Below are 101,607 nucleotides of genomic sequence, written 5' to 3'. Positions count from 1 at the left end.
CCTCAGGGCCTCAGGGCCTCAGGGCCTCAGGGCCTCAGGGCCTCAGGGCCTCAGGCGAGCACATCACGCATGAGTCCGGCACGCGCGCACGATCCTGATGAAGAGAATCTTTACGCACATCCAGGTCCCCTTCACTCGACTTCCGACGCCACAGCGTTCGGGACCGGCGCTCCCCTCGCCCCTGAATAGCGGAAGGCCCGCACATGCGACTGCATGTGCGGGCCTTCGCCTCTCAGAGGACCGGATCAGCTGAAGGAGCCGAAGTCGTAGTCCTCGAGCGGGATCGCAGCACCCGTGTCGGATCCGAGCGGCGGGTAGAAGTCGCTGTAGGAGTTGGTGAACAGCTCCTGCTTCGCCTCTTCCGTCGGCTCGACGATCATGTCCCGGTACTTGTGCATACCGGTGCCTGCAGGGATGAGCTTACCGAGGATGACATTCTCCTTGAGACCCAGGAGCGGGTCGGAGCGTCCCTCGAGTGCCGCTTCAGTCAGCACGCGGGTCGTCTCCTGGAAGGATGCCGCAGACAGCCACGATTCGGTCGCGAGCGACGCCTTCGTGATGCCCATCAGCTCATCGCGCGCGGAAGCCGGCTGGCCGCCTTCCTGCACGACGCGCTTGTTCTCCTCCTGGTAGCGACCGCGGTCCACCAGCTCGCCCGGGAGCAGCTTGGTGTCACCCGACTCGATGACCGTCACGCGACGGAGCATCTGCCGGACGATGACCTCGATGTGCTTGTCGTGGATGCCCACACCCTGGGACCGGTACACCTTCTGCACCTCGTCGACGAGGAACCGTTCGGCCTCGCGGCGACCGCGGATGCGGAGCACCTGCTTGGGATCGATGGCGCCTTCGACGAGCTGCGAACCGGCGTCGACCCGCTGGCCGTCCTCCACGAGGAGGCGGTTGCGGCGTCCCACCGCGTGCTCGATCTCTTCGCTTCCGTCGTCCGGTGTGATGATGACGAACCGCGTCTTGCGCGAATCGTCGATCTTCACACGGCCAGCAGCCTCCGCGATCGGGGCGAAGCCCTTCGGTGTCCGCGCTTCGAAGAGCTCGGTCACACGGGGCAGGCCCTGCGTGATGTCACCGCCGCCGGCTGCGACACCACCGGTGTGGAACGTGCGCATCGTCAGCTGTGTGCCGGGCTCACCGATCGACTGCGCCGCAACGGTGCCGATGGCCTCGCCGATGTCGACGAGCTTGCCCGTCGCCATCGAACGGCCGTAGTGCATCGCGGAGATCTGCACGTCCGAGTCCGCGGTGAGAACGGAGTGGACCTTGAGGTCCTCGACGCCGTTCGCCACGAGGAGATCGATGACGTCGACGGTCACATCCGTCTTGGCCGGCACGATCACCTCACCGTCCGCACCCATGACGTCCGCGACCGTGAGACGGCCGTAGACGCTGGTCTCGACGTATTCGTGCGGCTCGAGGGTCCCGTCGAAGGAGCGCTGTGCGATCGGCAGGGTGATGCCCTTGGCCGAATCGGTGTCCTCCGCCCGGACGATGACGTCCTGCGACACGTCGACGAGTCGACGGGTCAGGTAGCCGGAGTCAGCCGTTCGCAGCGCGGTGTCCGCGAGCCCCTTGCGCGCGCCGTGCGACGCAATGAAGTACTCGAGGACGGACAGTCCTTCGCGATAGTTCGACTTGATGGGGCGCGGGATGATCTCACCCTTGGGGTTCGTCACGAGCCCGCGCATGCCCGCCAGCTGGCGGACCTGCATCCAGTTGCCCGATGCGCCCGAATTCACGAGACGCAGAACGGAGTTCTCCTCGGGGAAGTTCTGCTCCATCGCATCGGACACCTTGTCCGTCGCTTCGGTCCAGATCTTCACGAGCTCCGCACGACGCTCCTCATGGGTGAGTGCACCGATCTCGTACTGCTCCTCGACGCGGTCGACGAGCTCCTCCGCACCGTCCAGCAGATCCTTCTTCGCCTCCGGCGCCACGATGTCGGACATCGCGACGGTGATGCCGGACCGGGTGGCCCAGTAGAAGCCGTCGGCCTTGAAGTTGTCGAGGGTCTGAGCGACCTCGACCTTCGGGTACTGGTCCGCCAGGCGGTTGACGATCGCGGACAGCAGCTTCTTGTCCACGGTGCGGTTCACGTACTCGTAGGATTCCGGCAGCACCGTGTTGAAGAGTGCTCGTCCGAGCGTCGTCGTGATGAGTGCCGGCTGACCGGTCTCCCACCCCTCCTGCAGCTCGACGTCCCTGCTCGGCACCAGGTCGTCGATCCGGACGCGGATCTTGGCGCCGAGGTCGAGCTCGCCCAGATCGAACGCCATGATCGCTTCGCTGATGTCCTTGAACTCGCGTCCCTCACCGATCGCACCGGAGCGCTCGCTCGTGAGGTGGAAGATGCCGACGATCATGTCCTGCGAAGGCATGGTCACGGGCTTGCCGTCGGACGGCTTCAGGATGTTGTTCGCGGACAGCATGAGGACACGAGCCTCTGCCTGCGCCTCAGTGGACAGCGGCAGGTGCACGGCCATCTGGTCACCGTCGAAGTCCGCGTTGAAAGCGGAGCAGACGAGCGGGTGGATCTGAATGGCCTTGCCCTCGACTAGCTGCGGTTCGAACGCCTGGATGCCCAGTCGGTGCAGCGTGGGTGCGCGGTTGAGCAGCACCGGGTGCTCCGTGATGACCTCTTCGAGCACGTCCCACACCTGGCCGTGCTGACGCTCGACCATCCGCTTCGCGGACTTGATGTTCTGAGCGTGGTTGAGGTCGACCAGGCGCTTCATCACGAACGGCTTGAAGAGCTCCAGCGCCATCGTCTTCGGCAGGCCGCACTGGTGCAGCTGCAGCGTGGGGCCCACGACGATGACAGAACGACCGGAGTAATCGACGCGCTTGCCCAGGAGGTTCTGACGGAACCGTCCCTGCTTGCCCTTGAGCATGTCGGACAGCGACTTGAGCGGACGGTTGCCCGGTCCGGTGACCGGACGACCACGCCGACCGTTGTCGAACAGCGAGTCGACCGACTCCTGCAGCATCCGCTTCTCGTTGTTCACGATGATCTCGGGTGCACCGAGATCGAGGAGCCGCTTGAGGCGGTTGTTCCGGTTGATGACACGGCGGTACAGGTCATTCAGGTCGGAGGTCGCGAAGCGGCCACCGTCCAGCTGCACCATGGGGCGCAGGTCCGGCGGGATCACCGGGACGGCGTCCAGGACCATGCCTTCCGGCGAGTTGTCCGTCGTGAGGAACGCGTTGACGACCTTGAGGCGCTTGAGCGCCCGAGTCTTCCGCTGTCCCTTGCCGGTCTTGATGAGCTCGCGGAGCATCTCCGCTTCTGCTTCGAGGTCGAAGTCCTTGAGTCGCTGCTGGATGGCAGCGGCACCCATGGAGCCGGAGAAGTAGAGGCCGAAGCGGGCAACCATGTCGCGGTACAGCGACTCGTCGCCTTCCAGGTCGGAGACCTTGAGGCCCTTGAACCGGTCCCAGACCTTCTCGATCCGGTCGATCTCGCGGTCCGCCGCCTTCCGGAGGTTGCCCATCTCCTTTTCGGCCTGCGTTTCGATCTTCCGCTTCGCAGCGGCCGTCGCACCGTCGGCTTCGAGGGCCTTGAGGTCCTCTTCGAGCTTCTTGGCACGGCGATCCACGTCGGAGTCCCGGCGGTTCTCGACCCGCTTCTTCTCCACGTCGATCTGGTTCTGCAGAGTCGGTAGGTCGCGGTGACGCGAGTCCTCGTCCACGGACGTGATCATGTAGGCCGCGAAGTAGATGACCTTCTCGAGGTCCTTCGGAGCGAGGTCGAGCAGGTAGCCCAAGCGCGACGGGACGCCCTTGAAGTACCAGATGTGGGTGACCGGAGCGGCGAGCTCGATGTGGCCCATCCGCTCACGGCGCACCTTGGCGCGAGTCACCTCTACGCCGCAGCGCTCGCAGATGATGCCCTTGAAGCGGACGCGCTTGTACTTCCCGCACGCGCACTCCCAGTCCCGTGTGGGTCCGAAGATGCGCTCGCAGAAGAGGCCGTCCTTCTCGGGCTTGAGGGTGCGGTAGTTGATGGTCTCTGGCTTCTTGACCTCACCGTGCGACCATCGGCGGATGTCGTCGGCCGTGGCGAGGCCGATGCGCAGTTCATCAAAGAAATTGACGTCAGGCACGTGAATCCTTCTCTGTTGTCGCGGCGATCCCGGGGATCACCGCATGTTCGTTCGGTGGGTCAGACTTCTTCGACGGTGTTCGCTTCGTGGCGAGACAGGTTGATGCCCAGTTCCTCCGCGGCGCGGAAGACCTCCTCATCGGAATCGCGCATCTCCACGTGCATGCCATCGGACGAAAGCACCTCGATGTCCAAGCAGAGCGACTGCATCTCCTTGATGAGGACCTTGAAGGATTCCGGGATTCCCGGGTCCGGCAGGTTCTCACCCTTGACGATCGCTTCGTAGACCTTCACGCGACCGGGGATGTCGTCCGACTTGATGGTGAGGAGTTCCTGGAGCGTGTAGGCCGCACCGTATGCTTCGAGCGCCCACACCTCCATCTCACCGAAGCGCTGACCACCGAACTGTGCCTTACCTCCCAGCGGCTGCTGGGTGATCATGGAGTACGGTCCGGTCGATCGTGCGTGGATCTTGTCGTCCACGAGGTGGTGCAGCTTGAGCATGTACATGTAGCCCACGGAGACGGGGTACGGGAACGGCTCACCCGAGCGGCCGTCGAACAGACGGGCCTTGCCCGACGCGTCGACGAGGCGTTCGCCGTCCTGGTTGGGCTTCGCGGCCTCGAGGAGGCCCCGCAGCTCTTCCCAGTGGGCGCCGTCGAACACGGGGGTCGCGACAGTGGTGCCCGGCTCCGCCTCGTCGACGAAGCCGTGCATCTTCTCCGCCCACTCCGGGGTGCCCTCGAGCTTCCAGCCCTGCTTGGAGATCCATCCCATGTGGACTTCCATGACCTGGCCGATGTTCATACGGCGAGGCACACCGTGCGGGTTGAGGATGATGTCGACCGGCGTGCCGTCCTCGAGGAACGGCATGTCCTCGACGGGCAGGATCCGGGAGATGACACCCTTGTTGCCGTGGCGGCCGGCCATCTTGTCGCCGATCGTGATCTTGCGTCGCTGGGCGACGTAGACGCGGACCAGCTGGTTGACGCCGGGCGCCAGTTCGTCGTCCTCGTCGCGGTCGAAGACCTTGACGGAGATGACTGTGCCGGATTCGCCGTGCGGGACCTTGAGAGAGGTGTCGCGGACTTCGCGCGACTTCTCACCGAAGATCGCACGCAGCAGGCGCTCCTCCGGAGTGAGCTCGGTTTCACCCTTCGGCGTCACCTTGCCCACCAGGATGTCGCCGTCGGTGACTTCAGCACCGATGCGGATGATGCCGCGCTCGTCCAGGTCCGCCAGTGCGTCCGGAGCGATGTTCGGGATGTCCCGGGTGATCTCCTCCGCGCCCAGCTTGGTGTCGCGTGCGTCGACTTCGTGCTCTTCGATGTGGATCGAGGAGAGGACGTCGTCCTGCACCATGCGCTGGGACAGGATGATGGCGTCCTCGAAGTTGTAGCCCTCCCAGGACATGAAGGCGACGAGCAGGTTCTTGCCCAGCGCCATCTCGCCGTCTTCCGTCGACGGGCCGTCACCCAGCACGGACCCGACCTCCACGCGATCGCCTTCGTCGACGACGATGCGCTGGTTGTAGGACGTGCCGTGGTTGGACCGGCGGAACTTCTCCGCCTTGTACACCTGCTGCGTGCCGTCGTCATTCATGACGGTCACGTAGTCGGCGGACACCTCCGTCACAACGCCGGAGTTGTCAGCGGTGATGACGTCGCCCGCGTCGACGGCCGCGCGGTACTCCATGCCCGTGCCCACGTAAGGGGCTTCGGCACGGACCAGCGGGACGGCCTGGCGCTGCATGTTCGCACCCATGAGGGCGCGGTTGGCGTCATCGTGCTCGAGGAAGGGGATGAGCGCGGTCGCGACGGAGACCATCTGGCGCGCGGACACGTCCATGAAGTCGATGTCTGCGACCGGGATCAGCTCCGCTTCACCGGATCCGCCCTTCGGACGGGCGAGGACGAGGTCCTCGACGAACTTCGAGTCGTCGCCCAGCGGCGCGTTCGCCTGCGCGATCGTGTAGTCGAGCTCGTCGTCGGCGGTGAGGTACATCGTCTCGTCGGAGACGACGCCGTCCTTGACCTTGCGGTAGGGCGTCTCGATGAAGCCGAACGGGTTGATCCGCGCGTAGGAGGCGAGCGAGCCGATGAGGCCGATGTTCGGGCCTTCCGGAGTCTCGATCGGGCACATGCGTCCGTAGTGCGACGGGTGGACGTCGCGGACTTCCATGCCTGCACGGTCGCGCGACAGACCGCCGGGGCCCAGCGCGGACAGGCGACGCTTGTGCGTGAGGCCTGCCAGCGGGTTGTTCTGGTCCATGAACTGCGAGAGCTGGCTGGTGCCGAAGAACTCCTTGATCGCAGCGACGACCGGGCGGATGTTGATGAGCGACTGCGGCGTGATCGCTTCGACGTCCTGGGTCGTCATGCGCTCGCGCACGACTCGCTCCATCCGTGACAGGCCGGTGCGGACCTGGTTCTCGATGAGCTCGCCCACTGCGCGGATGCGGCGGTTGCCGAAGTGGTCGATGTCGTCGTCCGCGACGCGGAGGTCGATCGCCTCGCCGTCGCGCACACCCGGCATCGTCTCATCGCCGGCGTGCAGCGCGACGATGTAGCGGATCGTCGCGACGACGTCGTCCGTGCTGAGGACGGAGTCCGACAGCGGCGCGTCAATGCCCAGCTTGCGGTTGATCTTGTAGCGACCGACCTTGTCGAGGTTGTAGCGCTTGGGGTTGAAGTACAGGTTGTTGAGCAGCGTGCGCGCTGCCTCTGTCGTCGCGGGCTCCGCGGGGCGCAGCTTGCGGTAGATGTCGAGCAGCGCTTCGTCCTGCGTCTGGACCGTGTCCTTCGCCATGGTCTCGCGCATCGACTCGTACTGGCCGAATTCCTCGAGGATCTTCGATTCGCTCCAGCCCAGCGCCTTCAGCAGGACCGTGACGGACTGCTTGCGCTTGCGGTCGAGGCGGACGCCCACCTGATCGCGCTTGTCGATCTCGAATTCGAGCCATGCACCGCGCGACGGGATGATCTTCGCGGTGAAGATGTCCTTGTCGGAGGTGCGGTCGGGCGTCGTCTCGAAGTACGCGCCCGGCGAGCGGACGAGCTGGGAGACGACCACGCGCTCCGTGCCGTTGATGACGAAGGTGCCCTGAGGGGTCATGAGTGGGAAGTCACCCATGAACACCGTCTGAGACTTGATCTCGCCCGTGTTGTTGTTCATGAACTCCGCGGTGACGAACAGGGGCGCGGAGTATGTCATGTCCCGCTCCTTGCACTCGTCGACGGAGTACTTGGGCGGTTCGAAGCGGTGCTCCCGGAACGACAGGGACATCGCTCCCGCGAAGTCCTCGATCGGGGAGATCTCCTCGAAGATCTCTTCGAGCCCCGAGACGGTGGCGACGGATTCGTCGCCGGTCTCCGTGGCCTCGATGACGCGGTCCTGCCAGCGGTCGTTCCCGATCAGCCAGTCGAAGCTGTCGGTCTGAAGGCTGAGGAGGTCAGGGACTTCAAGGGGTTCGCGAATCTTCGCGAAGGAGATGCGCTGCGGGTGGGGAGCGGTCGTGGTGTGTTCGTCGGCAGCAGCCAATGGGATCCTTCCGGGTGAAACCTGATGTCTCCGGTTCGGCCTGCCCGCCCGTTTCCGACGTCGACGTGCACGGGATCCGTACACAGGGACATGGGATTCGAGCTCCGTTTGGCCCACCGCTATATGAAGGCAACACGAAGGCAGAGCAATGCAAAAAATCAGTCTACTCGCGCGTCCCCCAATGCGCAAACTGCGTGTGGTAGGCTCCCCCTTTCCCCAGGAACGCACAGGCTGCTGCTCCGCCTGCTGCGCCACGGTCCGGGCACGGTCACCGCCAGGATGAGACGATGCCGACATGGCTGTGTTCACACTCGTCACCGATCCCGTCCGCCTCACGTCGGTCCTCGTCGTCGGCTCATCGCGCGCGCTGCTGGTCGACACCGGCTCCGGGCCTGACCAGGCGGTGCGCATCCTCGCCGCTTTAAGACAGATCACGGATCTGCCGCTCGTCGTCGCGAACACCCACGATCACTGGGACCACTTCTTCGGGAACGCGACGCTCGCCGAGGCCGGAGTCACCGAATTCCTTGCGTCGCACGCATTCGTGCGGGACTCCCCCGGCTCCGCATGGCTGCAGCATGCGGAGGCCTCGGAGCACGCGTTCGACCTCCCGGACCCCACAGCGCTCGCAGTCGACGTGCGCGCGGTCGAGGACGGTGAGCGCCTCTCTCTGAGCGGGCTGCAGAACGGTGACGGGGACGGCCCCGCAGACTCCGCCGTCGAGGCCGGCGACGCGGTGGAATTCTTCGTCGTGTCGGGCCACACGGACACGGACCTCGCGATCCGGGTGGGTCCGGTCATGATCGTGGGTGATCTGCTCGAGGAGGGCGCGCCTCCCCAGGTGGGCATCGATTCGACCCCCGTCGCGTGGGTCAGGTCTCTGGAGCGCCTGCTGGAGGTGCCCGGTGTGGACGTCTTCGTCCCCGGGCACGGGCGCCCGGTCGGCAGGGGCTTCGCGGAAGCGCAGCGCACGGATCTCGCCGCGTTCGCGGCCTCCGAGGATGCGGACGACACGGATGACCAGGATGCGCTGCCTGCGCGCTTCGCGGCGGACGCGGTACCGGCCGACGAGTCCGGCGCACCCGACGAATCACACGCTGCGACGGACGCGGTGTTCGGAGTGCGCGTCACCCGCATCGTGTGAGATCCCCGGACCATGTGAGACCTCCGGGCCACCCCGAGCGAGCGCGACTCCCCCACCGACGACGAACACCGAACCGGTGACACTGAGCCCCTGAATGCACGAACCCCCGTTCCCACACTGTGGGGACGGGGGTTCGAGCGTGTGAGGAACCGTGTGCAGCACGCCGCGCACGGCGGCTCACACGGCAGTCATCACTTGAGGGTGACGGTTGCGCCGGCGCCCTCGAGAGCTTCCTTGGCCTTGTCGGCAGCTTCCTTGGACACGCCTTCGACGACGGCCTTCGGAGCGGAGTCGACGAGGTCCTTGGCTTCCTTCAGTCCGAGCGATGTGAGTCCACGGACCTCCTTGATGACCGGGACCTTCTTGTCTCCCGCAGCCTCGAGGATCACGTCGAACTCGGTCTGCTCTTCAGCGGCCTCGGGTGCGGCACCGCCGGCGGCCGGAGCCGCAGCAGCTGCGACCGGAGCCGCTGCCTCGACCTCGAAGGTCTCCTCGAACTGCTTGACGAAGTCCGACAGTTCGATGAGCGAGAGCTCCTTGAACGCGTCGATGAGCTCTTCAGTGGTGAGCTTAGCCATAGTGGCTGTTCCTTCCATTCGCGACCGGTAGGGGTGAACCGGCCAGTGGGGGTGTTCGGTGTGTCTGACTCAGGCGTCGTCGGCCGGTGCCTCAGCGGCACCGTCGTTCTTCTCGCGCAGAGCGTCGACAGTTCGCACGGTCTTGACCAGCGGAGCGGTGAACAGGTAAGCGGCCTGGTACAGGCCTGCCTTCATGACACCGGCTGCCTTCGCAAGCAGCACCTCGCGGGATTCCAGATCGGCGAGCTTGGTGATGTCCTCAGCTGTCAGCGCGGAGCCCTCGAGGACTCCGGCCTTGATGATGAGCTGAGGATTCGCCTTGGCGAAGTCACGCAGCGCCTTCGCGGCCTCGGAGGGTTCGCCCTTGATGAACGCGATCGCCGTGGGTCCGGCGAGCTGTCCTTCGAAGGCTTCGATCCCTGCTTCTTTGGCAGCGATGGCGGTGAGAGTGTTCTTCACCACGGCGTAGGTGGCGTGCTCACCGAGAGACCTGCGCAGATCCTTCATCTGCGCAACGGTGAGCCCGCGGTACTCGGTCAGCACGGCGGCGTTCGAGGACTCAAGCTCCTGCTTGATCTCTGCGACCGCGGCTGCCTTGTCGGGCCTCGCCATGGCATTCCTTTCGTTGATGTCGGTGCGTCCACACTCAACAGAAAAAGCGCCCCACGCCAGGCGCGGGACGCTCACGATACGATGCGCACGAATGCGCAACGTGGAAGTCCTCACCTGCGTGGGCCACTCAGTCTCGCTGAGTCTTCGTCTGCGAGCGCATCATCCTGAAGGCTGAGGCACCGCAGAGACCGACGGTCTTGGGCAAGCATCAACGATACGGAGGCGGGGGCCCCGTGTCAAAGCGGCTCCCGAGGCGGTTGACCGCGCCTCCCCTCGCACCTTCGATGCGCTCCTTGCGGATCAGCTCGACGAGGTCCTCCCCCGACCCGGCGCCGTGCGGAGACTCCACCGTGGGCCGGCTCGACCGTAGGCCCGCACATCGGGTGCGTCTACGGCGCAGGGCGACGCACGAGTGGAGGGACGCCACCGACTACGCTGACGGGGTGCAGGATATCCAGGACTTCGTCATCAGCCTCGTGGGCTCCCCGTGGCTCTACCCGGTCTTCGGATTCTTCATCGCAGTGTCCGCGGCGATCCCGCCGATCCCGTCCAGTGCACTCATCGTCGCACTGGGCGCAGTGAATGCGCACTCCGGTGCTCCCGACCTGCTCCTGCTGCTCGCCGCCGGGACCGCCGGGTCGATCGTCGGCGACCACGTGATGTACCTGCTGGGCAGGCGCAGCGGATTCACACAGTGGCCCCTCCTGCGGTCGGCGGCGAACCAGCGCCGGATCGGGAAGCTGTCGCGTCGGCTTGCCGAGCGCGGACTCTTCTTCGCAGTCCTCGCCCGCTTCATCCCGCTCGGCCGGACACTCATCGCCCTGGTCTCCGGTGATCAGCGATGGGACATCCGTCGATGGTTGGGCCTCACCACAGCCGCCGGCGCCATCTGGGCGGCGTACTCGATCGGCTTCGGGTGGCTCACCGCTCGCTGGATCCCCCTGCCCATGTGGGCGGCGGTCGCGATCGCGGTGGGCGGCTCGTTCGTGCTCGGTGCCGTCGTGTCCCGGATCGCCGACCGGGTCGCGCTCGGCAACGGCGACTGACACCCGGCAACGGTGGCTGACACTCTGCGCCGCCGCCGGTACCCCGCGAGATCGTCAGAGAGCCATCGCGGCCCCGGACACGAAGAAGGGCGGGAGCCCCGTGGGGTTCCCGCCCTTCGTACCGCTCAGACCCACTCACCGGTCACAGGGACCGGGACGTGTCAGCGACGAGGTGCGATCAGACGCGCAGCGTGCCCGCGTCCACCGGGACGCCGGGGCCGTTCGTCGACGACAGCGTCGCCTTCGAGATGTAGCGGCCCTTCGAGGAGGACGGCTTGAGGCGGTTGACCTCATCGATCGCAGCCTTGAAGTTCTCCTCCAGCTGTTCCTGGGAGAACGACGCCTTGCCGATGATGAAGTGCAGGTTCGAGTGCTTGTCGACGCGGAACTCGATCTTGCCGCCCTTGATGTCCGTCACAGCCTTCGCGACGTCCATCGTGACCGTGCCGGTCTTGGGGTTCGGCATGAGCCCGCGGGGACCCAGAACCTTGCCCAGGCGCCCGACCTTGCCCATCATGTCAGGTGTCGCGACCGCCGCGTCGAAGTCGGTGAAGCCACCGGCCACCTTCTCCAGCAGGTCATCGGAACCGACGAAGTCGGCACCTGCTTCGCGGGCTGCCTCCGCACGGTCACCCGCGGCGAAGACGAGGACCTTGGCCGTCTTGCCGGTGCCGTGGGGCAGATTGACGGTGCCGCGCACCATCTGGTCGGCCTTCCGGGGATCGACACCCAGGCGCAGGGCGACCTCGAGGGTGCCGTCGAACTTCGACACCGAGGTCTCCTTGGCCAGGGCGATCGCCTGTGCCGGTTCGTACTGTGTGTCCGCAGCGATCTTCTCTGCGGCGGCCCTGTAGGCCCGTGAGCGCTTAGCCATCTGCTTCTTCTCCTAGCAGTCGTGGTGCGGGTCGCGCGGACCCTTCCACTGTGATGATGAGATCCGGGGATCTCAGTTGTCGGTGGTGATGCCCATCGACCGTGCGGTGCCGGCGACGATCTTGGCGGCCGCTTCGACGCTGTTCGCGTTGAGGTCGGTCATCTTCGTCTCTGCGATCTCGCGCACCTGGTCGGCGGAGAGGTGTCCCACCTTGTCCGTGTGCGGGGTCGCGGACCCGGACTTCACGCCCGCGGCCTTCTTGATGAGCTCCGCAGCAGGCGGCGTCTTCGTGATGAACGTGAACGAACGGTCCTCGTAGACGGTGATCTCCACGGGGATGACGTTGCCACGCTGGGATTCTGTCGCAGCGTTGTACGCCTTGCAGAACTCCATGATGTTGACGCCGTGCTGACCAAGCGCGGGGCCGATCGGGGGTGCCGGGTTAGCGGCGCCCGCCTGGATCTGCAGCTTGATCAGACCGGCGACCTTCTTCTTGGGAGGCATGTTCGGTCCTTACTCTTCTCTTCCGTCACCCGCACGACGCTCGTGCGGGTCGGGTTTCGACACGCCCCTCCGATGCGGGGGCGGGTCAAACTCCACCAGTATTCCACGACTGAACGTCCGGAGGCGAATCCCTGAGAGGAACCGCACACCGGACGTTCGGTCGATGTCTGTCTGCGGCGAAGCCGCGGTGTCCGCGGCCGGTGACCGCGAAGACGTGGGGACTCCGGGCAGGAGTCTCAGATCTTGGCCACCTGGTCGAACCCGAGCTCGACGGGGACGTCCCGCTCGAAGATCGACAGGAGCACGGTGAGCTTCTGGTTCTCCGGGCGGATCTCCTGGATGGTCGCGGGGTGGCCCTCGAACGACCCTTCCTTCACGAGCACGGACTCGCCCACCTCGAATTCGACGACGTACGAGGAGTCGTCGGAACCGCTCGCGGCGACAGTGCCGGTCTCCTGCGCGATCTTCGCCTGCTGCTCTTCGAACACCGGGCGGAGCATCTCGAAGACCTCGTCCACCGTGAGGGGGACCGGGTCGTAGGCGTTGCCCACGAAGCCCGTGACGCCCGGGGTGTGGCGCACCGCGCCCCAGCTCTCGTCGGTGAGCTCCATGCGAACCAGCACGTAGCCGGGGACGCGCACGCGCCGCACCTGCTTGCGCTGGCCGTTCTTGATCTCGACCACGTCCTCCATCGGGACCTGGACCTCGAAGATGAACTCCTCCATGTTGAGGCTCACCGTGCGCGACTCGATGTTCGCCTTCACACGGTTCTCGTAGCCCGCATAGGAGTGGATGACGTACCAGTCGCCATCCTGCATGCGCAGGTCGGACTTGAAGTCCTCGATCGCCTCTTCGAGCGGATCGGCCTGTGCTTCGTCCGTCTCCGCGGCCTCAGCCGGGGACGCGTCGTCCGAAGCGGCTTCAGCAGTCGCTGCGCCTTCCGAACCGGCGTCGTCCGAACCGGCCTCCGCCGATGCGACCTCACCGGCGGTCACGGCCTCCGCCTCGGGCTCGGTCGGGGCACCCGCCCCATCGAGCTCGGGGTTCAGCTCTTCCGGTGTTGTCTCCGACACGTGGTGTCTCCTCGTTCGATGCGTGGTGGGCGGTCAGGATGTAGTGGGCTGGGGCGTCAGAACGGGGTCGTCCCGGCGAAGACCCAGCCGGCGAGCTGTCCGAAGAGGAAGTCGAGTCCCGTGACCAGCAGCATCATGATCGCAACGAAGCCGAGCACGACGAGCGTGTAGTTGATGAGCTCTTTGCGGGTCGGGGTGACGACCTTCTTCAGTTCCGCGATGATCTCGCGGAGGAAACGGAGGATCCTGCCGAAGAGCCCGAGCCTCTTCTTCCCCTCTGCGGCGGCGGAAGTATCAGCCACGCGACCCTCTCTCATTCCTCGACGTCCGTCACTGACCCGGTCGGGTCAGTCTGACTGAGCAGGGGTGACAGGACTCGAACCTGCAACCTACGGTTTTGGAGACCGTTGCGCTACCACTTGCGCCACACCCCTTCGGCGATGAGCTACTCACCGCCGAGGATCGAGCATACATGTTCCGCCGCGCCCACGTCGAACCGCGCGGCTCCCTCCGGTCCCAGGTCGGAGTCTCCACCGTCGCCTGCCCGCCGTCGTGCTCTCACGAGCCCTCATCGGGCTCCGCATCCGGTTCGGCATCCGGTTCCGCATCCGGTTCGGGGTCGACGACGACGAGCGGCGCGGGCTCCATGAACGGGGTCCAGGCGGAGAATTCGACGTCCGCGTCCATCCCCACGCTGATGTACTGCACGTCGACGGGCTCCCCCGTCGTCCTGTCGATCCGGAGGATGCTGAGCTCCGCCGTCATCTTGAGGGGGCCGGGGGTGAGTGCGTCTGCGAGTGCCCCGCCGGTCGTCGACCCGACCGTGCGCACGCCCTGCCCGTAGCGTTCGGGCTCCACCCGGCGGTGCCAGTGCCCGTGCAGACCGTAGTCCGCGCAGCCGGCCGCCAGTGCGGGTTCCGCGAGGCGCGGGTCGTGGAGGACGAGCAGGCCCGCGTCGGCTCTGCAGGCGTCCACGGCGACACGCTTGGTGAACTCCTCCGTCGTCTCACCGGTCTCCAGGACGTCGCCGGAGGGGAAGACGGTCCGTCGGGGATCGGACGCACCGAACAGGCGGAGGCCCGCGACCTCCACGGGCTCTCCCTCCAGGATCGTCCAGCCCAGGTCGCGCGCACGTGCGACGGTGTCCCGGGAATCGTGGTTGCCCTTGACGAACACGGTGGGGACGTCCGCCGGGAGCGCTTGGTCGACGGAGTCGACGCAGACGTTCTCCGCGTCCGTCCCGGTCATCGTGATGTCCCCGCCGTCGATGTGGAGGTCCGCGTCCGTCCACCGCACGACGTCCCCGATGACGCGCGACATGCCCGTCTGGCAGTGGATGTCGCTCGTCCAGACGACAGTGGCGAGGTCGGCGTCGCCCGCGCGTCCCAGTCCGCTCAGCGGGCCGGGCCCCACGCGCGTGCTGAGGGGGCGCTGTGACCAGTTCGCTGCGAGGTTCTGCCGCACGCTGCCGTAGAATTCGTCGTTCTCCTGCACCATGTCCGTCGCCGCCTGAGCGGCCTCGTCGACCACACCGGAGAAGCGGCCGGTGACCTCTGCCCCGGCCAGCGGCGTGCCGATGAAGACGGGATCGGATTCGATCGTGCGCTGCGGTTCGAACGGGACCGCGAAGGCGCCTCCGAGGACCGCCAGGCCCACGGTGGCCGCGCCGGCCTGCAGGCGCACCTGCTTCCGGGGCCGAGGCCGCCTCCCCTGCCGCAGGACGTCCCACCGGGAGACGCCCCAGACGGCACGGCCGGCCACGATGAGCGCGAAGAGGGTGAGGCTGCCGACCACCGCGCGCAGCGCGATGTCCTGTCCGATCGCGACGACGACGGTCCGCGTATGGACGCCGGGTTCGGAGAAGAGCGCGGCGTACGCGGCGACGTCGCCGCCCAGTGCGTCGACCGTCGCACCCCCGACCCCGGATTCGACGGGGATCTCGCCCACCGTGATGTGGACGCCCAGCCCGAACGGGATGAGACCGTCCGCGGGGACGACGACGCTGCCGAGCGGCCCCAGGTCCACGTCGATCGCCCCGTCGCCGGTCACCGCGTAGTCCGCTTCGTGCGGACCGAACGTCGACTCCGCGGACGCACCGAGCACCGCCCACGGCGTGACGAGGACGAGGCAGCACAGGAGCACGACGGCCGACCGCAGGGCGGTGGCGAGCCGGGGGCGCCGTCCGGATGCGGTGCGCAGCCAGCGCACCGCGCGGCGTCCACGAGCCCGCAGCCCACCTGTCAGCGGCGCAGTGCGGCGGTCTGCGGAAATCACAGGGTGAGGCCGACGAGGTTCGGTTCGGGGACCAGCGTGATGCCGAACGTCTTCTCCACTCCCGTCCGGATGTGCCGGGCGAGCCCCACCACGTCAGAGGCGGCCGCGTGCCCGCGGTTCGTGAGCGCGAGTGTGTGCTTCGTCGACAGGGATGCCCGGCCGGCTCCGAGGGCGAAGCCGCGGGTGAAGCCCGCCTGCTCGATGAGCCACGCGGCGGACGTCTTCACGACGTCCGGGTCCGGCTCCCCCGTCGCGTGGTCGACGACCGGGTAGGCGGGTGCGCCGTCCGGCAGCACGGCGTCGGCCGTCACGCGGCCGGCGGGTCCGTCCACGAGCGACAGGATCGGGTTGGTGAAGAAGCTGCCCGCTGACCACGAATCGTGATCCGCGGGATCGAGCACCATCCCCTTCGACGCCCGCAGGTCCACGACCGCGGCGCGCACGGCGTCCACCGGCACACGGTCGCCCAGGTCGACGGACAGCGCCTGCGCCAGCTGGCGGTAGCGGACCGCAGCGGTCGCGGCTCCCGCCCCCGCCCGCGAGTCCCGTGCCGCCTCCAGCTCGAAGGTCACGGCGAGGACGACGTAGCGGACCGCACCGACCCGGGCGGCAGAACGCTTGAGGAGCGACGTGCGGTACCCGAAGCGCAGGTCCTCCGGGGTGAGGACCTGCTCCTCGCCTGTAGCACGGTCCAGCACGTGGGCGTCGACGAGGCAGTCGGCGACTTCGGCGCCGTACGCGCCGACGTTCTGGACCGGTGTCGCACCGACGGAGCCGGGGATGCCGGACAGCGCTTCCAGCCCGGACAGCCCGCGGGCCACGGTCGCGGCGACGAATGTGTCCCAGTCCTCTCCGGCTTCGACCGTCACCCGCACCCGTCCGTGGTCGTCCGGGTCCTCCCACTGGGTCCCTGTCGTCCGGATGAGGCAGGTGGGTCCCTCGAATCCGTCGTCCGCGATGAGCAGGTTCGACCCGCCCGCGACGAACAGGACGTCCGGGACGGGCAGCGGTGAGGCGGGGTCGACGGTCAGCGGGTGCGCACGGACGAAGGCGATCAGATCCGCGCGGGTGCGCGCCTCCTGCGGATCGGCGACCGGTCCGCCCACGCGCAGTGTCGTGAGGTCCGCGAACCTCACGCCAGGCGGACCTTCACCTGGGTCCGGCCCAGGACTGCTTCGTCGTCGGAGGTCACCGCGAGGTCCAGGCGGACGATGCCCGTGTCCGTGTCGACCGCACCGACCGTGGCGGTGAGCGCCAGTTCTGCGGTGGGTGTCGAGGGCACGCCGGTTTCCGCGTCCGGGACGACGACCATCGAGGTGAAGCGCGTGCGGGCGTCGACGACGGAGCCGGGGTCACCCGTCCAGTCGGTGACGCGGGCCAGCACGGAGCCCATCGTGAGCATCCCGTGCGCGATGACGTTCGGCAGGCCGACCTCCTTCGCGTAGCGCTCGTTCCAGTGGATGTGGTTCTGGTCGCCGGAGGCCGCGGCGTAGGCGATGAGGTCTGCACGGGACACGGGGATCGTCGTGTCGATGACCGTCTGGCCGACGTCGACGGAAGCCAGCGCGGGGCGTGCGGTGGTGTCGCTCATGTCTGCTCTCCTCACTTCTCGCCGCGGACGACGATCGTGGACGTGACGGTGACGACGGCATCGCCCGAAGCGGCGTCGGTGAGTTCCGTCCGGGTCGTGATCATCGCGTTGCCGCCCGCTTCCCGCAGCCCGTCGACGTGCGTGGTCGCCGCCAGGCGGTCCCCCGCGACGATCGGGCGGGTGTAGGTGAACTGCTCCTGGCCGTGGACGACGCGGGAGTAGTCGATTCCTGCATCCGGGTTCGCGATGTAGAGGGCTTCGCAGCGCTGGGAGGGGATCACCGCGAACGTCGTGGGGGCGACGACGTCCGCGTAGCCCAGTTCCTTCGCCGCATCCGTATCGAAGTGCGCCGGGTGCGCGGCGCCGACGGAGCGTGCGAATTCCGCGATCGCCTCCCTGCCCACGTCGAAGGGCGTCTCGAGGGAGTACTGGGCTCCCTGCAGGTCTGCGTTGACTGACACGTGTGGCCTCCTCGCTTCCGGTGCCGCGGGTCTGTCCGCCGCGCCTGGATCGTCCGGTCGGTGGCCAGTCTAGCGACGACGGCGGACTCGTCGCGTCACGCGCACTCGACGTGTTCGGTCGCCCAGCGCTGCGGGTGGTGGCGCTCCCGGTGGAGGGCCTCCTGCCGCTTCCATCCCTCCCACCAGGAATCGTCGCCGTCGCGAGCGAGGATGCGGGCCCGCCGCACCTCTTCCGGCCCGTCGAGCCACAGCACCCTGTCGGCGAGTCCCGCCGTGAGCGGGGTGACGCTGCCGCATCCTTCGACGACGAGCGGGGCCTCGGGGCGGACGCTGTCCTCCGCACCCCACTCAGAGGCGTGCCAGTCCCAGCGCCGCCAGTGCGCGCCCCTGCCGGCCGCTCGCTCCGTGAGGACCCGCTCGAGCGTCGCGGTGCCGTGTGCCAGACCGTCCCACCCGGCGTAGAGGTCGTCCATGTGCACGAGGCGGGCTCCCAGTCTGTCCGCGAGGTGCGCCGCGTGCGTCGTCTTCCCCGCGCCCGAGGTCCCGTCCACGAGCACGAGCACACCCACCCCGGTCATGTGCCCACCTCGGTCATCCGTCCACCGGTCGTCCGCATCCGCCCACCGGTCACCCGCACCTGCCCACCCCGCTCATCCGCCCGCGCCGACGAGCCGGTAGGAGCCCGTCGCCATCGCCAGACCGACCGCGCCCACCGCGACCGCGAGCGCGATCACGACGGCGGCCGCGTCGCGCCGGCCCAGGTGCGAGGCACGCGCCCAGGTCCGGTCGGCCGTGCCGAACGCACGTGCCTCCATCGCCGTCGCGAGCATCGTTCCGCGCCGCACCGCGGTCACCACGAGCGCGAAGGCGAGTGTGACCCAGCCGGTGAGGGAGCGGGGGTCTCCGAGGCCTCGGGCGCGGCGGGCGCGTGCGAGCGAGCGGTGGTCCGCGGCGAGGACCCCCGCGAGGCGGACGGCGGCGAGCGCACCCAGCACGAAGCGGGCGGGCAGGCGGGCGATCTGTGCGAGTGCGTCGGCCAACCGGGTGGGGTCGATCCCGACGAGCGCGACGAGGGTGGGGACACCGATCGCGAGCACGCGGACGGTGATCGCGACGGCCAGTTCGATCGAGTTGTCGCTCACGACGACGAGCCACCAGGACAGGTGGATCCTGCCGCCGGGCTCCGCGTAGAGGAGCATGCTGAGGCCGCTCAGCGGTGCGGCGAGCAGCAGCGGCCACGTGCGGCGCAGGATCGTCGCGGGTGTGATGCCCATGCCCGTGAAGAGGATCAGCCAGACGATCAGTGCGGTGGCTCCGCTCACGATGTCGATGCTCGTGAGCAGCGGCAGAGAGGACAGCGCTGCGGCCGCGCAGAGGGCGAGCGGGTTGAGGGAGGCGAGCGGGTCACGACGGGTCGCGGCGGCGCTCACGGGTCCACCCGCTTCTCCAGGTGGAGGCGACTGTCGCCCAGCACGCGCACGTAGTCGTCGTCGTGGGTGACGGACACGGCCGCACCGCCGGCGTCGACGTGGGCCGCCACGAGCGCGGCGAGCTCCGTCCATGTCGTCCTGTCCTGCCCGAACGTCGGCTCGTCGAGGACGAGGACCCGCGGGGCGGTCGCGAGCGCGGTCGCGACGGACAGCCTGCGCTGCTCCCCTCCGGACAGCGTGTAGGGGTGCGCGTTCGCGAGGTGGGTGAGTCGCAGCCTCTCGAGGAGGTCGTCGACGATCGTCGCGACGTCGCGGCGGGCCCGCCGTGGGCCGACTGCGAGCTCCTCGCGCACGCTGCGGGCGACGAACTGGTGCTCCGGACGCTGGAAGACGGTGCCGACCCTCGTGAGCAGCTGCCTCGACCTCCACCGGTGCGGGTGGGGCGACGACGTGCCGCGTGCCAAGGCCTCCGCCGCGGTGACGGCCCCCGCCCACGGCGCGGTGAGACCCGCGAGCGCGAACGCGAGCGTCGTCTTCCCCGCCCCGTTGGGTCCGGTGACGACGAGCGACTCACCGGCGCCCAGTGCGAGGTCGATGCCCTCCTGGACGAGACCGCCGCCGAGGCGCCCCGGCCTTCCCTGTCCCACGGCCAGTCCCGCTGCGGTGAGGAGCCTGCCGCCGTGTGTGGGGGTCGGGGTGGAGCGGACGACCTCGGGGCGGGAGCCGGGCACCCAGACGCCTGCGGCCTCGAGCGCGGTGCCGTGCCGGGAGAACACCGTCTCCGGGACACCGTCCGCGACGATCCCCCCGGCGGATTCCAGGACGACCACACGGTCGACGTGCTCCACCCACGCGTCCACCCGGTGGTCGACGACGACGAGGGTCGTGGACGTGCGGGCGACGGCGCGGCGGACCTCGGCGGCGCCCGCGTGGTCGAGGTTCGCGGTGGGCTCGTCGAGCAGCAGGAGGCCCGGCCGCATCGCGAGCACGCCCGCGATCGCGAGTCTCTGCCGCTCACCGCCGGACAGGTGCGCCGTCGACCGGTCGAGCGGGTAGCGGAGGCCGACCGCGTCGAGCGACTCCGCGACCCGGGACCAGATCTCGTCCCGCGGGACGGCGAGGTTCTCCGCACCGAACGCGACGTCGTCGCCCAGCACCGGCAGGATCGTGTTCGCCTCCGGGTCCTGCAGGACCAGCCCGGCACGACCCCGCTGGTGTGCGGCCGGCGCCCCGTCGAGCGTGAGACTGCCCGTCTCCACACCCTCCTCCTCGCCGCCGAGGATGCCCGCCAGTCCGCTCAGCAGCGTCGACTTGCCGGCCCCGAACGGCCCCAGCAGGAGCACCTTCTCCCCCGGTTCGATGACGAAATCGACCCCGGTGACCGCAGGGTCCCTCCGCGACGCGTGGCGCCAGCCCCAGCCGGAGGCGACGACGCGGGCCGGGCGGGTGAGGCGTGTGGAGTCCGTGTGCGCGTTCGTGCCGGCCGTGAGCGTCACGCGAGCCCCCGTACCTCGCGACCCGCGGCGAACCGGTCGAGTGCGCCGGTGCGGGCGAGCGCGCGGGTGAGCAGCCAGCCGAGGACACCGGCGAGGACGGCCCCGGACACGACGACGCAGACGAGATAGATGAGGAGGAACTGTGCGCTCATCTCGATGTTGCCCGACGTGAACAGCTCCAGCGTCCACGCAGCGACCGCCGCGCCGATGCCCGCGAGCACCGCCGTCACCGGCCCGAACCGGCGGTAGCGGGTGAGGAGGAATACCAGCTCTGCGCCCAGCCCCTGGGCGATGCCGGCGTAGACCGCCTCGACCGCCCACTGGCTGCCCAGCAGCATCGACACGACTGCGGCGAGCAGCTCGACGAAGAGCGCCGCGCCCGGCTTGCGGATGACGAGGCCGCCCAGCACGCCGCCCAGCAGCCAGATGCCGGCCGCGAGCCCGCCGAAGCCGGGGGTGAGCGCATCGAGCGCCATGAAGCCTGCGTACCCCGCGAAGTTCCAGAACGTGAAGAGGAGGCCGATGACGACGCCCAGGACCGCTGCGATGACGATGTCGAGCGTCCGCCACCGGTGGCGGGTGGACGGGGCCGGGTGGAACGGTGTCTGCGCAGGTGCGCCTGCGGAGGAGGATGGATGTGTCACTGCGGGGTGCCTTTCGCTCGACGAACGGCACGGGTGGTGAAGAAGAGTCTCCCTTGCGCCGGCATTACCCGGTTCAGGTTCGACGGTCGAGGGCTCGATGCCCTCCTCTCAGCCTGGATCCGCCAAGCTCCCGTGTGCAGACCATCCTAGCCGACGCCTCGGGCTCTTCGACGACTGCTTCCAGGTCTACTGGCCGGTCGGCTGCTCGCGTCGTCCGGAGCGCTCGGAAGGGCCGTCTCGCAGGAGCTTCGCCGCCTCACGTTCCAGCAGCAGGAGCGCGGCACGCTCCGTCTGCGCGAGCACGTCGAGCGGCTCCCCGTCGAAATGGTGGAGTTCGGTGTGGACCTCCCCGCGGATGCTGACCGCCAGCCAGGTCGTGCCGGGCTCCTGCCCCTCCTGCGGTCCGGGACCACCCGCCCCGGATGCGGCGATGGACGTGTCGGCACCCAGCAGCGCGGCGACGCTGCGCGCCATGACCTCCACCGCCCGCTCGGAGATCACCGGGCCCTCCGGGACATCGAGCACACGGTGCTTCACCTGACTCCCGTAGCAGACGACCGCACCCGCGAACCACTCCGAGGAGTCCGGGGCGGCCGCCAGCTGGTTGGCGATCTTCCCTCCCGTGAGCGATTCCGCCACCGCGACCGTGAACCCGCGCTCCCCCAGTGCGCGCGCCAGACGCGCGGCGATCTCCGCCGCCTCGTCCTCCCGCACCTCGTGCTTCTTCATGCTGAGCCCTCCGTCCTGCCGGTCACCGCCACCAGGTGTCGCGGACGGTGACCGGTCCCCGCCGCTTGTGGCGTGAGCGGAGGTAGAGGTCCTCGATGGTTCCGGCGACCGCCTCCGGGACTGCCCGCCCCTCGAGGTAGTCGTCGAGGTCGTCGTACCGGATGCCCAACTGGTCCTCGTCGGACAGGCCCGGCTGGTCGTCCAGGAGATCCGCGGTGGGCTGCTTCGCCCAGAGCCGCTCACTCGCGCCCAGGTGCTGGAGCACCCTGCGGACCTGACGCTTGTCGAGGGTGAAGAGCGGCAGGATGTCCGCGCCCCCGTCACCGAACTTCGTGAAGTAGCCGACCGTCGATTCCGACGCCTGATCCGTCCCGATCACCAGCCCGCGGGAATCGCCGGCGACGGCGTAGTGGGCTATCATCCGCAGACGCGCCTTGACGTTGCCGCGGTGGAAATCGGGCAGCTGCCCGCCCACCCCCTCCGCGTACGCGTCGTCGAACCCCTCCACACTCGGGGCGATGTCGATCTCGTGCGTGCGGTCCGGGCCGATGAAGGCGAGCGCGGCCCGGGTGTCGTCCTCATCGCCCTGCACGCGGTGCGGCAGGCGCAGAGCGACGAATTCGACGTCGTACCCGTCGGCCCGCAGGTGCGCAGCAGCCATCTGCGCGAGCCTGCCCGCAAGCGTCGAGTCGACACCGCCGGAGATCCCGAGCACCAGGGATCGCGCCTGCGCTGCCCGCACATAGTCGGCGAGGAACAGCACGCGGTCCTCGACCTCCCGAGCAGGGTCGATGCGAGGGACGACGCCCATCTCCTGAATGATCCGTGCCTGCAGTTCGCGCATGCCCTCACTCTAGGCGCGGCCCGGAAGTGCGCCAAGGGGCCTTGTTGACGTCCGGCGGCTCAGTCCTCATCGGCGTCTGCGACGGTGAACTCCGCAGCGGCGACGCTCAGCCGGTCGGATCCGTAGGTCTCGATCAGCACGTCCTCGTCCTCGTAGGCGGCCAGACGCACCCAACCGGGCTGTGCGGCCAGGGCGGTGTGCACCGCGCGGACGTCACGGTGCGCACCCGGGATGGGATGGCGCCAGTGCGCCGCGACCACGACCCCGTCGTCCGCCAGCTGCCGCGCCGCACTGTCCAGGAATCCAGCGAACTGGTGATCCGTGAGGTAGTAGCCGAGTTCACTCAGCACGACGAGGTCGAAGGTCCCCTCCGGCCAGTCGTCCGCACCCGCGCGTCGGAAGTCCACGTGCGGCTCCTGCACCCTGTCGCGTGCGGAGTCGAGCGCCGCCTGCACGACGTCGGTGGCCACGAGAGCGTCGCAGCGCTGCGCGAGCATGCCCGTGAGCACTCCCACCGAGCAGCCCGGCTCGAAGCCGCGGCGGTAGCGGCGGTCGGGCAGGATCGCGAGCGTGAGCGCGTACTTGCGCTCCTCGTACCACCGGCCCGTCACGGACCACGGGTCGTCGCTGTCCGCGTAGACCGCATCGAACCCGTCGTGCACGAACACGATCTGCGGGTGCGCGAGCATGAGTGCGCGGGCCGCTTCAGGGACGACCACCTGCGGGCCCTCGTCCCCACGGTCAGCCGGCACGCCGAGGTCCAGGGTGATCTGGGACCGGAACGCCGCGACCGCACGGGTGCGCGCCTTCCCGACTTCCGGAGGCGCATCCAGCGCGCGTGCGCGATCCCAGTCGAGGTGCGGGCGCTGCGCGCCCGGCCGGCAGTGGTGCCACAGCCAGACGGGGTACTCGACGAGCGTCGCGGTGGGGACCCGTCCGACGGCGGACAGTGCGGCCCGCCCGGCGGCATCGTGGTCCGGGTGCCCGTCAGCGCGGACAGGGGCCGCCACGATCGCCCCCGGCGCCCGGGCCGCGAGCTGCTCCACGATGCGGTCGGCGAGCACGTCCTCGTGGGCGGGGACGTCACCGTCGGGAAGACCGAGCCGCACGACGCGCAGGGGCGAGGCGGCCTCGGCGGCGGCCTGCGGGATGAATGCGGCGAGCGCCGCGTCCGTCTCCGCGGCGCGGATCCTCCCCAGCCGGTCCGGGTCGACGTGGGGGTGGGAGGCGGTGCCGTCCGTCACGGCCAGCACGATGACGGGCACCCCTGCCCGCACAGCGGTGCCGATGAGTGCGCCGGCGCCCAGCACCTCGTCATCGGGGTGGGGTGCGACGACCAGCAGTGCGGGAGACGCGGCGTCGATCGTCCAGGATTCGAGTCCCGCGGCGCAGTCGGCCAGGTCCTCCACCGAGGTTCGCGGCGGGTCCTCCGCCGTGAAGCGCCGCTCAGCCATCTGCGGGCACTCCCCGTTCGTCAGCTCCGCCGCGATCAGTGGGGCCTTCGCCGCGTGGGGACGGCGGAGGGTCGAGGCCGATGAGTCGGTCCCAGGCCGCGGCGCCGAACCCACCGGATCCGTCCTCGGGTGCGATCTGCGCTTCGTCCGCTTCCGCGTGGGACTGTCGGATGTAGACGGCGAGGTCCGCGACGCGCTGCGCGTGCTGACCGTCCGCGCAGAGAGGACCCGCGCCGGTCGCGCGCCCCGTCCTCTCGATCACCGCGGATGCGGCCCGGTCGATGCGTGTCCGCACGAGCAGGGCGCGGCGCTGCACCAGGCCCTCGGCGTCGTCCGGGTCCGCGTCCACCTCCCGGGCCGTGGCGGTGAGGAGCGCCCACGCGGAGGCGAGCTCCGCGACGACAGCACCGGCGTGCGCGCGCAGGAACGGGGACGCTCCCGGCTTCGCGGCCCGCTCCAGTAGCGGTGCGGCGACCGCGCGCGCCCCTCCGAACCAGCACGCGGCGACCCCCATCCCGCCGTGCCAGAACCCCGGCCTCTCGAGGTAGTCGGCGTGCGAGCCGAGCCGCAGGGCCGGCACCCGGTCGAAGGACACCCAGCCGGAATCGCTGGCGGCCATCCCGACTGCGGGCCACGTGTCCGGGAGGGCCCGCACCCCGGGCCGGGTGAGGTCGACGGCGAAGAACCCGGTGCCGCCTGCTTCTGCCGCTGTCACGAGGGCGTGCGTGCACAGCGAGGCGCCGGAGCACCACGGCTTCGTCCCGTCGAGGACCCAGCCGTCCGGGGTGCGGAGCGCCCGCACCTGCGGCGACGGCGGCTCCGCAGCCCACACACCCCAGTGGGAACCGGGCCGCACGAGGTCCGGCTCGCCGAGGTCGGTCGTGATCGCCGCCGCATCGAGGTGGGCCTCCGCGAGGCGCCCTTCGACGATGTCGTCCTGCGTGAGTGCCGCGAGGAGCCGCCACCGCTCCAGGGTCGCGCCGCGACCCGGCAGTGCGGGGGCGAGCGCGGACAGTGCGGCGCCCCGCTGCCCGCGACTGTCCTGCGAGTCCCCGTCGTGCGGTCGCGCGTCGCCTGCCCGCTCGTCGTCTGCCCGTCCGTCGCCTGCCCGTCCGTCGTGCGACTGCCTCGTGTCACGCGCACTCACGGCACCACCTCCAGAGCGGCGCGCAGATCCGCCGCGACCCCGGCGGGAGCGCGTCCCGTGAGACGGGCAGAGGTCTCGACCCTCACGTCGAGCGCCCAGACGACGCTCAGCCCCGCGTCCTCCGCACGGCGGACGAGGTCGGCGTCCTCCCCCGAGGCGAGGGTCCGGAAGCCGTCGAGCATCCGGTAGGCGGACGCGGTGAAGGAGAGGTTCGCGCCGTGGACGTGCGTGTGCGAGGCGACCCCGAGCCGCTGCTCGTACTGCGTCCGCCATGCGCCGTGCGACCTGTGCGGCTCGTCGTCCGCGCGCAGAGTGATCGTCCCGGAGACGACGTCCGCGCCGCGGAGCCGATGCGCTTCCTGCCGGACGAACCAGTCGAGGGGGACGACGGTGTCCGCGTCCGTCGTCGCGCACCAGTCGGGACGAGGGCGTGTCCGCAGGGCGTGGATGAAGCCGGCCCGTCGCGCCGCACCCACGCTGAGCGCCGCAACGGTCACGACCTCCGCGCCGTGGCGGGCAGCGATCGCCTCAGTGTCGTCCGTGCAGCTGTCCGCGACGACGATGAGGCGCACGGCGATCCCCGCGTGAGCGGCTGCGGCAGCGAGTGACTCGAGGGTGTCCCCGATGAGCCGCTCCTCGTCGTGTGTCGGCACCACGACCGTGCACGTCCCCCACTCACGGGCCGTGTCGCGCTCACGACTCGTCCCGCCCCTGCTGCTCGTCCCGCCTCCGGTCATGCGCAGTGCCTCCCTCGGTGTCGGCTCCGCCGGTGTCGGCTCCGCGACGAGCGGCTCCGCCCGCGCGGCAACTCTCCTCATTCAAACATGGAACCTTGACTTCTGGGAGGCGTCTCCGCGCTCTTGCCCCCGGGCGAGGAATAGTGGACACAGTGGCGCGGTTCACGGGACATGACGAGAGGACCGCACCTGTGACCGCTTCCCTGCCCCCTGCCGACCGCCCCGCCGTGTACGTCATCCACGACAATCCGGAGTGGCTCCCACCGTTCGCGGACGCGCTGCGAGAGGAGGGCGTGCCCTTCGTCGAATGGCTGCTGCCGGGCACCGCGATCGACCTGACGGAGGAACCACCGGCCGGGCTCTTCTGGTCCCGCCTGTCCGCTTCCGCCCACACCCGCACAGACCCGCACGTGAAGGAATACGGCCGCGCCGTGCTCGCGTGGCTCGAAGCGGCCGGTCGCACCGTCGTCAACGGGTCGGCGGTCTACGAGCTCGAGGTGAGCAAGGTCCGCCAGCACCGCGCGCTCACCAAGCGCGGCTTCGACACTCCCAGGACGGCCGCCGTGTTCGGAGCGGACGCCCTCGAGGAGATCGCACGGACGTTCGTCCCTCCCTTCATCACGAAGCACAACCAGGGTGGCAAGGGCCTGGGCGTCCGCCGGTTCGACAGTCACGCGGAGTTCGCGACCGTGGCACACGAATTCGCCCCGGGCGGGGAGAACGCTCCGGTCGACGGCATCACGCTCGTCCAGGAGTACGTGCAGCCGGTGCAGCGGTTCGTCACGCGGGCGGAGTTCATCGGTGGGCGCTTCCACTACGCGGTGCGTGTCGATGTGTCCGCCGGCTCCTTCGAGCTGTGCCCCGCCGATGCCTGCGCGGTCCCGGGAGCAGCCGCCGCAGACCCGTTCTCCCGCCGGGACGACATCACGGCGGAGACCCCTCTGGTGCGCGACCTCGAGCTGCTGCTCGCGGAGCAGGGGATCCTCATCGCCGGGGTCGAGTTCATCGACACGGCGGACGGCCGGCAGGTCGTCTACGACATCAACACGAACACCAACTACAACCCGGCGGTGGAAGCGGCGGAGCGGGCTGCGGGCCGTGAACCCGCCACGCACAGGATCGCCCGGCTGCTGAAGGGGATGCTCGCGGAGCAGGACGCCGCATTCCCCCGGCCGGAGGTTCTGTCACGTGTGTGAATGACACGTGTGTGAATGACGAGAAGGGCCGTTCCATGCTCTGCATGGAACGGCCCTTCTTCAGACTGTAGCGGGAGGGAGTCTCGATCTCCCGACCTCACGATTATGAGTCGTGCGCTCTAACCGCCTGAGCTACCCCGCCGTGCGCGAACCGCATCGAGTCCACGAGAGCCCCAAAAGGGAATCGAACCCTTGACCTTTTCCTTACCATGGAAACGCTCTGCCGACTGAGCTATTGGGGCAACGAGCAGTTACTTTACACATCCGCCCCACCGTTTGCAAAGCCGGATTCCGGGAGTGTGACGCACCCCTCAGGACGCCTTCGCCCGTGCGGCCACGACGGCGTCGACGAGGTCGTCCTCCGTCCCGCCGTAGAGCGTCGCGGCCCACACGGTGTCGCGCAGCACGTACGGCTTCCCGTCGACGGTGAGCCACCGCAGCGGGTTGTCGTTCCGGTCGTCGTGGAGGCACTTGGCGCAGGCGGGGACGGTGAGCGAACCCGCCCGACCCGCAACGGACACGTCGATCTCCTTCTTCGCGGGTCCGTGGCGCGGGTCGAGGCTGCACAGGGGCTCCGGTGCCTTCGCGGCTCGCCCCTTCCGCGCGCCCCGCCCGCCGGTCCGCCTGCCCGAGCCCGTCTGCGCCTCCGCGTGCGTGACCGCCGTTTCCGCGATGCCCATGAGCACCATGGCGCCGGCGAGGTCGTCCTCGCGCGACTCCTCGTCGTCCGCGAGCCGTCGGGCCAGACCGTAGGCGTCCAGCCCGTGCTCGACGAGGTCCGCGGTCTCACGGTCCAGCGTCCCCGTCTGCAGCTCCTGGAGGCGTTCGACGACGTCCAGCGCGTCCTCGCCCAGCGCGCGGCGCATCGCCTGCCGGTCCGCCGCCGCAGCCGCGATCGCGACCGCCTTGGGGATCCGGTACCGCTTGCGCTTCGCTCCCCGCGGGACGAGGAACCACAGCGCCGCCGCGATGATCGCGATGGTCGCGACTGCGACGACGAGCGTGCGCAGGGGTGAGGAGGACACCTGCCAGCTGAGCCAGCGCAGGGTGTCGTTGCCAGACGATGCGTAGCGGACCTCCTGCGGGTCCGCGAGCCTCTCCAGGCCGGTCCGCATCCGCACGAGGACCGACCGCTCCTGCGCCCCGTTCTCCCCCAGCGCGGAGAACTGCATCCGGAGTAGGCGAGCACGGTCCTCGTCCGCGGCGACAGCCTCCGCGGTGGGTCCCACCTTGGATTCGCCCACGACGAGGACGACGTATTCGTCCCCGGGCAGCAGTTCGGCGAGGATCTGCGCCATCGTGGTGGTCTGCTGGTAGTCGAGCTCGCCGTCGAACACGATGTAGGTCTGCACGGCCGCGTCGTCCTGCAGCTGCCGCAGTTCGTCGAACGCGCTGCCGTAGACGTCCGCGGACGCGTCGTCGGCGACGAGGGGCTCCTCCTGGAGCTGCTCCACGAGCCGGTCGGCCTTCCCCAGCAGGGATTCGTCGCCGTCGCCTTCCGCGGCGGACGCCTGGACCGCCACCGCCGCCGAGGCCCCGCTCACCGTCCGTGCACCGCCACCGTCCCGGACGGCACCGCCGTCCACCACGGCCCGGTCGTCGACGACGGGCCCGCCCGTCCGCTCCAGGACGGTCGCCGAGGCCGGACCGGCACTCAGCCCGCCGCACACCGCGCCCAGCGCGAGGGCCGCCACGGCGACCGTCCTCACCGACTGCCGCATGACCGTTCGTCGTCTCATCGCCCGCCCCTCTTCCGTCCGCGTGCGCGGCGCCCGTGCTCCTGTGCCCGTCCACGCTCCTGTGGCCGTCGTCGCTCCCGCGAATCTCCTCGCCGACCCCCGGCGCGCCCCTTCGGGTGCTGCTCACGGGCCGTGGGATCCGTCCGGTCGGTGACCAGTCTGCGGAAGACGATGCCGACGATGAGGACTGCGAGCGTCGCTCCGCCCGCTCCCAGGAGCGTCCGCGTCCAGGTCCGCATCACCCACGCGTCGGTCCCCGGCGCAGGCATGAAGCTCTCGTCCGCTCCGTCGCCGGTCGACGACGCGGAGGCAGGGTCCGCCGGCACCCACGTCGTCTTCGCAGCCCAGCGCAGCTCTGCGATGGCCTTGTCCACCACTGTGTCGTCGGGGCCGGGCTGAGGACGGTCGGCCCTGTCCGCGGAGTAGTCCTCCTCGAGGCCCCCGGTCACGATCGACGCCGAATGCTTGCTGAGGAGGACCGCGATCGTCCCGTCCGGCAGCGCCTCCTCCACGCGGTCCTCCAGCCGCACGGTGTCGAGCACACCGGAGCTCGCCGCGACGAGCGCGATGACACGCACGTCGCGGCCGGTGTCCTCCGCGACGGATTCCGCGACCTCGCCCACGGCGGACACGTCCTGACCGACCAGTGCCAGACCGGTCCACTGATCGACGTACGGGGCGTCCTCGGAGGCGGCGACCGCCTCGGCGATGATCTGCCGCTGGGCCGCCTGCGGGTCGGAGACCGGGGAACCGGGCGCACCGGGCTCCGCGGTGTAGACCTTCTCCATCTGCCCGGCATCGTGCACGCCGCCCACGATGCCGGCGGACAGCGCCAGGGCCGCGGTGACCGCCAGGAGCGCGGTCCGTGCCCATGGGGAAGCGCCCGCGCGCGTCGACGGCGTCTGCGTGCGCCCCGTCTCCACGGCCCGCGCGATCCGCACGGCGCCGGCAGCAGGCTCCCACTGCGCAGGCATCGCCGCGATCGCCTCGCTGAGAGGGCCGAACGCGCCGTAGCCGCTGGCCGCCCACGGGGACGACGCTCGGGTCCAGTACGGCTTCCCCCGGTCGATGCCGGACAGGCTGAGGTAGGACGGTGCGCGCCCCTTCTCCAGACGTTCGGCCGCCAGGTCGGACACCGGGACGACCAGCTGCGCGCCCAGGACGTCGACGCTCTCCTGCCTGTCCGCCGGCAGATCCGGCCGGAAGAAGCACAGCGTCCGGTCGCGGCCGTCGTGCTCCTCCTCGAGCGCGGTCCAGCCCGCCCACACGAGCGGTGAGTCCGTGGCGCCGGGGTCCGGCAGTCGGCCGACCGCCGTCTCGAGCGACGATTCCAGCCGCTTCGCCCGGGTGAGACTCCGATGCGCCCGCACCGCGCGGTCCTTCAGGGAGGCGAGCGCGGCGGCTTCGTGCGCACGGTCGATCCGGGTGCCGAAGAGCCTGGCGAGCGGCCCCGATGTGCGCGGCAGGAGCACCAGCCAGGACAGCACCAGGAGGACCGCACCGACCGCAGCGGCGGCGAGGAACGCCGCCGTCATGATCTGTGTGCCGGTCTCCCCCAGCTGCATCGACAGGGCGCGGTAGCGCACGCCCGTCCACCCCACCGGCGCCGTCTCCTCCGGCAGCAGCTCCGGCAGTGGGGAGTCGGCCGCGACCGCCCGCAGCGCGTACGAGAGCTCTGCCGCGGTCTGCTCCGTGTTCACATACGGCGGGCCCAGCGGGTAGACCGCCGCGAGCTCCCTCTGCAGGTGCCCGTCCGCGTACACGCTGGAGGTGACCGACGACCCCCGCGCCAGCAGGTAGACGGTCTTCCCGTGCGGGTCCGCCTCTGCGATCCGGGTGAGGCCGCGCTGCAGGCCGGCGTCGATGTCCGGCAGGTCCAGCCCCCTGTCATAGGGGTACGAGAAGTGCGGGAGGACTGCGATCCGCACCGTCCACCCGTCGTCCTCGAGCGCCTCGATCCGCGGATCGATCATCGCGCGCTGCCGGTCGTCCCAGCTCCCCACCGCTTCCGGGGCGACCGCGACGACGTCGTCGGCCCAGCCGCCCGCCACGGTCTCCAGGTAGGCGGCGACCCGTTCGCGGTAGGTGTCACGGACGTCCTCCCCGGCGGCGGGCGACTCTCCTGACTGCGCGGGCGCCTCCTCCGCCTCGGCGACGGGGTCCGGCTGCGCTGTCGTGACGGCGGCCGCCGCGGGCGCAGCGGCCACGACCGCGGGACCGGCGCCGAGGCCGCACACGGCGACCATCAGCCCCGCCGCGACCAGCGCGGCCGGCAGCGGCCGGTGGGCGGGAAGCGGACGGGCGGTCATACCGCGTCGTACTTCGCCGCGATGTAACCCTGGAGTGTTGCGGGCAGGTTCGTGATGACGCCGTGCACCCCGGCGCCCAGGAGCCTCTCCCAGGACGCCGGTTCGTCGACCGTCCACACGAACATCCCGTAGCCGGCGTCGAGGAACCGGTCGACGACGTGCCGGCGCGTGAAGAACCCGCGGACCGACGGGTTGTAGGCGAGCGCCTGGAGCTCGTCGACGACCCTCATGTCGTCCTCCCGGGGCGTCGTCCGCAGCAGGCAGCGCTCGACGAGCGGAGCGATGTCGCGCAGGTGCGCGAGGGTGGGGACGGAGAAGCTCTGGACGACGACGCGGTCCGCCATCCCCTCGTCGATGATGGAACCCGCGACGGAGGCCACGGCACCCGGCGACCACTCCCCCTTGAGTTCGAGCAGCAGGCGACCGCCCTTCGTCGACACGTCCTTGAGGAGGGTGTCGAGCTTCGGCAGCCGCTGCCCCGCGAAGCCGGGCCCCGCCCACGATCCCGCGTCCAGTCGCGACAGGGCGTCGTCGTCGAGCCTGCTCACAGCACCGGACCCGTCGGTCGTCCGGTCGACCGACTGGTCGTGGATGACGGTGGGGGTGCCGTCACCGCTCACGTGCAGGTCGACCTCGATCCAGTCCGCGCCGATCATGCGGGCGGCGTCGACCGCGGCGAGCGTGTTCTCGGGCGCCGCGCCGGAATAACCGCGGTGCGCGATGACCCAGGGCCGGTCTGTCACGAGCGGGACACCGTCGATGTCCTCGTGAGCGAACGCCGCGGACCGCACGCGGTCGGCCCACGTGCTGGTGAGCGGACCGGCGCTCACCGCGTCGGTCCCAGCGGATTCGTGCCCGGCGGACTCGTGCGCGGTCCACTCGTGCCCCGCGGGGCTGTTCGGGCCGTCTCCCGCAGGCGCGGGGCCGGGTCCTGCGGGGTCGTGGTTCCCACGGGTGTTCGTCACAGCGTCTGCGCCTCTCCTCGGACCGCCTGCGCCAACCGCGTGTAGCCGTTGACGGTGATGCTGCGCCACAGAGCCGCCGCAACAGCGGGATCGTCGACGCCCAGCCGGTCGATGTCCTCGGCGGGCAGGAAGTCCAGCGTCGTGTCACTCGTCGCGATCATGTCGAAGGGCTGGCCGCCGTCCGGATTCAGGGCGAACTCCCCAAAGGTGGTGCCCGCCCGCAGCACCGCGAGCAGCCCGCCGTCCGCACTGTACGTGCGCACCTCACCGGCCCGCATGAAGCGGATCCCGTCGAAGTCGTCGCCGATCGCCCGCACCGCTTCGCCCGGACGGTACCGCTGGTTGACGAGGAGCTCGAGGATGACCCTCCGGTGCTCGGGCTCCAGCGAATCGAGCATGGGCGCGTGCGTGTACTCGGGGTCGTAGAAGCACGACTCGTCCCCGAACTGCTCGAGCACCAAGCGCTCAGCCCAGGCCAGCGCCGCGTACCGGAACGCGAACGTCCGGATGCCCATGGTCTCGACATGGTCGGCCAGGAGCCCGTCCACGTCGACCGCAGACAGCGCGATGCCTGCCTCCGCCATCGCGTCGGCCAGTCGGTGCAGGCTGTCGATCGTCACAGTGGAGAGCTCGTCGACCTTCGTGAAGTCGAGGATGACGCAGAGCGGTTCGTCCAGGTCGCCGATGAGCCGTGCGACGGCTTCGAAGCCGCTGAACTGGAGATCACCCACCAGTTCGATGAGGTGGGCGCGGTCGCCGTGCTCCGCCAGCACCGCATCCGCCTCCGCAGGGCGACGAACGGTGGAGTGCGCGATGTCGACGGTCGCGTGGGAGCGGATCGAGGACCTGCCGACCGTCGCGGCGCGCACGAAGTGGAGGCCCAGGTCCGCGGACATCTCCTCGTGGACGATGATGCCGCGCGCGCTGTTGCCGTGCTCGTCCAGCGGCGGCGAGAACGTCGCGATCCCCAACTGGCCGGGCAGGACGGAGATGATCCCGCCGCCCACCCCACTCTTCGCGGGCAGCCCGACGGTCGCGACCCAGTCGCCCGAGTCGTCGTACATCCCGCACGTCGTCATGACGGACAGCACCCGCTCGACGACTGCCTCCGTGAAGACGCGCTCCCCCGTGACGGGGTTGACGCCCAGGTTCGCGAGGGTCGCCGCCATGACGGACAGATCCGCGGCCGTGACCGTCACCGCGCACTGCCTCGTGTAGTCCTTGAACGCGGGGGCCGGGTCACCGTCGATGATCCCCCACGAGGACAGGAACCATGCGAGCCCGCGGTTGTGCGCCCCCTCCCGCAGGTCCTGCTCGAGGATGTCCTGGTCGAGGGACAGAGGGCGTCCCGCACAGGCCGACATCGTCGCGAGGATCCGGTCGAACACCGTCTGGCCCTCATCCGGCTTCACGAGGGAGGCAGCGGCGATCGCGCCGATGTTGATGAGCGGGTTCTTGGGGCGGCCGCTGCCGGACTCCGACGAGATGTCGTTGTAGGCGCTGCCGGACGGCTCCACGTCGATCTTCGAGTCGACCGCGTCGAAGCCCGAATCCATGAGCGCCAGCCCGTAGACGAACACCTTCGAGATGGACTGGATGGAGAAGGAGACGTCCGCGTCCCCCACACGGTAGGTGTGGCCGTCCGCCGTCGTCATCGCGATCCCCATCCTCGTGGGGTCGGCGTCGTAGAGGACCAGGGCGTCGGCCTCCGGTTCCGGTGCTGCGGCCGTACGGTGGCGCGACAGGCGGGCATCGGCGAAGGGGTCGGCGCTGCTGACGGTCTCGTGGAGGCTCAGCAGGTAGGACTGGACGGGAGAGCGCATGCGCTCAGATTACTGTCCCGGAGCCCCGCGTGCTGACCGAACGTGTGTCCGTCCTGTCACCCCACGATCAGGTCCGTCGAAAGCACGGGCACATGACGAAGGCCCGCCCCTCAGCGCTTCCGCTGTGGAACGGGCCTCGTTGCGACGTGGCAGATGTAGGATTCGAACCTACGAAGGCTGTGCCGGCTGATTTACAGTCAGCTCCCTTTGGCCGCTCGGGCAATCTGCCGTCGCGCTCGAAAGAGCACCTGATAGAGAATACACACTGATCGGCACCGGCGCTAATCGGACGACGCCCAGCGCTGGACTAGCATGGGCGCGACATGCGGCCACGCGCCGCAGGCCCCTCACGTCGCCCACCACAGGAGGCATTCATGGCTTCGGAATCCAGCTTCGACATCGTCAGCAAGGTCGACCGCCAGGAAGCGGACAACGCACTCAACCAGGCAGCGAAGGAGATCGCCTCCCGCTACGACTTCAAGGGCTCCGGCGCCGCCATCGAATGGAAGGGCGAAGGCATCCAGCTGCGCGCCGACGGGGACGACAGGGTGGCAGCAGCGCTCGACGTCTTCCAGTCGAAGCTCGTCCGCCGCGGCATCTCCCTCAAGTCGCTCGACGCGGGAGAGCCGTACCCGTCCGGCAAGGAGCATCGGATCGACGCCTCGCTCAAGGAGGGCATCGACAAGGAGAACGCCAAGGAGATCTCGAAGATCATCCGGGACGAGGGGCCCAAGGGAGTGAAGGCCCAGATCCAGGGCGACGAGCTGCGCGTGAGCTCGAAGAAGCGCGACGCCCTCCAGAGCGTCATCGCCCTGCTCAAGGGCAAGGACCTCGCCGTCGACCTCCAGTTCATCAATTACCGCTGAGCCTCGACGACCGTCGATCGCCGCCGCACGGGACGTGACGTGGGCCACACGAGAGTCCCGCATCCCGGGCATTCGGTAACGAAACGGTAACGGTAATGTGACGGTGGGACACCAGTTCCACCGTGAGCAGACCACCCGCGCACACGGCCCCCGCATCCCCCCGCCACGGTTGAGGATGCGGGGGTCGATGCGTGGGCCCGATCGACCGTGATCACAGGCCGCTTTGCCCCCTGTCCTGCGATTTCCGCCCGGTTGAGATCAGATCTCAGGTCGCTAGGTTGGAGTTGTGACTCACGCAGACACAGCAACCTCATCCGATCCGACACCCGCAGTCCCCAAGCAGTCCCCCGCGGCTCCCCACACCACGGACACGGAGCGCATCGAGCTCCGCACCCCCGCTGTCGCAGACGGCAAGCACATGTGGACGCTCGCCCGCGATTCGAAGGTCCTCGACCTCAACACCTCGTACGCCTACCTCCTGTGGGCTCGCGACTTCTCACGCACCTCCGTCCTCGCCACACTGGACGGCACACCCGCCGGCTTCGTCACCGGATACATGCGACCGGATGCCCCGGACACGCTCATGATCTGGCAGGTCGCCGTCGACGAGGCGAGCCGAGGCCACGGGCTGGCAGGCCGGATGCTCGACGAGCTCGCCCAGCGCACCGGCGCGGCACGACTCGAGACCACGATCACCGCGGACAACGAGGCGTCCCAGCGCCTCTTCACCTCGTTCGCAGCCCGTCATGGAGCGGACTGCACCCATAGCCCGCTGTTCGTCCCCGAGGACTACCCGGACGGACACGACACGGAGCACCTCTACGAGATCGCACCGCTCACCTGAGCGCAGATCATCCCCTGCGGTACCCACCGCACCACACGCCTCGGGCGATGCGGGCTGCAACCCCGTACACGTCCGGACCGTTCGGTCCAGCAGCCGAGAAGCGGCTCCCGTTCGGTCGAATCCCAAGGGTCGAAGACCCCAGGAAGGTGAGAACCACCATGACCGACATCTTCTATTCCCTCGAATCCGAGGTCCGCAGCTATTCACGCAGCTGGCCGGTGGAGTTCGTCCAGGCCTCCGGCGCGACGCAGACCGACGCGTCCGGCACCCGGTACCTCGACTTCTTCTCCGGCGCGGGTGCCCTCAACTACGGGCACAACAACCCTGTCGTCATGGAGCCGCTCGTCGAGTACCTGCAGTCCGGTGCGGTCCTCCACTCGATGGACATGATGACTCCCGCGAAGCGCGAGTTCCTCGAGACGTTCAAGGACGTCATCCTCGAGCCGCGCGAACTGCCGTACAAGGTCATGTTCCCCGGCCCCACGGGCACCAACACGGTCGAGGCGGCGCTCAAGCTCGCACGCAAGCACACGGGCCGTCAGCACATCCTGTCGTTCACGAACGCGTTCCACGGCATGACGCTTGGTTCGCTGTCCGTGACCGGCAACTCGATGAAGCGCCAGGGTGCGGGCATCCCCCTCACGAACTCGTCGAAGATCCCGTACGACGACTACTTCGACGGTGAGACGGCCGACTTCATGTGGCTGGAGCGGGTCCTCGAGGACTCCGGCTCCGGTGTCGACAAGCCTGCGGCGATCATCGTCGAGACGGTGCAGGGCGAGGGCGGGCTGCGCGCAGCACGCAACGCCTGGCTGCGCCGCCTGTCGGAGCTCTGCACGGAGCACGACATCCTCCTCGTCGTCGACGACGTGCAGGCCGGCTGCGGTCGGACGGGCTCGTTCTTCAGCTTCGAGGACGCGGGGATCGTCCCGGACATCGTCTGCCTGTCGAAGTCCATCTCCGGCTCCGGCCTGCCGATGGCACTCACCCTGTTCCGCCCGGAGCTCGACATCTGGTCGCCGGGCGAGCACAACGGCACGTTCCGCGGCAACAACCCCGCATTCGTCACCGCGACCGCCGCACTCAAGGAGTTCTGGGCGGACAGCGCGTTCCAGGAGCAGCTGGCATCGCGGATCAATCAGCTCCACGGTCGCCTCGAGTCGATCGCGCTGTCGACGAGTGGTGCGGGCGTGCGCGGTCGCGGGTTCCTGTCGGGCCTCGTGTTCGACGACAAGGAGGCCGCAGGCAAGATCGCGTCGGAGTCGTTCCGCACGGGTCTCCTCGTGGAGACGTCCGGTCCGGACGACGAGGTCGTCAAGATCATGCCACCGCTCACCGTGACGACCGAGGAGCTGGACCGCGGTCTGGACCTCCTCGAGGCCGCCATCCGCACCGTCACCGGCCCTGCCGTTGACCGCGGCACCGATGCCGAGGCCGCAGCCACCCCTGCGAACACCGCCTCCTGAGGCATCCGGTAGCCTCACCGCATCACCCCCATCCGTCCCTTACCCCCAGGAGTGATCCATGTACGTCGTGAACATCGACGACCTCAACGGCACCGAGCGCGACATCGTCAGCGACAACTGGCGCAGCCGTCGCATGGTGCTGGCCCGTGAGGGCGTCGGCTTCTCGTTCCACGAGACGACCCTCTTCGCAGGCACGACCTCGACGTTCCACTACCAGAACCACATCGAGGCCGTCTACTGCGTGGGCGGGTCCGGCACCATCACGAACGAGGAGACGGGCGAGGTGCACGAGCTGCGTGACGGCACGATGTATCTCCTCGACAAGCACGACAAGCACACGGTGCGGACGGAGCACGAGATGCGCATGGTGTGCGTCTTCAACCCGCCGGTGACCGGTCGTGAGGTCCACGACGAGAACGGGGTCTACCCCGCGCTCAACGAGGACGGCACCCCCATCTCCTGACGGATCCCCGATCCGTGCAGACGACGAGGCGGCCGCACCCCTTTCCCGGGTGCGGCCGCCTCGTCGTTCATGCTTCTCCAGACTCCGACGCATGAGTTCTGCCGGGGCGCGTCGTCGCCGTCGATGTCGCGGGCGCTCTGGCGATCTGGTCGATGGTCGTGGCCCCTACCGCCCCGTCACTGCCTCCGCGAGTGCTCCAGCATCTCGTGGCGCGTGGCGATCTTCATGCGCTCGCGACCCTGGGGCTCGCCCAGGGCCCGCTCTGCGGATTCGAGTCGGTGGAACCCGTCCCAGTCCGCGAAGTCGACACCGCGGGACTCCAGCAGCGCGATGATCGCGTCCTCCGACGGCTCCTCCGGCTCGGGGAGACGGCCGGCGTTGCGGTCCTCGATGAGGTGCGTGATCGTCTCCAGCGCGTCCCCCTTCGTGTGGCCGATGAGCCCCACGGGCCCCCGCTTGATCCAGCCGGTGGCGTAGAGACCGTCGATGACGGGGGTGTCTGCGGCCGCAGCCTGCGAATCGCCCGCGTGCACGCGTCCCTCGACGTTCGTGATGACGCCCTTCGACGCGTCGAAGGGGATCTGCGACAGCGGTGAGCCGAAGTAGCCCACGGCGCGGTAGACAGCGTCCAGGTCCCAGTCGTGCATCGTGCCGGTGCCCACGACCCCCCCGTTGCCGTCGAGCTGCTGGCGCTCCGTCCGCAGCCCGGTGACCCCGGAGTCCTCGTCGCCCAGGATCTCGACGGGCGAGTGGAGGAAGTGGAAGTGGAGCCTGCGCGATGCGCCCGTGGGTTCGCGCAGGGTGAAGTCGGTGAGGGTCTTCGTGACCTGCTTCGTCTGGTTGCTGCTGTGGATCGCCGCCATCGACGCCTCGTCGAACTCGTAGTCCTCCGGGTACACGACGATGTCGACGTCCTTGACAAGACCCACTTCGCGCAGCTCCAGCGGCGTGAACTTCGTCTGCGCGGGACCGCGGCGACCGAACACGTGGACGTCCGTCACCTTCGAGTCCCTCAGCCCCTCGTACACGTGGTGGGGGATCTCCGTGCTCAGCATGTCGTCCGCCTGCTTGGCCAGCACGCGGGCCACGTCGAGGGCGACGTTGCCGTTTCCGATCACCGCGACGCGTTCGGAGTCCAGCGGCCACTCCTGCGACACGTCCGGATGCGCGTCGTACCAGTTGACGAAATCCGCGGCGCCGTACGACCGCGGCAGGTCGACCCCCGGCAGGTCCAGACGCGCATCGTCGAACGAGCCGGTGGAGAAGATGATCGCGTCGTAGTGGTGCCTCAGGTCCTCGAGCGTGATGTCCGTCCCGAAGTCAACGTTCGCGAGCAGTCGCACGTCGCCGCGGTCCAGCACCTTGATGAGCGCGTTCTGGATGCCCTTGATGCGCGGGTGGTCCGGGGCGACGCCGTAGCGGACGAGCCCGAACGGTGCGGGCAGCCGCTCGAAGAGATCGATGCTCAGTTCGAAGTCGCGTTCCGCCTTCGTGAGAAGGTCAGCTGCATAGATTCCCGCCGGACCGGCGCCGACGATCGCCACACGAAGAGCTCGACTCACGTTTCACACACCTTCCGCGGGTGGCCTGGTCTGCGGCCACCACGACTGACGAGTACCGACCGTCCATCTTAGTGCTGCCTCACCTCATCGCGCCGCGACCCCGCTCACACCCGGACCGGTTGTTCGGGAACTCACAGGCATCACTAGAGTGGGCCTGTGACCCAGAACTCCGACGCCTCCGGGCTGCCCGCCGATCAGACGGCCCGACGCCGTGCCGGTCTGGCGAACGGCACCGCCGCCTACCTGCTCTGGGGCTTCCTCCCCCTCTACTTCTCCGCGCTCGCGCCCGCAGGGAGCCTTGAGATCCTCGCGCACCGGATCGTGTGGTGCCTGGTCTTCTGCGCCCTGCTGCTCGGGCTCACGCGGGGCTACCCGCTGGTGTGGCGCATCCTCACCAGCCCGCGCACCACGTGGCTGCTGGTCGCCGCGAGCATCCTCGTGTGCATCAACTGGCTGGGATTCCTGCTGGGTGTGGAGCTGGGCCGCGTCGTCGAGGTGTCCCTGGGCTACTACATCAACCCGCTCATCACGATCCTGCTGGGCGTCGTCTTCCTGAGGGAGAAACTCCGGCCGCTCCAGTGGGCGGCGGTGGGCGTCGCGTTCGTCGCCGTGCTGGTCATATCGATCGGCTACGGCGCCGTGCCCTGGCTGGGCCTGCTCGTCGCGTTCACGTTCGCGGGCTACGGGCTCGTGAAGAACAAGGTGGGCGGCACCGTGGGCGCGCTGGGCGGGCTGAGCATCGAGACCCTGGTCCTCACGGCACCCGCCGCCGCCTTCATCGGCTGGACGCTCAGCACCGAAGCGGACACGTTCACCCAGCAGGGCTCGTGGCACCTCGTCCTCATGCTCCTCCTGGGACCGGCCACCGCGGTTCCGCTCCTGCTGTTCAGCGCCGCGACGCGGCGGATCCCGCTCAGCTGGGTGGGGATGCTCCAGTTCATCACCCCGACGATGCAGTTCATCACGGGCGTCTGGCTGCTGGGCGAAGAGATGTCACCGGCCCGCTGGGCAGGGTTCCTCATCATCTGGATCGCGTGCTCGCTCTTCATCACGGACATGGTCCGCGTGTCACGCAGACGCTGACCGGACCGGCACGCACGCGCGGTCAGCGGTGCGCACTCCCACTCAGGAGGTGCGCTCGACCACCTGGTGTGCGAACGCCTCGAGCCCGTCGCGGACCTCACCGGCGGGCAGCGCATCCAGCGCGTCGATCGCGTCGTCCGACCAGCGCCGCGCTTCTGCACGCGCCTGTCCGGTGACCGGGTGGGCTGCGAGCGCGGAGCGCGCCGCCTCCAGCGCCTCATCAGAGGTGAGGTCGGCCTCCAGCAGGGCCACGACCTCGGCGGCGGTGCTGTCCCCGGCGTCCGCGGCACGGCGGGCGAAGAGGACGGGCAGGGTCGGCACGCCCTCCCGCAGGTCCGTCCCCGGCTGCTTGCCGGACGTCTCCGCGTCGGATGTGAGGTCGATGATGTCGTCCGCCAGCTGGAAGGCGACACCCACCTTCTCCCCGTAGTCGCGCAGCGGCTCGATGAACGTGGCGGGCGCGCCGGAGAAGCGCAGCCCGAACTCACCGGCGGCTGCGATGAGCGACCCCGTCTTGTCCGACAGCACCTGGATGTAGTGCGCGATCGGGTCGTCCTCCGGCAGCGGGCCGGCGAACTCCGACAGCTGCCCCAGGACCAGACGCTCGAACGTCGTCGCCTGCAGGCGCACCGCCTCCGGGCCCAGGCGGGCCGACAGCAGCGAGGCGCGGGCGAAGAGGAGGTCACCGGTGAGGATCGCGACGGAGTTGCCCCACACCTCGTGCGCGCTGGGCGCACCGCGGCGCACGGGCGCATCGTCCATGACGTCGTCGTGGTACAGCGTCGCCAGGTGGATGAGTTCAACTGCGGCGGCCGCGTCGATCACGTCGGAGTGGCCGCCGTCGCCCAGCTCCGCGGCGAGCAGGACCAGCATCGGTCGCACCCGCTTCCCTCCGGCCCGCATGAGGTGGTGGGATGCTTCGTGCGGGAGGCGCTCCGCCTGGGCGGCAGCCTCGCTCAGCCGCTCCTCGACGAGGTCCAGGCGGGTCGTCAGGTCCGTCGCCAGGGCAGAGTCCGCAGCGGCGAAGGGGCCCGCCTGCGGATGCGACAGGGTGCCCGCGGTATCGGCAGTCATCGGGTCGTTCATCATCCTCTTGGTCTCAGACGTCGCAGACAGTATCGCATCCACCGGCCTCAGTCGTTCGTCGTCGCGGGGACGGCGCGGATGAGAGCGGCGATGACGCGATCCATGGCGTCCGCGTCCTGTCCTCCACGATGGATGTTGCCCAGCAGCCTCACAGCGAAGGTCATGAGCGCGTCGACACCCATACCGTACTTGATCCCGAGCCCCATGAGCTCCGGCCTGCCGATCAGATCTGCGAACACCCTGCCCAGGGTGAAGTAGCCGCCGAACCGATCGCGGACGATCTGCGGGTACTCCTGCAGGGCGGCCCTGCGGCGGTGCTCGGGCATCCGGTGGTGCGTGACGATGACCTCCGCGGCGATGCGGGCGCTCTCCAGCGCGTAGTCGATCCCCTCACCGTTGAACGGGCTCACCATCCCCGCGGAGTCGCCCACGAGCATGAGCCCGTCACGGAAGTGCGGTGTGCGGTTGAACGCCATCGGCAGCGCGGCGGAGCGGACGCGCTCCAGCTGGGTCGATTCGTCGATCTCCCATTCGTGGCCCATCACCGTCAGCCACTCGTCGAGCACCTTCCGATAGTTGACGGTGCCGAACTGAGGCGAGGTGTCGAGGATGCCCAGCCCCACGTTCACGGTGCCGTCGCCCAGCGGGAACAGCCACCCGTAGCCGGGCATGGGGTCGCCGCCGGACTCTCGCAGCTCCAGCCAGCTCTCCAGGTAGTCGTCGGTGTGCCGCGGCGACGAGTGGTAGGTGCGCACGGCCACGCCCATGGGCCGGTCGTCGCGCTTCTGCACCCCCTGCGCCACGGAGATGCGTGAGGAGACGCCATCGCACGCGACCGTGAGCGGGGCCCGGAAGTGCGCGTCCGGTCCCACCTTGCGCCCGCGGTGGTCGGTGCCGGTCGCCCGCACGCCTTCGAGCCAGCCGTCGGACCCGACGATCGGGTCCGTCGCCGCGACCTGCTCGTACAGGCGGGCACCGGCGCGCTGCGCGTGGCGGGCGAGTGTCTCGTCGAGGCCCATCCGGGTCTTCGTGAGGCCGTAGTCGGGGAAGCCACCCCCGCCGGGCCAGTCGATCTCCATGCGGTGGCCGCCGCCGATGAGGCGCAGCCCCCGGTTCCGGTGCCAGCCGTCCTCCGGACGCATCGGCACGCCCAGGTGGCCGAGCTCGCGGACCGCCCGCGGTGTGAGTGCGTCCCCGCAGACCTTGTCGCGGGGGAACGACGACTTCTCCAGCACGACGACGTCCAGGCCCGCCCCCGCGAGGTGCGCGGCCGTGGCGGAACCGGCCGGCCCCGCACCCACGACGACGACATCCGCGTCGATGACCTCTGGGCTCACGCGCCCACCGGCTTGAGTCCGCGGTGGATCGCCACGATCCCGCCGGTCAGGTTGCGGTACTGGACACGGTCGAAGCCGGCGGCAGCGATGATGCGGGCGAGTTCGTCCTGCCCGGGCCACGCGCGGATCGATTCCGCGAGGTACTCGTACGACTCCGGGTTCGAACTGATGAGGCGTGCCACCGGCGGGAAGGCGCGCATGAGGTATTCGCGGTAGACGACGTCGAACGGCCCGTACACGGGGCGTGAGAACTCGCAGATGACCAGGCGTCCGCCGGGCTTCAGCACCCGCAGCATCTCTGCGAGTGCCCGCGGCGAGTCCTGCATGTTCCGGAACCCGAAGCTGATCGTGACGACGTCGAACTCATCGTCCTCGAACGGCAGGTCGAGCGCGTCCGCGTACATGTACCGGATGCCGGGGTTGCGCTTGCGCCCCACCGCGAGCATGCCCTCGGAGATGTCGCCCGCGATGACATTCGCGCCCGCCTGCGCGAAGGGGACGGAGCTCGTCCCGGTGCCTGCGGCCAGGTCGAGGACCTTCTCCCCCGGCTGCGCGTCGACGGCGTCCGCCACGATCTTCCGCCAGCGGCGGGTCTGCCCGAGTGACAGCAGGTCGTTCATGAGGTCGTAGCGGTCCGCGACCGTGTCGAACATCGCCGCGACGTCCGTGGGGTCCTTGTCGAGCTGCGCGCGATTCATGCCCACCAGTCTCCCCCACCGCCGCACGGTGCGCTAATCCGGGAGGCCGGGATCGGCTGCGCTCACGACTCAGTATCGTGGGACCGTGGCACACTCCTCCCCGCTCCCCGATCAGCGCCCCGCACACGACCCCGCACAGCGGCCCACCGAGCCTTCCGCAGGACCGGCCACCGGGTCCGCTGCAGGGCCCTCAACCGGGTCCGCCGCCCCCTCCGCCGGCCCCACCAGCACGGCACCGCGGCTCACCGTCCGGTCCTGGTTCGTCGACGGCCTCTCCCCGGATGCGCCCCCTCCTTTCGCGGGCCGCATCCCGAACCGGTCGATCGACTTCCTCTCCCAGCTGCCCGCCTCGGGCTTCACCTGCTGGGTCCGGGGCCGGTCGGGTCTCGTGGGGATCGGCCGCCGTCTGCGCCTGCGGGCCCGCGGCGCGGACCGCTTCCACGACCTCGCCCGCCAGTGGGACGCGCTCACCGCCGAGGCGCAGGTCGACGACCGCGTGGGGCTGCTGGGGTCCGGCCTGGTCGGGTTCTCCGCGATCTCCTTCGCCGCCGATTCCGCTGTGGAATCGGTCGTCGACGTCCCCGAGTACGTCCTGGGCCGCCGCGACGGCCGCGTCTGGCTCACGCAGGTGTGCGGAGGCGAGGACGAGCAGGCCTCCGACGACGCCGAGGCCGCACCCGGTCTCCAGCTCTCCCCCACCCCGCTGCGCGACCAGAGGATCGTGTCGCGGGAGCCGGGGCACGTGAGTCCGGACCGGTTCGAGCAGATCGTCGAGCAGGCCACGGCCCGCCTCCGCAGCCCCGAGGCCGGGGAGCGGAAGATCGTGCTCGCGCGCGACGAGGTCATCACGACGGAGGACGAGATCGACGTCCGCTCCGTCCTGGGCCGGCTCAACGCGGCGTTCCCCAGCACGTGGGCCTTCCTCGTCGCAGGCCTCGTGGGTGCGACGCCGGAGCTGCTCATCGGGGTGGAGGACGGTGCGGTGCACTCACGCGTGCTCGCGGGCACGTACCGGGTCCAGGACGACCCGGAGAAGGAGCTCGTGCAGGCGCGCACCCACCTGGGCGGGAGGAAGGACTCCGTCGAGCACTCCTACGCGATCGATTCGCTCGCGTCGACCCTGGGGCCGGTGACCGAGGAGCTGCACGTCGATCCGGAGCCGCACCTCCTCCAGCTGGCGAACGTCATCCATCTCGCCTCCGATGCGCACGGCCGGCTGTCCTCACGGTCCGACGGATCGCGGATCAGCCCGTTCGAGGTCGCGCACGCGGTGCATCCGACCGCCGCGGTGGGCGGGACCCCGCGGGATCGGGCGATGGACCTCATCAGCCATTTCGAGGAGATGGACCGCGGTCGCTACGCGGGTCCGGTGGGCTGGGTCGACGGCTACGGGAACGGGCAGTTCGGCATCGCGCTGCGGTGCGGTCAGCTCGAGGCCCGCAACCGCATCCGCCTCTACGCGGGCGCCGGCATCATGCCGGATTCGGACCCGGAGTCGGAGCGGCGGGAGACAGACGCGAAGTTCGCCCCCATGCGGAAGGCGCTGGGCGTGGACTGGGATCCCGACACCTCGCACTGAGACGAGGGGCGCGCAGGGTCAGTAGTTGCACGGGGTCGGGGCGCTCGAGGTCGAGCGTGCCCGTGGTCAGCGGCCCACAGTGTCAGGGGCCCACAGTGTCAGGGGCGCACCGGCGGCAGTCGGAACTGGAAGAGTCCCGGCGCGCCCTCGTCGAGGAACGTGCGGAACCGGTCGTCGAGCCCGCCCTCCGTCGCGTCCGCAGATTGTGCGTCCATGCCCAGGGCTCGTGCGGCTGCCGCGAGGTCGACGCCGTGCGGTGTGCCGAAGAACCGGTCGAATCGGTCCGCCACGTGCGGCTGCGAATGTTCGAGCCCCGCGAAGATCGCCCCGCCGTCGTCGTGGAGGACGATGATCTGGAGAGCCGGACGCCGTTCGTGTCGCGGGACGACGAATCCGCCGAGGTCGTGGAGTGCCGCGAGGTCGCCGATGAGCAGGCGCACGGGTTCTCCGGGCCCGCCGGCCGTCCACTGCGACGGGTCCACTGCGCCGTCTGCGTCCTCGAGTCCCAGTGCCACGCCCGAGGCCGTCGCCACCAGCCCGTCGATGCCCGCCAGTCCGCGGGAGGCGATGACGCGGGCAGGGTGGTGGGGCCGCTGCAGCCGGGCGAGGTGGCGCACGGTGTTGGAGCTCGCCGCGACGAGCACCCCGGGACGTGCGAGCAGCGCGCGAACGGCCTCGTCGACGGTCTCCTGGGGATCCGTGCGCCCGTCGCGTCCGGCGGCGGGCCCGCCCTCCGGAAGCTGCCGCGACAGCGTATTCCACTCCGTCCACCACCTGGGGGCCCCGGCGGATGCGCGTGCCTCCCCGCCAGCGTCAGCTGTGTCGTCGGCCAGGACCTCCGCACCGTCCACCGGACCTGTCACAGGTCCGTCCGTTCCGAGACTGCCCGTCACGAGCCCGTCGGTCGCGAGTCCGTCCGCGTCGTAGGGGAGGTCGACCCGTTCGACGTCGGTCCGGTCGAGGAGCCGTGCAATGGGGCGCGACAGGGTGGGCCTGCCGGTGACGATGACGTGGGTGATGCGGGCGAGCGCGCCCTCTGCGGAGTCCGAGCCGAGCACCTGCGCGTGCGCGGGGATCGTGCGGGAGTGGGAGGCGAACGCGGACGACGGCTCCGCGAACACGGGCACCGCGTGCATCTCCGCCAGCCGCCCGAGGGTCCGCGTCGCGAATCCCAGGTCGTCGCCGGCGACGATCACCGGACGCGCGTGCGGGTCAGCGAGGACGGACCGCACCTGGGCCCAGAGGGTCGCACCAGGCTCGGCTCCTCCCACTGGTCCCACAGGTCCATCCGAACCGAGCGGCCCCTCCGGACCGGCCGGCTCCTCCGAACCGAGCGCTCCTTCCGAACCGAGCGCCCCCTCCGCACCCAGCGACGCAGCCGCCTCACCCGCCACGTCCGGCACGAGCGGCGCATCGAACTGGGTGTTGAGCTGGACCGGCCCGGCAGGTGAGGCGCAGGCGCGGGCGACTGCGGCCTCGGCGGCGGTGGCCCAGTCCGGGCAGCCCCCGGCGTCCGGCACGGCCAGGTCCCACGCGCCGACCACCTCGGGGAGCGACGCGTGCTGGGCGTCGAGCGTCTGGTTCGCGCCCGTCCCGCGCAGACGGGCCGGACGGTCGGCGGTGACGAGCACCAGCGGCAGGTGCGCGTGCGCGGCCTCCATGACGGCCGGGTGCAGGTTGCCCACAGCGGACCCCGAGGTCGTGACGACGGCGACCGGCCGGTGCACCCCGCGCAGCCTGCCCGCCTTCGCGATGCCCAGCGCGGTGAACCCTGCGTCGCGCTCGTCGATCCGGACGTGCAGGCGGAGGGGCCTGTCAGTGCGGGCCAGTCCGGCCTCGGCGTCCGCGAACGCGTAGACGAGCGGTGCGGACCGCGAACCCGGCGACAGGACGACGTCGCGGACACCGGAGGAGAGCAGCGCGCGCACCAGCGTGCGGGCGGAGGCGGTCGAAGCATTCACGCCGCGATTCTCCCACGCGCCGCTCACCGCCCCCCGTGCCCGGTCACAGACCTCACGTGCCCGGTCATCTTCCCGGCAGCCGCGCACCTCGCGGACCGTGCACATCTGATGGGAACAGAACGCGGGGCGCAGCGGTTCCCCCACTGGTCACTTGAAACTTTAACCAGAACTGCGGGGGCGTGCCCCGGCGCGCTACGGGCCGGTCCCGCGGGCAGCCCGCCCCACAGGCAGGAGGAGAACGGCATGGCACTCGAACTCGGACTCGACACTTTCGGCGACGTCACCGTCGACGAGGACGGCACACCGCTGCCGCAGCACCAGGTCATCCGGAACATCGTCGACCAGGCGGTGCTCGCCGATTCCGCGGGCGTCGACTTCATCGGCGTGGGCGAACACCACCGGGACGACTTCGCCGTGTCCGCGCCGGACATCGTGCTCGCCGCGATCGCCGCGCGCACGGAGCGGATCCGCATGGGCTCCGCCGTCACGGTGCTGAGCTCCGACGACCCCATCCGCGTGTTCCAACGGTTCTCCACGATCGACGCGATCTCATCAGGCCGCGCCGAAGTCATCCTGGGCCGTGGATCCTTCACGGAGTCCTTCCCCCTCTTCGGCCTGGACCTGCGTCAGTACGAGCAGCTGTTCGAGGAGAAGCTGGACCTCTTCTCCCACCTCCTCACGGAGGAGCCCGTCACATGGGAGGGCCGCATCCGTGCGCCACTGCGCAATCAGCGCGTCTACCCGCCCACCTGGAACGGCCTCAGGACCTGGATCGCGGTGGGCGGCAGCCCGGAATCCGTCGTCCGGGCCGCGACGTACCGCATCCCGCTCATGCTCGCGGTCATCGGCGGGCCCGTCGAACGATTCGTCCCCTTCGCGGACCTGTACCGCCGGGCGAACGAGCAGCTCGGACAGCCGCAGGCCCCGATCGGTGTCCACTCACCCGGACACGTCGCGGACACCGACACCGAGGCCCGCGATCACCTGCGCGAGCACTGGCTGGCGAACCGCAACCGGATCGGCCGTGAGCGCGGGTGGGGGCCGGCTGGCGACCGGGAGTTCGTCGAAGAGATCGAGGAGGGAGCACTCTACGTGGGCTCCCCCGACACCGTCGCCGCGAAGATCGCCCACGCGGTGCGCACGCTGGGTGTCGACCGCTTCGACCTCAAGTACGCGAACGGCCCCATGCCGCACCCACAGCTCATGCGCTCGATCGAGCTCTACGGCACGGAGGTCATCCCCCGCGTCCGAGCGCTGCTGGAGGAGTGAGCGTCTCACTCGTGTGACCGATCTGCCACACGAGCGGCACGTCCGCCCCTCCCGCGTCCCCTAAGTTTATTCCGTACTGATCACCACGGGATACGGAGTGTCCCGGACTCCGAGGAGTGGGAATGAAGAAGTCGACGATGCGTCTGGCAGTCGTGAGCGCGTGCGTGGGGGCGGGCCTCGTCCTGTCCGCCTGCAGCGGAGGCGGCGACGACGTGGCGGGAGCGGACACTGCGGCAGAGGAACAGGGCGGAGCTGAGGACGCCGGCGCGGACGACACGGCTCCGGACGACACGAGTGCGGACGACACGTCTGCCGATGCCGCCGCGGCACCGGCGACCGAGGACGACCTCGTCGCAGCGGTGGAGGCCGGCGGGTTCTCCGCACAGGTCACGGACACCGGCGACCTCGGCGAGGCCACCGGTGCGATGGGCGACATGACGGTCGAGCCTCAGGAGTGCGAGGTCTTCATGAACGCTGCCATGGCTGCCGCAGAGGACACGGAGACGACCGTGGTCGTGGGTACCCCGTCCGATCCCGCAGCGGGCTCCTTCGGCGGTGCGATCGGCTACCCGTCCGCGGACGACGCGTCGGGCGCGATGCAGACGAACTCCAAAGCACTCGACACGTGCAGCGAGATCACCGTCTCCGGGCAGGGTGTGGAGATCAGCTCCTCGACGACAGAGGTCGACGCCTCCGTCGACGGTGCCGACGACGTCTTCGCGTCGGAGGTCTCCATGGACCTCTCCGGCCAGTCGATGACGACGACGTCCGTGCAGGCCGTCAAGGGCTCCGCGATCGTCACAGTCACCACCACCTCCGGCGCAGGGGTGGAAGGTGCGAGCATCGACGAGCTCAGTGCCACCGCCGCGGACATGATCGCAGCGCTGCCCTGAGCCGCAGGATGACGGACCGCCTCCGTCATGTGACGGAGCGCTTCCGTCATGTGACGGAGCGCTTCCGTCATGTGACGGAGGCGCCTCCCTCAGATGGCGTAGTCGTCGCGGCTGCCGTCCGTGACGTGCTCCCAGCAGGCCTCGATCCGCTCGGTCCAGAACCGGGCGCGTTCGGGGCCTGCGGCGTATTCGCGCAGCAGTGATTCGTCGGGGACCACCCGTCCCAGCGCCAGCGAGCCGTCGTGCGGCAGCAGGGCCGGTTCCGCGACGTCGCCTGAGAACAGTGCGGCGGTGCCCAGTCCGGCTGCGGGACGAGGCCCCAGCAGGCCCTCCGCCGCCTCGGACAGGGGCAGGTGGGCGGCGAGGGCGGCCCCCGCGGCCAGTCCGACGCTCGATTCCAGTGCGGAGGACACGACAGCGGGAAGGCCCGCGGCTTCGATGATCGACGCGGCCGCGCGGATGCCGCCCAGCGGCTGCGCCTTCACGACGATGACGTCCGCAGCCCCCAGTGCGGCGACGCTGAGCGGGTCGGAGACCTTTCGGATCGATTCGTCAGCGGCGATCGGCACGGGGAGGCGTGCGATCGACACCCACTCGCGCAGGCGGGCCAGCCCCTCGACGTCCGCGACGGGCTGCTCCACGTACTGGAGGGGGCCGGTGCGGGCGAGTGCCGTGAGCGCGGTCTTCGCCTCATCGTCGGTGTAGGCGCCGTTCGCGTCGCAGCGCACCGCCGCGTCGGGGAATGCACGCCGCACCGCGTCGATCCGGGCGATGTCGTCGTCGAGCGACGCGATCCCCCGTTCCGCGATCTTGATCTTCACCGCGCCCACACCGGGGTACCGCGCCGCGATCGCGGGCACCTCGTGCGCGGCGACGGCGGGGATCGTCGCGTTGACCGGCACCCCGTCGTCACGCCGGGGCCGGGGGAACGGCAGTGCGGCGGATTCGACGGCGGCCAGCAGCCAGCGGGACGCCTCCGGCACGTCGTACTCGGCGAACGGCGCGAACTCCGCCCACCCCGCCGGCCCCTTGACCAGACAGGTCTCCCTGACGGTGAGACCGCGGAAGCGTGCGGCCATCGGCAGGGCGACGGGGGCGATCCGCTCGAAGAGCTCGTGGGGCTTCGCCGTGTGTTCGAGGACAGTGCGGACCTCCGGGCTGATCAGCATGCACCCCACGATACGTGCCCACCCCCAGGGGTGCGTCAACCCCGGTGGGCGGGCACGGCACACGCCCGCCCACCGGCCGATATGCTGGCGGACATGAGCGACGAACTGGTCTCCGACATCTTCGATCCGACGGCATGGCGGAAGGTGGTGGGCTTCGACTTCACGGACATCACGTACCACCGGGCGATCGACGCGGACGGTGCGGACATAGGCTGCGTGCGCATCGCGTTCGACCGGCCGGAGATTCGCAACGCGTTCCGCCCCCACACGGTCGACGAGCTGTACCGCGCCCTCAACCACGCGCGCCAGACTCCGGACGTCGGCGCGGTCCTGCTGACCGGCAACGGTCCCAGCCCCAAGGACGGCGGGTGGGCGTTCTGCTCCGGCGGCGACCAGCGGATCCGGGGGCGCTCCGGCTACCAGTACGCGGAGGGCGAGACGGCGGAGACGGTCGACCCGGCCCGCGCGGGCCGTCTCCACATCCTCGAGGTGCAGCGGCTCATCCGGACGATGCCGAAGGTCGTCGTCGCCGTGGTGCCCGGGTGGGCGGCCGGCGGCGGGCACTCCCTGCACGTCGTCTGCGACCTCACGATCGCCTCCCGGGAGCACGCGAAGTTCAAGCAGACGGATGCGGACGTGGGCTCCTACGACGCGGGATACGGGTCCGCGTACCTCGCGAAGATGGTGGGCCAGAAGAAGGCGCGCGAGATCTTCTTCCTGGGCCGCGAGTACTCCGCTGAGGACATGGAGCGGCTGGGCGCCGTCAACATCGTCGCCGACCACGCGGAGCTGGAGACGACCGCTCTGGGGGTGGCGCGCGAGATCCTCGGCAAGTCCCCCAATGCGCAGCGCATGCTGAAGTTCGCGTTCAACCTGGTCGACGACGGGCTGGTCGGCCAGCAGGTCTTCGCAGGCGAGGCGACCCGCCTGGGCTACATGACGGACGAGGCCGTCGAGGGCCGTGACGCCTTCCTCCAGAAGCGCGACCCCGACTGGACCCCCTTCCCCTGGTACTACTGAGAGTGACGGGGCGCTGCTGAGCGTGTCGGATCCAGGCAGAGGCGTGACCGCCGCGGTCTCCTCGATGTTGGAGGGCGGGCCGGGCATCCTCCTGCCGCGGGACCGGGACGGCCGCATCCGGACCTTCCCCGCCGGTGCCTTCGACCCGGCCGGAACGCCCCGCCACGCGCCCGCACTGGTCCTCTTCACCTCCGGCTCCACGGGGGCGCCCAAGGGCGTCGCGCTCAGCATCGACGCGTTGGTCGCCTCCGCCCGCGCGACGGAGGGCCTGCTGTCCGGCCCCGGCCGCTGGCACCTCTGCCTCCCGGTCAACCACATCGCGGGCCTCCAGGTGGTGGTGCGTGCGCTGCTCGCCGGTGCGCCGCCCACCACGCCGTCGCCACAGCCTGCGGGTTCACCTGCGCGCCACCCGTCGTTCGACCCCCTCCGGTTCGCGGACGACCTCTCCCACACCCTCGCGGCCGCAGGCGACGACCCGATCTACACGTCTCTCGTCCCCACCCAGCTGAGCCGGGTCCTCACGGTCCCGCAGGCCGCCCGCACGTTGGCCCGCACCTCCGCCGTCCTGCTGGGCGGCGCGTCGATCTCCCCGCAGCTGCTGGAACGTGCTGAAGCCGCGGGTGTACCGGTCGTGCGCACCTACGGCATGAGCGAGACGGCCGGTGGCTGCGTCTACGACGGCCTGCCCTTCCCCGACGTCGACGTCCACATCCACCCTGACGGCCGGATCATCCTCGCGGGCCCCGTGCTCGCGGACGGATACGTGCACGTGGACGACCAGCCCACGACCTCGGGCACCGCCGCCGAGGCCCCGGTCACCCTCACAGCGATCCCCCACCACCCGCGCCTTCCCCTTCCGCGCGCTCCCCACCCGATTCCTTCCCCCGTACCGGATGCTGCCGGTGGTTCAGCCGGTGGCCCTGGCAGTCGGTCAGCCGATGAGCCGGGCTGTGATCCTGCCGGAGCTTCAGAGGAGGGTTCCACGCTCCCGGGAGGGTTCCACGGCGAGGGGCCGGACCGGTTCCTCGTCACGAGCGACCTCGGGCGATGGGAGCAGGAGGAACCCGGGCACCGTCCGGGAACACCCGGGCCGGCGGGACACAGGACCCGGCCGGGACCTCGGGCACGGATCGCGGTGCTGGGACGTGCCGACGACGTGATCGTGACGGGAGGCGAGAACGTCTCCCCCCACGAGGTCGAGACGGCCCTCCTGCCGGTCACGGAGCCGTGGGGCTTCTCCGACGTCCTCGTCACCTCGCGTGAGGATCCCGAGTGGGGCGAGGTGCTCGTCGCGCTCCTCGTGCCCGCAGAGACCGAGCAAGCACCCACAGACACCGAGCAGGTGACCAGAGAGGCCGAGCAGGTGTCCACAGACGTGAGGCGTGCCCCTGTCAGCGGCTCCGACCACGACGGTGACGGCGGTGACGGCGGCGTCGACCCAGGTGTCTCCCGGCCCGTCCGTGCGGCACCTGACGAGCTCGTCGCGGCGATGCGCACGGGGCTCGCAGAGCGCGGGATGACCGGTGCGCTGGTCCCCCGGCACGCCCTCCTCGTCGACGCGCTGCCCGTGAAATCCATCGGGAAGCCCGACCGGGCGGCGGCACGGGCGCTCGCGCGCTCATCACCGCCCGCAGATGGGTAGGATACGGAAGGTTCGACGGAAGGAGAGGGTGCCGATGGCCACGTTCGGCGAGTGGGTCGAAGGTGCGCGGCTGCGCACACTCCCCCTGGCGATCGCACCTGTGCTCATCGGGGCGGGAGCCGGGCTGGGCGCACTCGGCGGCTTCTCCACGATCATCCTCGGATCCACCGGCCCGGGTGAACCCCCGCCCATCAACATCGGCGTCATCCTCGTGATGATCGCGCTCGCGCTCGTCGTGTCGCTGGGCCTGCAGATCGGCTCGAACTACGCGAACGACTACTCGGACGGCATCCGTGGCACGGATGACGTGCGGGTGGGACCCGTCCGTCTCACAGCGTCCGGGGCAGCAGAGCCCGCCACCGTCAAACGTGCCGCCTTCCTCAGCTTCGGTGTGGCAGGCATCGCGGGCGTCGCGCTCGTCCTCCTGTCGAGGCAGTGGTGGCTGGTGCCCGTGGGCGCCGCCGCCGTCCTCGCCGCGTGGTACTACACCGGCGGCAAGCGGCCGTACGGCTACATGGCCCTGGGCGAGGTGTTCGTCTTCACGTTCTTCGGCCTCGTCGCCACCCTGGGCACCGCCTCCGCGATTTCCGGCGGGGTGACGCTGTCCGCCGTGAGCGGGGCGATCGCCGTCGGGCTGTTCGCCTGCGGCGTCCTCATGGCGAACAACATCCGCGACATCCCCACCGACCGCGAGGTCGGCAAGACCACACTGGCCGTCGTCCTGGGCGATTCGATGGCGCGCGCCGTCTACATCGTGTTCGTCGCGGCACCGTTCGTCATGCTCATGGGCCCCATCGTCGACGGCCATCCCGCCGCGGTCATCGCCGTCCTGTCGCTGGTGCTCGTCCTGCACCCCGTGCGGATCGTCCTGTCCGGCGCCACCGGTGCGGACCTCATCCCCACGATCAAGGCGACGTCACTGGCGGCCCTGGCGTTCTCGTTCCTGCTGGCCCTGGGCATCGCACTCTGAGGCTGAGCGCGACCGCTCGAAGGCCGAGCGTGACGGTCACGCGTCGTCGATCGTGCGGTCCTCGTCGGCCTCGTCACGGCGCGGCTTCTTCGCCGCCTTCTTCTTCTCCTCGCGACGACGCTCCACCCCGCCGATGAGCTCTTCCGCGGACTTCTCCCGCAGCGGGGCGAGGATCACAAAGCTCAGCAGCGCGGAGATGACGATCCCTGCGACCGCGCCCCAGAGCGAACGGCCCCAGATCGTCCAGATGACCAGGACGCAGCCGACCAGAAGCCCCAGGCGGGCGACGTTGTAGAGGAGGAAAGAGCGCATGATCCTCAAGTGTAGTGACCGGCCTGCCGCACCGTTCTCAGACTGTGTCCTGAACACTGCGAACCCTCAGCATCCGGCAGACCGGCGTCGACTAGGATTGTGGGTATGGCAAGGGGAATCATCGTCGCCGTCGTACTGGCCGTCGCAATCACGCTCTACAGCGTGTTCGACTGCGCTGCGCGTCCGCGCGACCAGGTCGCCGCACTCCCCAAATGGGCATGGATCCTTGTGATCCTCCTGCTGCCCATCATCGGTGCCGGGCTGTGGTTCCTCATCGGCCGCAAACGGGCCGACGGCGGGTTCGGCGGCCGCAGAGTCGCACGCCCCTCCGCTCCGGACGACGACCCGGACTTCCTCCGCCGCATCGCGGAGGATGTGGAACAGCAGCAGCGCCGCGAACGGCGCGAGCGCGGCGAGTTCGACTGACCCACCGCGGCTCACGCCGCTCTCACTGCTTCACCCCTGCGGGGCACTGCCCCGATCCACCGGGGTCACTGCGGAATCCCTGCGGGCACTGCCGTTCCGGCTGGGATCGCGGCAGTTCCGGACGGGATCACGGGCCCGCCGCGCCGTCGGCGGTCACACTCCCGAATACGCGTGGAGTCCGTTGAAGTACAGATTGACGACGGAGAAGTTGAACAGCACCGTCGCGATGCCGACGAGGTTGAGGACGGCCACGCGGTTCGCGGTCCACCCACGCGTCGCACGGGCGTGCAGGTAGGCCGCGTAGACGACCCAGACGACGAACGTCCAGATCTCCTTCGAATCCCAGCCCCAGTAGCGGCCCCAGGCGATCTCCGCCCAGAACGCCCCGGCGACCAGCGTGAACGTCCACGTCACGAAGCCGACGGCGGCCAGGCGGTACGAGATCTTCTCGAGCTCCTTCGACCGCGGCAGCATGTTGATGAAGCGCAGCGGTCCCCGCCACGGCTTCGACTCGCTGCGGCTGCGCAGCATCTGCACGATCGCGATGATCGCGGACAGGTAGAGCAGCACCGTCGACAGGATCGCGATCGGGACGTGGATCCAGATCCAGTAGTTGTTGAGCGCGGGGATGATCTGCGCGGCGGGAGTGTGGAACACCGTGATGCAGAGACCCAGGGTCAGCAGGACGGAGAACGTCACGAACGTGCCCAGGTACCGCACGTCACGCACAGCCAGCAGGACGAGGTAGCCCACTGTCACCATCGCGGAGGCGATGAGCGCGTACTCCATCATGTTCGACCACGGCACACGCATGACCGCGAGCGTCCGGGTCACGATGGCGGCCACGTGGAGGAGCCCCGCCAGGACGGTGAGGGCTGTGCCGGCACGCGCCCAGCGCCGCAGATCCGGGGTCTTCGAGGCGGCCCCGGAACCCGCGTCGGCACCCGCGGCGGAATCCGAGCCTGCGCCGTCACTCCCGCCGTCGAGCACGGCGGTCGCGGTACTGCTGCCCGTCCCCCCGCGGCGTGCCGAGGCCGAGACCTTCGAGCGGGCGTCCGAACGGGCGTCCGATCCGGCTTTCAGGCGGGCTTTCGACCCGGCCTGAGGGATCTCCCCTGCGAAGGCGGGGCCGAACAGGTCGAACGCGTAGATGATGAACGCGACCGCGTACACCGCCATCGCCGAATAGATGAGCAGGTTCGACCACTGTGCCAGTGCGACGTTGACGTCCATGACCTCTACTTCCCCGTGCGATTCTGTGCGGTGTCCGAGTCCGGCGATGCGGTTCCGGGCTCGACAGACTCTAGTGCGAGAACCTGTGTGAGCTCTGCGACGGCCTCATCGACTCGCGGGTCCTCCCCACGCGCCAGGCCTGCGATCTCGACGTCATCGCCGCTGACCCGCACCCACACGCGCCTGCGCGGGACGAAGAGCGACAGGGCGAGACCGCCGAACAGCAGCAGCATGAAGGGCAGCATCCACACCTGCACCGGGTCGTGGTGCACGTCGAGTGCCGCGTACTTGCGGATCTCTTCGAACGTCACCGTGCCGTGGCCGTCCGGCAGCGTGGCGGTGTCGCCCGGCCGCATGACCAGCTGGAAATCCGATCCGTCGGTGTCGACGAGCCGCGCCAGGTCGTCCGTCTCCAGCTGGTACACCGACTGCGGCACACCGGTGTCCAGTCCCAGGTCGCCGGTGTAGACGTCCATGACGAGCAGTGGATTGCGCAGTTCCGCGAACGTGGAGACGAGCTCGCCCTGATCGTTGTTCCCCGCGGTCGGCAGGAGCACCCCGCCGAATCCCAGCTGGTCCGGGTTCGCGTCCGGCACCTTGAGGACGCCGGTGGAGGTGTACACCCCGTCCTGCGGCAGGAACACGACCGGGCCGGAATAGGTGACGTTTCCGTCCGCGTCGCGGGTCGTGACGACCGGCGCATAGCCGTTGCCGATCAGGTAGACGCGCGCGCCGTCGACGCGGACCGGTTCGTTGGGTCGCAGGAGGAACCGTTCCGACCCGTCCGGGGTGTCGAGGGTGACCTGCGCGTCGAACCGCCGCGGCTGTCCGAACTGTGCGCCCTCCGCCTGGTCGTCGAAGCGCGTCTCCAGGCTGTCGAGGGTGAGGCGGAACTCCGGCAGCTCGCTCGCGTCGAAGTACGTGCCGGGTTCGAACGAGTCGTAGGAGACGAGCGAGTGGGAGAACGTCTCGCCCTCCACGAGCACCCTCTGCCCGTAGTACCCGAACAGCCCGCCCAGCGCCATGATGATGACGGTCACGAGGATCGACACGTGGAACACGAGGTTCCCGGTCTCCTTGAGGTATCCGCGCTCCGCCGCGATGTGGTCGTCCGTCCGCACCATCCGGTAGCCGGCCTTCTTCAGGGCGGACTGCGCCTCGTCGAGGAGGTCGTCCGGGGCGCGGGTCGTCGACCCGTCGGACAGGGGCGTGGTGCTGTAGGCGGACATCCGGGTGAGGCGCCGCGGTGCGAGCGGTGGGTCCTGTCGCATCGCCCGGTAGTGCTGTCGGGCGCGCGGGATGATGCAGCCGACCAGCGACACCATGAGCAGGATGTACACCGCGGAGAACCACACGGACGTGTACACGTCGAAGAGCTGGACGGCGTCGAGGAAGTTCCCCAGTGCCCCGTTCTCCTCGATGAACGTCGAGACGGCGCCGGGGTCCTGGATGCGCTGCGGCAGCAGCGACCCGGGGATCGCCGCGAGTGCCAGGACGAGCAGCAGGATGAGCGCCGCCCGCATCGTCGTGAGCTGACGCCAGCCCCATCGCAGCATCCCGACCACACCGATGTCGGGCGCGTTCTTCTGCGCGTTCACTAGATGACCACCTCGAATCCTGCGATCGTGCCCTGCAGGCTGTTGATCCACATCGTCCACACTCCGCTCAGCAGCAGCACGCCCAGGACGATGAGCATGATCCCACCGGCCCGCATGATGCCGACCTGGTGCCTCCGCACCCACTCCAGCCTGCCCAGTCCCTTGTGGATGAGGACGGCGACGACGAGGAAGGGGATGCCGAGTCCCAGACAGTAGACGAACGTGAGCAGCGTTCCGCGCATGAGTGCGCCCTGTGCTCCGAAACCGGTCGACAGCGCGAGCACTGCCGCAAGCGTGGGGCCCATGCACGGCGCCCAGCTCAGGGCGAAGACCGCGCCCAGCGCGGGGGCGCCGGCCAGCCCGGCACGTGGCCGGCGCGTGACCTGCGTGGTCCGCTGCAGGAACGGGATGCCTCCCATGAAGATCACTCCGGCGAGGATCACGACGATGCCCAGGATGCGGTTGACGACGCCCAGCCACTCGTTGAGGAACATGCCCAGCGTGGAGAACGCGGCGCCCATCGCCACGAACACGGCGGCGAAGCCCAGCACGAACAGGCTGACGCCCATCACGACGCGGGACGTCTTCCGGTCCTCGAGCGAGGTCCCGGACAGCCCCGTCACATAGCCGATGTAGCCGGGCACCAGCGGCAGCACGCACGGCGACACGAAGGACACCACGCCCGCGAGTGCCGCGACGAGCACCGCCAGCAGCAGGGGGCCGCTCAGCACCGTCTGTGCGAAGGACTCACCCAGTCCGGATCCCACGACCTCGGTCACTCGGCGAGGACGTCTTCGATGAGGCCGGTGAGCGTCGACCGGGTCACAGCTCCCACGACACGGGCGGCTGCGCGGCCGGACGGGTCGAGGACGACGGTGGACGGTGTGGCCTGCGGCGGGAGGACGCCGGACAGCAGCGACACCATCGACCCGTCCCCGTCGATCATGATGGGGTACGGCACTTCGAAGGAGCGGACGAACGATTCTGCCGTCGCCGCCTGGTCGCGGACATTCACGCCGAGGAACTCGACCTGGTCGCCGAAGTGCTCGTACGTGGCGTTGAGATCCGGTGCCTCCACCCGGCATGGCGGGCAGGCGGCGTACCAGAGGTTGATCGCGACGACCTTGGGCCGCCAATCGGCGAGACTCGCGGATTCACCCGTGAGCAGATCGAACGAGAGGTCCAGCGGTTCGCCGCGGTCGTCACCCGTGAGCTGGGTGATGACGCCGCTGCCGGACACGTAGCCCTTGTCCTCACCGGAGCGCGCCTGCTCTGCGAGGTCCTCCGACCCGGAGGAGCCGCAGCCGGCCAGTGCGAGGCCCGACAGCCCGAGGATCCCCAGCGCACCGCGGCGCGTCGAGAGGGGATTCCACCCTGCGTTCCCGCTGACAGCGCGTGCTCGGTCGTCTCCCCTCATGCCCCTGTACCCGGCTGGGTGGGCTGCATGTCACGTGCGATGTCGTCGTATTCCACGACGTCCAGTGTGCCGGACCCGTCTGAGAAACTCGTGACTGAGGCGAGTGCGCACTGCCGCTTCCGCGGGTCGTGCACGAGCGGCCGCTTCTCCGTCCAGAGGCGCGTCGACCAGATCGGCAGCTGGTGGGACACGATCGCTCCGGAGACCTCGTCGAGCCCCTCCCGGGCGGCGATCGCCGCGAGTCGGGAGCGCAGCGACATCATCGCGGCACGCACGCGCATCGCCTGGTCGATGTAGGGCTCGCCCCACGACGGGCGCATCGGATTGCGGACCAGGTAGAGGGAGCGGGGGTCGCGCATGAGCGATTCCTTCGTCACCCTCGTGCCCTCGAAGTCGTTCTCCGCCTCGAGGACGCGCTCCTCGAGGGAGACCGGCAGCCCCAGCCTCGAGGCGAGCGGTGCGATCGTCTCCTGCGCCCGCTGGAGCGGTGAGGACACGAGCGCACGCAGGTGCGGGTCCTTCTCCGGCAGGACGTCCGCGACCCGCTCCGCCATCTCGAAGCCCCGCTCGGAGAGTCCGTAGCCGGGGATCCGGCCGTAGAGGATCCCCTCCGGGTTGTAGACCTCGCCGTGGCGGACGAGGTGGATGCGCAGCTGCACCATCAGGACTCCGACCCCTCTGCCGCATTCCCGGCGGCAGCCGCGGCCGCCTTCGCCGCGGCCGGCAGGGCCGTGATGATGCGGTCGAGCACGTCGTCCGTGTGCGCGTACGACAGGAACCACGCTTCGAACGCCGACGGCGGCAGGTGGACGCCGGAGGTGAGCATCGACTGGAAGAACGCGGCGTGCGCCTGCGTGTCCTGGGTGCGGGCGTCGTCGTAGTCCCGCACCTCGCGGTCGGTGAAGAAGACGGAGAACATCGAGTTCGCGCTCTGGATGCGGTGGGCGACGCCCTCCGCCGTGAGCGCCTCCCCGACGGCTGCGCGCAGCGTGTCCGCCGCCACTTCCAGCCGCGGGTAGACGTCGAGCTCCCGCGTGAGCCGCAGGGTCGTGAGGCCGGCCGCGGAGGCGACGGGGTTCCCGGACAGGGTCCCCGCCTGGTACACGGGTCCCGCAGGTGCCAGGTGCTCCATCACGTCGCGGCGACCGCCGAACGCGGCCGTGGGGAAACCGCCGCCCATGACCTTGCCGAAGGTGAAGAGGTCCGCAGCGCCGTCCGGGTAGCCGTCCCGCTTCGACTCGTAGCCGTACCAGCCGGCGTCCGACACGCGGAAGCCCGTCATGACCTCGTCGGAGACCATGAGTGCGCCGTGTGCCTTCGTGAGCTTCCGGATGAGCTGCGTGAAGCCGTCGACCGGCGGGACGACGCCCATGTTGCCGGGGCTCGCCTCCGTGATGACGCACGCGATGTCCTCACCGTGCTCCGCGAACGCGGCTGCGAGCGCCTCCTGGTCGTTGTAGGGCAGGACCAGCGTGTCCGCCGCCGAGGCCCCGGTCACCCCGGGCGTGTCCGGCAGGGAGAATGTCGCGAGACCCGACCCCGCGGCGGCCAGCAGTGCGTCCACGTGGCCGTGGTAGCAGCCGGCGAACTTCACGATCTTCGACCGTCCCGTCACGCCGCGGGCCAGACGGATGGCCGACATCGTCGCCTCCGTCCCGGAGTTCACGAGGCGCACCTGCTCGACCGGCTCGACACGGGAGACGATCTCCTCGCAGAGCAGCACCTCGGCCTCGGCGGGGGTGCCGAAGCTGAACCCGAGGCCGGCGGCCTCACGGACCGCGGCGACCACCTCGGGATGGGAGTGACCGAGGATCATGGGACCCCAGGAGCCGATGAGGTCCACGTAGTCGCGACCGTCGACGTCGGTGAGCGTCGCACCGTCCGCGCGCGCGATGAAGCGGGGCGTGCCGCCGACCGCGCCGAACGCGCGGACCGGGGAGTTCACTCCTCCCGGGATGACGGCGCGAGCGCGATCGAACAGTGCGGCGGATGCGGGGGCGGGGTGAGTCATGGGACTTCCTCTCCGTCGGTGACGTGCGGCTCGGTGGGACGTGCGGGGGCAGGTTGGGCGAGTGCAGGCTGGGCTCGTGCAGGCCGGACTCGTGCAGGCCGGGCGCGTGCGCGGGACCTTACGTGTCGACCTCCGTCGCTTGTTCGACGGTGACGCGCGCGTCGGTCGGCAGCGCCCGCATGTGGGTGAGGACCTTCGAGAAGATCCCGGCCATCGCCTCGATCTCCTTCTCGTCCAGCAGGTCGATGAGGTGGGTGCGCACCCCGGTCACGTGGACGGGCGCGGTGTCCGCGAGGAGGCGGAACCCGTCATCGGTGAGCCTGCAGCGCACACCCCGCCGGTCCTCGTCGGTCTTCTCCCGTTCGACGATCCCGCGCTCCTCGAGCCGGGCGACGATGTGGGTGAGCCGCGACCGCGACACCCCCGTGTCCGCCGCCAGGGTCGCCATGCGCAGCGTGCGGTCGTCCGATTCGGACAGGCGCACGAGGATCGTGTACTCGGTGAGGCCCAGGGTCGATTCGGTCCGCAGCTCACGGTCCAGTCGGGTCATGAGCAGCTGGTGGGCGTCCAGGAAGGACCGCCATGCCACCATCTGCTCGGAGGTGAGCCAGCGCATCAGGAGTCCCCTGCGGACCGGTCGTTCAGGAGTGCGGCGACCTCCGTCGCCCAGTATGTGAGGACTGCGTCCGCCCCTGCGCGCTTGAACGCCATGAGGCTCTCGAGGATCGCCGGCATGCGGTCGATGGCCTCCGCCCGGGCGGCGAACTCGATCATCGCGTACTCCCCGGAGATCTGGTACGCCCAGACCGGGACGGGGCTCGCCGCTGCGGCGTCCGCCAGCACGTCGAGGTACGGCATGCCCGGCTTCACCATGACGATGTCCGCGCCCTCCGACACGTCGAGCTCCAGTTCGCGCAGCGCTTCGCGTCCGTTCGCCGGATCCTGCTGGTAGGTGCGCCGGTCTCCCGTCAGCTGCGAGTCGACCGCTTCGCGGAACGGCCCGTAGAACGCGGAGGAGAACTTCGCGGCGTAGGCGAGGACGACGACGTCCTGGTGGCCCGTCGCGTCGAGTGCGTGACGCGCAGCGGCCACCTGTCCGTCCATCATCCCGGACAGCCCGACGACGTGAGCACCGGCGTCGGCCTGTGCCACGGCCATCGACGCGTAGCGGTCGAGTGTCGCGTCGTTGTCGACGGAGCCGTCCGCGGCGAGCACGCCGCAGTGTCCGTGCGAGGTGAATTCGTCGAGGCAGAGGTCCGACATGATGACGGTGTCGTCGCCCAGTTCGTCCCGCAGCAGGCGCAGCGCACGGTTGAGGATGCCGTCAGGGTCGTCGCCCTGGGAGCCCTGCTCGTCGCGGACCGTCGGGATGCCGAACAGCATGAGCCCGCCCACCCCGGCGGCGACGGCGGCACGCGCGTCCTCGAGGAGGGAGTCGAGCGTGTGCTGCTTCACCCCGGGCATCGAGGTGAGTTCGGCGGGCGCGTCGAGGCTCTCCTTCACGAACATGGGCAGGATGAGGTCCGCGGAGTGGAGGCGGTTCTCGCTCACCAGCCGGCGGAGGGCGGGGAACGCGCGCAGGCGGCGGGGTCTCGTCGCGCCGTCTGCCAACTGATAGACCGGTCTGCTGTCCACGTTCGTCACCTCTTCTTGAGCGGTCGGGTCTGCGAAGGCCGCAGCGGCGCGCGTCCGGCCGCCAGGTCCTCCGTGCGCCTCTTCACCGCGTAGTCGACGAGACCGCTGATGAGCGATCCCAGGTTCGCCTCGTCCGCCAGGACGTCGACGTCGAGGCCGTGCTCCTGTGCCGTCTGCGCCGTCGCCGGTCCGATCGCGCACACGACGGTGCTGGCGGGAGGCTTCCCCGCGATGCCGACGAGGTTGCGGACGGTGGACGACGACGTGAAGAGCACGGCGTCGAAGTCGCCGGACTTGATCGATTCTCTCACCGGTGCCGGCGGCGGTGCCGCACGGACGGTCCGGTAGGCGGTGACGTCGTGCACGTCCCACCCGCGTTCCTGAAGTCCCTCGAAGAGGACTTCCGTCGCGATGTCGGCACGCGGCAGGAGCACCCGCGCGCCGGGGTCCGACTGCGGGTCGCGGTCCGGCCAGTCCTCGACGAGGCCTCGGGCGGAATGCTCCCCGGAGGGCACGAGGTCCGGGGTCACGCCCCAGTCGATGAGCGCGTCCGCGGTGGGTCCGCCCACTGCTGCGACGCGCACACCGGCGAGCGCCCGTGTGTCGAGCCCGAATTCCTCGAACCATTCGCGCACCGCGCGGACCGCGTTGACGCTGGTGAGTCCCACCCACTGGTAGTCCCCGTTGACGAGTCCCTGGATCGCCCGCTCCATCTGGGTGGGCGTGCGGGGCGGCTGGATCGCGATCGTCGGCACGATGGTGCCGATCGCGCCCAGTTCGGCCAGTTCTCGGGCGGTCGACCGCCCCTGCTCCTTGGTGCGCGGGATGAGCACGCGCCAGCCGAACAGCGGGCGGGACTCGAACCAGTCGAGCTCTGCGTGCTGGGCGACGCCCTGGCCGAAGAACATCGTCACGCGCGTGCCGGTCGGCACCTCCGTCCGCAGGCGGGACTCCGCCTGCCCGAACGTCGTCTCCAGCGTGAGCTGCTCGATCGTCGACACCTCCGTCGTGAGGAGGACGGGGGTGTCGGAGTCCCAGCCGTCGCCCAGCAGCGCGGTGAGCGCGTCGATGACGTCGTCGCGCTCACCGTTGATGACGTGTCCGGTGTTGCGGTGCTTCGACACGTCCAGGTGCGACTGCTCGCCGGCTTCGACGAGCCGGACGGAGCGCACGCGGTTCGTCGTCACGGGTGCTCCCGCGTAGGCGGCTGCCGAGGCCGCAACCCCCACGCCGGGGATGATCTCGAAGTCGACGCCCTGTCTGCGGACCGAGGCCGCTTCGTCGGTGGTCGTCGAGAAGAGCACGCCGTCGTGCGGGACGATCCGCACGACGCTGCCGTGCTCACGGGCGAGGCCCGCGAGCTTGCGGCCGCGTGTCGTCGCGGCCTGACCCAGCTCCGTCGCGTCCATGCGCTGCACGTCCGGGCCCGCGTAGGCGTCGAGGATCCCGTCGTGGACGGAGTGGTTGTACACGACCAGCGGGGCGGTGGCGAGCAGGTCCGTCCCGCGTCGCGTCACGAGAGCGGGGTCGCCGGGGCCTGCGCCCAGGAAGTAGACGGTCGGCACGGCGAGTGCTCCGAACGCTTCATCAGCGGGTGTCGGCACTGTCGTCACCTCCTGGTGTGTCGGGGATGGGGTCGGCGTCTGCTGCGGGTGCTGCGTTGCCGAGGTGTGTCTGAGGTGCGTTCGCGCCCACCGATTTCCGGGGGTCGATGCCGAGGCCGTCCAGCAGTTCGACTGCCACGTCGGCTCCCAGCTGCTCCGCGGCGAGTCGCACGTCCGCCGCGTGCGTCTGGGCATCGTGGCGCGGCAGTTCGGTCGTCCGGGACACGCGCAGCAGCTTGCCCTGCTCGTCCGCGAGGACGCCCGTCACCGCGAGGGAGCGGCCGTCCAGGGTGGCGAGGGCTCCGATGGGTGCGGAGCAGCCGGCTTCGGCACGGTTGAGGATGGCCCGCTCGCTGTGGACGGCCAGCGCGGTCGCCTCGTCGTGCAGGCCGGCGAGTCCGTCGCGCAGGGCCGCGTCGTCCGCGGAGAGGTCGGCGCTCGCGTCACGGCATTCGATCGCGAGTGCTCCCTGGCCGGGCGCCGGGAGCATGACGGCCCCGTCGAGCACGTCGGTCACCTCGTCGATGCGGCCCAGGCGGCGCACTCCGGCGGCGGCGAGCACGACACCGTCGAGGCGACCCTCCGTCACGTGGCGGATCCGGGTGTCGACGTTGCCCCGCACCCCGGTCACCTCGATGTCCGGGCGCGCTGCGCGCAGCTGTGCCGCGCGCCGGGGCGATCCCGTCCCGATGACGGACCCCGCCGGCAGCTGCGACAGGCTCATCCCGTCGCGCCCGATGAGCACGTCGGACGGGTCGACCCGCGGGGGCACCGCCGCGAGGTGGATGCCGGGGGCCTGCGCGGTGGGGAGGTCCTTGAGCGAGTGGACGGCGATGTCGATCGACCCGGTGAGCAGCGCCGAGCGCACCGCGGAAACGAACACGCCGGTGCCGCCGAACGCCGCGAGAGGCGTCATGTTCACGTCGCCTTCGGTGACGACCTCGACGATCTCGATCCGCCAGCCGGTCTGTGCGGCCAGCTGCTGGGCGATCGCCGTGGACTGCGAGCGGGCGAGCCGTGACCGGCGCGTCCCCAGTCGGACCGTGCGTCCTGTGGGGTGCTCCGGTTCGACGACGTCCATCGTGTGGTCCGCGACCTGGCTCTGCCCGTCGGCCGCGATGTGGTGGGAAGCCGAGGCGGCCTCTTCTGCTGAGGGGGCCTCTTCTGCCGAAGGGGCCTCGGCCTCGGCGGATCCGCCCGACGGGATCCACGAGGCGGCCAGCGGGACGGTGTCCATGACAGGCGTCGCGGTCGTCGCGGAGGCGACCGCGGTCATCGTGGGTGAGGCGGCCATCGCGGCGACCGCGTCGAGGTCGCCGGCGAAGGAGGAGAAGCCGGTCGCGGACATCTCCGCGGAGGACATCCCCATGGTGGCGCTCCCCGCAGCGGGTGCTGCCGAGGCACCCGCGGCCGCCTGCGCTCCGGGAGCCGGCGTGCGCTGGAGGTCGAAGAGCGTCGTGAGGGCCGCCGCGTAGTCGATCGAATCGTTGTCCGCGCCCATGAGCTCCTTCACGCGGACCGTGGGCGTGTGGAGGAGCGTGGTGGCGACGCGGCGCAGCGACTGCCGCACCTCGTCGAGGACCTTCTCCGACACCTGGTCGCCCAGCCTGCGCGACAGGCGCTCGAACTCCCGGTCCACCGTGTCGCGGGCCTGGCGCCGCAGGGCGGTGACAGTGGGGGCGATCTGGCGGGCGCGGCGGCTGGCGGACAGCGCCGCGAGCTCCTCCTGGATGATCGCGCGCACCTGCGAGATGATCTGCACGACGCCCGAGCTCGCGGTGTACGCGGAGTCCGCGAAGATCGAGGACAGCCCTTCGAGACCGATCATGCGGACGTGGTCGTGGGTCTCCACATTCGGATCCACGTCGAAGGGCAGGGCGAGGTCGACGACGTACGTGTTGGCAGGCCGCGCTCCCTCGTCGAGGTGTGTGAGCGACGCCGTGACGGTGTCCTGGTCGATGACCGTCCCGCGGGCGCCGGTGACGGAGATGACGAGGTCCGCGCGGGCGAACTCCTCCGCCAGGACCTCGGGGGTGAGGACGCGTGCGCGTCCGTCGACGGTGTCGGCGAGTCGCTGCGCCTTGTCGAGGGTCCGGTTGAGCACCGTGACGGAGCCGACCCCCTGGCGCGCAAGAGACGCGACGGACAGGCCGGACATCGCGCCCGCCCCGACGACCAGCACGTCCGCGGTCGCCAGCGGGCCGATGTGCCCGGCCGCCTCGACGAGTGCGGTGTCGAGCAGCGAGCGGGCGACGGAGTCCAGCTCCGTCTCCGCGTGGGCGCGCTTGCCCACCCGCAGGGATTCCTGGATGGTGCGGCTGAGCTCACCCGTGAGCCGCCCCTCCTCCTGGGCCGCGCTGTACGAGTGGCGGAGCTGGCCGAGGATCTGCGATTCGCCGATCGCCATCGAGTCGAGGCCGGCGGCGACGGTGAGGAGGTGCTCGACGGCCTTGTCGTCGAACCTCACGTACACGTGGTGGGCGAGTTCCGCCCACTCGATGCCTGTGACGCCCACCAGCGCGGCGCCGATGTCGGCCAGCCCGCCGTGGAACGCGCTGACGTCTGCGACGATCTCGAGGCGGTTGCAGGTCGACAGGATGAGAGCTCCGTCGACGTACTCGCTCCCCAGGACTGTGTCGGTGAGCGTGTCGACGTCCGTCCCCGACAGCGCGACGGCGTCGAGCACGGACATGGGAGCGGAACGGTGTGAGACTCCGAGGACGAGGGTGGTCACGTCTCTGCCTCCAGGGGACCGGGCGAGTGATGCGGATGGTGTGCGGGGGCGAAGTGCGAGAGGACCTGCAGTTCGGTGGCCAGGTCGACGTGTCGGACTTCGACGCCGGCGGGGCCGCGCACGGGGACGGGGGCGAAGTTGAGGAGCCCCCTGATGGATGTTCCCGCGACGGCGTCGACGACGGTCTGGGCTGCTGCGGCGGGAACGGCGATGACGAGCAGTTCGAGGGCCAGCGTGTCCACGGATCGCTGCAGGTCGGCGATGTCCGTGACGGTGAGTCCGCCCACGGGCTGGCCGATGCGGGAGGGTGCCGCGTCGAAGACCGCCTGCACGGAGAAGCCGTGCTGGGGGTCGGAGAGGTAGTGGGCGAGAGCGGTGCCCAGGCGGCCGGCCCCGACGACGCCCACGGGGCGCAGCCGGTCGATGCCGAGGAAGCACCGGATCGCGTCGGCGAGGTCGTGGGCGTCGTATCCGACACCCCGGCGACCGGTGAAGTTGAGGAGCGACAGGTCGCGGCGGACGATGGAGGCGCCGACGCCGCAGGTGCGGGCGAGATCCTCGCTGGATGCGGTGGTGCGGCCCGATGCGGTGAGAGAGGTCAGCGCGCCCAGATAGACGGGCATGCGTGAGACGGCGGGGATGGGAGTCGACCGTCCAGCACCGTCCGGTGCCGTCGCAGCCGACAGGGTCTGTGCCACCGCGTTCCGCTCTCCTCTCTGCGATCGGCCCGCAGGCCGGTCCTGTGTGCTGATCAGCCGGATCCGTGCACCGATCAGACGTCCGCCGCCAGGCGCGCATCGACTGCGCGCGCCAGGCGGACGGGGTCGATCCTGTGGAAGCCCACCTGCCGGCCGTCGACCAGCACGACGGGGACGTCCCACTCGTAACGATCTCGAAGCCCGGGGTCCGTGTCGATGTCCGTGATGGTCACGTCGACAGCCCGGGTCTCCGCCACCTGTGCGACGACCTGCTCTGCGTCGACGCACAGGCTGCAGCCAGCCCGGGTGAGGACCGTGATGCGTACGCTCACCGGGCTCCCTCCACCGTCCACCCGTTCACAACAAACCCCCGGCCCGCACGTGAGTGCCGGACGGGGTCTGTTCGAGAGGTCTTACTTCTTGTTGCGGCGCTGGTGGCGGGTCTTGCGAAGCAGCTTGCGGTGCTTCTTCTTCGACATACGCTTACGGCGCTTCTTGATCACTGAGCCCATGGGCACACCTCACCGGGTTGACTTCACGGTGAACAAGGGGTGCCCACCGCCGGAACATAGCCGCTCAAGTCTATCCCCGCGCTTGGGGCATGGCAAAAGGAGGCGAGCGCCATCACACTGCGGGCGCGCGGCTGTTCGCGGCGCGCGGCGCGCGGCATCAGTCGTAGTACGCGTCGAGGCCGAAGAACGGGAAGATCGACTTCCTCGTCGCCATGACCGCCCGGTCCAGGTCCGTCTGCGGGTCGTATCCGTTCTTCCAGGGGACGAAGGTTCCGTCGTAGCCGTCCGTCATGATGGTGGGTGCCTCGCGGCCGACGATCGATTCGGCGTACTTCCGCCACCGCTCCGGGGTGTCCGTCCCCGGGGCGATGTCCGCCCCGGCCGCGATCGCGACGAGCTGTGTCCAGGCCCGCGGCACCACTTCGAGGATCGAGTACCCGCCGCCGCCGGTCGCGATCCACTTGCCGTCGGTGAGCTCCTCCGACAGCGACCGGGCCAGCAGTGCGGTCTCCCGCATCCCGTCGACGCTGAAGCGCAGGTGGGTGAGCGGGTCGGCGCGGTGCCCGTCGCAGCCGTGCTGGGTGACGAGGATCTGGGGGTCGAATTCGCGCAGCACGTGGGGCACGACTGCGTCGACCGCCCGCAGCCAGTCCGCGTCGTCCGCGCGCGGGGGCAGTGCGACGTTGACGGCGGAGGCGGCGGCCTGCATCCCCCCGATGTCGTTCGCGAAACCGGTGCCGGGGAACAGAAAGCGCCCGTTCTCGTGGACCGACACGGTGAGGACACGCGGGTCGTCCCAGTAGATCCTCTCGACCCCGTCGCCGTGGTGCGCGTCGAAGTCGATGTAGGCGACACGCCTGTACCCGCTGTCCAGCAGCGTGCTGATCGTCGCGGCGAGGTCGTTGTACACGCAGAAGCCGGACGCGCGGTTGCTCATCGCGTGGTGCATGCCGCCGCAGAAGTTCACGGCGCGGTCGTAGCCTCCGCCGGCCACCGCGCGCGCTGCTTCGACGCCGGCCTGGAAGATCCGGCCCGACGCTTCGTGGATCTTGTCGAACCGGGGCACGTCCTCCGTGCCGATCCCCCACTCGCGCTGGAAGTCGTCGTCCAGTGCCGAGGTCTCCTGCGCCTTCTTGACCGCCGCGATGTAGTCCTTGGTGTGGACCTTCGCGAGTTCGTCGTCGTCGACCCCGCCCACCGCGGACACGGTGATGCGCGGGTGGTCGAAGAGCCCGAAGTCCGTCGCGAGCTTCGCTGTGAGGTCCAGCCGCACCGGGTGCATGGGGTGGCTGGGACCGAAGTCATAATCGGTGAAGGTCTCGTCCCACGTGACGAAGAGATCGAGATCACGGCGTTCCATGCCCACACTGTAACCCTCCGGATACGGTCCGTTCGCCCGGACCCGGCCGTAACATGTGTGGAATGGAAACCAGGGGTGGTGCCGGCTCGTCGGGCGGCGCAGATCAGGCGGGCGGCCGTCGTCACCTGCGCGATGTCGTCGACTCACTCGTCCTCTCCTCGCCCGCCCGCACCGCGATGATCGGGTTCGTCCTCGTCGCCGCCTGCTGCGCGGCCCTCCTGTCGCTGCCGGCGGCGCTCGCGGACACGGGGGCGGCCTCGGTCGCGGACGCCGTCCTGGTCGCGGTGTCCGCCGTCTGCGTGACCGGACTCAGCTCCGTCGTGACGGAGCAGCACTGGTCCGCGTTCGGGATCAGCATCATCACGGTCGCGATCCAGGTGGGCGGGCTCGGCATCCTCACCGCCGCGTCGCTGCTGGGCATGGCCATGTCGAAGCGGCTGGGCGTCCGCCAGCGCCTCCTCGCCGCGCAGGCGACGGGCGCTTCCCAGCTGGGGCACGTGGGCTCCCTGCTCAAGGTCGTGCTGCTCACGATGATCGTCGCCGAGGTCGTCGTCGCCACCCTGCTCCTCCCCCGGTTCCTGCTGCGCGGGGAGGAGTTCTGGACCGCCGTGTGGCACTCCGTGTTCTACTCCGTGTCCTCGTTCAACAATGCGGGCTTCACGGTCCACCCGGGAGGGATGGAGGCCTTCGCGGACGACCCGTGGATCATGGCGGTCATCGGCGCGGCCGTGTTCGTCGGGGCGCTGGGCTTCCCCGTCGTCTTCGTCATGAGCGTCTTCTGGCGCACCCCCCGCGCATGGGACCTCCACACGAAGCTCACCCTCACGACCTCGGCGCTCCTGGTCGCGGGCGGCTGGCTGCTGCTCCTCCTCTTCGAGGCGGGCAACCCCCGCACGCTGGGCGACAAGGGCTGGTTCGCCACCGCCGGTGAGGCGCTCTTCCTGTCCGTCGTGTCCCGGTCCGGCGGCTTCGCGATCATGGACATCGCGGACATGTCGCAGACGAGCCACGTGCTGCTCGACATGCTCATGTTCGTGGGCGGCGGGTCCGGTTCGACCGCGGGCGGGATCAAGGTGACGACGCTCGCGGTGCTGGGGCTCGCCGCACTCGCCGAGGCCCGGGGACTCACGGATACGACGGCCTTCCGCCGGCGGATCGCACCCAGCAGCATCCGGCTCGCGGTGTCCGTCCTGCTGGTGGGCGCCACCATCGTGTCCGTCGGCACGATGGTCATGCTGTCGGTGACGGACGAACCGCTGGACTTCGTCCTCTTCGAAGTCATCAGCGCGTTCGCCACGTGCGGGTTCAGCGTCGGGGTGACGGAGCGGGCTCCCGACGAAGGCCTCTACGTCCTCAGCGCCCTCATGCTGGTGGGCCGGCTGGGCACGATCACCCTGGCCTCCGCACTGTCCCAGCGGACGCAGACCCGCATGTACCGGTACGCGGAGGAACGGCCGATCGTCGGCTGAGACTCCGCTTCACCGGCGCAGCCCCGCGGCCTCACGGGCCCCCACGGCTCCCCACACGGACAGGGCAGGCTCACGCGGACAGGGCAGGCTCACGGCTGGGCGGCGAAGGCGCTCAGGCGATCGACGTGTCCGGCGACGATGAGCACGTCCTGCCGACCCATCCGGGTGTCCATGTCCGCGTAGGTGAATTCCTTCCCAGGGGGTTTGATCCCGACGACGGTGACGCCGAACGTGTCGCGGATCCTCGCCTGGGCGAGGGTGAGGCCCTTGACGGACTCCGGGGGCCGCATCTTCACGACCGCGAAGTGGCCGTCGTCGAAATCGATGTAGTCGAGCATCCGCGAGCTCATGAGGTGGGCGACGCGGTCCCCGGCCTCGGTCTCCGGGTAGAGCACGTGCTCCGCCCCGATGCGGCGCAGGATCTTGCCGTGCGCGTCGGAGATCGCCTTCGCCCAGATCTGGTCGACGCCCAGGTCGATGAGGTTCGCCGTCGTCAGCACGCTCGCCTCGATCGACGAGCCGATGCCGACGACCGCCGTGGAGAACTCCCCGGCACCCACCTGCCGCAGCGTGTCCAGGTGCGTCGTGTCCGCTTCGACGACGTACGTGAGCTTCGAGGACCATTCCTGGACGAGCTCCGGGTTCTTCTCGATCGCCATGACTTCCCGGCCCATCCGCATGAGCGAGCGGGCGGTGGCCGAACCGAAGCGGCCCAGCCCCACGACGAGCACCCCGGAGGCACCGGTCCTGCGGTCGCTCTTCCGCTGCGCCTTGCGGTCGGTCCGCTTGTCGCCGCGACGGCCCGGCTGCTTGTCAGCCGGCACGGTTCTCCGCCTCCATCTCCAGCGACCGGTCGCCCGCGGCCCGCACGGCGCGCGCCACGACGTCCGCGAACCCGTCCGCCTCGAACGAACCGATCCCCGCCGCCGTCGTCCCACCGGCACTCGTCACCGCTCCGCGCAGCGCCGCCGGGTCGGGGGTGTCCGCGAGGAGCCGTCCCGCTCCCTCCGCCGTCGCTGCGACCGCTCTGCGTGCCGTGTCCTCGTCGAGTCCCTGTGCGACGGCCGCCTCCACCATGTGCTCGGCGAGGAGGAAGAAGAACGCCACCCCGGACGCCGAGGCGCCGATCATCGTCGGCATGTCCTCTTCACCGACCGGGACCACGAGTCCCGCCCCTGCGAGCAGGGAGGTGAGGTGGTCGACGACGGCGGCCGGGGCCTCAGGCGCGGAGGCCAGAGCGATGACACCGTAGCCCACCGAGGACGGTGTGTTCGGCATGATCCGGACGACAGGACGGTGCGGGAAATGGTGAGTGAGGGTCGCGAGATCCACCCCGGCGGCCATCGACACGATCGCGGCGTCATCGGGCAGAGCGGGGCCGATGTCGGCGGCCGTGTCCGCGAGCATCCACGGCTTCACACCCAGGAACACCGCTCCGGCACCGTCGACGGCCGTCCGGTTGGCCCGGGGGTCCGCATCCAGCGCGGTCGTCTGGACTCCCAGTCGTGACCGGAGTGCGCTGGCCGAGGCCCCGGACCGGGTCGTCGCGTGCACGTCCTCCGGGGCCTGCCCTGCGGCGAGGACACCCTCGAGGAGTGCACCGCCCATGTTCCCTGTACCGATGAAAGCAATCCGCATGGGACAGAGGCTACTACCGCAGGTACGCAGCTCCTACTGCGAATCGACGCGTCCCATGCGAATCCGCGCTTCCTACGAATCGAGTCCCAAGTGGCGGCGCGCGAACTCGAGCGATTCGGTGAGCATCGCGTCCCGCGTGGAACGACGGGCCGTGAAGCGGGTATTCACCTCGACGACGACGTCCCCCGACCAGTCGTGCTTCGCGAGGTACTGCAGCGTCTCCGCGACGGGCATGCGGCCTCGGCCGGGGACCAGATGCTCGTCGGTGAGTGTCCCCATCCCGTCGGTGAGGTGGACGTGCCGCAGCGCGGGGAACAGGGTGCGGACCGCCTCGAGCGCGTCGGTTCCCGCCGTCGACGCGTGGGAGAAGTCGAACGTCACCGCGTCGTAGTCCTGGCCCAGCAGATCCCAGTGCGGCGAGTAGACGAGCACCTCGCGCACGCCGGCGCGCCACGGGTACATGTTCTCCACCGCGAGGGTCACGCCGGTCTCCTCCGACATCGCCCGCACGCCCTCGACGAAGTTCTTCGCGTAGTCGCCCTGCCAGCGGAACGGCGGGTGCAGCACGACCGTACGGGCTCCCGCCTCCTTCGCGAGCTCCGCAGTGCGCCGCAGCTTCTCCCAGTGGTCGCGGTGCATGACGCGCGGCATGAGGAGCAGGGTCGGCGCGTGCACCGACAGGACCGGCAGCCCGGTCGCTCGGGCGAACCGCGACATGAGACCCGGGTCCTGGGTCTCCTCGTTGTTGGTGATCATGACCTCCACCCCGTCGTATCCCAGACGCGCGGCGGTCTCGAAGCATTCGCGCACGGTCATCGGGTAGACGGAGGACGTCGACAGGCCGATGCGGATCTCATGGGCGGACCGGTAGTCGGCCTTCGGTTCGTACACAGGGCTGCGAGCGAGCTCCTCACGCTGACGCTTGGCCTTCGCCCGGGCGGAATTGGGGCTGGTGAGCGGCAGCCGCTTCTTCTCAGCCATCGTTCACTTCCCCGCCGTCGGGGCTGAAGTCGGTGTCGTGGGCGGTGTCGTGGTCGTGGGCGGTGTCGTGGTCGTGGTCGGTGTCGGTTCCGACGTGACCGGCGCCGGCGGCGCGGTCGAGTCTGCATCCGGGGCGGCGGCCGCGGCCTTAGCCGCGGCTTCCGCCTGGGCACCGCCGTTCGACGGGATGGTGAGGGCGGGCTTGGGGAGGGCGCCGATGCGGCGGCGTGTGGGCGAGAGGACCTCGGAGGAGTCGAGGAGGTCCAGCTGGCGCATGATGATCCCCTCACGCAGCGCCCACGGAGAGATGTGCAGGGACGACACGTCGAAGATCGTCATCGCCGCCTCCGCGACGAACGCACCGGCGAGGACCTGGCCTGACCGGGCTGCGGAGACTCCCGGCAGGGCTTCCCGCTGGGCGGGAGTCCGGGACACGAGCTCGTCGATGATCCCCGACATGTCCTTGCGCTTCAGTTCGCGGGGAACGAACATCCCGGCGCCGCTGGGGGCCGCGCCGCCGATACGCGCAAGTGAGCGGAATGTCTTCGACGAGCCGACCATGCGGTCGGGTTTCCCCACCCGGTTGATCTCACCTGCGATGCGGCCGATGGTGTGCCGCGCGTATTTGCGGAGGCTGTCGACGTCGCCGGAGGACGGCATGTCCGCGTGGAGGAAGTCGCGGTGCATGCGTCCGGCGCCGAGCGGGAGCGACACGGCCGCGTCCGGGTACTCGTCCCGGCCGGACGCCAGTTCGAGTGATCCTCCGCCGATGTCCATGAGGAGGATGCTGCCGGCCGACCAGCCGAACCAGCGTCGGACCGCCAGGAAGGTGACCCGGGCTTCGTCTTCGCCGCTCATGACGTTGAGCGCGACACCGGTCTCCTGCCGGATCCGGTCGATCGTCTCGTCGCCGTTGGGCGCGGATCTGATCGCCGAGGTCGCAAACGCGAGGATCTGTTCGGATCCCTGGTCTTCTGCGATGTCGATCGACGCGGCCACGAACTCGACGAGTCGGTTCTGCCCGTAAGTCGATATGGACCCGTCGTCCTTGAGGTATTCCGCGAGCCGCAGGACCTCCTTGTGAGAGGTGGCCGGCAAGGGCGGCGCACCGACGTGAGCGTCCACCACCAGGAGGTGGACGCTGTTCGAACCGATGTCTAACACTGCGAGTCGCACGCCAGCCATCGTAACGCTCCGAGTCTCGACCCCACACGTCGGTGCGAAATCCGTGCCGACGTGTAGTGGGTGGGGCGGTGCTGACTGAGGACGTACTACGTGGGATCCGGTGCTCAGTAGCCCTCGTTCGGCTCCGTGCCCCACTGCGTCGGAACGGTGGCGTCGATGCGGAACGGTGACGCCGCTGCGGGAAGATGGCACCGCTTCAGAACGGTGGGGCTCCTTCGTCGAAGCCTTCAGTGTCGCCTGCCGTTTCCTCACCGCTGGCGCTCTTCGGCGGAGCACCCGATTCCGTCGAAGCATCCGCCGACCCGTCGGAACCCTCTGCCGACCCGTCGGAACCCTCTGCCGACGCGTCGGACCCCTCTCCCGCGTCGGCGGGAGGAGCTCCCCCCCTCTCCTGACCGAACTCCTTTGTCGGTGGGCGGTGGTTCGGTGAGTTTCTCCAGCAGCCGTTCTGCGGCCTCGGCGTCGGTGAAGTTCGGCTCCAGGACGGCGATCGCCTCCCGTCCCAGCGGGAACGACCAGTTCTCGACGCCCTCGTCGTCGACCTCGACGGAGATGATCCCTGCGGTCTTCTCCTGGTGGTGGAACACGCACAGTGGGTGGAGGTTCGTCACCACCGTGAGTCCCCCGTCCGCGGGTGAGGCGTGGTTGAACGGTTCGATATGGTCCATCTGGGCTCGTGCTGCCGGTCGCAGGCACCCGGGGACCATGCATCGCTTCGATCGTTCTTCGACTGTCCGACGCATCCCGGCTGGGACGCGGTACGTGGTGGCCACTTCAGGGAGCACTTCGCCGCTGGCGGGGTCGGTGAGCAGGCGGTAGACGATCGACTGCGCGGAGACGATGCGCCGCGCCATCTCTGCAGGCACAGGGACCGGGCCCTCGAGGTCGGACGGCAAGTCACTGTCAGCATCGGCGCAGGTGAGGACCGGCACGGTGAGGGAGACGCGCGCCTGTGCAGCGAGCCACTCACCTTCGGTCGGGCACGTCACCGTGAAGTATTCGAGAGGGTCTCTCGTGGGTTCGTCGGAAGCACCCCCGGCGGGTTCGTCAGGAGTGTCCCCGGTGGAGTCGCTGGGCGCACCCCTGTCGGCCTCCCTGGTGGCGTCGTCAAGAGGGTCGCTGTTCGGCGGATCGCCACCCGCGGGCTCGTGCCGGGCGGACGGCGCGCTGGCCGTTCGGGTCCAGTCGTCCGCGTAGTGGAGAGCGCCAGGGGGTGCGGGCTGCGGCGGGTGAAGCGGGTTCCGCCACGCGCCGGGCGCCAACGCCTGTCGGTCTGTTCTGATCGTGCCGTCAGTGATCGTCCCGGGCCGCACACCCGGACCCTGCAGGGGAATGTCGACGACTACATCGCATTCGACCGACTCACCGCGCACCGGGCTGGGCCTCGACATCCGTCGCCGTTCCACCGTGATGACGGGTCCGGAGGTCGCCGTGTTCGGACCCGAGGGAGGACCGTTCAGGCCCCGGGAGGCAGCAGCCGAAGAAGACGCGCTCGCGGAGGTCGACGCTCCCGCGGGAGGCGAAGCGTCCGCGGGCAGCGGCATCCGCCCGTCGTCCTCGTCGCCGGTCCCCCACACTCGACCCCCAGGTGCGGCGAGCGCGATGAGGTCGAACCGGATCTGCTCGAGGCTGCGGGTGTCCGTGATCCGCACCTGCGCGGGGTCCACGGGACGCCCGAAGTGGTCCTTCACGACCAGGCCGCTCAGGTTCGCGGAGTGGATCGCGCGGGCAGTCGCATCGACTCGACGCATGTACGGTTCGAGGACGGTGATCGGGCCTTCGAGGACGACACACGCCATGCCATTGCCCAGGCGCTCATAGGACACGCACCGCATGTCCATCACCGTCTTGGCCCGCGTGGCAGGCGGCGCACACAGCTCCACCATCCGACCGACCTCCCGGGCGAACGTCTCCACCGGCATGTCGGGATTCAGCCGACCCACAGTGCGATCCAGCCAGCGCACGTCATGCAGCCGGAGCCCCCGCGAGTGGCGCAGGATGACCCCGATCTTCGCGGCACTCAGCGCCCCGGTGAGCACGGCCCGCAAGCAGTTCGAGAGCCCCACATATGCGACGACCGCTTCACACACCCTGCGGATCGCCTGGTTCCGCGTGAGATCACCGTCGACTGCAGCCGCCTGGACGACACCGTGCGGGACGACCCGCGCCACCTGTTCGCGGGCGGAGTAGAACCCGTGTGAGCACAGCACGTCGTCGATCGTGTCCGGGTCGTCGGATTTCCCGATCGAGGCGAGCGCGGTCTCTGCGACCGCAACCATGTGCACTGCGGAGAGACGGTCCAGCGCATGGGCCGCTTCCCGCATCCGTGCGGAGAGTCCGAAGGCGTCGATCGACCCGGTGAGCGTCGCGTACGGCACATGGGTGAGCGCTGGATCGACCATTCGCCACCCTTCGCCCGCCGGCACTTCGCCCGGCTGACGCTCGAAATGAGCAAGGCGTCCCGCACTGGTCCCGGTCAGTTCGGACCCGCCCCTGATGAGATGCCCGTAGACGTCTTCGCCGTTCACCAGCTCCACGGTGTCGACATGCCGATTCCCGATCAGCGTCAGACTCTCCGCGGCAGCCTGCTTGCGCACGGCGACGTAGTCACGGTGAGCGCGGGTACCGCGTCGAGGGCGCAGGCACCGCCTGTCCGCGTCGCCGTCATGGTCTTGGCCTTGGCCTTGGCCTTGATCTCGGTCTTGGTCACCGTTCATCGCAGTCACGTCGCCTCACCCCCGCATCTGCGCATGCACCGAAGCCGTCATCCGTGCACCCTCGCACCGACAGGACCCGATAGCCTCAGCATCACCGCTGTACGTTCTATTCTACATTCGTACTTTCGAGTATGTATGGGAGTTCCCTGTGAGACGTGCGGTGCGCCCGTCAGAAGGGAAACCGCTGTCCACTCCGCACAGAGCCGCCGCTCCCTCCCCCACGCGCGGAGCCTCCCCCTCGTCCCCAGGACACGCAGAAGGGCCGGGGCGAAAGCCCCGGCCCTTCTGCTCGTCGGACACGACCCCTCGGTCGGAGTCGATCCCCCGGGTGCCGCCCCCGTTCGGGCCCCGACCGTGCTCATCAGCTCTTCCCGGCCTGACGGATCAGCCAGCTCTGACGGTTCGGTCCCCTGAGGGTTCTTTCGGCTATCTCGGCTCCTTCAGCCCTGACTGTCCTTCCATTCCTGGCGCCGGAAGCCGAACTGCGGGGCCTCCTTCTCGAAGAACGCTCGCTGGCCCTCACCCAGCTCCACCGGGTAGACGTCGCCCAGCCATCCCGCCGGGTCCAGTTCTTCGCCGCGGAGGATCCGCAGCAGGCCCGTCTGGGTGAACGCGGACCGTGAGGCGATGCGCTCTGCGGTCCGCTTCGCGGCGGAGAACGGGTCGTCAGTGACTTCGTGGAGGAACCCGAGCGAATCCGCACGGCCCGTGTCGATGAGGTTGCCGGTGAGCAGCAGGTAGCGCGCCCACGACTCCCCCACCGCGTCGGCGAACCGCCGTGTGGGTCCCGGAGGGTAGACGAGGCCGAGCTTCGCGGCAGTGATCCCGAACCTCGCACCCGGAGCAGCGATGCGCACGTCGCACGCGGCAGCCAGCTCCGTGCCGCCACCCACACAGACACCCTCGATCGCCGCGATGGTGGGGACGTCGACGGAGGCGAGCGCGTCCTCCGCCGCCGCGTTCATCGCCCAGAAGTCCGCGAGCGGCACGTTGAGGTCCCCGATGTCCGAACCGGCGGAGAAGTTCCCGTCGGTGCCGCGCAGGATGAGCGCCGCCACATCCGGCGCCGCATCGATCGCATCCACGATCGCCGGCAGCGCGAACCACATCTCCCGGGACAGCGCACCGAGCTTCTCCGGCCGGTCGATCGTCAGAGTCGCGACGGAACCGTCCAGGTCGTAGCGGAAGCCGTCCACAAGTGGGATGGGAGTGGCGGGGCTCTCAGAGTTCACAGGGTTCTCCTCACGGATCGGGGTGGTCTGGACGTGATGCGGCGATCAGGGTGGGCCGGCGGAAGACAGCCTCTTCAACGCCGCACGGCCGGGACACCTTCGCGGTGCCCCAGCCGTGGCGGGTCATGACAGAAGCGGGAGCGACCCGTTCCCGAGGTGCGGTCCGGCGGGTGCCGACCACGGCCTCGGGCGCGGGCCCACTCTGCGACGGGGGACCGTCAGCGGTCGGTCGGGACCTCGCGCTGGTCGGGGCCGTCGTATGCGCTCAGCGGACGGATGAGCGCGTTCGAGGCCTGCTGCTCCATGATGTGTGCGGTCCAGCCCGTGATCCGGCTCATCACGAAGATCGGGGTGAACTGCGGGGTGTCGAAGCCCATGAGGTGGTAGGCCGGACCCGACGGGTAGTCGAGGTTGGGATAGATCCCCTTCCGACCCACGAAGTCCTCTTCGAACGCGTTGTAGAGGGCGAGCAGATCGTCCGCACCCTTGGCGCGCACCATGTCTTCGAACGCCTTGCGCATCGTCGGCACGCGCGAATCGCCGTTCTTGTACACACGGTGGCCGAAGCCCATGATCTTCTCTTTGTTGGCGAGCGCCTTGTCGATCCACGGGCCCACCTTGTCGGCTGTGCCGACCTCTTCGAGCATCGCCATGACCGCTTCGTTCGCACCGCCGTGCAGCGCACCCTTGAGTGCGCCCACCGCACCGGCGACCGCCGAATACATGTCCGACGTCGTCGAGGTGATGACACGACCCGTGAACGTCGAGGCGTTGAACGAGTGTTCCGCGTAGAGGATCATCGAGACGTCGAAGCAGCGGACGACTTCGTCTTCCGGCACCTCGTCGAAGACCATCTTGAAGAAGTTCGCGGCATAGCCGAGGTCGGACGTGGGCGCGATCGGGTCGAGCCCGTGCCGGCGACGGTGGTCGACCGCGACGATCGTCGGGAGCTGGGCGTAGAGACGCTCCGCCTTGCGACGGTTCGCCTCCTCACCTTCCTCCTCCGCCTCCGGATCCACAGCGCCCAGGTACGCGACCGCCGTCTGCACGACGTGCATGGGGTGCGTGTCCTTCGGCAGTCCGAGGATGATGTCGACCAGCTCCTGCGAGACCGCACGCTGCGACCGCTCACGCGCGGTGAACTCCTGCAGCTGCTCCTGGTTCGGCAGCTCACCGTTCCAGATGAGGTAGGCGACCTCCTCGAACGTGCAGTTCGCCGCGAGCTCCTGCACCGGGTAGCCCCGGTACGTGAGCGAATTGGTCTCCTGCACGACCTTGGAGACGGCGGTGGTGTCGACGACGACGCCCGCCAGCCCCTTCTTGATGTCCTGTTCGGTCACTGGTGTCCCTCCTGAGAGAAGTTGAAGACAGCCGAGTCGAACGAGTTGTATGCCTCGTAATCGACGGTCTCGTAGAGATCGGCACGCGTCTGCATGCGATCCACCACCGATGCCTGGGTGCCCTCCGAACGGATGGCCTTGAGGCCGTCCGTGATGGCTCCCATCGCCAACCGCAGTGTGGTGACAGGGTAGATGACGACACGGACACCCGCGTCCGCCAGCTGGGATGTGGTGAACAGCTCGCTCTTCCCGAACTCCGTCATGTTCGCGAGGATCGGCACGTCCAGGGCGTTCGCGAAGGTCTCGAACTCTCCCAGGTCGCGCATAGCCTCCGGGAAGATCATGTCCGCTCCGGCGTCGGCGTACGCCTTCGCCCGATCGATCGCGGCACCCAGCCCCTCGCCCGCACGGGAATCCGTGCGGGCGCAGATGACGAAGTTGTCGTCGCGCCGGCCCTTGGCGGCGGCAGAGATGCGCTTGACCATCTCCGCCGTCGTCACGACCTCCTTGCCGTCGAGGTGGCCGCACCGCTTCGGGTTGACCTGGTCCTCGAGGTGGAGGCCGGACAGCCCGGCATCCTCGAACTCCTGGACGGTGCGGGCGACGTTCATCGCCTCACCCCATCCGGTGTCCGCATCGATGAACGTCGGCAGGTTCGTCACACGGGCGATGTTCCGCCCGTGGTCGACGACCTCCGTCAGGGTCGTGAGCCCGATGTCGGGCAGACCCTGCGCGGCCGAGAACGCGCCGCCGGAGATGTAGACGCCTTCGAAACCCGCCTGCTCGATGAGCATCGCGTTGAGTGGGTTGATCGCGCCGGGGAACTGCACGATCTCGCTGCCGTTCAGCAGCTCGCGGAAGCGTGTCCGCCTCTCAGCGGCAGTCGTCGTGGCGCCCAGCATCAGAAGATGCCCTTCGATCCGGAGTGCTCCAGGCCCTCCACGACGAAGTTGAGTGCGCGGATGTCGTCGCCGCTCAGGTTCTCGAGGTTCTGCGCAAGGTCGAGGAACCGGCCCTGCTCCTGCTCGGAGACGATGCCGTCCGCCAGGGTGCGGAACTTGTTGACGTAGTTCTCGCGGACGAAGGGACGCGCGCCGTGCGGGTGCGCATCCGCCACAGCGATCTCGTCGACCAGTGTGGAGCCGTCCTCGAACTCGATCTCCACACGACCGCCGAATGCCAGCTCGTCCGGATCGGTCGAGTGGTAGCGGCGCGTCCACTCCGGATCCTCGGTCGTGACGACCTTGTGCCAGAGCTCGACGGTGTCGGGACGACCCGCACGCTCCGGCGCGTAGGACTTCTCGTGGTGCCAGGTCTGATCCTGCAGAGCCACCGCGAACATGTACATGATCGAGTGGTCGAGCGTTTCGCGCGAAGCCTTCGGATCCATCTTCTGCGGATCGTTGGCGCCCGTTCCGATGACGTAGTGGGTGTGGTGCGACGTGTGGATGGTCACCTTGCGGATCTTCGAGAAGTCTTCGATCTGCTTGCCCATGCGGCGGGCCAGGTCGATGAGCGCCTGCGCCTGGTATTCGGCGGAGTGCTCCTTCGTGTAGGTGTCCATGATGGCGCGCTTGGCCTCGCCCTTGCCCGGCAGCGGGACTGTGTAGCGGGCCTCCGGGCCGGACAGGATCCAGGCGATGAAGCCGTCTTCGCCTTCGTAGATGGGCGAAGGTGCACCTTCGCCGCGCATCGCACGGTCGACGGCCTCGACGGCCATCTTGCCGGCGAACGCAGGAGCGTGCGCCTTCCAGGTGGAGATCTCGCCCTTGCGCGACTGGCGGGTCGCGGTCGTCACGTGCAGCGCCTGCTGGACGGCCTGGTACGTGACCTCCGTGGGCAGGTGCAGGAGCGTGCCGAGGGCCGCAGCGGCCGACGGGCCGAGGTGCGCGACGTGGTCGATCTTGTGCTCGTGCAGGCAGATGCCCTTCACGAGGTCGACCTGGATCTCGTAGCCGGTCGCGATGCTGCGGATGACATCCTTGCCGCCGATGCCCTTGTGCTGGGCGACTGCGAGGATCGCCGGGATGTTGTCACCGGGGTGCGAGTAGTCCTTCGCGAGGAACGTGTCGTGGAAGTCGAGTTCACGGACCGCGACGCCATTGGCCCAGGCCGCCCACTCCGGCGAGATCGTCTCGTCCGAGGAGAGGCCGAAGACCGTCGAACCGGGCTTCATGGGGTGACCCTGAGCCTGCTCACGCGAGTGCGTCGGCGCACCGCGGCGGACGGATGCGGCGGCAACTGCCGCGTTGTCGATGATGCGGTTGATGACCATGTCCTGGACATCCGCGTCGATCGCGACGTCATCGGAAGCGACTTCTGCGATCTTCCAGGCGAGCTGGTCCTCACGTGCGAGGTTCTCCGAGCTCTTGTATGTGCGGACTTCGTGGTTGATCAACTGGCTCTCCTTCGTTTTGAGCGCTGACCGCTCCGGCGATCCGGATTTTTTCGCATCGCGCAGGCGGGGTGACGACCGTCCACAGGGATTCTCGGGTAGGGATTCGCCAGCGGGCCGCATCGCACCACATATCTCGACATCAAGATACTTCACTTCGAGGGTACTTCTCAACTCTCCGGCGCGTCTTGTCACCGCTCTGTGCGGCGAGAGCAGTGCGGAAGCACCGGCGAAAACAGGCGCTTCCCCGGATCCGTCGGATAATACTCACGCGTACTCCCCTCGGGCCCGTCTTCGCCGCTACATTGGACGCATGACGCGCACTGCCCTCGACTTCGATGACAACTGGCTGGACCCGGAGGAGCTCGCTCACATCCGTCGGCGACTCCCGGTCACGTACGTCCACGGTCTGCCCGTGCGGCGGGGCGACGACGGGGAGGTCGAGCGCATCGGCCTCCTGCTCCGCACCCTCGACACCGGCGCTCTGGGCCGAGAGATCGTCGGCGGCCGCGTGAAGTTCCACGAATCGATCAGAGCGGCTCTGCTGCGCCACGCGGAGAACGACCTGGGCCCCCTCGCGCTTCCCACCGTGCCCCTGTCGCTCACGCCCTACCACGTAGCGGAGTACTTCCCGACGGAGGCGGTATCCCCCTACTACGATCCCCGACAGCACGCTGTGGCGCTCTGCTACGTGCTGCCGGTGATCGGCGACTGCAGCCCTCGCGGCGACGCGCTGAGCATCGACTGGCTGACCCCGCAGGAAGCAGTCAGCGACGACATCGCTGCGGAGATGCGCCATGGCCAGCAGCACATCGTCCGGGCCGGACTCGCCCACCTGGGCATCCTGCCCTGACCCTGAGGCCGTCCCCTTCCCTGAGGCCTGTTCTGGCCTGGGGCCGGCTCTGGTCTCGGGCCGGCTCCGGCAGTGACGATCCTTCGCTGACGCGGAGGCGCCGTCCGTGTCCGTGGCTCATGGAAGACTCGGATCATGGTGTCGACGATGCAGTATCTGTGCAGTGCGTGCGGTCATTCGACCGCGAAGTGGCTGGGCCGCTGCCCCCAATGCCGCGAGTGGGGGACGATCGAGGAGTCCGCACCGGCACAGCGAACGGTCCGCACCCAGGCGAAGCCCGCTCGTGACGGCGGCGCCACCCCCATCACACAAGTCGACCGGACACTCGCGCAGGCGCGGTCGACGCACATCCCGGAGTTCGACCGGGTGCTCGGCGGCGGGCTGGTGCCTGGTGCGGTCGTCCTGCTCGCGGGTGAACCAGGCGTCGGCAAGTCGACTCTGCTGCTCGAAGTCGCCTCATGGACGGCACGACAGGGCACGACCGTCCTCTACGTCACCGGGGAGGAATCGGCGGCGCAGGTCCGCCTGCGTGCGGAGCGCGTCGACGCGCTCTGCGACACCCTCTACCTCACTGCGGAGACGGACCTGGGGGTGGTGCTGGGCACCATCGACCAGGTCGAGCCTGACCTCCTCATCATCGACTCCGTGCAGACACTCGCCTCTGCGGAGGTCGACGGCGCGCCCGGTGGCGTCGCACAGGTGCGAGAGGTCGCCGCCGCGATCATCCGCACCGCGAAGGACCATGCGATCCCCACCGTGCTCGTGGGCCATGTGACGAAGGATGGCACGGTCGCCGGCCCACGCACTCTCGAGCACCTCGTCGACGTCGTCTGCTCGTTCGAAGGCGAACGCCACTCGCGGCTGCGGATGCTCCGTGCGGTGAAGAACCGGTACGGCCCCACCGACGAAGTGGGCTGCTTCGACATGACGGAATCCGGGATCGAGAGCCTCCCGGACCCGTCGGGGCTCTTCCTCACACGATCGGCGACTCGTGCGCCCGGGTCCTGCCTGACCGTCGCGCTCGAAGGCAGGCGGCCGATGCTCATCGAGGTCCAGTCCCTCGTCGCACCGATGAATGGCCACCCCCGCAGGACCGTGAGCGGACTCGACGCGAACCGCATCGCCATGATCCTCGCGGTCCTGGGGAAGGTCGCCTCGAGCTCGGACAAGGACGTCTTCGCTGCGACCGTCGGCGGCATGAGGGTGACCGAACCCGCCTGCGACCTGGCTCTCGCACTGTCGATCGCCTCCGCCGTCCACGGCAGCGCCCTCTACTCGCGACTCGTCGCGATCGGGGAGATCAGCCTGTCCGGTGAGATCCGACAGGTCCCGGGACTGGGACAGCGCCTGTCGGAAGCCTCACGTCAGGGAGTGACGAACGCGATCGTCGCCCGCGGCGCACTCCACAACGTGACCGTGCCCGAAGGCATGCGGGTCGCCGAATGCGAGAACGTCGTGGAGGCTGTACTGACAGCACTGCCGGAGATCGCAGGGAAGGGGGACGGGTAGACCGAGAGGTCGTCAGCCGTCTCCGTCCTCGCCTTCTCCGTGCTCGCCGTTTCCACCCTCGCCGTTCGCGTCTCCGCTGTCCTCGGCATCCGCGTCAGCTGTGCCGTCCTCAGCCGGATCCGACGCGAGGGTGAAGGGAACGGGTTCGCTCTCCGCCTCCCCCAGCTTCACGACGAGTTCGTACTCGCCTGACGGGAAGGCATCATCGGTCTGCTTGCACGAGTCATCGACGGGGACGCGCGGCCATGTGAGTGACGCCTTCTTCGACGACTGTGCCGGGAACACGAGCAGATTCTTCTCCGCCCCCTCATCGTCGCCTTCATCGTCCGCAGGCCCGCAGTAGCGGGAGGACCACACGGTGTCACCGTCGTGCTCGATGAGGAACTCCTGCCGCGACTCCCCCACGTCGATGAGGCAGTCCGCGGTGTGGCCGTTCGTCACCTCGATGCTGAGGACCGGCTCCTCGCCCTCCTCGTACTCGTCCTCGTCCGTCGACGCCGCGACACGCGTGGTGTCGGAGGGGCAAGCTCCGGATGCCGCGTCGCCTTCCGGTCCGGGTGCGGTGGGATCGGGCGTGTCCACGACAGGGGCAGGTGCCGACAGGTCGTCGCGGATCCCCTGCACCGCCTGCACAGCGAGGACGACACCCACGGTGAGGACTGCCGCGGCGATGATCGCGAGGATCGCCACCGTGGCACGACGACGCCGGTACATCTGCCGCCGGGCGTCGGACGGGCCCTTCTGGCCACGGACGTCTTTGCGCCCGCGGGCATACGAACGGGGCGCCCCCCGAGAACCCGTAGACTTCCCGGACGGGCGGCTGGGACGACCCGTGCGCGGGCCTCGACCGGAGCTGCTCATCGACTCGAGCCTAGGGCGACTTCGCAGGAAGGTCCGGATGACACACCGCCGTACGACAGAGGTCACTCCCGCAGCGGACGGATCGGGCGGCGGCTCGGCCGCGCAGCCGAACCGGCGCGCGGAGCCTCAGCCTGCGGCCGGGCTGCCCCATATCTCCCCGGATCACGCGGCAACGGTCCACCGACTCGTCGTCGACTGGTTCCAGGAGAACGCGCGGCCGCTCCCCTGGCGTGACCCGGAGGCGTCCGCGTGGTCGATCCTCGTCTGCGAGGTGATGAGCCAGCAGACCCCCGTCTCCCGGGTCCTTCCCCGGTGGAGCGACTGGATGGAGCGGTGGCCCACCCCGGCGGATCTCGCCGCGGCACCGGCATCGGACGTGCTCATCGCATGGGATTCCCTGGGCTATCCTCGGCGTGCGCTGAGGCTCCAGGAGACGGCTGCGGCGATCGTGGAGCGCCACGACAGCATCGTGCCGGACGACGAGGCGACCCTGCGGACGCTGCCCGGTGTGGGCGCCTACACCGCAGCGGCGGTCACGAGCTTCGCGTACGGCAGGCATGCAGTGGTCCTCGATGTGAACGTCCGCCGCGTCCTGGGGCGTGTCTTCGCCGGGGTGGAGCACCGTCCCGCGTCCCTGACCGCCGCAGAGCGCCGGTGGGCGTCCGCGCTCGTTCCCGACCGCGAGCACGTCGTCTGGAACGCCGGGACGATGGAGCTGGGGGCACTCGTCTGCACCGCGCGGAACCCGGACTGCGCCGCCTGCCCCCTGCTCGAGCACTGTGCCTGGGTGGCCGCCGGCAAACCGTCGGACCCGACGGTCGCCCGTCGCACCCAGGCGTGGGCGGGCACCGACCGTCAGCTGCGCGGCGCGATCATGAGGGTCGTGCGCACCGCCTACGGCTCCGCTCCCGTCCCGCTGCGGTTCCTCACCGCGCCGACTGCGCACCTCACCGCCGCCGAGGCCGACGCCCTTTCCGCACTGCCCGCACCTCTGCAGACGGCCGTGTCCGCCGTGCGGGAGCTGGACGCGGGCGGTGAGCGGACGGCCCGGCTGGCGGACGACCTCGTGCGCGACGGCCTCGCCGTCAGCACCGAGAACGGTCTGCGCCTCCCCTGAGGCCGAACAGCTGCGCGTCCCTCACGGTCGAAGCCCCGCGTGTCCACTGCTGACGGTCTATCCAGCGCCTCCCCGGACGCCGACGGGCTGCGGACTCACCTAAGATGGTGCGCTGGGTCGGCGCGGGCCCGGAAGCGACTCCGCGCAGCAGCAGATTCCGCGACGAGCGGGCACGGCGGAAGGGTCGGGTGTGGGAGCGATCGCAGTGGGCGTGGCCGGTGGCACGGGCAGCGGGAAGACGACGCTGACCCGTTCGCTGCTGGAGCGCTTCGGGAACAATTCGACAGTCCTCTTCATGGACAACTACTACAAGGCGCATGTCGGCAAGACGTTCGATGAGCGGGCCGCCACGAACTTCGACGCGCCTGAAGCGTTCGACATCGACCTTCTCCACGACCACATCCGCACCCTCAAGGCCGGCACCGCGATCGACAGCCCGCTGTACAACTTCACCGACCACAACCGGTCGGACGAGACGCTCACGATCGACCCCACACCGGTCCTCATCGTCGAAGGCATCCTGCTCCTCGCGGAGCCGAAGCTCTGCGAGCTGCTCGACATCCGGCTCTACGTCGATACGGACGCCGACGTGAGGATCCTCCGCCGCATCCGGCGCGACGTGGTGGAACGGGGCCGTTCGCTCGAGTCCGTCGAAGCCCAGTACCTCGAGACGGTCAAGCCGATGCACGAACTCTATGTGGAGCCCTCGAAGCGGAAGGCCGACCTCATCATCCCGGACGGCGGCTACAACCTCGTCGCCCTCGACATGATCATCCACCGCATCAGCCGCGAGATCTGACGACAGCTCCATCTGCCTACTTCTGCGGCTCCGCGATCCTCCGCAGCGCCTCGAGGTGGTTCCTCCATCGACGCAGCCCGTCCGCCGTGAGCGACAGCGTGGTCCGCGGACGCTTGCCGACGAAACCCTTGGTCGCCTTCACGAAGCCCGCCTTCTCCAATTCCGCGATCTGCTTCGAGAGGACGGAGTCGCTCACCTCGAGCTCATCGCGCAGATCCGCGAACACCATGCTCTCCACGGTGGCGAGCGCCGCGACGAGGGAGAAGCGGACAGGGTGGGCCAACGACGTGTCCAGTGCGAAGCGCGGATGTCGGGGCGTGCTCATCGCGTCCCGCCCGCTGCCGTCGGAGCCTGCCCCACCTCTGCGGTGCGGTCCGCCTTCGCGTGCCTGGCCTCCGTCGTCACCGCGATCATGAAGATGACGAGGAACGCGGGAGCGATGAACAGCCCAGCCACCTCTACGCCCAAGAACATGCCGGCGGCCCAGAGCGCCGCCCACACTCCCATGTACACGTACCACCGCACTGCCAGACCACGGCGGAAGGGGCGGCGGAAGAGGAACGGGACGAGGATCGCGACGAACACCCACGCCATGGACGCGATCACGACGACGAGCGGTGCATTGAACGAAGTGTCCGTGATGACACGCGCCGCCAGGTGGATGCCCAGGGTCGACATCGTGCCCAGGACACAGAGGATCGCGTAGGTGATGAGGGGTGCCGGAACGGCGTCGACCGTGCGACGACCCACCCGCTCGGCGTCCGCGAGCAGCTGACGCGCCTGGTCAGGTGTCGGAGGCTGCCGCTCTTCGTTGGGGTCTGATCGATCTGTCATCGGACTGCTCCTTCGCTTCCTGGTCCTCCCGCAGCCCTCTGTGAGAGTCGCGGCTTCATCGATCGGTACTTCCCGGGGAGGTCCCGATCTATCCAGTCAAGCACATACTTTCTGTAATGGAAAGTACTTTCGGAGAACCAACTTCGTCAGAGCGTGCGCAGCATCCGCGAATTGCCCAGGGTGTTCGGCTTGACCCGCGCCAGGTCGAGGAACTCCGCGGTGCCCTCATCGCGCGAATGCAGCAGCTCCACGTACACCTCGGGCGCGACCGGCGTCCCGTCGATCACCTCGAAGCCCAACGAACCGAAGAAATCCGTCTCGAACGTGAGGCAGAAGACGCGCTTCGCCCCCAGGGCCCGGGCGTCCGCCAGCACCTGCTCGACGAGCGTGCGCCCGATCCCACGCCCCCGGTAGGTGGCGCTGGTGGCGATCGTCCTCGCCTCTGCGACATCTGCCCAGATCAGGTGGCATGCGGCGCACCCGGCAAGCGTCTCCGAGCCGTCGTCGTGAACGTCGAGGACCAACCAGAATTCGTGGATCGATTCGTAGTAGTCCACCTGCTGCTTCGGCACCAGGATCCGGGCTTCGACCATGGGGGCGACGAGCTCCACGATCCGTGGGACGTCGGCCGCCCGCGCCCTCCGCAGGATCAGCCCGTCACCCAGTGGGTAAGCACGGTACTGGTCGTTCGCGCGCTCTTCTGCACTCGTCATCCCACCATTCAACACCGTCGGCGCAGCATCGCTCACATCGACCCGCACACAGCGAAGCGGTGGGCTGGATTCCTCATCCGGCCCACCGCTTCGTCTTGCACCCTTCACGTCCCGCTGATCCTCAGCGGGGCGCGGTCTCAGTTCTCCGGTGGGAGATCCGCGGTGGCGCGCGCTTCTGCTTCCGCACCGCCTCCGTTCCCGGAGACCGGCCCGGAGCTGTTGGCCACGCCGGCTTCCGGGATCGCCCCGGAGTCGTCGTCACCGTCGGCCTCGCCGTCGATTGCGCCGACGCGGGCGAGGACGCGCTCGTCCTCTTCACCTCGGAAGGTGAAGGTCGCCTCGAGGCCGGTGCCTTCGACGTCGACGTGCACGCGCTGGCCGGACCGCAGCTCGTCGAACAGGATGCGCTCCGACAGCTGGTCCTCGATCTCGTGCGAGATGGTGCGGCGCAGCGGCCGCGCACCCAGCACGGGATCGTAGCCGCGCTCCGACAGCAGCTCCTTGGCCGCGTCCGTGAGCTCGATCGTCATGCCCTGCGCCGCCAGACGTGTGTCCAGGCGGGCGATGAACAGATCGACGATCTGCAGGATCTCCCCGCGCGACAGCTGCGGGAACACGATCGTGTCGTCCACACGGTTGAGGAATTCGGGGCGGAAGTGCTGCTTGAGCTCCTCATTCACCCGCTGCTTCATCCGCGTGTAGTCGTTGACCGGATCACCCTCGACCTGGAAGCCCATCTGCTGGGTCTTCGCGATGTCCTTCGTGCCGAGGTTCGTGGTCATGATGATGATGGTGTTCTTGAAGTCCACCTCACGACCCTGCGAATCCGTCAGACGACCGTCCTCGAGGATCTGCAGCAGCGAGTTGAAGATATCCTGGTGGGCCTTCTCCACCTCGTCGAACAGCACGACGGAGAACGGACGGCGACGCACCTTCTCCGTCAGCTGGCCGCCCTCCTCGTAGCCCACGTATCCCGGGGGCGAACCGAACAGCCGCGACACGGTGTGCTTCTCCGCGTACTCCGACATGTCCAGTGTGATGAGCGAGTCCTCATCCCCGAAGAGGAATTCCGCGAGCGCCTTCGCGAGCTCCGTCTTGCCGACGCCCGTGGGGCCGGCGAAGATGAACGACCCGGACGGACGCTTGGGGTCCTTGAGGCCCGCACGCGTGCGCCGAATCGCGCGGGACACGGACTTGATCGCCTCGTCCTGCCCGATGACGCGCTTGTGCAGCTCGTCCTCCATCCTCAGCAGGCGGGAGGACTCCTCCTCCGTCAGCTTGAAGACCGGGATGCCCGTGGACTGCGCCAGGACCTCCGCGATGAGCTCCTCATCGACGACGGCCGAACCGCGATCGCCCTTCTTCCAGGTCTTCTCCCGCTCCTCCTTCTGCTTCGTGAGGGACATCTCCGCGTCGCGTTCAGACTGCGCGAGGTTGAAGTCCTGCGCGTCGATCGCAGCCTCCTTGCGGCGGCGTGCCGCGAGGATCTGGTCCTCGAGCTCCTTCAGCTCCGGCGGCGACGACATCCGCGAGATCCGCAGCTTCGCTCCGGCTTCGTCGATGAGGTCGATCGCCTTGTCCGGCAGGAACCGGTCGTTGATGTAGCGGTCGGACAGATTCACCGACGCCGCCAGCGCACCGTCGGTGATCGTCACCTTGTGGTGCGCTTCGTACTTGTCGCGCAGCCCCTTCATGATGAGGACCGCATCCGCCAGCGCCGGTTCCGGCACCTGGATGGGCTGGAAGCGCCGCTCGAGCGCCGCGTCCTTCTCGATGTTCTTCCGGTACTCGTCGAGAGTCGTCGCACCGATCGTCTGGAGCTCTCCGCGCGCCAGCATGGGCTTGAGGATGCTCGCAGCATCGATCGCGCCTTCCGCCGCGCCCGCCCCGACGAGCGTGTGGATCTCGTCGATGAACAGGATGATGTCGCCGCGTGTGCGGATCTCCTTGAGCACCTTCTTGAGGCGCTCCTCGAAGTCACCGCGGTAGCGGGAGCCCGCGACCAGCGAGCCGAGGTCCAGCGTGTAGAGCTGCTTGTCCTCGAGCGTCTCCGGCACCTCGCCGTTCACGATCGACAGGGCGAGCCCTTCGACGACACTCGTCTTGCCGACGCCCGGCTCCCCGATGAGGACCGGGTTGTTCTTCGTCCGGCGGGACAGCACCTGCATGACCCGCTGCATCTGCAGCTCACGGCCCACGACGGGATCGAGCTTTCCTTCGCGCGCCGCTGCGGTGAGGTTCCTGCCGAACTGATCGAGCACGAGCGATCCCGACGGAGTGCCCTCTTCGCGCGCACCCGTGGAGGCCGGCTCCTTGCCCTGATACCCGGACAGCAGCTTGATGACTTCCTGGCGCACACGCGCGAGGTCCGCGCCGAGCTTCACGAGCACCTGGGCCGCCACGCCCTCACCCTCACGGATGAGGCCCAGCAGGATGTGCTCCGTGCCGATGTAGCTGTGGCCCAGCTGCAGCGCTTCGCGCAGGCTCAGCTCGAGGACCTTCTTCGCACGGGGTGTGAACGGGATGTGGCCCGAAGGCGCCTGCTGGCCCTCCCCGATGATCTCCGTGACCTGCTCGCGGACCTGCTCGAGGGAGATTCCCATTCCTTCGAGAGCCTTCGCTGCGACACCCTCACCCTCGTGGATGAGGCCGAGCAGGATGTGCTCGGTGCCGATGTAGTTGTGCTTGAGGAGCTTCGCCTCTTCCTGCGCGAGCACGACAACGCGCCTGGCTCGGTCGGTGAACCTTTCGAACATGATGGTCCTCCTCGTCTCATGATTCCTAGCACTGTAACCACGCGAGGGGCCGGACTATTGCCGTGTTCGCGGTGAGCCGAACCGTGTTCGCTCACAGCGATTCACCGGTAAGCCGCTCCCGTCGCAGCGGTCGGCCCGTCCCACCGCAGCGCGCAGACACGACGACGCCCCGACCGGGCGGGTCGGGGCGTCGTGGGGACGAGTGTCAGGCGTGCGCCTCGTGGTACTCGTCGATGATCGCCTGGGAGATGCGGCCGCGTTCGGAGACCTGTTTGCCCTGCTCCTTGGCCCATGCGCGGATCTTCGCGTTCAGATTGCTGCTCTGCGCGCCGGAGCCGCGACGGGGACGGCCGACCCGCTGCGTGGCTGCGACCCGGCGGGCCTTCGCGATGTAGGGAGCGAGTGCCGCACGCAGCTTCTCTGCATTCTCATCGGAGAGTTCGATCTCGTATGTGCCCTGATCCAGAGCGAAACGGACGGTCTCCGCTGCTTCTGAGCCGTCGATATCGTCAGTCAGGACGACCTTCATCTCGCGTGCCATGTGTGTGTTTCTCCTCTACATCTGCGGTTTCGGACTCATCGCCCTCAACCGCTTCGACGCTGTCCAGTTGTCTGTAGTACCGCTCCATGTCCTCACGCTCAGTCGTATCCGAGCGGAGAATCCCTCGCATCACGTACCAGAACAGCAGTCCGACACCGATCGAGGGAAGGAGGACTTTGATGTACTCCATGAACACACTACCTTTTCTTCAGCGGAATGTGCACCCTCGCCGGTTCTTTCACCGAAGATGCGCATCTCATCGTTCTCAGTCGGCGATTGGTTTGACGAGTGGGAAGAGAATCGTCTCCCGAATTCCCAATCCTGTGAGTGCCATGAGAAGGCGGTCCACGCCCATTCCCATTCCACCCGCAGGAGGCATTCCGTACTCCATCGCCATGAGGAAATCCTCATCGACCCGCATCGCCTCGTCGTCACCGGCGGCCGCGTCCCGGGCCTGGGCCTCGAAGCGCTCCCGCTGCACCACGGGGTCGTTGAGCTCCGAGTACCCCGTGGCGAGCTCGAAGCCACGCACGTAGAGATCCCACTTCTCGACGATGCCCGGCGTGCTCCGGTCGCTCTTCGTGAGAGGCGACGTGTCCACGGGGAAACCGGTGACGAACGTCGGCGCATGCAATTCGTCGGTGTGGAAGTGCTCCCACATCTCCTCGACATACTTGCCGTGCAGACGGAAGACACCTTCCAGGTCGATTCCATGCTCTTGTGCAAGCGCTTCGAGTTCGTCGACGGATGTCTCCGGTGTCACTTCGACGCCGAGCTTCTCCGACAGCGACGGATACATGGGAATCGTTCGCCATTCTCCGCCGAGGTCATACTCCGAACCATCCGCGAGCGTGACTACATGAGAACCGAATGCATCAAGTGCGGCGTTCTGGACAAGTGTCTTCGTGAGTGCGCCGATTGTTTCGAAGTCGCCATATGCCTGATATGCCTCGAGCATCGCGAACTCCGGGGAGTGAGTGGAATCAGCACCCTCATTCCTGAAGTTCCTGTTGATCTCGAAGATGTTGTCGAGTCCACCCACGAGCGCACGCTTGAGGAATAGCTCAGGCGCGATTCGCAGATACAACTCCATGTCATAGGCATTGATATGCGTGGAGAACGGGCGCGCCGCCGCCCCTCCGTGGATCGTCTGGAGCATCGGCGTCTCGATCTCCATGAAGTCCTGCTCGTCGAACGTCTTCCGCAGCGACTTCATGACCTCCGCCCGCATGCGCACGGTGTCCCGCGCCTGATCGCGGGTGATGAGGTCGATATAGCGCTGACGCATCCGCGTCTCGTCCGTGAGTTCGGTGTGGAGCGTGGGCAGCGGACGCAGCGACTTCGACGCGATCGCCCAGTCGTCGGCCATGATGGACAGCTCGCCGCGCTTCGACATGATGACGCGGCCGTGGAGGAACACGTGGTCGCCCAGGTCGACCTCGTGCTTCCAGCGCTCCAGGCTCTCCTCGCCCACCTCGGCGAGCGACAGCATCCCCTGCAGCCGGGTCCCGTCGCCCGCCTGGAGCGTGACGAAGCACAGCTTGCCGGTATTGCGCTGGAACACGACGCGACCGGCGACACCGACGACGTCGTCCGTCTCCTGCCCGGGTTCGAGGTCCGGGTGGGCGGCCCGCACCTCGGCGAGGGTGTGCGTCCGGTCGACGGCCGCCGGGTAGGGCGATCGTCCGTCCGTGAGCATCTGTGCGCGCTTCTCCTTGCGGATGCGCAACTGCTCGGGATCGTCGTGGTCGTGGGTCTGAGGCTGGGTCTGCGGCATGGCCCCAAGGCTACCGCGCGTCCCCGGTCCGGCAGAAAGCGACCGGTCCCGGCCCCACCGCCCGTCTGGGCCGCCTCTCACGCGTCCAGCGCGTCGAGCAGCCGTGCCGCCGTCGGGTCGTCGATCGTCCCGTTCTCCAGCGCGCGGGCCGTCGTGGCGCGGGCCATCGCGCGGTAGGCGTCGACGGCCCCGGCCGAGCCCTGTGTCACGGCGTATTCGGCGAGCGCCTGCACGTGGGCCTCGACCGTGGTCACGTCGCCGCGGCTCACCGGTCCCGTGAGCGCCCGGGGGCCGGACTGGAGCACGTTGGACACGCTCGCGTCGACGAGTGAGGCGAGCACTCGCGCCGGGTCGTCGACGCCCAGAGACGACAGGACGTCCATCGACTGGGCGATGATCGCGACCGTGTGGTTCGACGCGTGGGTGATCGCAGAGTGGTAGAGGGCCCGATCGGCCTCCGCGAGCACGATGGGTTCCGCACCGATCTCCACGACGAGCGCCTGACCGATCGGCAGGACCGGCTTCGGGGCGGTCACCCCGATGGTGGTCTGCCGGAGGCGGGGCAGGTCCATGCTGGTACCCGTGAAGGACAGCGACGGGTGCAGCGCGATGGGGATGGCTCCCGCCGCCGTGGCCGGCTGCAGGACACCCAGTCCGTGGCGGCCGGCGCAGTGGACGACGATCTGTCCCGGGTTGAACCGGCCCAGCGCGGCGAGGCCGGACACGAGCTCCTCGATCGTGTCGTCCGGCACCGTGAAGAGGATGAGCTCCGCCCGCTCGACGACGGTCTCCGTGTCGAGCACCGGCACCCCGGGCAGCATCGCGTCGGCCCGGTCCCTGCTGGCGTCCGACCCGGCGGTGACCCCGACGATCGCGTGGCCCGCTTCCCGCAGCGCCGCGCCCATGACGGCGCCCACGCGTCCCATCCCGATGATGCCCACGCCCAAGCGCGTCTGATCGTCGATATTCACGAGGATGCCTTCCGTTCGGGGGTGGAGCCCTGCGTGTGCGCGTCCAGCTCGATGCGAGCGGCGCGCGTGACGTGGGCGTGCTGGTGGAACAGGTGCTGCGCCTCCGCAGTGGGCAGGTGCACGAAGTGGGGGGCGATGGGGCCCGGCGAGATGTGCAGCGCGATCGTCGACACCCCGAGCCGTCTCTGCACCGGCCCCTCGCTGAGGGTCAGCGCCTGCACGCGGGCGTGGGGCACGAATTCGAGCACGCGGGACAGACGTCCCGAGCGGATGAGGGACAGGGTGCCCGTGAGCGCGTGCGCGTTGCGCTTCCACGTGACGGGGTCGACCCACCTCGACGAACGGGGTCGACCGCGGTAGAACGGCTCCGCCACCTGGGCCTCGGGGCCACCTGCGGCCGGCCCCAGCATCCCGGCGAGCACCAGTGACCTCGCGTCCGTGCCGTGGGGCCGGGGGTCGGGCAGACAGAGCCCCAGCATGAGCATGACGTCGTCGACGGACCCCACGGGCAGCAGCACGTTCTGCTGGGTGTCGCCGTCGCTGCCTTCGGAGGCGATCGTGAATTCGGCGCGCCACCACCCGGCGGTCCGCCACAGGAGCGGCTGCCTGAGCTTCACGGCCTGGATGCGGTCGAGCGGGATGATCCGGTTGGTCGTCGATGCCAGTCCGTGGCTGACCCGCAGCCCGTCCTGTGTGAGGGCGACGGTGAAGTTCGCAAGCCCCATCTCCGACCGCAGGACACCGACGAGCGCGAGGACGCCGGGGATCACGGCGAACACCGTCGTCACGAGCGCCCGCGGGGAGACGAAGATCCCGACCACGACGATGCCCGCGAGAAGTCCGACGACGAAGACCGCGGACACGAGAACGGTCGTCGACAGCAGCGCGGATCCCAGCAGGCGGTGGAACGGCACGCGCAGCAGCCGCCCCTCCTCCCCCGCCGTCGGGTTCAGACGGTAGGGCGCCAGCAGGTCCCTGAGGCTCGCGCTCAGGTCGTCGACGGTTGCCGCCGCGTGCGACTGCAGCTCCTGCGCCCGCCGGGTCAGCAACCGCTGACCCAGGGGTGCGGTGGGGACGTCAGACGGGACCGTGGACGGCGCGTGGCCGTCGGGGGGCGTCGGAGCCGTCGCCGAGGTGGCCGTCCCGACCGAGGTGCCCGGCACCTCGGCGTCCGCGGCCGTGCCCTGCGCCCGCGCCGTGTCCTGCTGATGCGCCGGGCTCTGCGGATGCGCCGGAATGCCCTCGCGGCGCCCGCTGCGCAGATGGCCGAGGATCTCCTCCCGCAGTGCTTCCGCCTGGGACCGCTTGAGGTAGGAGATCGTGATGTCCGAATCGGAGCCGCCGGCGACGTCGAACACGAGGGAGGCGAGTCCCAGCAGCCGTGGGATGAAGGGCAGCGAGATGTCGACGGACTGCACCCGGTCGTGCGACGCGGACCGCTCCCTGCGGGCGAGGACGCCCGTGCGGAGGTAGACGCCGGTGCTGTCGATGCGGAAGCGGGTGAATCGCCAGCTGAGCCACAGGCACACGATGATGACGGCGAGCACCACGAGGAGCACCCCGATGACCGCGAGGGTGATGATCGGGTGCTCCCGGATGAGCGTGGGCAGAAGGCGGAACACGCCGAAGCCGCTCGTGTCGCGCCCCGGCCCTCCGAGTCCTTCGACGACGAGGTCCTCGAGGACGCTCTGCAGGTTCTGGAAGAGGATGACGACGACGGCACCCAGTGCGGCGAGGAGGCCGGCCCCGCCACGCAGGACAGGGGTGAGGCGGTGGACGTGCCGCCACCCGGCGGAGTCGCCCGTCGGGGCGCCGTGGGCGGCGGCGCGCGGGGCGTGGTGCGGCTGCTCCGGCATGGTCACAGGCCCGCCAGACGTGCCCCACCGCGGGCGGCGACGGAGTCGCGCAGGGCTTCGGCCTCTGCGCGGGGCAGCCCCGGCAGGGACGCATCCGTGGATGCGGATGCGGTGTGCAGCGTGATCGTCGCGAGGCCCGCGGCCCGCAGCAGCGGACCGGCGGACACCTCGACGTACTGGAGGCGGCCGTAGGGCACGACGGTCGTCGACCGGAACATGATCCCCCGCTGCACCAGCAGGTCGTGCTCCCGCTCCAGGTACCCCAGTGCCCTCACCTGGCGGACCACGATGATCGCTTCGATCGCCGCGGCGACGAGGCATGCGCCCGCAAGCGCGAAGCCCAGGATCATGAGCCATGTGAGGTCGAAGATGATGCCGCAGACCGCGGCGGCGATCAGGCAGAGGAGGAAGACCGCCCACCCGATCGCCGAACCGATGAGTTGGACGCCCGCGTACTTCCTGCTGACGGGGTTGAGCGGTGTCATGCGGGTGCCTCCGGTGGGTCGTGTCGTTCGCTGCGCCGACGCCCGCCGTCGTCGGTGTCGTCGAGTCCACGGGGATCGTTGGGCGGCAGGGAGCAGAAGGATTCCACGATCAGTCCGACGGCCATGAGGATGGCGGCGGAGACCGATGCCGCCAGCATGCCCATCCCCGATTCCGCACGCAACCCGAAGGCAGAGGTGAAGAGGTAGAGGGCGCCGCCCAGGTACCAGCCGGTGAGGATCGATCCGGCCAGCGCTGCGGCTTTCGCGAGCATCGCGATCCGTGCCGCCTTCACGAGGTCGATCTGCGTGGTCCGGTCGCCGTCGCGCCATGCGCGCACGGGCCAGCCGAGGGCGAGCAGGGCGCCTGCGAGGACGAGCATCCCGACGATCGCCGGCCACGGCACCACCGGCAGCGCGTTCCCGCTCCGCTCCCACAGCGTGTGGAACACGATGGACACTGCGAGCCCCAGGGCTCCCCAGAGCATCAGCTGGACGGGCCGCGTGCGGTTCATCCCCCGCCACCGCCCGGAGACTGCGCAGGGCCCGAGGCGTCTGCGGGGCCCGAGGTGTCCTCGGGGTCCGAGGTGTCCGCGGGGCCCGAGGCGTCCTCGGGGTCCGCGGTCGGCCAGACGACGCGGTCCGTCCGCCGCACGCCGTCAGCGTCGGGGGCACGGTCACGCACCGCCGCGACGGGCGCCGGACCGTCGGGCGTGTCCACGGACGCGTCGGGGTCCACGTCAGCCCACGGTGCGAGCACGAAGGACCGTTCACCGGCCCGCGGGTGCGGGAGGGTGAGGATCGGGTCGTCGAGCCGCACCTCGGCGGCGGTGTCCGCACGGCGCAGGCTCACGAGGTCGAGGTCGAGTGTCCGGGGCCCCCACCGGACCTCGCGCGTCCGTCCGGCGCCCACTTCGATCCCCTGGCACACGGCGAGGAGTTCGTGCGGGGACAGGGTCGTCTCGACGGTGACCGCGGCATTGTGGAAGTCCGGCTGGTCGATGCCGCCCACGGGGGCCGTCACGTAGACGGGAGACCCTGCGAGCACTCGGATGCGCGGGTGGAGGTCCAGCGCCCGCACCGCGTCCTGGAGGGTCTCCAGCGCATCACCCAGGTTGGCTCCCAGCGCGACGACGGCGTGCATTCGCTCCTGAGGGCTCGCCCGGTCCTGGCCGGTCGCCGTCCCCGCGTGCCGCGCGTTCGGCTTCTCCCATGTGCGTCGCAGTGTGACCGCGACGTCGGTGAACGCGTGTGCGATCGGCGCCTGCGGCTTGTGGACCGTCACCTCGACATCGGCGCACGATTCGAGGCACCTGTCCGCAAGCGCCCCGGCGAGCGCCTCGATGAGGTCGAAGGGCTCGCCCCCGATGATGGCGGCGAGGTCGTCCGCGAGCGTGCCGTAGTCGATCGTGTCCGCCAGATCGTCCGATGCCGCGGGCCGCGACAGGTCTCCGCCCAGAACGACGTCGACGACGAAGTCCTGGCCGTCGCGCTTCTCGAAGTCGAACACCCCGTGGTGGCCGCGGACCGTGAGCCCGGTGAGACGGATCGCGTCGGACCCGTCGGATACTGTGCGTGGGCTCCGGCCCCTCTCAGATCCCTGCGGTGGCATGTCAGATCCCTGCGATTCCATGTGAGCTCCCTGCGGTGCCATGTCAGCTCCCTGCGCGGCGGACGGCGGTGACGGCTTCAGCGGCGATACGCGAGGAGTTCGGTTCGTGGACCCGCACGGCCCACGCCCCCGCCTGCGCGGCCATGACCGTGATCGCGGCGGTCGCGGCGTCGCGCTGCTCCTGCGTGGCAGCACCCGGATCGTCCGGGGAGACGAGGGAGGCGAGGAAGCGCTTGCGGGACGCGGCGACCAGCAGCGGCAGGCCGATGTCCGCGAAGACGTCCAACCGCGCGAGGACCTCCCAGTTGTGCTCCGCGTTCTTCGAGAACCCCAGGCCCGGATCGATGATGAGCGCGTCGCGCTGCACTCCCGCGGCGATCGCCGCGTCGACACGTGCCCGGAGTTCGTCGGCGACCTCGCGGACCGTGTCGTCGTAGTGCACGGGGGCGGACGCGTCGGTCAGCAGCCCCCGCCAGTGCATGAGGACCAGGGGCGCCCCGGAGCCGGCGGCGAGGTCGAACATCCCCTCCTCGCTCTGCCCGGCCGACACGTCGTTGATGATGGTCGCCCCGGCGTCCAGGGCCGCGCGCGCCACGGAGACGCGCATCGTGTCGACGCTGATGGTCGCACCGTCGCGGGCGAGTTCGCGGACGACGGGGACGACCCGCGCCAGTTCCTCCTCCTCGGACACCCTGGCCGACCCCGGGCGGGTCGACTCCCCGCCCACGTCGATGAGGTCCGCCCCGCCATCCAGGAGTTCGATCCCGTGGGCAACCGCATCTGCCTGCGTGAACCAGCGGCCACCGTCGGAGAAGGAGTCCGGTGTGACGTTGAGGACCCCCATGATCTGCGTGCGCGCCTGGCTCACGACAGTCACCTCCGGAGGATGAGGCTCATCGCCTCGGATCGTGATGCCGCGTTGCGCAGCTGGCCGCGCACGGCCGATGTGATCGTCGAGGACCCCGGCTTCCGCACTCCGCGCATGGACATGCACAGGTGTTCGGCTTCGACGACGACGATCACGCCGCGCGGGCTGAGGTGCGTGACGAGTTCGTCCGCGATCTGGGTGGTGAGTCGTTCCTGGACCTGTGGCCGCTTGGCGAAGACCTCGACGAGGCGGGCAAGCTTCGACAGCCCTGTCACCCGTCCTTCCACTCCCGGGATGTAGCCGATGTGTGCGACGCCGTGGAAGGGCACCAGGTGGTGTTCGCAGGTCGAGTACAGCGCGATGTCGCGGACGAGGACCATCTCGTCGAACCCGATGTCGAACTGCACGCCCAGGATGTCGCCCGCATCCTGTGAGAGGCCGGAGAACGCCTCTTCGTAGGCGCGCGCCACACGGGCGGGGGTCTCGATCAAGCCGTCACGGTCCGGGTCCTCACCCACCGCGAGAAGGATCTCGCGGACCGCCGCTTCGATGCGCGCGTGATCGACAGTCACCTCTGCCACCCCTGTCCACCGCCCTCGTGGGGCGCCTCACCGTCCGGCAGGTCCGTCGGATCCGTCTCCGTCGCACCTGGGCTCGCGGAATCAGTGCCCGCAGTGTCCGTTCCCACAGGCCCCGTGCCATCCGCGCTGTCGTCCTGCACGGCCGAGCGCGGCGGGGGCGCGTCGATCGGGGGACGGTTCGACACCGGACGGTCGCGGCTTGCCAGCCAGACCGTGCGGGGCTCCCGCTTCACGACGTCATGGAAGAGGGCGGCCAGCTGCCCTTCGTCGAGGGTCTCCTTCTCGAGGAGTTCGTAGGCGAGGCGGTCGAGGACGTCGCGGTTCTCGTTGAGCGCCCAGTACGCGTCCGCGTGCGCGGCGTCGACGAGCTGGCGGACCTCTGCGTCGATCGTCTCGAGCGTCGAATCCGCGAAGACCTCCTCCGACCCGCCCATGCCGCGGCCGGCGAACGGCTCCGACGAGCCCTCGCCGACCTTCACCATGCCGACCCGGTCGCTCATGCCGTACTGAGTCACCATCTTGCGGGCGATCCCCGTGGCCTTCTCGATGTCGTTCGCCGCACCCGTCGTCGGATCGTGGAACACGATCTCCTCCGCGACGCGGCCGCCCATCGCGTACGCCAGCTGGTCGAGCAGTTCGTTGCGGGTAGTCGAGTACTTGTCCTCGCTGGGCATCACCATCGTGTAGCCCAGCGCGCGTCCGCGCGGGAGGATCGTCACCTTCGTGACGGGGTCCGTGTCATTCA

At 69.4% G+C, this 101,607-nt stretch carries 91 protein-coding genes and 4 tRNA genes (1 of these 95 running past the window's edge); 20 read left to right on the top strand and 75 right to left on the bottom strand.

The genetic code is table 11. The features are described from left to right. Positions 1-245: 245 nt before the first annotated feature. Positions 246-4,118 carry a DNA-directed RNA polymerase subunit beta' gene (locus JFC09_RS13505; protein ID WP_198394542.1) on the bottom strand — a complete coding sequence of 1,291 codons (3,873 nt, stop codon included), beginning with the start codon at positions 4,116-4,118 and terminating at the stop codon, positions 246-248. A gap of 59 nt (positions 4,119-4,177) precedes the next feature. Next, positions 4,178-7,663 (bottom strand): DNA-directed RNA polymerase subunit beta, encoded by a 3,486-nt coding sequence (gene rpoB, locus JFC09_RS13500; RefSeq protein ID WP_408610969.1) that lies wholly within the window; start codon positions 7,661-7,663, stop codon positions 4,178-4,180. A 289-nt stretch (positions 7,664-7,952) separates the two neighbouring features. On the opposite strand from rpoB, the gene JFC09_RS13495 reads away from it, so the two are divergent. Beyond that, positions 7,953-8,801 (top strand): MBL fold metallo-hydrolase, encoded by an 849-nt coding sequence (locus JFC09_RS13495; protein ID WP_198394540.1) that lies wholly within the window; start codon positions 7,953-7,955, stop codon positions 8,799-8,801. Positions 8,802-8,992: 191 nt separating this feature from the next. Here the strand turns inward: JFC09_RS13495 and rplL are convergent, their stop codons facing one another. Both rplL and rplJ read right to left on the bottom strand, forming a co-directional pair. Next, positions 8,993-9,379 carry a 50S ribosomal protein L7/L12 gene (gene rplL, locus JFC09_RS13490; RefSeq protein ID WP_198394539.1) on the bottom strand — a complete coding sequence of 129 codons (387 nt, stop codon included), beginning with the start codon at positions 9,377-9,379 and terminating at the stop codon, positions 8,993-8,995. 69 nt (positions 9,380-9,448) lie between these two features. Next, complete coding sequence (rplJ, locus tag JFC09_RS13485) at positions 9,449-9,991, bottom strand: 50S ribosomal protein L10 (RefSeq protein WP_198394538.1); 543 nt, start codon at positions 9,989-9,991, stop codon at positions 9,449-9,451. A 443-nt stretch (positions 9,992-10,434) separates the two neighbouring features. Here rplJ and JFC09_RS13480 point away from each other — a divergent pair, with 443 nt between their 5' ends. After that, the gene (locus JFC09_RS13480; protein WP_198394537.1) at positions 10,435-11,037 is read left to right on the top strand and encodes a DedA family protein; all 603 of its coding nucleotides are present in this window, start codon (positions 10,435-10,437) and stop codon (positions 11,035-11,037) included. Between the two features lie 178 nt (positions 11,038-11,215). Here the strand turns inward: JFC09_RS13480 and rplA are convergent, their stop codons facing one another. The 18 genes from rplA to JFC09_RS13390 all read right to left on the bottom strand — a co-directional run bounded on the left by rplA (position 11,216) and on the right by JFC09_RS13390 (position 26,376). Continuing rightward, entirely contained in the window at positions 11,216-11,911 is a 696-nt protein-coding gene (gene rplA, locus JFC09_RS13475) for a 50S ribosomal protein L1 (RefSeq protein WP_198394536.1), read from the bottom strand. Between the two features lie 72 nt (positions 11,912-11,983). Further along, positions 11,984-12,415 (bottom strand): 50S ribosomal protein L11, encoded by a 432-nt coding sequence (gene rplK / locus JFC09_RS13470; RefSeq protein ID WP_198394535.1) that lies wholly within the window; start codon positions 12,413-12,415, stop codon positions 11,984-11,986. Positions 12,416-12,651: 236 nt separating this feature from the next. After that, positions 12,652-13,488: a transcription termination/antitermination protein NusG gene (gene nusG / locus JFC09_RS13465; protein WP_198394534.1), complete on the bottom strand. Its 837-nt coding sequence runs from the start codon at positions 13,486-13,488 to the stop codon at positions 12,652-12,654. Between the two features lie 56 nt (positions 13,489-13,544). Beyond that, entirely contained in the window at positions 13,545-13,805 is a 261-nt protein-coding gene (secE, locus tag JFC09_RS13460; protein WP_198394533.1) for a preprotein translocase subunit SecE, read from the bottom strand. Between the two features lie 44 nt (positions 13,806-13,849). Then, positions 13,850-13,922: transfer RNA gene (locus tag JFC09_RS13455), tRNA-Trp, on the bottom strand. A 124-nt stretch (positions 13,923-14,046) separates the two neighbouring features. After that, positions 14,047-15,762 (bottom strand): metallophosphoesterase family protein, encoded by a 1,716-nt coding sequence (locus tag JFC09_RS16935; RefSeq protein WP_198394532.1) that lies wholly within the window; start codon positions 15,760-15,762, stop codon positions 14,047-14,049. Next, positions 15,759-16,898 (bottom strand): UDP-N-acetylmuramate dehydrogenase, encoded by a 1,140-nt coding sequence (locus tag JFC09_RS13445; RefSeq protein WP_198394531.1) that lies wholly within the window; start codon positions 16,896-16,898, stop codon positions 15,759-15,761. The genes JFC09_RS16935 and JFC09_RS13445 overlap by 4 nt, the downstream gene beginning before the upstream one ends. Then, positions 16,895-17,353 carry a MaoC/PaaZ C-terminal domain-containing protein gene (locus JFC09_RS13440; protein ID WP_198394530.1) on the bottom strand — a complete coding sequence of 153 codons (459 nt, stop codon included), beginning with the start codon at positions 17,351-17,353 and terminating at the stop codon, positions 16,895-16,897. The genes JFC09_RS13445 and JFC09_RS13440 overlap by 4 nt, the downstream gene beginning before the upstream one ends. A gap of 11 nt (positions 17,354-17,364) precedes the next feature. After that, the gene (locus JFC09_RS13435; protein WP_198394529.1) at positions 17,365-17,814 is read right to left on the bottom strand and encodes an FAS1-like dehydratase domain-containing protein; all 450 of its coding nucleotides are present in this window, start codon (positions 17,812-17,814) and stop codon (positions 17,365-17,367) included. A gap of 95 nt (positions 17,815-17,909) precedes the next feature. Further along, on the bottom strand, positions 17,910-18,392 hold the full coding sequence (locus tag JFC09_RS13430) for an AAA family ATPase (RefSeq protein WP_198394528.1): 483 nt from the start codon (positions 18,390-18,392) through the stop codon (positions 17,910-17,912). A 72-nt stretch (positions 18,393-18,464) separates the two neighbouring features. Continuing rightward, entirely contained in the window at positions 18,465-19,244 is a 780-nt protein-coding gene (locus tag JFC09_RS13425) for an energy-coupling factor transporter transmembrane component T family protein (protein WP_198394567.1), read from the bottom strand. After that, positions 19,241-20,740, bottom strand: a complete 1,500-nt coding sequence (locus tag JFC09_RS13420; RefSeq protein WP_198394527.1) for an ABC transporter ATP-binding protein — start codon at positions 20,738-20,740, stop codon at positions 19,241-19,243. Before JFC09_RS13420 ends, JFC09_RS13425 begins: the two co-directional genes overlap by 4 nt. Then, positions 20,737-21,384, bottom strand: coding sequence for an ECF transporter S component (locus JFC09_RS13415; RefSeq protein ID WP_198394526.1), 648 nt, complete (start codon positions 21,382-21,384; stop codon positions 20,737-20,739). The genes JFC09_RS13420 and JFC09_RS13415 overlap by 4 nt, the downstream gene beginning before the upstream one ends. A gap of 186 nt (positions 21,385-21,570) precedes the next feature. Next, a complete protein-coding gene (locus JFC09_RS13410) occupies positions 21,571-22,113 on the bottom strand; it encodes a CinA family protein (protein WP_198394525.1) in 543 nt (180 codons plus the stop codon). Positions 22,114-22,135: 22 nt separating this feature from the next. Beyond that, positions 22,136-22,957 (bottom strand): ammonia-dependent NAD(+) synthetase, encoded by an 822-nt coding sequence (gene nadE, locus JFC09_RS13405; protein WP_198394524.1) that lies wholly within the window; start codon positions 22,955-22,957, stop codon positions 22,136-22,138. A gap of 59 nt (positions 22,958-23,016) precedes the next feature. After that, positions 23,017-24,411, bottom strand: a complete 1,395-nt coding sequence (locus JFC09_RS13400) for a bifunctional PIG-L family deacetylase/class I SAM-dependent methyltransferase (protein ID WP_198394523.1) — start codon at positions 24,409-24,411, stop codon at positions 23,017-23,019. Next, complete coding sequence (locus tag JFC09_RS13395) at positions 24,404-25,558, bottom strand: acyl-CoA dehydrogenase family protein (RefSeq protein ID WP_198394522.1); 1,155 nt, start codon at positions 25,556-25,558, stop codon at positions 24,404-24,406. Before JFC09_RS13395 ends, JFC09_RS13400 begins: the two co-directional genes overlap by 8 nt. Beyond that, positions 25,555-26,376, bottom strand: coding sequence for a glycosyltransferase (locus JFC09_RS13390; protein ID WP_198394521.1), 822 nt, complete (start codon positions 26,374-26,376; stop codon positions 25,555-25,557). The genes JFC09_RS13395 and JFC09_RS13390 overlap by 4 nt, the downstream gene beginning before the upstream one ends. A 110-nt stretch (positions 26,377-26,486) precedes the next feature. On the opposite strand from JFC09_RS13390, the gene JFC09_RS13385 reads away from it, so the two are divergent. Further along, positions 26,487-27,491 (top strand): ATP-grasp domain-containing protein, encoded by a 1,005-nt coding sequence (locus tag JFC09_RS13385; protein WP_198394520.1) that lies wholly within the window; start codon positions 26,487-26,489, stop codon positions 27,489-27,491. Between the two features lie 68 nt (positions 27,492-27,559). Here the strand turns inward: JFC09_RS13385 and JFC09_RS13380 are convergent. The 7 genes from JFC09_RS13380 to JFC09_RS13350 all read right to left on the bottom strand — a co-directional run bounded on the left by JFC09_RS13380 (position 27,560) and on the right by JFC09_RS13350 (position 34,556). After that, a tRNA-Met gene (locus JFC09_RS13380) sits at positions 27,560-27,633 on the bottom strand. Positions 27,634-27,660: 27 nt separating this feature from the next. Further along, positions 27,661-27,733, bottom strand: a tRNA-Thr gene (locus JFC09_RS13375). A gap of 69 nt (positions 27,734-27,802) precedes the next feature. After that, a complete protein-coding gene (locus JFC09_RS13370) occupies positions 27,803-29,230 on the bottom strand; it encodes a hypothetical protein (RefSeq protein WP_198394519.1) in 1,428 nt (475 codons plus the stop codon). Further along, positions 29,227-31,539, bottom strand: a complete 2,313-nt coding sequence (locus JFC09_RS13365) for a hypothetical protein (RefSeq protein WP_198394518.1) — start codon at positions 31,537-31,539, stop codon at positions 29,227-29,229. Before JFC09_RS13365 ends, JFC09_RS13370 begins: the two co-directional genes overlap by 4 nt. Further along, positions 31,536-32,504 (bottom strand): glycerophosphodiester phosphodiesterase, encoded by a 969-nt coding sequence (locus tag JFC09_RS13360; protein WP_332839775.1) that lies wholly within the window; start codon positions 32,502-32,504, stop codon positions 31,536-31,538. The genes JFC09_RS13365 and JFC09_RS13360 overlap by 4 nt, the downstream gene beginning before the upstream one ends. After that, on the bottom strand, positions 32,501-34,327 hold the full coding sequence (gene glsA, locus JFC09_RS13355; RefSeq protein ID WP_198394517.1) for a glutaminase A: 1,827 nt from the start codon (positions 34,325-34,327) through the stop codon (positions 32,501-32,503). The genes JFC09_RS13360 and glsA overlap by 4 nt, the downstream gene beginning before the upstream one ends. Before the next feature lie 147 nt (positions 34,328-34,474). Then, positions 34,475-34,556, bottom strand: a tRNA-Tyr gene (locus tag JFC09_RS13350). Between the two features lie 145 nt (positions 34,557-34,701). Between JFC09_RS13350 and JFC09_RS13345 the strand changes: the two genes are divergently transcribed. From JFC09_RS13345 to JFC09_RS13330, 4 genes are all read left to right on the top strand, one after another. Next, positions 34,702-35,193, top strand: a complete 492-nt coding sequence (locus JFC09_RS13345; RefSeq protein WP_198394516.1) for a YajQ family cyclic di-GMP-binding protein — start codon at positions 34,702-34,704, stop codon at positions 35,191-35,193. Positions 35,194-35,479: 286 nt separating this feature from the next. Further along, on the top strand, positions 35,480-36,037 hold the full coding sequence (ectA, locus tag JFC09_RS13340; protein WP_198394515.1) for a diaminobutyrate acetyltransferase: 558 nt from the start codon (positions 35,480-35,482) through the stop codon (positions 36,035-36,037). Between the two features lie 158 nt (positions 36,038-36,195). Continuing rightward, positions 36,196-37,503, top strand: coding sequence for a diaminobutyrate--2-oxoglutarate transaminase (gene ectB, locus JFC09_RS13335; RefSeq protein WP_198394514.1), 1,308 nt, complete (start codon positions 36,196-36,198; stop codon positions 37,501-37,503). Positions 37,504-37,561: 58 nt separating this feature from the next. Beyond that, positions 37,562-37,966: an ectoine synthase gene (locus JFC09_RS13330; RefSeq protein ID WP_198394513.1), complete on the top strand. Its 405-nt coding sequence runs from the start codon at positions 37,562-37,564 to the stop codon at positions 37,964-37,966. Between the two features lie 176 nt (positions 37,967-38,142). Here JFC09_RS13330 and JFC09_RS13325 read toward each other — a convergent pair whose 3' ends face one another. Next, complete coding sequence (locus JFC09_RS13325) at positions 38,143-39,528, bottom strand: FAD-dependent oxidoreductase (RefSeq protein ID WP_332839774.1); 1,386 nt, start codon at positions 39,526-39,528, stop codon at positions 38,143-38,145. 156 nt (positions 39,529-39,684) lie between these two features. Between JFC09_RS13325 and rarD the strand changes: the two genes are divergently transcribed. Next, positions 39,685-40,611: an EamA family transporter RarD gene (gene rarD, locus JFC09_RS13320; RefSeq protein ID WP_332839773.1), complete on the top strand. Its 927-nt coding sequence runs from the start codon at positions 39,685-39,687 to the stop codon at positions 40,609-40,611. Positions 40,612-40,653: 42 nt separating this feature from the next. On the opposite strand, the gene JFC09_RS13315 is transcribed toward rarD, so the two are convergent. From JFC09_RS13315 to JFC09_RS13305, 3 genes are read right to left on the bottom strand one after another with little or no spacing between them, the layout of a single operon-like run. After that, positions 40,654-41,685, bottom strand: coding sequence for a polyprenyl synthetase family protein (locus JFC09_RS13315; protein WP_232483564.1), 1,032 nt, complete (start codon positions 41,683-41,685; stop codon positions 40,654-40,656). A gap of 59 nt (positions 41,686-41,744) precedes the next feature. After that, positions 41,745-43,034, bottom strand: a complete 1,290-nt coding sequence (locus JFC09_RS13310) for a geranylgeranyl reductase family protein (protein ID WP_198394511.1) — start codon at positions 43,032-43,034, stop codon at positions 41,745-41,747. Next, the gene (locus JFC09_RS13305) at positions 43,031-43,732 is read right to left on the bottom strand and encodes a demethylmenaquinone methyltransferase (protein ID WP_198394510.1); all 702 of its coding nucleotides are present in this window, start codon (positions 43,730-43,732) and stop codon (positions 43,031-43,033) included. Before JFC09_RS13305 ends, JFC09_RS13310 begins: the two co-directional genes overlap by 4 nt. 85 nt (positions 43,733-43,817) lie before the next feature. On the opposite strand from JFC09_RS13305, the gene JFC09_RS13300 reads away from it, so the two are divergent. Then, on the top strand, positions 43,818-45,311 hold the full coding sequence (locus JFC09_RS13300) for an isochorismate synthase (RefSeq protein WP_198394509.1): 1,494 nt from the start codon (positions 43,818-43,820) through the stop codon (positions 45,309-45,311). Positions 45,312-45,409: 98 nt separating this feature from the next. Here JFC09_RS13300 and menD read toward each other — a convergent pair whose 3' ends face one another. After that, complete coding sequence (menD, locus tag JFC09_RS13295) at positions 45,410-47,272, bottom strand: 2-succinyl-5-enolpyruvyl-6-hydroxy-3-cyclohexene-1-carboxylic-acid synthase (protein ID WP_198394508.1); 1,863 nt, start codon at positions 47,270-47,272, stop codon at positions 45,410-45,412. A gap of 243 nt (positions 47,273-47,515) precedes the next feature. Here menD and JFC09_RS13290 point away from each other — a divergent pair, with 243 nt between their 5' ends. Both JFC09_RS13290 and JFC09_RS13285 read left to right on the top strand, forming a co-directional pair. Continuing rightward, a complete protein-coding gene (locus JFC09_RS13290; protein ID WP_198394507.1) occupies positions 47,516-48,541 on the top strand; it encodes an LLM class flavin-dependent oxidoreductase in 1,026 nt (341 codons plus the stop codon). A gap of 122 nt (positions 48,542-48,663) precedes the next feature. Beyond that, positions 48,664-49,434, top strand: coding sequence for a hypothetical protein (locus JFC09_RS13285; RefSeq protein WP_198394506.1), 771 nt, complete (start codon positions 48,664-48,666; stop codon positions 49,432-49,434). A gap of 89 nt (positions 49,435-49,523) precedes the next feature. Here the strand turns inward: JFC09_RS13285 and JFC09_RS13280 are convergent, their stop codons facing one another. After that, positions 49,524-50,603, bottom strand: coding sequence for an o-succinylbenzoate synthase (locus JFC09_RS13280; protein WP_198394505.1), 1,080 nt, complete (start codon positions 50,601-50,603; stop codon positions 49,524-49,526). A 93-nt stretch (positions 50,604-50,696) separates the two neighbouring features. Between JFC09_RS13280 and JFC09_RS13275 the strand changes: the two genes are divergently transcribed. Genes JFC09_RS13275 through JFC09_RS13265 form a run of 3 tightly spaced genes read left to right on the top strand, consistent with a single transcriptional unit; the run spans position 50,697 to position 54,235 of the window. Beyond that, complete coding sequence (locus JFC09_RS13275; RefSeq protein ID WP_198394504.1) at positions 50,697-51,623, top strand: 1,4-dihydroxy-2-naphthoyl-CoA synthase; 927 nt, start codon at positions 50,697-50,699, stop codon at positions 51,621-51,623. A gap of 43 nt (positions 51,624-51,666) precedes the next feature. Continuing rightward, the gene (locus JFC09_RS16515) at positions 51,667-53,265 is read left to right on the top strand and encodes an AMP-binding protein (protein WP_332839772.1); all 1,599 of its coding nucleotides are present in this window, start codon (positions 51,667-51,669) and stop codon (positions 53,263-53,265) included. 34 nt (positions 53,266-53,299) lie between these two features. After that, positions 53,300-54,235: a 1,4-dihydroxy-2-naphthoate polyprenyltransferase gene (locus tag JFC09_RS13265; RefSeq protein WP_198394503.1), complete on the top strand. Its 936-nt coding sequence runs from the start codon at positions 53,300-53,302 to the stop codon at positions 54,233-54,235. 36 nt (positions 54,236-54,271) lie between these two features. Here JFC09_RS13265 and JFC09_RS13260 read toward each other — a convergent pair whose 3' ends face one another. Then, positions 54,272-54,547: a DUF4229 domain-containing protein gene (locus JFC09_RS13260; protein ID WP_198394502.1), complete on the bottom strand. Its 276-nt coding sequence runs from the start codon at positions 54,545-54,547 to the stop codon at positions 54,272-54,274. Positions 54,548-54,652: 105 nt separating this feature from the next. On the opposite strand from JFC09_RS13260, the gene JFC09_RS13255 reads away from it, so the two are divergent. Then, positions 54,653-54,973, top strand: coding sequence for a PLDc N-terminal domain-containing protein (locus JFC09_RS13255; RefSeq protein ID WP_198394501.1), 321 nt, complete (start codon positions 54,653-54,655; stop codon positions 54,971-54,973). 153 nt (positions 54,974-55,126) lie between these two features. On the opposite strand, the gene ccsB is transcribed toward JFC09_RS13255, so the two are convergent. The 14 genes from ccsB to JFC09_RS13185 form a co-directional block, all read right to left on the bottom strand. Next, positions 55,127-56,206 (bottom strand): c-type cytochrome biogenesis protein CcsB, encoded by a 1,080-nt coding sequence (gene ccsB, locus JFC09_RS13250; protein WP_198394500.1) that lies wholly within the window; start codon positions 56,204-56,206, stop codon positions 55,127-55,129. A gap of 5 nt (positions 56,207-56,211) precedes the next feature. After that, entirely contained in the window at positions 56,212-57,804 is a 1,593-nt protein-coding gene (gene resB / locus JFC09_RS13245; RefSeq protein ID WP_332839771.1) for a cytochrome c biogenesis protein ResB, read from the bottom strand. Then, complete coding sequence (locus JFC09_RS13240) at positions 57,804-58,583, bottom strand: cytochrome c biogenesis CcdA family protein (protein WP_198394499.1); 780 nt, start codon at positions 58,581-58,583, stop codon at positions 57,804-57,806. Before JFC09_RS13240 ends, resB begins: the two co-directional genes overlap by 1 nt. After that, positions 58,580-59,221, bottom strand: coding sequence for a TlpA family protein disulfide reductase (locus JFC09_RS13235; protein WP_198394498.1), 642 nt, complete (start codon positions 59,219-59,221; stop codon positions 58,580-58,582). Before JFC09_RS13235 ends, JFC09_RS13240 begins: the two co-directional genes overlap by 4 nt. Then, positions 59,218-59,883 (bottom strand): histidine phosphatase family protein, encoded by a 666-nt coding sequence (locus JFC09_RS13230; RefSeq protein WP_198394497.1) that lies wholly within the window; start codon positions 59,881-59,883, stop codon positions 59,218-59,220. Before JFC09_RS13230 ends, JFC09_RS13235 begins: the two co-directional genes overlap by 4 nt. Next, a complete protein-coding gene (gene hemL, locus JFC09_RS13225; protein ID WP_198394496.1) occupies positions 59,883-61,232 on the bottom strand; it encodes a glutamate-1-semialdehyde 2,1-aminomutase in 1,350 nt (449 codons plus the stop codon). Before hemL ends, JFC09_RS13230 begins: the two co-directional genes overlap by 1 nt. A gap of 118 nt (positions 61,233-61,350) precedes the next feature. Then, positions 61,351-61,848, bottom strand: a complete 498-nt coding sequence (locus tag JFC09_RS13220) for a MarR family winged helix-turn-helix transcriptional regulator (RefSeq protein ID WP_198394495.1) — start codon at positions 61,846-61,848, stop codon at positions 61,351-61,353. Further along, complete coding sequence (gene hemB / locus JFC09_RS13215; RefSeq protein ID WP_198394494.1) at positions 61,848-62,867, bottom strand: porphobilinogen synthase; 1,020 nt, start codon at positions 62,865-62,867, stop codon at positions 61,848-61,850. Before hemB ends, JFC09_RS13220 begins: the two co-directional genes overlap by 1 nt. A 5-nt stretch (positions 62,868-62,872) precedes the next feature. Continuing rightward, positions 62,873-64,471, bottom strand: a complete 1,599-nt coding sequence (locus JFC09_RS13210) for a uroporphyrinogen-III synthase (protein ID WP_198394493.1) — start codon at positions 64,469-64,471, stop codon at positions 62,873-62,875. After that, a complete protein-coding gene (gene hemA / locus JFC09_RS16930; protein ID WP_198394492.1) occupies positions 64,455-67,205 on the bottom strand; it encodes a glutamyl-tRNA reductase in 2,751 nt (916 codons plus the stop codon). The genes JFC09_RS13210 and hemA overlap by 17 nt, the downstream gene beginning before the upstream one ends. Continuing rightward, positions 67,202-67,903 carry a redox-sensing transcriptional repressor Rex gene (locus JFC09_RS13200; RefSeq protein ID WP_198394491.1) on the bottom strand — a complete coding sequence of 234 codons (702 nt, stop codon included), beginning with the start codon at positions 67,901-67,903 and terminating at the stop codon, positions 67,202-67,204. Before JFC09_RS13200 ends, hemA begins: the two co-directional genes overlap by 4 nt. A 74-nt stretch (positions 67,904-67,977) precedes the next feature. Then, the gene (locus JFC09_RS13195; protein WP_198394490.1) at positions 67,978-68,235 is read right to left on the bottom strand and encodes a glutaredoxin family protein; all 258 of its coding nucleotides are present in this window, start codon (positions 68,233-68,235) and stop codon (positions 67,978-67,980) included. Between the two features lie 81 nt (positions 68,236-68,316). Beyond that, positions 68,317-68,415, bottom strand: a complete 99-nt coding sequence (locus JFC09_RS13190) for a 30S ribosomal protein bS22 (RefSeq protein ID WP_005504750.1) — start codon at positions 68,413-68,415, stop codon at positions 68,317-68,319. A 157-nt stretch (positions 68,416-68,572) separates the two neighbouring features. After that, on the bottom strand, positions 68,573-69,775 hold the full coding sequence (locus JFC09_RS13185) for an acetoin utilization protein AcuC (RefSeq protein WP_198394489.1): 1,203 nt from the start codon (positions 69,773-69,775) through the stop codon (positions 68,573-68,575). Positions 69,776-69,837: 62 nt separating this feature from the next. Here JFC09_RS13185 and JFC09_RS13180 point away from each other — a divergent pair, with 62 nt between their 5' ends. Further along, the gene (locus tag JFC09_RS13180; RefSeq protein WP_198394488.1) at positions 69,838-71,244 is read left to right on the top strand and encodes a TrkH family potassium uptake protein; all 1,407 of its coding nucleotides are present in this window, start codon (positions 69,838-69,840) and stop codon (positions 71,242-71,244) included. An 89-nt stretch (positions 71,245-71,333) separates the two neighbouring features. On the opposite strand, the gene JFC09_RS13175 is transcribed toward JFC09_RS13180, so the two are convergent. The 9 genes from JFC09_RS13175 to JFC09_RS13135 form a co-directional block, all read right to left on the bottom strand. Next, positions 71,334-71,975 (bottom strand): potassium channel family protein, encoded by a 642-nt coding sequence (locus tag JFC09_RS13175; protein WP_198394562.1) that lies wholly within the window; start codon positions 71,973-71,975, stop codon positions 71,334-71,336. An 82-nt stretch (positions 71,976-72,057) separates the two neighbouring features. Beyond that, positions 72,058-72,882: a pyrroline-5-carboxylate reductase gene (gene proC, locus JFC09_RS13170; RefSeq protein WP_198394487.1), complete on the bottom strand. Its 825-nt coding sequence runs from the start codon at positions 72,880-72,882 to the stop codon at positions 72,058-72,060. 72 nt (positions 72,883-72,954) lie between these two features. Further along, positions 72,955-73,863 carry a sugar phosphate isomerase/epimerase family protein gene (locus tag JFC09_RS13165; protein WP_198394486.1) on the bottom strand — a complete coding sequence of 303 codons (909 nt, stop codon included), beginning with the start codon at positions 73,861-73,863 and terminating at the stop codon, positions 72,955-72,957. Between the two features lie 3 nt (positions 73,864-73,866). Further along, positions 73,867-75,039 carry a Ppx/GppA phosphatase family protein gene (locus JFC09_RS13160; protein ID WP_456298516.1) on the bottom strand — a complete coding sequence of 391 codons (1,173 nt, stop codon included), beginning with the start codon at positions 75,037-75,039 and terminating at the stop codon, positions 73,867-73,869. A 257-nt stretch (positions 75,040-75,296) separates the two neighbouring features. After that, positions 75,297-77,645 carry an HNH endonuclease signature motif containing protein gene (locus tag JFC09_RS13155; RefSeq protein ID WP_198394484.1) on the bottom strand — a complete coding sequence of 783 codons (2,349 nt, stop codon included), beginning with the start codon at positions 77,643-77,645 and terminating at the stop codon, positions 75,297-75,299. A gap of 560 nt (positions 77,646-78,205) precedes the next feature. After that, the gene (locus tag JFC09_RS13150) at positions 78,206-78,997 is read right to left on the bottom strand and encodes an enoyl-CoA hydratase/isomerase family protein (protein WP_198394483.1); all 792 of its coding nucleotides are present in this window, start codon (positions 78,995-78,997) and stop codon (positions 78,206-78,208) included. Between the two features lie 218 nt (positions 78,998-79,215). Beyond that, positions 79,216-80,337, bottom strand: a complete 1,122-nt coding sequence (locus JFC09_RS13145) for a bifunctional 2-methylcitrate synthase/citrate synthase (RefSeq protein ID WP_198394482.1) — start codon at positions 80,335-80,337, stop codon at positions 79,216-79,218. Continuing rightward, positions 80,334-81,239: a methylisocitrate lyase gene (prpB, locus tag JFC09_RS13140; protein WP_198394481.1), complete on the bottom strand. Its 906-nt coding sequence runs from the start codon at positions 81,237-81,239 to the stop codon at positions 80,334-80,336. Before prpB ends, JFC09_RS13145 begins: the two co-directional genes overlap by 4 nt. Next, the gene (locus tag JFC09_RS13135) at positions 81,239-82,735 is read right to left on the bottom strand and encodes an MmgE/PrpD family protein (RefSeq protein ID WP_232483562.1); all 1,497 of its coding nucleotides are present in this window, start codon (positions 82,733-82,735) and stop codon (positions 81,239-81,241) included. Before JFC09_RS13135 ends, prpB begins: the two co-directional genes overlap by 1 nt. 310 nt (positions 82,736-83,045) lie before the next feature. Here JFC09_RS13135 and JFC09_RS13130 point away from each other — a divergent pair, with 310 nt between their 5' ends. Together JFC09_RS13130 and radA are read left to right on the top strand one after the other, a co-directional pair. After that, a complete protein-coding gene (locus tag JFC09_RS13130) occupies positions 83,046-83,585 on the top strand; it encodes a DUF4916 domain-containing protein (RefSeq protein ID WP_198394480.1) in 540 nt (179 codons plus the stop codon). A 135-nt stretch (positions 83,586-83,720) separates the two neighbouring features. Further along, on the top strand, positions 83,721-85,094 hold the full coding sequence (gene radA / locus JFC09_RS13125) for a DNA repair protein RadA (protein ID WP_198394479.1): 1,374 nt from the start codon (positions 83,721-83,723) through the stop codon (positions 85,092-85,094). Between the two features lie 12 nt (positions 85,095-85,106). Here the strand turns inward: radA and JFC09_RS13120 are convergent, their stop codons facing one another. Next, entirely contained in the window at positions 85,107-85,955 is an 849-nt protein-coding gene (locus JFC09_RS13120; RefSeq protein WP_198394478.1) for a hypothetical protein, read from the bottom strand. 37 nt (positions 85,956-85,992) lie between these two features. On the opposite strand from JFC09_RS13120, the gene JFC09_RS13115 reads away from it, so the two are divergent. Both JFC09_RS13115 and udk read left to right on the top strand, forming a co-directional pair. After that, positions 85,993-87,072 carry an A/G-specific adenine glycosylase gene (locus JFC09_RS13115; RefSeq protein ID WP_198394477.1) on the top strand — a complete coding sequence of 360 codons (1,080 nt, stop codon included), beginning with the start codon at positions 85,993-85,995 and terminating at the stop codon, positions 87,070-87,072. Between the two features lie 190 nt (positions 87,073-87,262). Then, complete coding sequence (gene udk / locus JFC09_RS13110) at positions 87,263-87,871, top strand: uridine kinase (protein WP_198394476.1); 609 nt, start codon at positions 87,263-87,265, stop codon at positions 87,869-87,871. Between the two features lie 16 nt (positions 87,872-87,887). Here the strand turns inward: udk and JFC09_RS13105 are convergent, their stop codons facing one another. The 15 genes from JFC09_RS13105 to ftsH all read right to left on the bottom strand — a co-directional run. Then, positions 87,888-88,196 carry a winged helix-turn-helix domain-containing protein gene (locus JFC09_RS13105; RefSeq protein WP_198394475.1) on the bottom strand — a complete coding sequence of 103 codons (309 nt, stop codon included), beginning with the start codon at positions 88,194-88,196 and terminating at the stop codon, positions 87,888-87,890. Beyond that, positions 88,193-88,705: a hypothetical protein gene (locus tag JFC09_RS13100; RefSeq protein WP_198394474.1), complete on the bottom strand. Its 513-nt coding sequence runs from the start codon at positions 88,703-88,705 to the stop codon at positions 88,193-88,195. The genes JFC09_RS13105 and JFC09_RS13100 overlap by 4 nt, the downstream gene beginning before the upstream one ends. Positions 88,706-88,851: 146 nt before the next feature. After that, entirely contained in the window at positions 88,852-89,418 is a 567-nt protein-coding gene (locus tag JFC09_RS13095; RefSeq protein ID WP_198394473.1) for an amino-acid N-acetyltransferase, read from the bottom strand. Positions 89,419-89,555: 137 nt separating this feature from the next. Further along, a complete protein-coding gene (locus tag JFC09_RS13090) occupies positions 89,556-92,174 on the bottom strand; it encodes an ATP-dependent Clp protease ATP-binding subunit (protein WP_198394472.1) in 2,619 nt (872 codons plus the stop codon). 205 nt (positions 92,175-92,379) lie between these two features. Beyond that, complete coding sequence (locus JFC09_RS13085) at positions 92,380-92,715, bottom strand: histone-like nucleoid-structuring protein Lsr2 (protein ID WP_198394471.1); 336 nt, start codon at positions 92,713-92,715, stop codon at positions 92,380-92,382. Continuing rightward, complete coding sequence (locus JFC09_RS13080; RefSeq protein ID WP_232483561.1) at positions 92,684-92,905, bottom strand: hypothetical protein; 222 nt, start codon at positions 92,903-92,905, stop codon at positions 92,684-92,686. Before JFC09_RS13080 ends, JFC09_RS13085 begins: the two co-directional genes overlap by 32 nt. A 75-nt stretch (positions 92,906-92,980) precedes the next feature. Further along, a complete protein-coding gene (gene lysS, locus JFC09_RS13075) occupies positions 92,981-94,492 on the bottom strand; it encodes a lysine--tRNA ligase (protein ID WP_198394469.1) in 1,512 nt (503 codons plus the stop codon). A 77-nt stretch (positions 94,493-94,569) separates the two neighbouring features. Then, the gene (locus tag JFC09_RS13070; protein ID WP_198394468.1) at positions 94,570-95,463 is read right to left on the bottom strand and encodes a Rossmann-like and DUF2520 domain-containing protein; all 894 of its coding nucleotides are present in this window, start codon (positions 95,461-95,463) and stop codon (positions 94,570-94,572) included. Then, a complete protein-coding gene (locus JFC09_RS13065) occupies positions 95,460-97,319 on the bottom strand; it encodes a PH domain-containing protein (protein WP_198394467.1) in 1,860 nt (619 codons plus the stop codon). The genes JFC09_RS13070 and JFC09_RS13065 overlap by 4 nt, the downstream gene beginning before the upstream one ends. 2 nt (positions 97,320-97,321) lie before the next feature. Further along, positions 97,322-97,804: a PH domain-containing protein gene (locus JFC09_RS13060; RefSeq protein WP_198394466.1), complete on the bottom strand. Its 483-nt coding sequence runs from the start codon at positions 97,802-97,804 to the stop codon at positions 97,322-97,324. After that, positions 97,801-98,316 (bottom strand): DUF3180 domain-containing protein, encoded by a 516-nt coding sequence (locus tag JFC09_RS13055; protein ID WP_198394465.1) that lies wholly within the window; start codon positions 98,314-98,316, stop codon positions 97,801-97,803. The genes JFC09_RS13060 and JFC09_RS13055 overlap by 4 nt, the downstream gene beginning before the upstream one ends. Continuing rightward, complete coding sequence (folK, locus tag JFC09_RS13050) at positions 98,313-99,455, bottom strand: 2-amino-4-hydroxy-6-hydroxymethyldihydropteridine diphosphokinase (RefSeq protein ID WP_198394464.1); 1,143 nt, start codon at positions 99,453-99,455, stop codon at positions 98,313-98,315. Before folK ends, JFC09_RS13055 begins: the two co-directional genes overlap by 4 nt. A gap of 1 nt (position 99,456) precedes the next feature. Beyond that, positions 99,457-100,257: a dihydropteroate synthase gene (gene folP / locus JFC09_RS13045; protein ID WP_198394560.1), complete on the bottom strand. Its 801-nt coding sequence runs from the start codon at positions 100,255-100,257 to the stop codon at positions 99,457-99,459. A gap of 29 nt (positions 100,258-100,286) precedes the next feature. Beyond that, complete coding sequence (folE, locus tag JFC09_RS13040; protein ID WP_198394463.1) at positions 100,287-100,853, bottom strand: GTP cyclohydrolase I FolE; 567 nt, start codon at positions 100,851-100,853, stop codon at positions 100,287-100,289. Continuing rightward, positions 100,850-101,607, bottom strand: the 3' end of a protein-coding gene (gene ftsH / locus JFC09_RS13035; protein WP_198394462.1) for an ATP-dependent zinc metalloprotease FtsH. It continues 1,345 nt past the right edge of the window; the window shows 758 of its 2,103 coding nt (coding positions 1,346-2,103); its start codon lies beyond the right edge, outside the window; the stop codon is at positions 100,850-100,852. Before ftsH ends, folE begins: the two co-directional genes overlap by 4 nt.

It is taken from the genome of Brevibacterium yomogidense (genome assembly GCF_016107685.1).
GTDB classification, from domain to species: Bacteria; Actinomycetota; Actinomycetes; order Actinomycetales; family Brevibacteriaceae; genus Brevibacterium; species Brevibacterium yomogidense.
The sequence above is the reverse complement of the archived record's forward strand: the minus strand, read 5'-3'. Positions and strand labels throughout refer to the sequence as shown.

Bases quoted from the DNA above. Each gene is read 5' to 3' on its own strand.
- JFC09_RS13495 (WP_198394540.1), top strand. From the start codon at position 7,953: ATGGCTGTGTTCACACTCGTCACCGATCCCGTCCGCCTCACGTCGGTC.
- rplL (WP_198394539.1), bottom strand. From the start codon at position 9,379: ATGGCTAAGCTCACCACTGAAGAGCTCATCGACGCGTTCAAGGAGCTC.
- rplJ (WP_198394538.1), bottom strand. From the start codon at position 9,991: ATGGCGAGGCCCGACAAGGCAGCCGCGGTCGCAGAGATCAAGCAGGAG.
- rplA (WP_198394536.1), bottom strand. From the start codon at position 11,911: ATGGCTAAGCGCTCACGGGCCTACAGGGCCGCCGCAGAGAAGATCGCT.
- rplK (WP_198394535.1), bottom strand. From the start codon at position 12,415: ATGCCTCCCAAGAAGAAGGTCGCCGGTCTGATCAAGCTGCAGATCCAG.
- secE (WP_198394533.1), bottom strand. From the start codon at position 13,805: ATGAGAGAGGGTCGCGTGGCTGATACTTCCGCCGCCGCAGAGGGGAAG.
- JFC09_RS13440 (WP_198394530.1), bottom strand. From the start codon at position 17,353: ATGAGCGACACCACCGCACGCCCCGCGCTGGCTTCCGTCGACGTCGGC.
- JFC09_RS13430 (WP_198394528.1), bottom strand. From the start codon at position 18,392: ATGACCGGGGTGGGTGTGCTCGTGCTCGTGGACGGGACCTCGGGCGCG.
- JFC09_RS13410 (WP_198394525.1), bottom strand. From the start codon at position 22,113: ATGAAGAAGCACGAGGTGCGGGAGGACGAGGCGGCGGAGATCGCCGCG.
- nadE (WP_198394524.1), bottom strand. From the start codon at position 22,957: ATGCGCGAACTGCAGGCACGGATCATTCAGGAGATGGGCGTCGTCCCT.
- JFC09_RS13400 (WP_198394523.1), bottom strand. From the start codon at position 24,411: ATGGCTGAGCGGCGCTTCACGGCGGAGGACCCGCCGCGAACCTCGGTG.
- JFC09_RS13390 (WP_198394521.1), bottom strand. From the start codon at position 26,376: ATGAGGAGAGTTGCCGCGCGGGCGGAGCCGCTCGTCGCGGAGCCGACA.
- JFC09_RS13370 (WP_198394519.1), bottom strand. From the start codon at position 29,230: ATGAGACGACGAACGGTCATGCGGCAGTCGGTGAGGACGGTCGCCGTG.
- JFC09_RS13365 (WP_198394518.1), bottom strand. From the start codon at position 31,539: ATGACCGCCCGTCCGCTTCCCGCCCACCGGCCGCTGCCGGCCGCGCTG.
- glsA (WP_198394517.1), bottom strand. From the start codon at position 34,327: ATGCGCTCTCCCGTCCAGTCCTACCTGCTGAGCCTCCACGAGACCGTC.
- JFC09_RS13345 (WP_198394516.1), top strand. From the start codon at position 34,702: ATGGCTTCGGAATCCAGCTTCGACATCGTCAGCAAGGTCGACCGCCAG.
- ectB (WP_198394514.1), top strand. From the start codon at position 36,196: ATGACCGACATCTTCTATTCCCTCGAATCCGAGGTCCGCAGCTATTCA.
- JFC09_RS13330 (WP_198394513.1), top strand. From the start codon at position 37,562: ATGTACGTCGTGAACATCGACGACCTCAACGGCACCGAGCGCGACATC.
- JFC09_RS13315 (WP_232483564.1), bottom strand. From the start codon at position 41,685: ATGACTGCCGATACCGCGGGCACCCTGTCGCATCCGCAGGCGGGCCCC.
- JFC09_RS13305 (WP_198394510.1), bottom strand. From the start codon at position 43,732: ATGAATCGCGCGCAGCTCGACAAGGACCCCACGGACGTCGCGGCGATG.
- JFC09_RS13290 (WP_198394507.1), top strand. From the start codon at position 47,516: ATGGCACTCGAACTCGGACTCGACACTTTCGGCGACGTCACCGTCGAC.
- JFC09_RS13285 (WP_198394506.1), top strand. From the start codon at position 48,664: ATGAAGAAGTCGACGATGCGTCTGGCAGTCGTGAGCGCGTGCGTGGGG.
- JFC09_RS13280 (WP_198394505.1), bottom strand. From the start codon at position 50,603: ATGCTGATCAGCCCGGAGGTCCGCACTGTCCTCGAACACACGGCGAAG.
- JFC09_RS13275 (WP_198394504.1), top strand. From the start codon at position 50,697: ATGAGCGACGAACTGGTCTCCGACATCTTCGATCCGACGGCATGGCGG.
- JFC09_RS13265 (WP_198394503.1), top strand. From the start codon at position 53,300: ATGGCCACGTTCGGCGAGTGGGTCGAAGGTGCGCGGCTGCGCACACTC.
- JFC09_RS13260 (WP_198394502.1), bottom strand. From the start codon at position 54,547: ATGCGCTCTTTCCTCCTCTACAACGTCGCCCGCCTGGGGCTTCTGGTC.
- JFC09_RS13255 (WP_198394501.1), top strand. From the start codon at position 54,653: ATGGCAAGGGGAATCATCGTCGCCGTCGTACTGGCCGTCGCAATCACG.
- ccsB (WP_198394500.1), bottom strand. From the start codon at position 56,206: ATGGACGTCAACGTCGCACTGGCACAGTGGTCGAACCTGCTCATCTAT.
- JFC09_RS13235 (WP_198394498.1), bottom strand. From the start codon at position 59,221: ATGAGGGGAGACGACCGAGCACGCGCTGTCAGCGGGAACGCAGGGTGG.
- JFC09_RS13230 (WP_198394497.1), bottom strand. From the start codon at position 59,883: ATGGTGCAGCTGCGCATCCACCTCGTCCGCCACGGCGAGGTCTACAAC.
- hemL (WP_198394496.1), bottom strand. From the start codon at position 61,232: ATGACTCACCCCGCCCCCGCATCCGCCGCACTGTTCGATCGCGCTCGC.
- JFC09_RS13220 (WP_198394495.1), bottom strand. From the start codon at position 61,848: ATGCGCTGGCTCACCTCCGAGCAGATGGTGGCATGGCGGTCCTTCCTG.
- JFC09_RS13190 (WP_005504750.1), bottom strand. From the start codon at position 68,415: ATGGGCTCAGTGATCAAGAAGCGCCGTAAGCGTATGTCGAAGAAGAAG.
- JFC09_RS13185 (WP_198394489.1), bottom strand. From the start codon at position 69,775: ATGGAACGCCGTGATCTCGATCTCTTCGTCACGTGGGACGAGACCTTC.
- JFC09_RS13180 (WP_198394488.1), top strand. From the start codon at position 69,838: ATGGAAACCAGGGGTGGTGCCGGCTCGTCGGGCGGCGCAGATCAGGCG.
- proC (WP_198394487.1), bottom strand. From the start codon at position 72,882: ATGCGGATTGCTTTCATCGGTACAGGGAACATGGGCGGTGCACTCCTC.
- JFC09_RS13165 (WP_198394486.1), bottom strand. From the start codon at position 73,863: ATGGCTGAGAAGAAGCGGCTGCCGCTCACCAGCCCCAATTCCGCCCGG.
- prpB (WP_198394481.1), bottom strand. From the start codon at position 81,239: ATGCTGGGCGCCACGACGACTGCCGCTGAGAGGCGGACACGCTTCCGC.
- JFC09_RS13130 (WP_198394480.1), top strand. From the start codon at position 83,046: ATGACGCGCACTGCCCTCGACTTCGATGACAACTGGCTGGACCCGGAG.
- radA (WP_198394479.1), top strand. From the start codon at position 83,721: ATGGTGTCGACGATGCAGTATCTGTGCAGTGCGTGCGGTCATTCGACC.
- JFC09_RS13120 (WP_198394478.1), bottom strand. From the start codon at position 85,955: ATGAGCAGCTCCGGTCGAGGCCCGCGCACGGGTCGTCCCAGCCGCCCG.
- JFC09_RS13115 (WP_198394477.1), top strand. From the start codon at position 85,993: ATGACACACCGCCGTACGACAGAGGTCACTCCCGCAGCGGACGGATCG.
- JFC09_RS13105 (WP_198394475.1), bottom strand. From the start codon at position 88,196: ATGAGCACGCCCCGACATCCGCGCTTCGCACTGGACACGTCGTTGGCC.
- JFC09_RS13100 (WP_198394474.1), bottom strand. From the start codon at position 88,705: ATGACAGATCGATCAGACCCCAACGAAGAGCGGCAGCCTCCGACACCT.
- JFC09_RS13095 (WP_198394473.1), bottom strand. From the start codon at position 89,418: ATGACGAGTGCAGAAGAGCGCGCGAACGACCAGTACCGTGCTTACCCA.
- JFC09_RS13090 (WP_198394472.1), bottom strand. From the start codon at position 92,174: ATGTTCGAAAGGTTCACCGACCGAGCCAGGCGCGTTGTCGTGCTCGCG.
- JFC09_RS13085 (WP_198394471.1), bottom strand. From the start codon at position 92,715: ATGGCACGCGAGATGAAGGTCGTCCTGACTGACGATATCGACGGCTCA.
- JFC09_RS13080 (WP_232483561.1), bottom strand. From the start codon at position 92,905: ATGGAGTACATCAAAGTCCTCCTTCCCTCGATCGGTGTCGGACTGCTG.
- lysS (WP_198394469.1), bottom strand. From the start codon at position 94,492: ATGCCGCAGACCCAGCCTCAGACCCACGACCACGACGATCCCGAGCAG.
- JFC09_RS13065 (WP_198394467.1), bottom strand. From the start codon at position 97,319: ATGCCGGAGCAGCCGCACCACGCCCCGCGCGCCGCCGCCCACGGCGCC.
- JFC09_RS13060 (WP_198394466.1), bottom strand. From the start codon at position 97,804: ATGACACCGCTCAACCCCGTCAGCAGGAAGTACGCGGGCGTCCAACTC.
- JFC09_RS13055 (WP_198394465.1), bottom strand. From the start codon at position 98,316: ATGAACCGCACGCGGCCCGTCCAGCTGATGCTCTGGGGAGCCCTGGGG.
- folK (WP_198394464.1), bottom strand. From the start codon at position 99,455: ATGGCACCGCAGGGAGCTCACATGGAATCGCAGGGATCTGACATGCCA.
- folP (WP_198394560.1), bottom strand. From the start codon at position 100,257: ATGGGGGTCCTCAACGTCACACCGGACTCCTTCTCCGACGGTGGCCGC.